Origin of the sequence: Pseudomonas sp. PDM31, from assembly GCF_019218965.1 — a bacterium.
In the GTDB taxonomy this organism is placed as follows: Bacteria; Pseudomonadota; Gammaproteobacteria; order Pseudomonadales; family Pseudomonadaceae; genus Aquipseudomonas.
The window spans coordinates 1-115,343 of the sequence record NZ_JAHUWS010000010.1; the positions used below are offsets into that span (position 1 = coordinate 1).

104 protein-coding genes (1 of these 104 running past the window's edge) are annotated in these 115,343 nt (G+C 59.7%); 85 read left to right on the plus strand and 19 right to left on the minus strand.

The features are described from left to right. Positions 1–187 precede the first annotated feature (187 nt). Together KW839_RS19520 and KW839_RS19525 are read right to left on the minus strand one after the other, a co-directional pair. A complete protein-coding gene (locus tag KW839_RS19520; protein WP_060540797.1) occupies positions 188–595 on the minus strand; it encodes a PA2817 family protein in 408 nt (135 codons plus the stop codon). Positions 596–678: 83 nt separating this feature from the next. Then, positions 679–3,126, minus strand: a complete 2,448-nt coding sequence (locus KW839_RS19525; RefSeq protein WP_060540798.1) for an acyl-CoA dehydrogenase — start codon at positions 3,124–3,126, stop codon at positions 679–681. Between the two features lie 249 nt (positions 3,127–3,375). On the opposite strand from KW839_RS19525, the gene KW839_RS19530 reads away from it, so the two are divergent. From KW839_RS19530 to KW839_RS19545, 4 genes are all read left to right on the plus strand, one after another. Beyond that, entirely contained in the window at positions 3,376–4,035 is a 660-nt protein-coding gene (locus KW839_RS19530) for a transglutaminase family protein (RefSeq protein WP_060540799.1), read from the plus strand. A gap of 43 nt (positions 4,036–4,078) precedes the next feature. Continuing rightward, entirely contained in the window at positions 4,079–4,702 is a 624-nt protein-coding gene (locus KW839_RS19535) for a glutathione S-transferase family protein (RefSeq protein WP_218425228.1), read from the plus strand. A gap of 133 nt (positions 4,703–4,835) precedes the next feature. Continuing rightward, positions 4,836–5,768 carry an ABC transporter ATP-binding protein gene (locus KW839_RS19540; protein ID WP_060540801.1) on the plus strand — a complete coding sequence of 311 codons (933 nt, stop codon included), beginning with the start codon at positions 4,836–4,838 and terminating at the stop codon, positions 5,766–5,768. Then, complete coding sequence (locus KW839_RS19545; protein WP_060540802.1) at positions 5,765–6,544, plus strand: ABC transporter permease; 780 nt, start codon at positions 5,765–5,767, stop codon at positions 6,542–6,544. The genes KW839_RS19540 and KW839_RS19545 overlap by 4 nt, the downstream gene beginning before the upstream one ends. Positions 6,545–7,104: 560 nt before the next feature. Here KW839_RS19545 and KW839_RS19550 read toward each other — a convergent pair. Next, positions 7,105–7,620: a DUF2062 domain-containing protein gene (locus KW839_RS19550; RefSeq protein ID WP_218425229.1), complete on the minus strand. Its 516-nt coding sequence runs from the start codon at positions 7,618–7,620 to the stop codon at positions 7,105–7,107. A 135-nt stretch (positions 7,621–7,755) separates the two neighbouring features. On the opposite strand from KW839_RS19550, the gene KW839_RS19555 reads away from it, so the two are divergent. The 12 genes from KW839_RS19555 (at position 7,756) to KW839_RS19610 (ending at position 19,212) form a co-directional block, all read left to right on the plus strand. After that, positions 7,756–9,990 carry a DNA internalization-related competence protein ComEC/Rec2 gene (locus tag KW839_RS19555; protein WP_218425230.1) on the plus strand — a complete coding sequence of 745 codons (2,235 nt, stop codon included), beginning with the start codon at positions 7,756–7,758 and terminating at the stop codon, positions 9,988–9,990. A 98-nt stretch (positions 9,991–10,088) separates the two neighbouring features. After that, positions 10,089–10,724 (plus strand): MotA/TolQ/ExbB proton channel family protein, encoded by a 636-nt coding sequence (locus tag KW839_RS19560; protein WP_218425231.1) that lies wholly within the window; start codon positions 10,089–10,091, stop codon positions 10,722–10,724. Beyond that, the gene (locus KW839_RS19565) at positions 10,721–11,149 is read left to right on the plus strand and encodes a biopolymer transporter ExbD (RefSeq protein WP_060540805.1); all 429 of its coding nucleotides are present in this window, start codon (positions 10,721–10,723) and stop codon (positions 11,147–11,149) included. Before KW839_RS19560 ends, KW839_RS19565 begins: the two co-directional genes overlap by 4 nt. Further along, the gene (gene lpxK, locus KW839_RS19570; RefSeq protein ID WP_218425232.1) at positions 11,149–12,159 is read left to right on the plus strand and encodes a tetraacyldisaccharide 4'-kinase; all 1,011 of its coding nucleotides are present in this window, start codon (positions 11,149–11,151) and stop codon (positions 12,157–12,159) included. Before KW839_RS19565 ends, lpxK begins: the two co-directional genes overlap by 1 nt. A 25-nt stretch (positions 12,160–12,184) precedes the next feature. Further along, entirely contained in the window at positions 12,185–12,370 is a 186-nt protein-coding gene (locus KW839_RS19575) for a Trm112 family protein (protein WP_003179363.1), read from the plus strand. Then, complete coding sequence (kdsB, locus tag KW839_RS19580) at positions 12,367–13,131, plus strand: 3-deoxy-manno-octulosonate cytidylyltransferase (RefSeq protein WP_060540807.1); 765 nt, start codon at positions 12,367–12,369, stop codon at positions 13,129–13,131. Before KW839_RS19575 ends, kdsB begins: the two co-directional genes overlap by 4 nt. Then, a complete protein-coding gene (locus KW839_RS19585; RefSeq protein ID WP_218425233.1) occupies positions 13,131–13,595 on the plus strand; it encodes a low molecular weight protein-tyrosine-phosphatase in 465 nt (154 codons plus the stop codon). The genes kdsB and KW839_RS19585 overlap by 1 nt, the downstream gene beginning before the upstream one ends. Beyond that, the gene (gene murB / locus KW839_RS19590) at positions 13,592–14,611 is read left to right on the plus strand and encodes a UDP-N-acetylmuramate dehydrogenase (RefSeq protein WP_218425234.1); all 1,020 of its coding nucleotides are present in this window, start codon (positions 13,592–13,594) and stop codon (positions 14,609–14,611) included. The genes KW839_RS19585 and murB overlap by 4 nt, the downstream gene beginning before the upstream one ends. 242 nt (positions 14,612–14,853) lie before the next feature. After that, positions 14,854–15,324, plus strand: a complete 471-nt coding sequence (locus tag KW839_RS19595; protein ID WP_218425235.1) for a (2Fe-2S)-binding protein — start codon at positions 14,854–14,856, stop codon at positions 15,322–15,324. Next, positions 15,321–17,642 carry a xanthine dehydrogenase family protein molybdopterin-binding subunit gene (locus tag KW839_RS19600; protein WP_218425236.1) on the plus strand — a complete coding sequence of 774 codons (2,322 nt, stop codon included), beginning with the start codon at positions 15,321–15,323 and terminating at the stop codon, positions 17,640–17,642. Before KW839_RS19595 ends, KW839_RS19600 begins: the two co-directional genes overlap by 4 nt. Next, positions 17,642–18,625, plus strand: a complete 984-nt coding sequence (locus tag KW839_RS19605) for an XdhC family protein (RefSeq protein ID WP_218425237.1) — start codon at positions 17,642–17,644, stop codon at positions 18,623–18,625. Before KW839_RS19600 ends, KW839_RS19605 begins: the two co-directional genes overlap by 1 nt. Further along, a complete protein-coding gene (locus KW839_RS19610; RefSeq protein ID WP_060540813.1) occupies positions 18,622–19,212 on the plus strand; it encodes an NTP transferase domain-containing protein in 591 nt (196 codons plus the stop codon). Before KW839_RS19605 ends, KW839_RS19610 begins: the two co-directional genes overlap by 4 nt. A gap of 116 nt (positions 19,213–19,328) precedes the next feature. On the opposite strand, the gene rne is transcribed toward KW839_RS19610, so the two are convergent. After that, the gene (rne, locus tag KW839_RS19615; protein ID WP_218425238.1) at positions 19,329–22,577 is read right to left on the minus strand and encodes a ribonuclease E; all 3,249 of its coding nucleotides are present in this window, start codon (positions 22,575–22,577) and stop codon (positions 19,329–19,331) included. Positions 22,578–23,277: 700 nt separating this feature from the next. On the opposite strand from rne, the gene rluC reads away from it, so the two are divergent. Genes rluC through KW839_RS19630 form a run of 3 tightly spaced genes read left to right on the plus strand, consistent with a single transcriptional unit; the run spans position 23,278 to position 25,903 of the window. Continuing rightward, a complete protein-coding gene (gene rluC, locus KW839_RS19620; RefSeq protein ID WP_060540815.1) occupies positions 23,278–24,240 on the plus strand; it encodes a 23S rRNA pseudouridine(955/2504/2580) synthase RluC in 963 nt (320 codons plus the stop codon). Continuing rightward, positions 24,227–24,889 carry an HAD-IA family hydrolase gene (locus tag KW839_RS19625; RefSeq protein WP_060540816.1) on the plus strand — a complete coding sequence of 221 codons (663 nt, stop codon included), beginning with the start codon at positions 24,227–24,229 and terminating at the stop codon, positions 24,887–24,889. Before rluC ends, KW839_RS19625 begins: the two co-directional genes overlap by 14 nt. A gap of 24 nt (positions 24,890–24,913) precedes the next feature. Next, the gene (locus tag KW839_RS19630; RefSeq protein WP_218425239.1) at positions 24,914–25,903 is read left to right on the plus strand and encodes a S49 family peptidase; all 990 of its coding nucleotides are present in this window, start codon (positions 24,914–24,916) and stop codon (positions 25,901–25,903) included. 131 nt (positions 25,904–26,034) lie between these two features. On the opposite strand, the gene KW839_RS19635 is transcribed toward KW839_RS19630, so the two are convergent. Then, on the minus strand, positions 26,035–26,613 hold the full coding sequence (locus KW839_RS19635; protein ID WP_218425240.1) for a nucleoside triphosphate pyrophosphatase: 579 nt from the start codon (positions 26,611–26,613) through the stop codon (positions 26,035–26,037). Positions 26,614–26,719: 106 nt separating this feature from the next. Here KW839_RS19635 and KW839_RS19640 point away from each other — a divergent pair, with 106 nt between their 5' ends. From KW839_RS19640 to araH, 22 genes are all read left to right on the plus strand, one after another. Further along, entirely contained in the window at positions 26,720–27,247 is a 528-nt protein-coding gene (locus tag KW839_RS19640; RefSeq protein ID WP_008050439.1) for a YceD family protein, read from the plus strand. 13 nt (positions 27,248–27,260) lie between these two features. Next, entirely contained in the window at positions 27,261–27,443 is a 183-nt protein-coding gene (gene rpmF / locus KW839_RS19645) for a 50S ribosomal protein L32 (RefSeq protein WP_003179396.1), read from the plus strand. A gap of 4 nt (positions 27,444–27,447) precedes the next feature. After that, positions 27,448–28,458: a phosphate acyltransferase PlsX gene (gene plsX, locus KW839_RS19650; RefSeq protein WP_256352751.1), complete on the plus strand. Its 1,011-nt coding sequence runs from the start codon at positions 27,448–27,450 to the stop codon at positions 28,456–28,458. Positions 28,459–28,584: 126 nt separating this feature from the next. Further along, the gene (gene fabD, locus KW839_RS19655) at positions 28,585–29,523 is read left to right on the plus strand and encodes an ACP S-malonyltransferase (RefSeq protein WP_060540820.1); all 939 of its coding nucleotides are present in this window, start codon (positions 28,585–28,587) and stop codon (positions 29,521–29,523) included. Between the two features lie 16 nt (positions 29,524–29,539). Continuing rightward, entirely contained in the window at positions 29,540–30,280 is a 741-nt protein-coding gene (gene fabG, locus KW839_RS19660) for a 3-oxoacyl-ACP reductase FabG (protein ID WP_060540821.1), read from the plus strand. 196 nt (positions 30,281–30,476) lie between these two features. Continuing rightward, on the plus strand, positions 30,477–30,713 hold the full coding sequence (gene acpP, locus KW839_RS19665; RefSeq protein WP_007987170.1) for an acyl carrier protein: 237 nt from the start codon (positions 30,477–30,479) through the stop codon (positions 30,711–30,713). Positions 30,714–30,823: 110 nt separating this feature from the next. Beyond that, positions 30,824–32,068, plus strand: coding sequence for a beta-ketoacyl-ACP synthase II (fabF, locus tag KW839_RS19670; RefSeq protein WP_060540822.1), 1,245 nt, complete (start codon positions 30,824–30,826; stop codon positions 32,066–32,068). Continuing rightward, positions 32,068–32,883, plus strand: coding sequence for an aminodeoxychorismate lyase (gene pabC / locus KW839_RS19675; protein WP_218425241.1), 816 nt, complete (start codon positions 32,068–32,070; stop codon positions 32,881–32,883). Before fabF ends, pabC begins: the two co-directional genes overlap by 1 nt. A 3-nt stretch (positions 32,884–32,886) precedes the next feature. Beyond that, a complete protein-coding gene (gene mltG / locus KW839_RS19680) occupies positions 32,887–34,164 on the plus strand; it encodes an endolytic transglycosylase MltG (RefSeq protein ID WP_060540824.1) in 1,278 nt (425 codons plus the stop codon). Between the two features lie 19 nt (positions 34,165–34,183). Beyond that, positions 34,184–34,816 carry a dTMP kinase gene (gene tmk, locus KW839_RS19685; protein ID WP_218425242.1) on the plus strand — a complete coding sequence of 211 codons (633 nt, stop codon included), beginning with the start codon at positions 34,184–34,186 and terminating at the stop codon, positions 34,814–34,816. Continuing rightward, a complete protein-coding gene (locus KW839_RS19690) occupies positions 34,809–35,795 on the plus strand; it encodes a DNA polymerase III subunit delta' (protein WP_218425243.1) in 987 nt (328 codons plus the stop codon). The genes tmk and KW839_RS19690 overlap by 8 nt, the downstream gene beginning before the upstream one ends. Before the next feature lie 68 nt (positions 35,796–35,863). Continuing rightward, positions 35,864–36,655, plus strand: a complete 792-nt coding sequence (locus KW839_RS19695) for a TatD family hydrolase (protein ID WP_218425244.1) — start codon at positions 35,864–35,866, stop codon at positions 36,653–36,655. A 393-nt stretch (positions 36,656–37,048) separates the two neighbouring features. Then, complete coding sequence (locus KW839_RS19700; RefSeq protein WP_008031613.1) at positions 37,049–37,687, plus strand: TetR/AcrR family transcriptional regulator; 639 nt, start codon at positions 37,049–37,051, stop codon at positions 37,685–37,687. A gap of 139 nt (positions 37,688–37,826) precedes the next feature. Continuing rightward, positions 37,827–38,795, plus strand: coding sequence for a GTP 3',8-cyclase MoaA (locus tag KW839_RS19705; RefSeq protein ID WP_060540827.1), 969 nt, complete (start codon positions 37,827–37,829; stop codon positions 38,793–38,795). Between the two features lie 196 nt (positions 38,796–38,991). Then, positions 38,992–39,600: a DUF4823 domain-containing protein gene (locus KW839_RS19710; RefSeq protein WP_218425245.1), complete on the plus strand. Its 609-nt coding sequence runs from the start codon at positions 38,992–38,994 to the stop codon at positions 39,598–39,600. Between the two features lie 16 nt (positions 39,601–39,616). Next, complete coding sequence (locus tag KW839_RS19715) at positions 39,617–40,177, plus strand: DUF1285 domain-containing protein (RefSeq protein ID WP_060540829.1); 561 nt, start codon at positions 39,617–39,619, stop codon at positions 40,175–40,177. 190 nt (positions 40,178–40,367) lie between these two features. After that, positions 40,368–41,084: a FadR/GntR family transcriptional regulator gene (locus KW839_RS19720; RefSeq protein WP_060540830.1), complete on the plus strand. Its 717-nt coding sequence runs from the start codon at positions 40,368–40,370 to the stop codon at positions 41,082–41,084. A 128-nt stretch (positions 41,085–41,212) separates the two neighbouring features. Further along, entirely contained in the window at positions 41,213–42,088 is an 876-nt protein-coding gene (locus KW839_RS19725; RefSeq protein WP_218425246.1) for an SMP-30/gluconolactonase/LRE family protein, read from the plus strand. Between the two features lie 272 nt (positions 42,089–42,360). Beyond that, entirely contained in the window at positions 42,361–43,179 is an 819-nt protein-coding gene (locus tag KW839_RS19730) for an SDR family oxidoreductase (RefSeq protein ID WP_218425247.1), read from the plus strand. 122 nt (positions 43,180–43,301) lie between these two features. Then, entirely contained in the window at positions 43,302–44,306 is a 1,005-nt protein-coding gene (locus KW839_RS19735) for a substrate-binding domain-containing protein (RefSeq protein ID WP_218425248.1), read from the plus strand. 66 nt (positions 44,307–44,372) lie between these two features. Next, the gene (gene araG, locus KW839_RS19740) at positions 44,373–45,917 is read left to right on the plus strand and encodes an L-arabinose ABC transporter ATP-binding protein AraG (protein ID WP_218425249.1); all 1,545 of its coding nucleotides are present in this window, start codon (positions 44,373–44,375) and stop codon (positions 45,915–45,917) included. Positions 45,918–45,929: 12 nt separating this feature from the next. Next, positions 45,930–46,898 (plus strand): L-arabinose ABC transporter permease AraH, encoded by a 969-nt coding sequence (gene araH, locus KW839_RS19745; RefSeq protein ID WP_060540895.1) that lies wholly within the window; start codon positions 45,930–45,932, stop codon positions 46,896–46,898. An 84-nt stretch (positions 46,899–46,982) separates the two neighbouring features. Here araH and KW839_RS19750 read toward each other — a convergent pair whose 3' ends face one another. Next, a complete protein-coding gene (locus KW839_RS19750; protein WP_218425250.1) occupies positions 46,983–47,309 on the minus strand; it encodes a hypothetical protein in 327 nt (108 codons plus the stop codon). 337 nt (positions 47,310–47,646) lie between these two features. Between KW839_RS19750 and KW839_RS19755 the strand changes: the two genes are divergently transcribed. The 6 genes from KW839_RS19755 to KW839_RS19780 all read left to right on the plus strand — a co-directional run bounded on the left by KW839_RS19755 (position 47,647) and on the right by KW839_RS19780 (position 53,632). Continuing rightward, positions 47,647–48,129: a GNAT family N-acetyltransferase gene (locus KW839_RS19755; protein WP_218425251.1), complete on the plus strand. Its 483-nt coding sequence runs from the start codon at positions 47,647–47,649 to the stop codon at positions 48,127–48,129. A gap of 276 nt (positions 48,130–48,405) precedes the next feature. Beyond that, on the plus strand, positions 48,406–49,434 hold the full coding sequence (locus tag KW839_RS19760) for a 2-dehydro-3-deoxygalactonokinase (protein WP_218425252.1): 1,029 nt from the start codon (positions 48,406–48,408) through the stop codon (positions 49,432–49,434). 19 nt (positions 49,435–49,453) lie between these two features. Beyond that, positions 49,454–50,074: a 2-dehydro-3-deoxy-6-phosphogalactonate aldolase gene (locus tag KW839_RS19765; protein ID WP_060540838.1), complete on the plus strand. Its 621-nt coding sequence runs from the start codon at positions 49,454–49,456 to the stop codon at positions 50,072–50,074. A 46-nt stretch (positions 50,075–50,120) separates the two neighbouring features. After that, entirely contained in the window at positions 50,121–51,269 is a 1,149-nt protein-coding gene (gene dgoD, locus KW839_RS19770; protein WP_060540839.1) for a galactonate dehydratase, read from the plus strand. A 188-nt stretch (positions 51,270–51,457) separates the two neighbouring features. Continuing rightward, positions 51,458–52,768 (plus strand): MFS transporter, encoded by a 1,311-nt coding sequence (locus tag KW839_RS19775; protein ID WP_218425253.1) that lies wholly within the window; start codon positions 51,458–51,460, stop codon positions 52,766–52,768. Between the two features lie 60 nt (positions 52,769–52,828). Continuing rightward, positions 52,829–53,632: an IclR family transcriptional regulator gene (locus tag KW839_RS19780; protein ID WP_060540841.1), complete on the plus strand. Its 804-nt coding sequence runs from the start codon at positions 52,829–52,831 to the stop codon at positions 53,630–53,632. Positions 53,633–53,813: 181 nt separating this feature from the next. Here KW839_RS19780 and KW839_RS19785 read toward each other — a convergent pair whose 3' ends face one another. After that, positions 53,814–55,478, minus strand: a complete 1,665-nt coding sequence (locus KW839_RS19785) for an electron transfer flavoprotein-ubiquinone oxidoreductase (protein ID WP_060540842.1) — start codon at positions 55,476–55,478, stop codon at positions 53,814–53,816. Positions 55,479–56,024: 546 nt separating this feature from the next. Between KW839_RS19785 and KW839_RS19790 the strand changes: the two genes are divergently transcribed. From KW839_RS19790 to KW839_RS19840, 11 genes are all read left to right on the plus strand, one after another. Next, the gene (locus KW839_RS19790; protein ID WP_218425254.1) at positions 56,025–56,774 is read left to right on the plus strand and encodes an electron transfer flavoprotein subunit beta/FixA family protein; all 750 of its coding nucleotides are present in this window, start codon (positions 56,025–56,027) and stop codon (positions 56,772–56,774) included. Positions 56,775–56,788: 14 nt separating this feature from the next. After that, complete coding sequence (locus KW839_RS19795) at positions 56,789–57,718, plus strand: electron transfer flavoprotein subunit alpha/FixB family protein (protein WP_060540844.1); 930 nt, start codon at positions 56,789–56,791, stop codon at positions 57,716–57,718. A gap of 200 nt (positions 57,719–57,918) precedes the next feature. Beyond that, positions 57,919–58,755 (plus strand): ABC transporter substrate-binding protein, encoded by an 837-nt coding sequence (locus KW839_RS19800; RefSeq protein WP_060540845.1) that lies wholly within the window; start codon positions 57,919–57,921, stop codon positions 58,753–58,755. A 9-nt stretch (positions 58,756–58,764) separates the two neighbouring features. After that, on the plus strand, positions 58,765–59,121 hold the full coding sequence (locus tag KW839_RS19805) for a DUF4398 domain-containing protein (RefSeq protein ID WP_218425255.1): 357 nt from the start codon (positions 58,765–58,767) through the stop codon (positions 59,119–59,121). Continuing rightward, positions 59,118–59,930 carry an OmpA family protein gene (locus KW839_RS19810; protein WP_060540847.1) on the plus strand — a complete coding sequence of 271 codons (813 nt, stop codon included), beginning with the start codon at positions 59,118–59,120 and terminating at the stop codon, positions 59,928–59,930. Before KW839_RS19805 ends, KW839_RS19810 begins: the two co-directional genes overlap by 4 nt. A gap of 200 nt (positions 59,931–60,130) precedes the next feature. After that, a complete protein-coding gene (locus KW839_RS19815; RefSeq protein ID WP_060540848.1) occupies positions 60,131–61,570 on the plus strand; it encodes a PLP-dependent aminotransferase family protein in 1,440 nt (479 codons plus the stop codon). Between the two features lie 84 nt (positions 61,571–61,654). After that, the gene (locus KW839_RS19820; RefSeq protein ID WP_218425256.1) at positions 61,655–62,137 is read left to right on the plus strand and encodes a translation initiation factor 2; all 483 of its coding nucleotides are present in this window, start codon (positions 61,655–61,657) and stop codon (positions 62,135–62,137) included. Positions 62,138–62,302: 165 nt separating this feature from the next. Continuing rightward, on the plus strand, positions 62,303–62,557 hold the full coding sequence (locus KW839_RS19825) for a YkgJ family cysteine cluster protein (RefSeq protein ID WP_060540850.1): 255 nt from the start codon (positions 62,303–62,305) through the stop codon (positions 62,555–62,557). 96 nt (positions 62,558–62,653) lie between these two features. Further along, positions 62,654–63,259: an START domain-containing protein gene (locus KW839_RS19830; RefSeq protein ID WP_060540851.1), complete on the plus strand. Its 606-nt coding sequence runs from the start codon at positions 62,654–62,656 to the stop codon at positions 63,257–63,259. Positions 63,260–63,590: 331 nt separating this feature from the next. After that, complete coding sequence (locus KW839_RS19835; protein WP_218425257.1) at positions 63,591–65,684, plus strand: LTA synthase family protein; 2,094 nt, start codon at positions 63,591–63,593, stop codon at positions 65,682–65,684. A 276-nt stretch (positions 65,685–65,960) separates the two neighbouring features. After that, entirely contained in the window at positions 65,961–66,269 is a 309-nt protein-coding gene (locus tag KW839_RS19840; protein ID WP_218425258.1) for a hypothetical protein, read from the plus strand. An 80-nt stretch (positions 66,270–66,349) separates the two neighbouring features. Here the strand turns inward: KW839_RS19840 and KW839_RS19845 are convergent, their stop codons facing one another. Then, positions 66,350–66,508 (minus strand): DUF3309 family protein, encoded by a 159-nt coding sequence (locus tag KW839_RS19845; protein WP_170948722.1) that lies wholly within the window; start codon positions 66,506–66,508, stop codon positions 66,350–66,352. A 300-nt stretch (positions 66,509–66,808) separates the two neighbouring features. On the opposite strand from KW839_RS19845, the gene KW839_RS19850 reads away from it, so the two are divergent. The 3 genes from KW839_RS19850 to csrA all read left to right on the plus strand — a co-directional run bounded on the left by KW839_RS19850 (position 66,809) and on the right by csrA (position 68,345). After that, positions 66,809–67,624, plus strand: a complete 816-nt coding sequence (locus tag KW839_RS19850) for an SDR family oxidoreductase (protein WP_060540853.1) — start codon at positions 66,809–66,811, stop codon at positions 67,622–67,624. Between the two features lie 64 nt (positions 67,625–67,688). Then, positions 67,689–68,021 carry a YnfA family protein gene (locus KW839_RS19855; protein ID WP_060540854.1) on the plus strand — a complete coding sequence of 111 codons (333 nt, stop codon included), beginning with the start codon at positions 67,689–67,691 and terminating at the stop codon, positions 68,019–68,021. Positions 68,022–68,159: 138 nt separating this feature from the next. Then, positions 68,160–68,345: a carbon storage regulator CsrA gene (gene csrA / locus KW839_RS19860; protein WP_060540855.1), complete on the plus strand. Its 186-nt coding sequence runs from the start codon at positions 68,160–68,162 to the stop codon at positions 68,343–68,345. Positions 68,346–68,350: 5 nt separating this feature from the next. Here csrA and KW839_RS19865 read toward each other — a convergent pair whose 3' ends face one another. From KW839_RS19865 to KW839_RS19880, 4 genes are all read right to left on the minus strand, one after another. Next, positions 68,351–68,578, minus strand: coding sequence for a YheU family protein (locus KW839_RS19865; RefSeq protein WP_003199186.1), 228 nt, complete (start codon positions 68,576–68,578; stop codon positions 68,351–68,353). Positions 68,579–68,692: 114 nt separating this feature from the next. Further along, positions 68,693–69,883 carry an osmoprotectant NAGGN system M42 family peptidase gene (locus KW839_RS19870; protein ID WP_060540856.1) on the minus strand — a complete coding sequence of 397 codons (1,191 nt, stop codon included), beginning with the start codon at positions 69,881–69,883 and terminating at the stop codon, positions 68,693–68,695. Positions 69,884–70,067: 184 nt separating this feature from the next. Next, positions 70,068–71,816 carry an N-acetylglutaminylglutamine synthetase gene (gene ngg / locus KW839_RS19875; RefSeq protein WP_218425259.1) on the minus strand — a complete coding sequence of 583 codons (1,749 nt, stop codon included), beginning with the start codon at positions 71,814–71,816 and terminating at the stop codon, positions 70,068–70,070. A gap of 3 nt (positions 71,817–71,819) precedes the next feature. Next, on the minus strand, positions 71,820–73,592 hold the full coding sequence (locus KW839_RS19880; RefSeq protein WP_218425260.1) for an N-acetylglutaminylglutamine amidotransferase: 1,773 nt from the start codon (positions 73,590–73,592) through the stop codon (positions 71,820–71,822). 295 nt (positions 73,593–73,887) lie between these two features. On the opposite strand from KW839_RS19880, the gene KW839_RS19885 reads away from it, so the two are divergent. After that, entirely contained in the window at positions 73,888–78,753 is a 4,866-nt protein-coding gene (locus KW839_RS19885) for an NEL-type E3 ubiquitin ligase domain-containing protein (protein ID WP_218425261.1), read from the plus strand. Between the two features lie 4 nt (positions 78,754–78,757). Here the strand turns inward: KW839_RS19885 and mnmC are convergent, their stop codons facing one another. Then, positions 78,758–80,740: a bifunctional tRNA (5-methylaminomethyl-2-thiouridine)(34)-methyltransferase MnmD/FAD-dependent 5-carboxymethylaminomethyl-2-thiouridine(34) oxidoreductase MnmC gene (mnmC, locus tag KW839_RS19890; RefSeq protein WP_218425262.1), complete on the minus strand. Its 1,983-nt coding sequence runs from the start codon at positions 80,738–80,740 to the stop codon at positions 78,758–78,760. 135 nt (positions 80,741–80,875) lie between these two features. On the opposite strand from mnmC, the gene pap reads away from it, so the two are divergent. The 3 genes from pap (at position 80,876) to KW839_RS19905 (ending at position 84,892) form a co-directional block, all read left to right on the plus strand. Next, a complete protein-coding gene (gene pap / locus KW839_RS19895; protein WP_218425263.1) occupies positions 80,876–82,384 on the plus strand; it encodes a polyphosphate:AMP phosphotransferase in 1,509 nt (502 codons plus the stop codon). A gap of 102 nt (positions 82,385–82,486) precedes the next feature. After that, positions 82,487–83,671, plus strand: coding sequence for a thiolase family protein (locus KW839_RS19900; RefSeq protein ID WP_218425264.1), 1,185 nt, complete (start codon positions 82,487–82,489; stop codon positions 83,669–83,671). 258 nt (positions 83,672–83,929) lie between these two features. Next, a complete protein-coding gene (locus tag KW839_RS19905) occupies positions 83,930–84,892 on the plus strand; it encodes a DMT family transporter (protein ID WP_218425265.1) in 963 nt (320 codons plus the stop codon). A gap of 123 nt (positions 84,893–85,015) precedes the next feature. Here the strand turns inward: KW839_RS19905 and KW839_RS19910 are convergent, their stop codons facing one another. Then, positions 85,016–86,410, minus strand: a complete 1,395-nt coding sequence (locus KW839_RS19910) for a class II fumarate hydratase (RefSeq protein WP_218425266.1) — start codon at positions 86,408–86,410, stop codon at positions 85,016–85,018. A 192-nt stretch (positions 86,411–86,602) separates the two neighbouring features. Here KW839_RS19910 and KW839_RS19915 point away from each other — a divergent pair, with 192 nt between their 5' ends. The 7 genes from KW839_RS19915 to KW839_RS19945 all read left to right on the plus strand — a co-directional run bounded on the left by KW839_RS19915 (position 86,603) and on the right by KW839_RS19945 (position 94,605). Beyond that, positions 86,603–87,127, plus strand: coding sequence for a DUF2059 domain-containing protein (locus KW839_RS19915; protein ID WP_060540864.1), 525 nt, complete (start codon positions 86,603–86,605; stop codon positions 87,125–87,127). A gap of 12 nt (positions 87,128–87,139) precedes the next feature. Continuing rightward, a complete protein-coding gene (locus KW839_RS19920; RefSeq protein WP_060540865.1) occupies positions 87,140–87,439 on the plus strand; it encodes a BolA family transcriptional regulator in 300 nt (99 codons plus the stop codon). 291 nt (positions 87,440–87,730) lie between these two features. Continuing rightward, on the plus strand, positions 87,731–88,672 hold the full coding sequence (locus KW839_RS19925; protein ID WP_218425267.1) for a rhodanese-related sulfurtransferase: 942 nt from the start codon (positions 87,731–87,733) through the stop codon (positions 88,670–88,672). A 3-nt stretch (positions 88,673–88,675) separates the two neighbouring features. After that, complete coding sequence (locus tag KW839_RS19930; protein WP_218425268.1) at positions 88,676–89,311, plus strand: DsbA family protein; 636 nt, start codon at positions 88,676–88,678, stop codon at positions 89,309–89,311. Further along, a complete protein-coding gene (locus KW839_RS19935) occupies positions 89,304–91,121 on the plus strand; it encodes an ABC transporter ATP-binding protein (protein WP_060540868.1) in 1,818 nt (605 codons plus the stop codon). Before KW839_RS19930 ends, KW839_RS19935 begins: the two co-directional genes overlap by 8 nt. A gap of 184 nt (positions 91,122–91,305) precedes the next feature. Further along, positions 91,306–93,765 (plus strand): EAL domain-containing protein, encoded by a 2,460-nt coding sequence (locus KW839_RS19940; RefSeq protein WP_218425269.1) that lies wholly within the window; start codon positions 91,306–91,308, stop codon positions 93,763–93,765. 78 nt (positions 93,766–93,843) lie between these two features. Beyond that, positions 93,844–94,605 carry a TenA family transcriptional regulator gene (locus KW839_RS19945; RefSeq protein ID WP_256352754.1) on the plus strand — a complete coding sequence of 254 codons (762 nt, stop codon included), beginning with the start codon at positions 93,844–93,846 and terminating at the stop codon, positions 94,603–94,605. Between the two features lie 172 nt (positions 94,606–94,777). On the opposite strand, the gene KW839_RS19950 is transcribed toward KW839_RS19945, so the two are convergent. The 5 genes from KW839_RS19950 to KW839_RS19970 form a co-directional block, all read right to left on the minus strand. After that, complete coding sequence (locus KW839_RS19950; protein ID WP_060540871.1) at positions 94,778–95,704, minus strand: GGDEF domain-containing protein; 927 nt, start codon at positions 95,702–95,704, stop codon at positions 94,778–94,780. A 355-nt stretch (positions 95,705–96,059) separates the two neighbouring features. Continuing rightward, positions 96,060–96,800 (minus strand): YciK family oxidoreductase, encoded by a 741-nt coding sequence (locus tag KW839_RS19955; RefSeq protein ID WP_218425270.1) that lies wholly within the window; start codon positions 96,798–96,800, stop codon positions 96,060–96,062. A 207-nt stretch (positions 96,801–97,007) separates the two neighbouring features. Next, positions 97,008–97,679, minus strand: a complete 672-nt coding sequence (gene mupP, locus KW839_RS19960) for an N-acetylmuramic acid 6-phosphate phosphatase MupP (protein ID WP_218425271.1) — start codon at positions 97,677–97,679, stop codon at positions 97,008–97,010. A 4-nt stretch (positions 97,680–97,683) separates the two neighbouring features. Then, positions 97,684–98,382: a bifunctional 2-polyprenyl-6-hydroxyphenol methylase/3-demethylubiquinol 3-O-methyltransferase UbiG gene (gene ubiG, locus KW839_RS19965; RefSeq protein ID WP_008065228.1), complete on the minus strand. Its 699-nt coding sequence runs from the start codon at positions 98,380–98,382 to the stop codon at positions 97,684–97,686. A 58-nt stretch (positions 98,383–98,440) separates the two neighbouring features. Next, on the minus strand, positions 98,441–99,775 hold the full coding sequence (locus KW839_RS19970) for a TRZ/ATZ family hydrolase (RefSeq protein ID WP_218425272.1): 1,335 nt from the start codon (positions 99,773–99,775) through the stop codon (positions 98,441–98,443). A 108-nt stretch (positions 99,776–99,883) separates the two neighbouring features. Between KW839_RS19970 and mtnA the strand changes: the two genes are divergently transcribed. The 13 genes from mtnA to tviB form a co-directional block, all read left to right on the plus strand. Next, a complete protein-coding gene (gene mtnA, locus KW839_RS19975) occupies positions 99,884–100,960 on the plus strand; it encodes an S-methyl-5-thioribose-1-phosphate isomerase (RefSeq protein WP_060540875.1) in 1,077 nt (358 codons plus the stop codon). A 427-nt stretch (positions 100,961–101,387) separates the two neighbouring features. After that, positions 101,388–104,042 carry a DNA gyrase subunit A gene (gyrA, locus tag KW839_RS19980; RefSeq protein ID WP_218425273.1) on the plus strand — a complete coding sequence of 885 codons (2,655 nt, stop codon included), beginning with the start codon at positions 101,388–101,390 and terminating at the stop codon, positions 104,040–104,042. Between the two features lie 305 nt (positions 104,043–104,347). After that, on the plus strand, positions 104,348–105,433 hold the full coding sequence (gene serC / locus KW839_RS19985; protein ID WP_218425274.1) for a 3-phosphoserine/phosphohydroxythreonine transaminase: 1,086 nt from the start codon (positions 104,348–104,350) through the stop codon (positions 105,431–105,433). Then, positions 105,433–106,527, plus strand: coding sequence for a prephenate dehydratase (pheA, locus tag KW839_RS19990; RefSeq protein WP_060540878.1), 1,095 nt, complete (start codon positions 105,433–105,435; stop codon positions 106,525–106,527). Before serC ends, pheA begins: the two co-directional genes overlap by 1 nt. 13 nt (positions 106,528–106,540) lie before the next feature. Then, positions 106,541–107,653: a histidinol-phosphate transaminase gene (gene hisC / locus KW839_RS19995; protein WP_218425275.1), complete on the plus strand. Its 1,113-nt coding sequence runs from the start codon at positions 106,541–106,543 to the stop codon at positions 107,651–107,653. Positions 107,654–107,681: 28 nt separating this feature from the next. Beyond that, complete coding sequence (locus tag KW839_RS20000; RefSeq protein ID WP_371318089.1) at positions 107,682–109,889, plus strand: bifunctional prephenate dehydrogenase/3-phosphoshikimate 1-carboxyvinyltransferase; 2,208 nt, start codon at positions 107,682–107,684, stop codon at positions 109,887–109,889. Beyond that, positions 109,886–110,575, plus strand: coding sequence for a (d)CMP kinase (gene cmk, locus KW839_RS20005; protein WP_060540880.1), 690 nt, complete (start codon positions 109,886–109,888; stop codon positions 110,573–110,575). The genes KW839_RS20000 and cmk overlap by 4 nt, the downstream gene beginning before the upstream one ends. 119 nt (positions 110,576–110,694) lie before the next feature. Next, complete coding sequence (gene rpsA, locus KW839_RS20010; RefSeq protein WP_046031753.1) at positions 110,695–112,386, plus strand: 30S ribosomal protein S1; 1,692 nt, start codon at positions 110,695–110,697, stop codon at positions 112,384–112,386. A 200-nt stretch (positions 112,387–112,586) separates the two neighbouring features. Further along, positions 112,587–112,865 carry a hypothetical protein gene (locus tag KW839_RS20015; protein WP_218425277.1) on the plus strand — a complete coding sequence of 93 codons (279 nt, stop codon included), beginning with the start codon at positions 112,587–112,589 and terminating at the stop codon, positions 112,863–112,865. Positions 112,866–113,016: 151 nt separating this feature from the next. Then, positions 113,017–113,319, plus strand: coding sequence for an integration host factor subunit beta (gene ihfB, locus KW839_RS20020; RefSeq protein WP_218425278.1), 303 nt, complete (start codon positions 113,017–113,019; stop codon positions 113,317–113,319). Further along, the gene (locus tag KW839_RS20025) at positions 113,288–113,572 is read left to right on the plus strand and encodes a LapA family protein (RefSeq protein WP_218425279.1); all 285 of its coding nucleotides are present in this window, start codon (positions 113,288–113,290) and stop codon (positions 113,570–113,572) included. The genes ihfB and KW839_RS20025 overlap by 32 nt, the downstream gene beginning before the upstream one ends. A 182-nt stretch (positions 113,573–113,754) precedes the next feature. Then, entirely contained in the window at positions 113,755–114,798 is a 1,044-nt protein-coding gene (locus tag KW839_RS20030) for an LPS O-antigen chain length determinant protein WzzB (protein WP_218425280.1), read from the plus strand. Between the two features lie 481 nt (positions 114,799–115,279). Next, positions 115,280–115,343, plus strand: the start of a protein-coding gene (gene tviB / locus KW839_RS20035) for a Vi polysaccharide biosynthesis UDP-N-acetylglucosamine C-6 dehydrogenase TviB (RefSeq protein WP_218425281.1). 1,214 nt of this gene lie beyond the right edge of the window; the window shows 64 of its 1,278 coding nt (coding positions 1–64); it begins with the start codon at positions 115,280–115,282; its stop codon lies beyond the right edge, outside the window.

The window sequence follows — 115,343 nt, forward strand, 5'->3', positions numbered from 1 at the left end:
CGACCTGATCGACCACCGACAATTTAAAAGCCAGCGTGTAATCGCGCTGACTGCGCCTTTTCCCCGAATCCATTGCTCCCTCCTGAAAATAGGTCAGAAGGTGTAAACCTTATTCAGGACGGGACAGAACCCAAAAAAAGGCCCGCATGTTCATCCATGCGGGCCTTTTTGCATTGCGGGTCGTAGATCAGTGCTTGCTGTCCTGATTCGACATAGCCAGCAGCTGTTTTTCCTGGTTCCAGTCGAAAGGTTCGTCGTTCTGTTGGGCTTCGAAGCGACGTTCTTCCAGTGCCTGATACAGGTCGATTTCATCATCGGGCATGTAGTGCAGGCAGTCGCCGGCGAAGTACCACAGCAGGTCGCGCGGGACCAGGTGAGCGATTTGCGGGTAGCGGGTGATGACCTGGCACAGGATGTCCTGGCCCAGATACTGGCTTTCGATCGGATCGACTGGCAGTAGTGCAAGCAGTTCGTCGAAGCGCTCGAGGAACAAGGCATGACTTTCGTCGGGAACCTGCTCGGCCTCACCTACGGCGACCAGGATGCTGCGCAAGTGGTCGAGTAAAACGAGATGATCGGCAACGATGTTGGACACGAGATAAGTCCTCAAGAGCAAAACGGGCGCGGGAGTATAAAGCTCCTGCGCCCTTTTTTACACATTGCACAGGTTGTGCTGGATCAGCGGACTTGTCCCGCCGCCAGCGCGATGTCCTGTTTGTCGAAGTCATCGACATCGATCACTTTGCGTCGGGCCGCTTCTGCTTCACGCAAGGTTTGCGCTTCCACCGGCTGCAATACGCCGGCCTCAAGCGCGGCATCGATCACATGTTCACCCGCAACCGGTTTGACCTGACCGCTCTTGAGCGCTACATGCAGTTTTTTCTGCAGCGGTTGTGCCGCGTTCAACAGATCACAGGCATGTTGCAGGGCGCCGACCGGATCATCGGCCGATTGTGGGCGATAGCAACCGAGCAGCATTTCTTCCAGTGCCGGATCACCCTTGGCGCGGCCAATGAGCGCAGCGACTTCGGCACCGAGTTTGTCCGACGGCCCTTTGTGGCGGCGGCCGAATGGAAACACGATCACTCGCAGCAGACAGCCCAGTACCTTGTTCGGGAAGTTGCTCAGCAGTTCATCCATGGCTCGCTCGGCCTGCCCCAGGCTTTCTTCCATGGCCCAGGTGAACAGTGGCGTCATGTACTGCGGTGAGTCGAGGTCGTGGTAACGCTTGAGCGCGGCGGAGGCCAGGTACATGTTGCTCAACACATCACCGAGCCGCGCCGACAGGCGTTCGCGGCGTTTCAGTTCACCGCCCAGCAGCATCATGCTGAGGTCGGCGAGCAGGGCAAAGGCGGCGGCCTGACGGTTGAGGGCGCGGAAATAACCCTGGCTGAGTTTGTCGCCCGGAGCTGATTCCAGATGGCCGAAGCCCAGGTTCAGCACCAGGGTGCTGGCCGCGTTGCTCACGGCGAAACCGATGTGCTTGAGCAGAAGACCATCGAACTCGGTCAGTGCCTGATCCTTGTCCTCACGGCTGGCCAGCGCCATTTCCTTGAGCACGAAGGGGTGGCAGCGAATCGCGCCCTGGCCGAAGATCATCAGGTTGCGCGAGAGAATGTTGGCGCCTTCCACGGTGATGAAGATCGGCGCGCCGTGCCATTTGCGACCGAGGTAATTGTTCGGCCCCATGATGATCGCCTTGCCGCCGTGCACGTCCATGGCGTCGCTGATGCAGTCGCGGCCGCGCTCGGTGAGGTGGTACTTGAGAATCGCCGACAACACCGACGGTTTCTCGCCCAGATCCACCGCGTTGGCGGTGAGCATCCGTGCGGCGTCCATCATCCAGGCGTTGCCGCCGATACGCGCCATGGCTTCCTGAATGCCTTCGAAGGCGGCAATTGGCACGTTGAACTGTTCGCGAATCTGCGCGTATTGGCCGGTCACCAGACTGGTGAACTTGGCCATGCCGGTGCCCACCGCCGGCAGGGAAATGGAACGCCCGACCGACAGGCAATTCATCAGCATCATCCAGCCTTTGCCGAGCATTTCCTGGCCGCCGATGAGGAACTCCAGCGGTACGAACACATCCTTGCCGGCGTTCGGGCCGTTCATGAACGCTGCGCCCAAAGGCAGGTGCCGGCGGCCGATTTCAACGCCGGCGGTGTCGGTCGGAATCAGCGCAAGGCTGATGCCCAGGTCTTCCTGGTCGCCCAACAGGTGATCGGGGTCGTAGGCTTTGAACGCCAGGCCGAGGAGGGTGGCCACCGGGCCGAGGGTGATGTAGCGCTTTTCCCAGTTCAGGCGCAGGCCGAGGACTTCGTTACCTTCCCATTGTCCTTTGCAGATCACCCCGGAATCCGGCATGCCACCGGCATCGGAGCCGGCCAGTGGGCCTGTGAGGGCAAAGCAGGGGATTTCATCACCGCGTGCCAGCCGTGGCAGGTAATGATTGCGTTGTTCGTCGGTGCCGTAGTGCAGCAACAATTCGGCCGGTCCGAGGGAGTTGGGGACCATCACCGTAGACGCCAGGTCGCCGCTGTGGCTCGCCAGTTTCATTGCCACCTGCGAGTGGGCATAGGCCGAGAAACCCTTGCCGCCAAACTCCTTGGGAATGATCAGGGCAAAGAATCCGTTTTCCTTGATGAACGCCCAGGCTTCGGCAGGCAGGTCCATGGTCTGACCGATCTGCCATTCGCTGACCATGGCGCAGAGTTGCTCGGTCGGTCCATCGATGAACGCCTGTTCCTCTTCGCTCAATTGCACTTTCGGGTAGGCAAGCAACTTGTTCCAGTCCGGGCGACCGCTGAACAGTTCGCCATCCCACCATACCGTGCCGGCGTCGATGGCATCGCGTTCGGTTTGCGACATCGGCGGCAGGGTTTTCTGGAACCAGTTGAACAGCGGTGCGCTGAAGAATTTGCGCCGCAGGTCCGGCAGCAGCAATGGCGCGGCAACGGCGGCGATCAGCACCCAGAAAACCAGCAGCAGCCAGCCCGGTGCGCGGCTGAACGCACCCATCGCCACGACGTAAATGGCAACGATGCCCAGGGCAGGCAGCGGGTCAATTCGGCGGTGAGCCAGATAAGCAACCCCGACTAGCAGTACCAGAATCCACAACAGCAGCATATTTAATCCTCCGTGAAACCAGGGCAGACCAGCCCTCAGAGCTTAGACGGCATCCACAGAACGGGGTGGTCAGAGCGATGTGATTGAAATCGTAGGAAACCCTGGATGGTTTTCGTAGGCCCGCATGGCAGCAGGCGTGGGAAAAGCGTTGGTTGAGCGAGCGGCAAAGCGCCCATGTTTGGCCGAAATGTCGTTATCTCTGTGCTGAACCTCTCGCTAGACTCGGGGCTTCCCCAGGAGATTGTTCTCATGCACGAGTATCTGAGTCCCGGCCGCTTCATCGATAGTGACCACCCATGTGTGGTGGAGTTCGCCGAAAAACACCGTGGCGTCAGTCGCGATCCGCTTGGGCAGGCGATCAATCTCTACTACGCCGTGCGCGAGGCGGTGCGCTACAACCCTTATACCTTCAGCCTTGATCCACAGACCTTGTGCGGTAGTCATGCGCTGGCGGCGGGGGAAAGTTACTGCGTGCCCAAGGCCACGCTGCTGGCAGGTTGCGCCCGGCATTGCGGCATTCCCGCGCGGATCGGCCTGGCGGATGTGCGCAATCATTTGTCGACGCCACGCCTGCTCGAATTGCTCAAGAGCGACGTGTTCGCGATGCATGGATATACCGAGTTTTACTTGCAGGATCGCTGGGTCAAGGCGACTCCGGCGTTCAACCAGAAGCTCTGTGACCTGTTCAATGTGGCGCCGCTGGAATTCGATGGGGTCAATGACAGTGTCTTCCATCCCTTCAATCGCGATGGCGCGAAGCTGATGGAGTACGTTGCCGATCACGGCCAGTTCACCGACGTGCCGCAAGCGTTCTTTTTCGAGCACTTGAAAAAGTGCTACCCGCATCTGTTCGGTGAGCACCAGCAACCACTGCTGGGGGACATGCAGAGCGATTTGAGTCGCGCCTGATCCGGCGTATGCTGCCTGCCCACTTATCGAAAAAGAGGCGGTCATGCTGAAGATCTGGGGTCGGAAAAACTCATCGAATGTCAAAAAGCCGTTGTGGGCCGCCGAGGAACTGGGGCTTGCCTATGAAGCCATCGATGCGGGTGGTGCCTTTGGTGTCGTCGATACGCCCGAGTACCGCGCGATGAACCCCAACGGCCGGGTGCCGATGATTGAAGATGACGGCTTTGTCATGTGGGAATCCAATGCCATCGTGCGCTACCTGATGGCTCGCCACGCCCACGGCACGTCCTGGTATCCGGCGGACCCGCAAGGCCGGGCCAATGCCGACAAGTGGATGGACTGGACCTCCTTCAGCATTGCCGGCCCGTTCCGCACGGTGTTCTGGGGCGTGTTGCGCACCCCGGCCGAGCAGCAGGACTGGCCGGCGATCAAGGCGGCGATCAATGAGTGCGACATGCTGCTGGCTATGGCCGACCAGGCGCTGGCGGTCAAACCCTGGCTGTCTGGTGACGAGATTGGCATGGGTGACATTCCCCTCGGCAGTTTTATTTATGCCTGGTTCGAGATGCCGATCGAGCGTGCACCACAGCCTCATCTGGAGGCCTGGTACGAACGGCTCAAGCAGCGTCCGGCCTATCAGAAGGCGGTTATGACCGCGTTGACTTAATAATCACTATCGACACACTTGACTGTACTTGTGTGGCGGCGACAAGCACCATTGTGTGCATGCGACGTGGTTGCAATGCTCGCCGCCCGCCCTTATCTGGCCCATTCCCTCCTTCTTGGTGCGTAAATCCGATATGAGTTCCGCTCTGTCCATCCGGCAGCTAACCAAAACCTACGGCAACGGTTTCCAGGCCCTGAGTGGTATCGATCTGGAAGTGGCCGAAGGTGACTTTTTCGCCTTGCTCGGCCCGAACGGCGCCGGCAAATCCACGACCATCGGCATTCTCTCGACCCTGGTGAACAAGACCAGCGGAACAGTGAATATCTTTGGCCATGACCTGGACAAGAATCCTGCGGCGCTCAAGCGCTCGATCGGCGTAGTGCCCCAGGAATTCAACTTCAACCAGTTTGAAAAGACCTTCGACATCGTCGTGACCCAGGCGGGTTACTACGGCATCCCGGCAAAAATCGCCAAGCAGCGGGCCGAGCAGTACCTGACCCAGCTCGGTCTGTGGGACAAGCGCGATGTGCCGTCGCGTTCGCTGTCCGGCGGTATGAAGCGGCGACTGATGATCGCGCGTGCGCTGGTTCATGAACCGCGCCTGCTGATCCTCGACGAACCGACTGCCGGGGTGGACATCGAACTGCGTCGCTCGATGTGGAGCTTCCTCACCGAGCTGAACCAGAAAGGCATCACCATCATCCTTACCACTCACTACCTGGAAGAGGCTGAACAGTTGTGCCGCAACATCGGCATCATCGACCACGGCACCATTGTCGAGAACACCAGCATGCGTCAGTTGCTCAGCCAACTGCATGTCGAAACCTTCCTGCTGGACCTCAAAGGCAATCTGGCTGCCGCGCCGCAACTGCTCGGTTACCCGTCAAGGCTGCTTGATAGCCATACCCTGGAAGTCCAGGTGGACAAGTCCATGGGTATCACTGCGCTGTTCACTCAGCTCGCGCAGCAGAACATCGAAGTTCTGAGCCTGCGTAACAAAACCAATCGCCTCGAGGAGTTGTTCGTGTCCCTGGTGGAGAAAAATCTGTCTAAGGTGGCGGTATGAGTTCCGAGCTGCGCCCCAATCTCGTCGCCCTCAATACCATCGTCTACCGTGAGGTCCGGCGTTTTACCCGGATCTGGCCGCAGACCCTGCTGCCGCCGGCGATCACCATGGTTTTGTACTTCGTGATCTTCGGTAATCTGATCGGTCGGCAGATCGGCGACATGGGTGGCTTTACCTACATGGAGTACATCGTGCCGGGGCTGATCATGATGTCAGTGATCACTAACTCCTATGGCAACGTGGTATCGAGTTTCTTCGGCAGCAAGTTTCAGCGCTCCATCGAAGAATTGATGGTGTCGCCTTTGTCACCGCACACGATTCTGATCGGCTACACCCTGGGCGGCGTGTTGCGCGGGTTGATGGTAGGGATCATCGTGACGCTGCTGTCGCTGTTCTTTACCGATCTGCAGGTGCATCACCTGGGCGTGACCATTCTGGTGGTGGTGCTGACCGCGACGATCTTTTCGCTGCTGGGGTTCATCAACGCGGTGTTTGCGCGTAACTTTGATGATATTTCGATTATTCCGACCTTTGTGCTGACGCCTTTGACTTACCTTGGCGGGGTGTTTTATTCGATCTCGTTGCTGCCGCCGTTCTGGCAGACGGTGTCTATGGCCAATCCGGTCTTGCATATGGTCAATGCGTTTCGGTATGGGATTCTTGGGGTTTCGGATATTCGGATCAGTATTGCTATCACCTTTATGCTGGTGGCGACTGTGGTGTTGTATGTGGGGTGTGCGCGGTTGTTGGTGAGTGGGCGGGGGATGCGGACTTGAGTTTCGGTTGTTTTTGACCGAGTACATATCCGTTGCTGCGGTAACGGCCGCTTATGGTTCCGCTCTTACAGCGGGTCACTTTTGGCAAACGCCCCAAAAGTAACCAAAAGGTCTTGCCCCACCATTCGGTGCCTCGCCTAGGCTCGGCATTCCCTCACTCCGGCATTGCTCCGGGGGCCCGCCGCCATCGGCCATCCATGGCCGAGGGCGGCTACCGCGGCATCCATGCCGCGGTGCCCCCTGCGCAACGCCTGCGTTCGGCCTCTGGAAACGGGGCAGGCAGATCAAAATCAAATGCCAAGCCAAAGCAAAAGCAAAAGCAAAAGCAAAAGCAAAAGCAAAAGCAAAAGCAAAAGCTTTTCTAACTGGGTTCGAATGCTTACGCAAAAACTGTAGGAGCTGGCTTGCCAGCGATTAGGCCGGCACGTCCAGCATCAATGTGGCCTGACCCACCGCCATCGCGAGCAGGCTCGCTCCCACAGAAAAGCTGTCGGGTGTACACCCATCCAAACAGGCCGAGCTACAGCTAGCATCGCTTTGCTTTTGCGGGAGGCGCCCCCTCACATCCGACGCAGCTTACGCCGCCGCCATTGCCGCGCCACCCACCATCGCCAATACATCATCACCAGAAAATACGCCAACGCCCCAAGGACCACGCCGGTCACTACTGACCCCAGTAGAAACGGCTGCCACAAGGTCGAGAGTTCGCCCCTGACCCATTCCCAGCTCAACTCATCCGGCAAGCTCCGGGCGGGGACGTCCATCAGCCAGGCGCCGGTCTGGTAGGTGCAATAGAACACCGCCGGCATCGTGATCGGATTGGTCAGCCAGACCAGGCTGACGGCAATCGGAATGTTGCCGCGCACCATGATCGAGAGAAAGGCGGCCAGCAGCATTTGCATCGGGATCGGCAGGAACGCCGCGAACAGGCCCACCGCCATGGCGCGGGCTACCGAGTGGCGGTTGAGGTGCCAGAGGTTCGGGTCATGCAGCAGGGAGCCAAGAAAGCGTAAGGATTTGTGTTCCCTGATGCTGGCCGGATCTGGCATGTAACGTTTGAATAAGCGCCGGGGCATAAGGCTTCTCGATCGGTGAAGGCGGCAAGTATGTCTGGATTCCATGACCTGACTATTCAGACTTTGTGACAATTGTTAACGGCAGACGTGCGACGAACCGGCTAAGCCTTGGAGGGGACTCTCAAGGACGAGCTTATGCGCACAGGGGTGATGGCGCTGGCGTTGGGTCTGCTGACCTTGCGTTTTTTGCCGGTATTACCGCCGGTCTGGTTGTTGCTGTTGCTACCGGTGATGGCTTTGATGCTATTGCCGTTCAGGACCTATCCGGTGGCGTTTTTCCTGTTCGGCTTGAGTTGGGCGTGCGGCAATGCCCAATGGGCGCTGGATGATCGCCTGATGGCGCGGCTGGACGGTGAAACACTCTGGCTTGAAGGGCGGGTTACCGGGTTGCCGCAGAATGCCGGCGCAGTGGTGCGATTCGAACTGAGCGACAGCCAGTCGCGGCGTGCGGCATTACCGCGACGCATGCGCCTGGCCTGGTATGGCGGGCCGCCGGTCATGGCCGGCGAGCGCTGGCGGCTGGCGGTCAAATTGAAACGTCCCGCCGGGCTGCTCAATCCCCATGCCTTCGATTACGACGCCTGGCTGCTGGCGCAACGTATCGGTGCCACTGGATCGGTCAAGGATGGCAATCGACTGAGCGAAGCCCGATGGGCCTGGCGCGACGGTATCCGCCAGCGCCTGCAGGCTGTGGATGCCCAGGGGCGTACCGGTGCATTGATTGCGCTGGTACTGGGGGATGGCGCCGGCCTGAGCCGCGAAGACTGGCAAGTGCTGCAAGACACCGGCACTGTCCATCTGCTGGTGATTTCCGGACAACACATCGGTTTGCTGGCCGGGTTGGTGTACCTGCTGATCGCCGGGCTGGCGCGTTATGGGCTGTGGCCGGGTCGTTTGCCCTGGTTGCCCTGGGCATGTGCACTGGCATTCGCCGCCGCACTGGGTTACGGGCTGTTGGCTGGCTTTGACGTGCCTGTGCGGCGCGCCTGCGTGATGATCGGCCTGGTGCTGCTTTGGCGCCTGCGTTTTCGCCATGTCGGCGCCTGGTGGCCACTGTTGCTGGCACTCAACGGCGTCTTGCTGATGGATCCGCTGGCCAGCCTGCAGCCGGGTTTCTGGTTATCGTTCGCTGCAGTGGCGGTGTTGATTTTCATTTTTGGCGGGCGGCTGGGCCCTTGGCGGTGGTGGCAGTCCTGGACTCGCGCCCAGTGGTTGATCGCGATCGGTCTGTGCCCGCTGCTGTTGATTCTCGGACTGCCGATCAGCCTCAGTGGGCCGCTGGTCAATTTGCTGGCGGTGCCCTGGATCAGTATGGTGGTGCTGCCACCGGCGCTGCTGGGCACGCTGTTGTTGCCCATTCCGGTGCTAGGGGAGAGCTTGCTGTGGCTGGCCGGTGGGCTGATCGACTGGCTGTTCACCGGTCTGGGTCTGATGGCCGGACACCTTCCTGCATGGGTCCCGCCCGCAGTCCCGCTGTGGGCATGGGTGATTGGTGCGCTGGGCGCCGTTCTGCTGCTGATGCCCAAAGGCGTGCCGCTGCGCTGGCTGGGCTGGCCGATGTTGCTGCTGTTGGTTTTTCCGCCCCGACCACTGTTGCCGCCAGGCATCGCTGAAATATGGCAACTGGATGTCGGACAAGGGCTGGCTATCCTGGTGCGAACCCGCAACCACGCGCTTTTATATGACGCCGGCCCGCGTATGGGGGATTCAGATCTGGGCGAGCGAGTCGTACTACCGACCTTGCGCAAGCTGGGGGTGGACGAGTTGGACCTGATGCTGATCAGTCACGCCCACGCTGATCATGCTGGCGGTGCGCCGGCGGTGGCCCGGGGGCTGCGGGTCAAGCGGGTAATGGCTGGCGAGCCTGAGGGACTGCCGGCTGGATTGAATGCCGAGGGTTGTGACAGCGGTCGACAATGGGCGTGGGACGGGGTGAACTTCCAGCTCTGGCAATGGGCGTCGGCCGGCGACAGTAATCAACACTCCTGCGTGCTGCACATTGAAGCCGGTGGCGAGGGAATGTTGCTGGGCGGGGACATCGACGCCGCGGCTGAGCGGGCTTTGCTCGACAGCCCCCTTGGCGTCCCCACCGACTGGTTACAGGCCCCGCATCACGGTAGTCGCAGTTCGTCGTCGATGGCCCTGCTCGGGCGACTGCAACCCAAGGCAGTCCTGATTTCCCGGGGGCAGGGCAATTCATTCGGCCACCCGCACCCTACGGTGCTGGAGCGCTATCGCAGGCGTGGTGTGCAGATCTATGACAGCGCCGAGCAGGGTGCCATTCATCTGCAACTGGGGCGTTTCGAAGCGCCGTGGACAATGCGCCAGGAACGGCGCTTCTGGCGCAATCCGCCGCCTTCAAGTCCATGACCCGGTAAAATTGATGCCCGACCGTATGCGACATGCCGGTCTTCGGTGCGCCGACCCCCTATGTTAGAGTGGCGAACTTTTTCGAGGGGACTGTCACTGTGTGGGAATTGGTCAAATCCGGCGGCTGGATGATGCTGCCGATTATTTTGAGCTCCATCGCGGCCATGGCAATCGTCGCCGAGCGTCTATGGACGCTGCGGGCCAGTCGCGTGACCCCGGAGCATTTGCTCGGGCAGGTCTGGGTCTGGATCAAGGACAAGCAACTCAATAAGGACAAACTCAAGGAACTGCGCGCCAACTCGCCCCTGGGCGAAATTCTGGCCGCCGGCCTGGCCAACTCCAGGCATGGTCGCGAGATCATGAAAGAGTGCATCGAAGAGGCCGCCGCCCGGGTCATCCATGATCTGGAACGCTATATCAACGCCTTGGGCACTATCGCCGCAATGGCGCCATTGCTGGGCCTGCTGGGCACGGTGCTGGGCATGATCGACATTTTCAGCGCATTCACAGGTTCCGGCATGACCACCAACGCCTCGGTGCTGGCCGGTGGTATCTCCAAGGCGCTGATCACCACGGCCGCCGGCCTGATGGTGGGTATTCCAGCGGTGTTCTTCCACCGTTTCCTGCAACGCCGGATCGACGAGCTGGTGGTCGGGATGGAGCAGGAAGCGATCAAGCTGGTCGAAGTCGTGCAGGGCGACCGTGATGTGGACCTGGCCGGGAGCAAAGCGTGAAATTCCGCCGCAAACCTCGGGAAACGGTGGACATCAATCTCGCGTCGCTGATCGACGTGGTGTTTATCCTGCTGCTGTTTTTTGTCGTGACCACCACCTTTACCCGTGAAACCCAGCTGCGCGTCGATCTTCCGGAAGCGGTCACCGGCTCACCGGCCGAAGACCAGAGCAAGCCGGTGGACATCACCATCAGCGCGGACGGCGTGTTCTCGGTGAACAACCAGATCCTGCCGAAAAGCGACCTCGCTTCGCTGATGGATGCGCTGCAAAAAGAGGCCAATGGCGATACCAGCCGGCCGCTGTCCATCAGCGCTGACGGCAAGACCCAGCATCAGTCCGTCATCACCGCCATGGATGCCGCCGGCAAGCTCGGTTTCAGCCATTTGCGCATGACCACTGTCGAGGCGGCGCCGCCCGCGCCCTGATGGCCATGTCCGATCGATTGCTCGCCGCCTGGTACGCAGGTCATCCGGCCCTGAAGCTGTTACAGCCTCTGGAGTGGTTGTACCGGCGCGTGGTCATCAACAAGCGCAAGCGCTTCCTGGCCGGTGAGGGTGAGATCTATCAGCCACCCGTGCCGTTGATCGTGGTCGGCAATATCACCGTGGGTGGCACCGGCAAGACGCCGCTGATCTTGTGGATGATCCAGCATTGCCAGCGCAGTGGCCTGCGGGTGGGGGTGGTCAGTCGGGGCTACGGCGCCAAACCGCCGCAGTTGCCGTGGCGGGTCGAGGCCGAGCAGGGCGCCGACGTTGCCGGCGATGAACCGCTGCTGATTGTCCAGCGTACCGGTGTGCCGTTAATGATTGATCCCAATCGCAGCAACGCCGTCAAAGCGCTGCTGGCCAGTGAACCACTGGACCTGATTCTGTCCGACGACGGCATGCAGCATTACCGCCTGGCCCGCGACCTGGAACTGGTCTTGATCGACGCCGCCCGTGGCCTGGGCAACCGCCGCTGCCTGCCGGCCGGGCCCTTGCGCGAGCCGGTCGAGCGCCTGCAAAGCGTAGACGCGGTGCTCTACAACGGAGCCAACGCTGACCGCAACGATGGCTTTGCCTTCCAGCTGCAACCCACCGCGCTGGTCAACCTGAACAGTGGCGAACGCCGCCCACTTGACCATTTCCCGGCGGGACAATCCGTGCATGCGGTGGCCGGGATCGGCAATCCGCAACGTTTCTTCAACACCCTCGAAACGCTACACTGGCAGCCTGTACCCCACGCATTTGCCGACCACGCTGAATACAGTGTGCAGGCCTTGAATTTCACGCCGTCATTGCCGTTGGTGATGACGGAAAAGGACGCGGTGAAGTGCCGTGCCTTCGCCGCCGCCGATTGGTGGTACCTGGCGGTCGATGCTGTGCCATCACCGGCCTTTGTGGCCTGGTTCGATACGCAGCTGATGCGCCTGTTGCCGAATCGTCTTTTGCCTTAAATCCGTTTTTATCCAGGGAATGCTCATGGACACCAAATTGCTCGACATCCTCGCTTGCCCGGTCTGCAAAGGCCCGCTCAAACTCAGCGCCGACAAGACCGAGCTGATCAGCAAGGGCGCCGGCCTGGCCTACCCGATTCGTGACGGCATCCCGGTGATGCTCGAATCCGAAGCGCGCACCCTGACCACCGATGAGCGTCTGGATAAATGACCACCGCCTTTACCGTCGTCATTCCGTCGCGTTATGCCTCTACCCGTCTGCCGGGCAAGCCGCTGCTGCTGATTGCCGGCAAGCCGATGATCCAGCACGTCTGGGAGCAGGCGAGCAAAAGCAGTGCCGAGCGTGTGGTCGTGGCCACGGACGATGCGCGAATAGTCGAGGCCTGCAAAGGTTTCGGCGCCGAAGTGGTGCTGACCCGAGAAGATCACAATTCCGGTACCGATCGCCTGGCTGAAGTGGCGTCGAAGCTGGGACTGGCCGCCGATGCCATCGTGGTCAACGTTCAGGGCGACGAGCCGCTGATTCCGCCGAGCGTGATCGATCAGGTGGCCGCCAACCTGGCTGCCCACACCGAGGCGCGCATGGCCACGTTGGCCGAGCCGATCGAAGACGTGGAAACCCTGTTTAATCCCAACGTGGTCAAGGTCGTCAGCGACCTCAACGGGCTGGCACTGACGTTCAGTCGCGCTACCTTGCCCTGGGCGCGGGATGCCTTCGCGAAAAGCCGCGAGCAGCTGCCGGAAGGCGTGCCGTATCGCCGCCATATCGGCATCTATGCCTACCGCGCCGGTTTCCTGCATGACTTTGTCAGCTGGGGCCCGTGCTGGCTGGAAAACACCGAATCGCTGGAGCAGCTGCGTGCCCTGTGGCACGGTGTGCGGATTCACGTCGCCGATGCATTGATCGCGCCGCCAACCGGCGTTGATACCGTTGAAGACCTCGAGCGCGTTCGTCGCTTGCTGGAGGCCTGATGCGGGTTCTGTTTGTCTGCCTGGGCAACATCTGCCGTTCTCCCACGGCCGAAGGGGTGCTGCGGCATAAGCTGCGCGAAGCGGGGCTGGCCACGCAGGTCGAAGTCGCTTCCGCCGGCACCGGCGACTGGCACGTCGGCAAGGCACCGGACAGGCGCAGCCAGGCGGCGGCAAAGCTGCGTGGCTACGATTTGTCTGCCCAGCGTGCCCGGCAAGTGAGCCGCGCCGATTTCGCCACGTACGACCTGATCCTGGCGATGGATAACAGCAACCTGCGCAACCTCAAGGCCTTGCAGCCGCCCAAGGGCAAGGCTGAGCTGGATTTGTTCCTGCGCCGTTATCAGTCGCAAATCGATGAAGTCCCGGACCCGTACTATGACGGCGACCAGGGTTTTGAGCAGGTGCTCGACTTGATCGAGCGCGCCAGCGATCTGTTGGTGATCGAATTGAAGGGACGGTTATGAGTTTGCAGGTTCGGTCACAGGTTTCGCTCAAGCCGTTCAACAGCTTTGGCGTGGACGTCCAGGCGCGCTGGTTTGCCGAGGCCCATAGCGACGCGGATGTGCGCGAAGCCCTGGCCTACGGGCTGGAACACAAGGTGCCGGTGCTGGTCATCGGTGGCGGCAGCAACTTGTTGCTGACCGCCGATATCGAGGCGCTGGTGTTGCGCATGGCCACGCGCGGGATTAGCGTATTGAGCGATGACGGCAGCAAGGTGGTGATTGAAGCGCAGGCGGGCGAGCCTTGGCATCCGTTCGTCCAGCACACCCTGGCACAGGGGTTGTCCGGCCTGGAGAATCTAAGCCTGATCCCGGGTACTGTTGGCGCGGCACCGATGCAGAACATCGGTGCCTATGGCGTCGAGATCAAGGATGTGTTCGCCGGCCTTACTGCTCTGGATCGCCATAGCGGCGAGCTGCGCGACTTCAGCCTGGAGGAGTGTAACTTCGCCTACCGCGACAGCCTGTTCAAACAGGACCCGGGACGCTGGTTGATCCTGCGTGTGCGTTTCACCCTCGACCGCGCTGCACATTTGCACCTGGAGTACGGCCCGGTGCGTCAGCGCCTGACCGAGCAAGGCATCGAGCATCCCACCGCCAGCGATGTCAGCCAGGCGATCTGCAGCATTCGCAGCGAAAAGCTTCCAGACCCGGCCGTGCTTGGCAATGCCGGCAGCTTCTTCAAGAACCCCCTGGTGTCCGGCGCACTGGCCGCACGTCTGAAGGGTGAATACCCCGACCTGGTGGCCTATGCCCAAGCCGACGGGCAGATGAAACTGGCCGCTGGCTGGCTGATCGAACGGGCCGGGTGGAAAGGCTTCCGCGAAGCCGACGCAGGCGTACACAAGTTGCAGGCGCTGGTGCTGGTCAACTATGGCGATGCGACCGGTCTGCAGTTGCTGGACCTTGCGCAGCGCATACAGAAAGACGTTGCAGATCGTTTCCAGGTCGAATTGGAAATGGAGCCTAATCGGTATTGAGGCTAAGCTCTCAAGACTGATCCAAAAGCCCTGCACAAACTCAATTGTGCAGGGCTTTTTTGTTAATACCGGGTTAATCCGGCGACCTGACGATCAAGCATTTGCTCTACCAAAGGCCCGGTCCGGACGAGTTCGTCCGTACAAGAGAGCCCATCAGCCTGAGTCGATCTGCGATAACCGAACCGCTTGGCAAAAGCGGCAGATTGCTCGACCCCATAACCTCATACTATGCGGGCGTGCCCATGATTACCCTGAAACTCAACGGTCAAGACCATTCGCTCGACGTCACCGAAGACATGCCGCTGCTCTGGGCAATCCGCGACGTGGCCGGTTACAACGGCACCAAGTTCGGCTGCGGTCTTGGTCTGTGTGGCGCCTGTACCATTCATATCGAAGGCGCTCCGGCGCGCAGTTGCATCACGCCGATCGGCTCGGTAGTGGGGCAGAACGTCACCACCATCGAAAACCTGAACGCCGATCCGGTCGGTAAAGTCGTACAGCAAGCCTGGCTCGACACGGCGGTTGCCCAATGCGGTTTCTGCCAGGGCGGGCAAATCATGTCGGCCACTGCACTGCTCAAAACCAACCCGAACCCTAGCGACGCACAGATCGAAGAGGCGATGGTTGGCAATATCTGTCGCTGCGGCACTTACAACCGCATCAAGACCGCTATCCGTCAGGCCTCCACCCACCTGAAGGAGGCCAAGGCATGAATCGGTTGCCAAATGATTTCGCCCTGAGCAATCTCAGTCGTCGCGGTTTCCTCAAAGGCGTGGGCGCTACCAGTGCGCTGGTCATCGCCGCAAGTTGGGGTTGGCAGGATGCGTTTGCCGAAGAAAAAGACAAGAAGTTCGGCGCCGAAGGTATGCCCCATGGCTGGGTCGATGATCCCAAGGTCTACGTCAGCATCGCCGCCGATGGCACGGTGACGGTGGTCTGCAACCGTTCGGAAATGGGTCAGGGCGTGCGCACCAGCCTGACCATGGTGGTGGCCGATGAGCTGGAGGCCGATTGGGCCCGGGTCAAAGTGCAACAGGCACCGGGCGACGAGGTACGCTTCGGCAACCAGGACACTGACGGCTCGCGCAGCATGCGCCACTGGTACGAGCCGATGCGCCGCTGCGGTGCCGCTGCGCGAAGCATGCTGGAGCAGGCCGCTGCCGATCAGTGGAAAGTGCCTGTCGGTGAGTGCCATGCGCAACTGCATAAAGTCATTCACAAACCGAGCGGTCGTGAACTCGATTACGGTGTTTTGGCCGCCGCTGCCGGCGCCTTGGCCGTACCGCCCCGTGACAGCTTGAAACTCAAGCAAGCCTCGGAGTTTCGCTACATCGGCAAGGAAGGCACCAAAGCCATCGACGGCGAGGACATCGTCAACGGCCGCGCGGTGTACGGCGCCGATGTGCATTTCGACGGCATGTTGTTCGCCACCATTGCCCGGCCTGCGGTGTATGGCGGCAAGGTCAAGACCTTCGATGCCAGTGCGGCGATGAAAGTCCCTGGTGTGGTCAAGGTGCTGCAGATTGAAAGTCGGCCACTGCCATCGGAGTTTCAGCCCCTGGGTGGTGTCGCCGTGGTCGCGAGCAATACCTGGGCGGCGATCAAGGGTCGCGAGGCACTGAAGATCGAATGGGATGACGGTCCCAATGCCAGTTACGATTCGATTGCCTACCGCAAGGAGCTTGAAGCCTCCTCGCTCAAGCCCGGCAAAGTGGTGCGCAACACCGGCAATATCGACGAGGCCATGAACAGCGCGGCCAGTACGTTGGAGGCGTCCTACTATCTGCCACACCTGTCGCAATCGCCGATGGAACCGATGGTCGCCATCGCGCGGTACAAGGACGGGGTTTGTGAGGCCTGGGGTCCCAGTCAGGCGCCGCAGGTCAGCCGCACGCGCATTGGCGAACGTCTGGGTATCCCATTTGATAACGTAACGCTCAATGTCACGCTGCTGGGCGGCGGTTTCGGGCGCAAGTCCAAACCCGATTTCATCATTGAAGCGGCCATCCTTGCCAAGGAGTTCCCCGGCAAGGCGGTGCGGGTGCAATGGACCCGTGAAGACGACATCCACTGTTCCTACTTCCATACAGTGTCGGCCGAATACCTCAAGGCCAGCCTGAACAAGGATGGCCTGCCATCCGGCTGGTTGCACCGTACGGTGGCGCCGAGCATCACCGCGCTGTTCGCGCCGGGCATGAACCACGAGGCCGCCTTCGAGCTGGGCATGGGCTTTACCAACATGGCGTATGCGATTCCCAACATTCGCCTGGAAAACCCTGAAGCGACGGTGCACACGCGGGTCGGCTGGTATCGCTCGGTGTCGAACATTCCCCACGGCTTCGCGATTCAGAGCTTCATCGATGAACTGGCGCACAAGGCCGGGGAAGATCCGCTCAAGTACCAGATCAGACTGCTCGGCCCGGACCGTAAGATTGATCCACGTACCTTGAGCGAGGAGTGGAACTACGGCGAGTCTCCCGAGCGTTACCCGATCGATACCGCTCGCCTGCGCACGGTGTTGGAAACCGCGGCCAAAGCCGCCGGTTGGGGGCGCGAGCTGCCCAAAGGTCGAGGCTTGGGCCTGGCGGTGCATTACAGTTTCGTCACCTATGTGGCGGCGGTGATCGAAGTCGAAGTCAAGGACGACGGTACCTTGATCGTGCACAAGGTGGACATCGCCGTCGATTGCGGGCCGCAAATCAATCCCGAGCGCATTCGCGCGCAATTCGAGGGCGCCTGCGTCATGGGCCTGGGTAACGCGGTGCTGGGGGAAATCAGCTTCAAGGATGGCAAGGTCCAGCAAGACAACTTCCATATGTACGAAGTGGCGCGCATGTCCCTGGCGCCAAAAGAAGTTGCCGTGCATCTGGTGACTCCACCGGGCGATGTGCCGCTGGGTGGTGTCGGCGAACCGGGAGTGCCACCGATTGCGCCGGCATTGTGCAATGCCATTTTTGCCGCCACCGGCAAACGCATCCGTGATCTGCCGGTGCGTTATCAGCTGTCGGGCTGGCAAAAGGCGCAGGCTTGATGGACAGCGCCGACCTGAATGTCCTGCGCAGCGTGCTGCAATGGCGCCGTGCCGGGCAGCGCGTGATGCTGTACAGCGTGGTCGAAACCTGGGGCACCGCGCCCCGGGCGCCGGGGGCGATGCTGGCCTTGCGTGAAGACGGTGTGGTGATCGGGTCGGTCTCCGGCGGTTGTGTCGAGGATGACCTGATCGCCCGCCTGCACGACGGGCGAATTACCCCGGATGGGCCGCCGGTGGAGCTGATCACCTACGGCGTGACCCGCGAGGAGGCCGCTCGATTCGGTCTGCCTTGCGGTGGCACCTTGCGCCTGACCGAGGAGCGTATCGGCGAGGCCGATTGGGTCGAGCAATTGCTGGCCCGTTGCGAGGCCCATGAAATTGTTGCCCGTGAGCTGAACCTGGCGACGGGCGAAGTGGTATTGCAGCCCGCTGGCAAAACCGACCTGTTGACCTTTGACGGCCAGACCTTGCGTGCAATCTACGGTCCGCGCTGGCGTCTGTTGCTGATCGGTGCGGGGCAGTTGTCCCGATACGTCGCCGAAATGGCGCGATTACTCGATTTCGAGGTGCTGATCTGCGATCCGCGCACCGAGTTTGTCTACGGCTGGGAAGAACAGCACGGTCGTTTTGTCTCGGGCATGCCCGACGAGGCGGTGCTGAATATCCAGGCCGATGAGCGCACGGCCATCGTGGCACTGACTCACGACCCGCGCCTGGATGATATGGCGTTGCTCACGGCGCTCGACTCCAGGGCGTTCTACGTCGGCGCATTGGGTTCGCGGGTCAACAGCCAGAAGCGCCGGGAAAATCTGGCTCAACTGGGCTTGTCGCCACAGGCCATTGATCGTTTGCATGGGCCGATCGGTTTGCACATCGGCAGCCATAACCCGGCGGAAATAGCCCTGTCGCTAATGGCGGAAATCGTGGCGATCAAAAATGGTGTCGAACTGAAACAGAAGAAACCGTTGCAGGAGCGTGTATGACCGAATCCATCGGCGTCATTGTGTTGGCAGCGGGGCAGGGCAGTCGCTTTCGTCAGGTTGCCGGAGCCGACAAGGACAAATTACTGGCCGATTGCCCCGGTCGCGACGGTGCAGTTCGATCTGTCATCGAGCACGTTCTGAGGAATCTGCCACCCGCTCTCGACAAGCGTGTGCTGGTAACTACTGCTGATCGTCCGCAGGTCATTCGCATGGCCCAGGCCTATGGCTGCGAAATTGTGTTGATCGAATCGTCCGGCATGGGCGACAGCATTGCTGCGGGCGTCGCTGAGTGCGCGCAACTCGATGGCTGGTTGATGGTGCTGGGGGATATGCCATTTATTCTGCCGTCCAGCGTCGAGCAAGTGCTGGTGGGGATTAGCCACGACAGTATCAGCGTGCCGGTACAGAATGGTGAGTACGGGCATCCGGTCGGGTTCGGGCGCGACTTTGCCGCAGGATTGATGGCGCTGTCGGGAGATCGTGGCGCCAAACCGCTGTTTGCGCAGGGGCGGGTGGTAGAGGTGGCAGTGGATGACCCGGGAGTGCTATGGGACGTGGATGTCCCGGAAAAGCTGACCTTCCTGTAAACACCGAATCCCTGTAGGAGCGAGCAGGGGGGATTCGCGGTGAATGTGTGGACGAATTGCATCATAAAAAAGCCCCGCCTGGGTCACCAGGCGGGGCTTTTTAGTGGCCGATGGAATCAGACGAGAGGTTTAGGCTCGTGTTCTTTTTCCAAGGCTTGTTCCTGTTGCTCTACCGCTTCCTGAACGGAGCGAGGTGCTTCGTCGATCACCGACTCAACAGCGGCTTCTGCAACCGGGGCAGGTGCTGCCTCGACCACTTCGGCAACCGGTGCTGCAGCGCCAGCCAGTTCGGCTTCCTTCTGCAGGCGTTCAGCTTCACGCTTGCGGCGACGCACTTCACGCGGATCGTTAGGTGCACGGCCGCTTGGCGTCAGGGCGCTGGCAGGGGCTGCTTCGGCCACAGGTGCTGGAGCTTCGGCAACAACCGGCGCTTCGACGACTGGCGCTTCAATCGCTGGTTCTGGTGCTGGAGCCGGCTCGGCAGCGGCAACCACAGGCTCGGAGACCATGGCTTGAGCTACTTCGGCCTCTGCAACCGGCGCAGGCGCTGGCGTTTCGGCTACGGCAGGCTCAGCCACCCAGTTGAACGCGGTCTGCTCTTCGCGAACTTCACGCACAGTCTCGGTCACGGTTTCAGTCACGGTCTCGACAACCGGTTCTGCAACCACGGCAGGTGCTTCAACCACTGGAGCTGGCTCGGCGGCGGCCTCGACCACAGGTTGTGCCTGAGGTGCAGGGGCGACTTCGATTTCCGGCGATGCGGTCACTTCTACCGGCGTAGTCGCTTCAACGACTGGCGCTTCGACCGGAGCGGTTTCCTGGGTAGAAGCAGTGGCGCGTTCGGCTTGCTCGTTAGCCTGGGCTTCGGCTGGCGCGCTGATCACGCTGCTGGCAACAGCGGCGGTAACAGCCAGGCCGGCGGCCAGATCGGCAGTGCTTGGCGCTTCGCTGGTGGCGGCGGTTTCGCTGGCTTCGCCGGACTCGGATTCTTCCGAACCCTCAATCACGTTGCCATTGGCATCACGTTGACGCTCGCGACGGTTGCTGCGACGACGCTGGCCACGGGAGCGGCGGCGTGGACGATCGCCTTCGGCGCTGTCCTGACCGTCTTCCTGCAGTTGCTCTTCGGTTGTGGTCAGTTCTTCTTCGGCGACGGCAGCAGCGGCTTGTTCGGCACGTGGCTGACGCTCTTCACGCGGTGGGCGTGGAGCACGTTCTTCACGTGGCTGACGGGCTGGACGCTCTTCAGCGACAACAACGGCGGCGGCAACGGCCGGAGCGGCATCCAGAGGCTCGCGCAGTTCGCGCACGCGCTCTTCACGCTCGCCACGTGGCTTGCGGTCTTCACGCGGGGCACGCGGAGCACGCTCTTCACGCGGAGCGCGTGGTGCGCGTTCTTCACGGGCTACTGCCGGAGTCTCTTCACGGGTCTCGCGAGGCTCGCGAACTTCCCGTGGCTGACGCTCTTCGCGTGGCTCACGTGGTGCGCGTTCTTCACGCGGTGCACGTTCTTCGCGAGGCTTGCGCTCTTCGTCGCGGCGACCGTTACGGTTGCGGCTTTGCTGACGACCGTTGCGACGCTCTTCGTTGCGGGCCGGACGCTCGCTCGCCGGTTTTTCAACCACAACCGGAGCCGCAGGCTCTTCCTTGGTGGCGAACAGGCTGACCAGGGACTTCACCAGGCCTTTGAACAGGCTTGGCTCCGGCACGGTGGCCGGTGCAGCAACCGGGGCAGCAACGACTTCAGTCGGAACAGGAGCGTTGGCGCGGGCCGGCGCGGTCTTGACCGCGGCTTCCTGGCGAACCAGGGTACGGGTCGCGGCAGCTGGCTGGACTTCTTCGACTTCGGCAGCGGCAGCGGCGATTTCGTAGCTGGACTGGTTGGTGGCAGCTTCCGGGCTGTCGTCACGCAGGCGCTGAACTTCGAAGTGCGGCGTTTCCAGGTGATCGTTCGGCAGGATGACGATACGGGCACGGGTGCGCAGTTCGATCTTGGTGATCGAGTTGCGTTTTTCGTTGAGCAGGAACGCAGCGACCGGGATCGGCACCTGGGCGCGAACTTCGGCGGTGCGGTCTTTCAGGGCTTCTTCTTCGATCAGGCGCAGGATCGCCAGGGACAGCGATTCAACGTCACGAATGATGCCGGTGCCGTTGCAACGCGGGCAAACGATGCCGCTGCTTTCGCCAAGCGATGGGCGCAGGCGCTGACGGGACATTTCCAGCAGGCCGAAGCGCGAGATGCGACCGACTTGTACGCGAGCGCGGTCGGCTTCCAGGCATTCGCGGACTTTCTCTTCCACGGCGCGCTGGTTCTTGGCAGGGGTCATGTCGATGAAGTCGATGACGATCAGGCCGCCGATGTCGCGCAGGCGCAACTGACGGGCGATTTCTTCGGCGGCTTCAAGGTTGGTCTGCAGTGCGGTCTCTTCGATGTCGCTGCCTTTGGTGGCGCGCGCCGAGTTGATGTCGATGGACACCAGGGCTTCGGTCGGATCGATGACGATGGAACCGCCGGAAGGCAGCTCGACGACGCGCTGGAAAGCGGTCTCGATCTGGCTTTCGATCTGGAAACGGTTGAACAGCGGAACGCTGTCTTCGTACAGCTTGATCTTGCTGGCGTACTGCGGCATCACCTGGCGGATGAAGGTCAGGGCTTCGTCCTGGGCTTCAACGCTGTCGATCAGCACTTCGCCGATGTCCTGGCGCAGGTAATCGCGGATGGCGCGGATGATCACGTTGCTTTCCTGATAGATCAGGAATGGCGCGGAGCGATCCAGCGACGCTTCTTTGATGGCGGTCCACAGTTGCAGCAGGTAGTCGAGGTCCCACTGCATTTCTTCGCTGCTGCGGCCAAGGCCGGCAGTGCGCACGATCAGACCCATGTCGGCCGGGGCAACCAGGCCGTTCAGCGCTTCGCGCAGTTCATTGCGCTCTTCGCCTTCGATGCGACGGGAGATACCGCCGGCACGCGGGTTGTTCGGCATCAGCACCAGGTAACGACCGGCCAGACTGATGAAAGTGGTCAGGGCTGCGCCCTTGTTGCCACGTTCCTCTTTTTCCACCTGAACGATGACTTCCTGGCCTTCGCTCAGGACGTCCTTGATGTTGACGCGGCCTTCAGGGGCTTTCTTGAAGTATTCGCGGGAGATTTCTTTGAGGGGCAGGAAGCCGTGGCGCTCGGAGCCGAAATCGACAAAGGCAGCCTCAAGGCTTGGTTCGATGCGAGTAATCCGGCCTTTATAGATGTTGGCCTTCTTCTGCTCGCGTGCACCGGATTCAATGTCCAGGTCGTAGAGGCGCTGGCCGTCTACCAGTGCAACACGCAACTCTTCGGGTTGAGTTGCGTTAATCAGCATTCTTTTCATGTAGTACCGTCGGTTTCCGGGCTGCCGGAAACGGCGTTCGGCACACACGACTTCTCATGGTCGGTGTCAGGTGCGTCGGGAGTGGTTGGCCATTCCCGTGTCCAGCGATGTCCGGCCAATGTGGGCCTTCGTCGCGACGTACGCGTCCTGCTTGCTGTGGCTACTTAAGCACTCAGTCAGGAGGAGGAATCAACCGGCGGCTGTGGACGAGATGAAGCGTCTTGATAAAGCCTATTGCTACACAGTCCAGCGGTTGTGCATCTCCACCCTACACGTATCCCTGATAATTCGGGTGCTGCCGCGCGCAGAATCCGCAGCGGGTTGGCATTTACCGTGAGCTCCGAAAGGGGAGGTCACGCATCATGGCTAATTTAGGCGTTGTTTCCGAAGCATTCGCTCGGGGTCATCAGCAGCTGACTGCACTTTGTGAACTGGCCGTGAATATTGGCTCGCAAGGGAGTGGAAACTCTGCTTTACGGCTTGATTCAGGCCTCATGTCACCTGCGCTCGTTACACCTGCAAACTCCACCGTTACGTAGCGAAAGCCCCGTAGGACGGCCTCGCGTCCTGGTGAATTGCGTTGGTCAGGGTCGGTTTTTGACCGTTGTACCACTGTCCAGGCCGCTTTTGGCGGCGTTCGCGACTATAGCAGCAATGATTAAGTGCTTCAATTCCATAAAAAATTGTTATCATTCGCGGCATGACGACGACTACCCCCCCGACTCCAGGCGTACAACTGCTTGAGGTCTCGCCGGAATATGCCGGCCAACGCATTGATAACTTCCTTCTCGCCCGGCTCAAAGGCGTGCCCAAGACCTTGATTTACCGCATTTTGCGTAAAGGCGAAGTGCGCGTGAACAAGGGGCGGATCAAGCCCGAGTACAAGCTTCAGGCCGGCGACATCGTGCGCGTGCCGCCGGTTCGCGTGCCTGAGCGAGACGAGCCGGTGCCGCTGGCACAAGGCCTGCTGCAGCGCCTCGAGGCCTCGATTGTCTACGAAGACAAGGCGCTGATCGTGATCAACAAGCCTGCCGGCATCGCTGTCCATGGCGGTAGCGGCCTGACGTTCGGTGTCATCGAAGCTTTCCGTCAGTTGCGCCCTGATTGCAAGGAACTCGAACTGGTACACCGTCTCGACCGTGACACGTCCGGCCTGCTGATGATCGCCAAGAAGCGCAGCATGTTGCGCCACTTGCACACCGCGTTGCGCGGTGATGGCGTCGACAAGCGCTACATGGCACTGGTCCGTGGCAATTGGGCAAGCTCGATCAAGCAAGTCCGTGCAGCGCTGGGCAAGAGCAATCTGCGCTCCGGCGAGCGCATGGTCGAGGTCGACGAAGAGGAGGGCAAGGAGTCCGTGACCGTGTTCAAGGTCCTGCGTCGCTTCGGTGACTTTGCCACCTTGATCGAAGCCAAGCCGATTACCGGCCGGACTCACCAGATCCGTGTGCATACCTTGCACGCCGGGCATTGCATCGCTGGCGATACCAAATACGGCGAAGAGGGTTTCAGCAAGGAGATCCGCGATCTGGGCGGCAAGCGCCTGTTTCTGCACGCCTACATGCTGACCGTACCGTTGCCGGATGGTGGCGAACTGAAGCTTTCGGCGCCAGTCGACGAGATGTGGGCCAAGACCGTGGAGCGATTGAGTGCGCCCATCTGACTACAAGCTGCTGATTTTCGATTGGGACGGCACCCTGGCTGATTCCATTGGTCGGATTGTCGAGGCGATGCACGTGGCATCCGAGCGTTCGGGGTTTGAGTTGCGCGATGATTTTGCCGTCAAGGGCATCATCGGCCTGGGTCTGCCGGAAGCCATCCGCACGTTGTATCCCGAAATCGGCGATACCGAGCTTGTAGCGTTCCGCCAGCACTATGCCGACCACTACATCGCCTCGGAGGCGGTGCCTTCGCCTTTGTTTGAAGGTGTGGTCGAGTCGCTCGAGGCGTTCAGGGAGGAGGGGTATCATTTGGCAGTGGCGACGGGCAAGGCTCGTCGCGGTCTGGATCGGGTGCTGAAATCCCATGGCTGGGAAAATTATTTCGATATCACCCGCGCGGCGGACGAAACCGCCAGCAAGCCCCATCCGTTGATGCTTGAGCAGATCCTCGCCCATTGCGAGGTTCGCCCGGAGCAGGCGTTGATGGTCGGCGATTCATCGTTCGATTTGCAGATGGCGCGTAATGCCGGCATGGATTCGGTGGCGGTCAGCTATGGCGCTCAATCGATCGAGGCGCTGAAGCTGTTCGAGCCGCGTCTGGCCATTGACCGTTTTTCACAATTGCATGCCTGGCTGAGTCAGCGGGCTTAATACGTTTTTGCAGGGGTAGATGGCATGGCCGACGAATGGAAGGCGCCCGCCGAGGCGAGCGCAGAGAGCGGTGACGAGAAAAGCTGGAAGCTGCTGGAAAAGACGCTGCTGGCCAGTGTGCAGGAGCAGCGCAGGTCTCGGCGCTGGGGGATTTTCTTCAAGTTGTTGACCTTCGTGTACCTGTTTGGCGCGCTGCTCCTGTTCACGCCGTTGATGGACATGGAAAAAGCCGCGACGCGCAGTACCAACTACACGGCGTTGATCGATATCACCGGCGTGATCGCCGACAAGGAACCGGCCAGTGCTGACAATGTCGTCGGCAGCCTGCGAGCGGCCTTCGAGGATAAAAAGGTCAAGGGTGTCATCCTGCGCATCAACAGCCCGGGTGGCAGTCCGGTGCAGTCGGGTTATGTCTACGACGAGATCCGCCGTCTGCGCGCCCTGCATCCGGACATCAAGCTGTACGCGGTGATTTCCGATCTGGGGGCTTCCGGCGCTTACTACATCGCCAGTGCGGCAGATCAGATCTACGCCGACAAGGCGAGCCTGGTGGGCTCCATTGGCGTGACGGCGGCCGGTTATGGTTTTGTCGGAACCATGGAGAAGCTTGGCGTCGAGCGCCGCACCTACACCTCTGGCGAGCACAAGTCGTTCCTTGATCCCTTCCAGCCGCAAAAGCCTGAAGAGACCGCATTCTGGCAGGGCGTGCTCGACACCACCCATAAGCAGTTCATCAACAGCGTCAAGGTGGGGCGTGGCGATCGCCTGAAGGACAAGGAGCATCCGGAGCTGTTCTCCGGCCTGGTCTGGTCGGGGGAGCAGGCGCTGCCGCTGGGGCTGATCGATGGCATGGGCAATGCCAGTTCGGTTGCGCGGGATGTGATCGGCGAGAAGGAATTGGTGGACTTCACTGTCCAGGAGTCGCCTTTCGATCGCTTCTCGAAAAAACTCGGGGCCAGCGTGGCTGAGCATCTGGCAATGTGGATGGGGTTTAACGGTCCGTCGCTGCGCTGATTTTTCGAATGTACAAAAAAACCGGCCATTGCCGGTTTTTTTGTCATCTCACGTAACCCTGCGGGAGCTGGCTTGCCGGCGATCAGGCTACAAGTAGGATCGCCAGCAAGCTTGCCTGCAAGGTGGGGTGATCAGGGGATTTGCACGCCCTCTGCGAGCAGCATGTCGATCAAGCGAATCAGCGGCAGGCCGATCAGGCTGGTGGCATCAGGCCCTTCGGTGCTCTGAAACAGGCTCACGCCCAATCCTTCGGCCTTGAAGCTGCCAGCGCAGTCGTAGGGCTGTTCTGCGTGCAGATAGCGCTCGATGCGCGCCGCGTCGAGCGTGCGCATGTGTACCGTGAATGGAATGCAGTCGACCTGGCAGTGGCCGGTCTGGCTGTTCAGCAGCGCCAAACCGGTGAGGAAGGTCACGCTGGTGCCGCTGCTGGCCAACAGTTGTTCCCGGGCTTTTTCGAAGGTGTGGGGCTTGCCGATGATGCAGTTGCCCAGTGCCGCGACCTGATCGGAGCCGATAATCAGATGAGCGGTATGGCTGTCGGCCAGTGCCCGTGCTTTCTGCTCGGCGAGGCGTTTGACCAGGTCGATGGCAGGCTCGTCAGGTCGATGGCTTTCATCGATGTCAGGCGAGCTGCAAGTGAATGGCAGCTGCAAGCGGGCCAGTAATTCCCGGCGGTACGCCGAGCTGGAAGCAAGTAATAAAGGCAGCATTGCACGTCTCCATAAGGCAGGCGCGAATTCTAGCGGGGCTTGCAAGTGACGGACAGGGCTGAATTTCCTTTGACATGGGCGGGGGCATCCCTATAATGCTGCGCCTATGTTGAATGACCCGATTCCACCTCACGTTGACCCGCGCAAATTGGCTGATCGTGGCACCACCCTTCAAGGTGAAATGCTGCTGGCCGATTTGGAGAGACTCTGCGACCCGCTTTCCGACAATGTCGGTACGGTGCAGGCGAAATTCGTTTTTGAACGAGATGAACGTAAATCTGTGGTCATCCACAGTTTTATCGACACTGAAGTCAAAATGGTTTGCCAGCGTTGTCTTGAGCTGGTCACCCTGCCGATCCATAGCGAATGCAGTTACGCTGTGGTGAAGGAGGGTGCGAATACCCAGTCGTTGCCGAAAGGTTATGACGTGCTGGAACTGGGCGAAGATCCATTGGATCTGCAGTCACTGATCGAGGAGGAGCTTCTGCTCGCCTTGCCCATTGTGCCTGCTCATCATCCGGAAGAATGCCAGCAGCCGGCGGGTCTCGATGAGCCCGAACCGAGCGAGGACGAGGTAACGCGGTCCAACCCGTTCAGTGTATTGGCGCAGTTAAAGCGTGACCCAAACGTTTAGGAGTTAATCAATTATGGCTGTTCAGCAGAACAAAAAATCCCGCTCCGCCCGTGACATGCGCCGTTCGCACGACGCTCTCGAGGCTAGCACCCTGTCTGTAGAAAAAACCACCGGTGAAGTTCACCTGCGTCACCACGTATCGCCAGAAGGCGTATACCGTGGCCGTAAAGTGATCGACAAGGGCGCTGACGAGTAATCACTTGTCCGCTCAAGTCATCGCGATTGACGCAATGGGCGGGGACTTCGGTCCCCGCAGCATTGTTCAGGCCAGCCTTGCTTGCCTGTCTGCTACCCCCTCGCTGCACCTGACCCTCGTCGGTCAACCCTCCCTCCTTGAAGAATTGATCGCAGGCCATTCGGCTGTGGATCGCGCACGCCTGTCGATTGCCCCCGCGAGTGAAGTCATAGGCATGGACGAAAAGCCTGCCCAGGCCTTGCGTGGCAAGCCTGATTCGTCGATGCGCGTGGCACTTGAGTTGCTGCGTGATGGCAAAGCTCAGGCCTGTGTCAGTGCTGGTAATACCGGGGCGCTGATGGCGCTGTCGCGGTTCGTGCTCAAGACTTTGCCGGGCATCGACCGGCCGGCCATGGTTGCGGCGATTCCGACAGAGAAAGGCTTCTGCCAGTTGCTCGACCTGGGCGCCAATGTCGATTGCACTGCCGAGCATCTGCTGCAATTTGCGGTGATGGGGTCGGTAGCGGCGCAGACCCTGGGCATCGCTAGCCCGCGGGTGGCGTTGCTGAACATTGGTACCGAAGACATCAAGGGCAATCAGCAGGTCAAGCTGGCGGCAACGTTGTTACAGAATGCCAAGGGCATCAATTACATCGGTTTTGTCGAAGGTGACGGCGTCTACCGGGGCGAAGCGGATGTGGTGGTGTGTGACGGTTTCGTCGGTAACATTATGCTCAAATCCAGCGAGGGCCTGGCGACCATGATTGCCGGGCGCATCGAAGCCTTGTTCAGGCAAAACCTCGCATCGCGCATGGTGGGGGCGCTGGCCTTGCCGCTGATGAAGCACTTGCAGGCCGAACTGGCGCCTGCGCGACACAACGGCGCCAGTTTCCTCGGCTTGCAGGGGATCGTGGTGAAGAGTCACGGTGCTGCCGGCGTCCAGGGATTTCAAAGTGCCATCCAGCGCGCGCTGATTGAAATTCAGGAGAACCTTCCGGAGCGGCTTCACGGTCGTCTGGAGGATTTGTTGTCTTAGGCGTTTTTGTCGGACAATGCTTAAATGTGACCGCTCGACTGATCGGGCCATCCAACTGTCAGTTTCTTGCGTCCCCTCAAGGCGGACGTCATTTCTCCGACGACAAGATCATTAGGGGCTTGTTACATGTCTGCTTCCCTCGCATTCGTCTTTCCAGGACAGGGTTCGCAGTCCCTCGGCATGCTCGCCGAGCTGGGCGCACAACATCCGGTAGTCCTCGAAACATTCAAAGAAGCTTCCGATGCTCTGGGTTACGACCTGTGGGCACTGACCCAGCAAGGTCCGGAAGAGCAACTCAATCAAACCGACAAAACCCAGCCGGCCATTCTGACCGCCTCGATCGCCCTGTGGCGTCTGTGGCTGGCACAAGGCGGGGCGCGCCCGGCTTATGTCGCCGGTCACAGCCTGGGCGAATACAGCGCGCTGGTTGCCGCAGGCAGTCTGAGCCTGGGTGACGCGGTGAAGCTGGTCGAGCGTCGCGGTCAACTGATGCAGGAAGCTGTTCCTGCCGGGCAGGGCGGCATGGCCGCTATCCTCGGTCTGGAAGACGCTGACGTATTGGCAGCCTGCGCCGAAGCGGCGCAAGGCGAAGTGGTCAGCGCGGTCAACTTCAACTCCCCGGGCCAGGTGGTTATCGCCGGTGCCAAGGCTGCTGTCGAGCGTGCCATCGAGGGTTGCAAGGCCCGTGGTGCCAAGCGCGCCATGCCGCTGCCGGTCAGCGTGCCGTCCCATTGCGAGCTGATGCGTCCCGCTGCCGAACGTTTCGCCGAGTCGATCGCTGCGGTCGATTGGCAGGCGCCACAGATTCCCGTGGTCCAGAACGTCAGCGCCGCGGTGCCGGCCGATCTGGAAACCCTCAAGCGCGACCTGCTTGAGCAGTTGTACAAGCCCGTGCGCTGGGTCGAATCCGTCCAGGCGCTGGCCGCCAAGGGCGCGACCAATCTGGTCGAGTGTGGCCCGGGCAAGGTGCTCGCCGGTCTGAACAAACGCTGCGCCGAGGGCGTATCGACATCCAACCTCAATACCCCAGACGCCTTCGCTGCCGCTCGTGCAGCGCTGGCCTGAATCAGGAGAAGCTTGCATGAGTCTGCAAGGTAAAGTTGCACTGGTCACCGGTGCAAGCCGCGGTATCGGCCAGGCTATCGCGCTGGAACTGGGTCGTCAGGGCGCCATCGTCGTGGGGACTGCGACGTCTGCGGCGGGTGCCGAGCGCATCGCCGCAACCCTGAAGGAAAATGGCATCCAGGGCACTGGCCTGGAACTCAATGTCACCAGCGACGAGTCCGTGGCGGCTGTCCTGGCAAGCATCCAGGAGCAGTTCGGTGCGCCGGCGATCCTGGTCAATAACGCCGGTATCACCCGTGATAACCTGATGATGCGCATGAAAGACGACGAGTGGCATGACGTTGTCGATACCAACCTGAACAGTCTGTTCCGCCTGTCCAAGGGCGTTTTGCGCGGTATGACCAAGGCGCGTTGGGGCCGAATTATCAGTATTGGCTCGGTAGTGGGTGCCATGGGCAACGCAGGCCAAGTAAACTACGCTGCCGCCAAGGCCGGTCTGGAAGGTTTCAGCCGTGCGCTGGCGCGTGAAGTCGGTTCGCGTTCGATTACGGTCAACTCGGTGACTCCAGGGTTCATCGACACCGATATGACCCGTGAACTGCCTGAAGCGCAGCGTGAAAGCCTGACAGCGCAGATTCCGCTGGGCCGTCTGGGACAAGCTCAAGAGATCGCGTCCGTGGTCGCTTTTCTTGCTTCCGACGGTGCGGCTTACGTGACTGGGGCTACAATCCCGGTGAACGGCGGGATGTACATGTAATTCAAATGTGACGGATTGCTTCAAAAAAATGTCATACGAGCTGTCTAAAATCCGTTATAAAGCTGCAATCTATTTATAGGCAGAGGGTCGCAGGGTTCGAGGAGTGAAGCTTTCAGTTGAAAAGCTGAAAAGTCTTTCTATACACTTACCCACTGGCCAGCTGCCTGAATTTGTCCATTAGGAGTGAAAACAAGGTATGAGCACCATCGAAGAGCGCGTCAAGAAAATCGTTGCTGAGCAACTGGGCGTTAAAGAAGAAGAAGTGGTCAACACTGCTTCCTTCGTTGAAGACCTGGGTGCCGACTCCCTTGACACCGTTGAGCTGGTGATGGCTCTGGAAGAGGAATTCGAGACCGAAATCCCTGACGAAGAAGCTGAGAAGATCACTACTGTACAAGCTGCAATCGACTACGTTACTGCCCACCAGGCGTAATAGTTTGTAATCGTTGCTCGCTGTCATGGAAAAACCGCACTGCCATCATGGCGTGCGGTTTTTTCTTTAGGCCTGATGCAAAGTCGTCATTTGAAAAAAAGGAGAGTGCTGTGTCGCGTAGACGCGTCGTAGTCACCGGTATGGGTATGTTGTCGCCACTGGGCACGGATGTGCCGAGCAGTTGGCAGGGCATTCTGGCTGGCCGCAGTGGCATTGGTCTGATCGAACACACCGACCTTTCTGCCTATTCCACCCGTTTTGGCGGCTCGGTAAAGGGCTTCAATGTCGAGGAATACCTGTCGGTCAAGGAAGCCCGCAAGCTCGACCTGTTCATTCAGTATGGTCTGGCGGCAGGTTTTCAGGCGGTACGTAACTCCGGTCTGGAAGTCACCGACGCCAACCGCGAGCGTATCGGTGTAGCCATGGGCTCGGGTATTGGCGGTCTGACCAATATCGAAGAAACCAGCCGCACCCTGCATGAAACTGGCCCACGGCGGATTTCTCCGTTCTTCGTGCCAGGCTCGATCATCAATATGATTTCCGGTTTCCTGTCCATCCACCTGGGTGCACAGGGGCCTAACTACGCGATCGCCACCGCTTGTACCACCGGCACGCACTGCATCGGCATGGCTGCCCGTAACATCATGTACGACGAAGCCGACGTGATGATTGCCGGCGGTTCCGAGATGGCGGCTTGCGGCCTGGGCATGGGCGGCTTCGGCGCCTCGCGTGCTCTGTCGACACGCAACGACGAACCGACCCGCGCCAGCCGTCCCTGGGACAAGGGCCGTGACGGCTTCGTGCTGTCCGACGGTGCCGGGGCGCTGGTTCTGGAAGAGCTCGAACACGCCAAGGCTCGCGGCGCGACCATCTATGCCGAGCTGATCGGTTTTGGCACCAGCGGCGATGCGTTCCACATGACTTCGCCACCGGCCGATGGCGCAGGGGCTGCCCGCTGCATCACCAACGCGTTGCGCGATGCCAGGATCAATAGCGATCAGGTCCAGTACATCAACGCCCATGGCACCTCGACCCCGGCCGGCGATCTGGCCGAAGCCAGTGCGATCAAGTCGGTATTCGGTGATCACGCCTACAAGCTGGCCGTCAGCTCCACCAAGTCCATGACCGGTCACCTGCTGGGTGCGGCGGGCGCGGTCGAAGCGATCTTCAGCGTGCTGGCGATCAATGGCCAGGTAGCTCCGCCGACCATCAACCTCGATGAGCCTGACGAAGGCTGTGACCTTGATTTCGTGCCGCACACGGCGCGCAACATGGATATCGATGTGGTGGTGTCCAACTCCTTCGGTTTTGGCGGCACTAACGGCTCGCTGGTGTTCCGCCGGTTCGCAGGCTGATGGACAGCTGGGTCGACGGTCAGCCGGCTGACGCTTTGTCGCTGAAGGATCGCGGCCTGGCTTATGGCGATGGTCTGTTCGAGACCATCGCTGTGCGCCACGGGCAGCCATTGTTGCTGGACCGTCACCTGGCGCGCCTGGCCGATGGCTGTTCGCGTCTGGCGATTGCCACTGATCAGGAGCTGATCCGCAGCGAACTGCTGGCCTACGCCGCGGCATTGGGCGATGGGGTACTCAAGCTCATTGTTACCCGCGGCGACAGCCTTCGCGGTTACGCCCCTGATCCTTCGGCCCAGGCCCGGCGCATTCTGTTGGGCGGTCCTGCGGCTGCCTATCCTGCTGCACATGGGGAGCAGGGCGTTCGTTTGTTCCCCTGCACCACGCGACTCTCCAGACAACCGCTGCTCGCCGGCCTCAAGCACCTGAATCGTCTGGAGCAAGTTATCGCCCGTTCCGAATGGCAGGACACCGAGCATGCCGAAGGCTTGATGCTCGATCAGGCCGGGCGGGTGATCGAAGGCGTATTCAGCAATCTGTTCATAGTGCGCGATGGCGTATTGATTACACCCGACCTCAAGCGCTGCGGCGTGGCGGGGGTGATGCGGGCAGAAATTTTGTTTCAAGCCGAGTCGTCGGCAATCCCGGTGCAAATCACCGATATCCCCCTTGAACAGCTGCAATGGGCTGACGAAGTCTTTGTCTGCAACAGCGTTTATGGTATTTGGCCGGTACGCGCCTATGCTGCTCTTCACTGGCCGGTTGGGCCGCTCACCCGTAAACTCCAAACCATTGCCCGTGCGCTACTGGATGCTTGATACGTGAGACGTAAACTCTTGCTGCTGCTGGAAACCGGAGTGGTTCTGGCGGGGCTGCTGCTGGGCACTTGTGCCTGGAAAATTCATTCGGCGCTGGTACAGCCGCTGAACATTGCTCATGAACAATTGCTGGACGTGCCCAAGGGCACCACGCCAACCCGTACCCTCTATCGACTCGAAGCCAATGGCGTCATCAAGGACGCATTCTGGCTGCGCGTTTATTGGCGCTTCAACCTCGCCAGGCAGCCGCTGCACAGCGGCGAGTACCGCATGCAACCCGGCATGACCGTCGAAGGGCTGATCGAGTTGTGGAAGCGCGGGGAAATGGTTCAGTACAGCCTGACCCTGGTCGAAGGCTGGAATTTCCATCAGGTACGCGCGGCATTGGCCAGGGAAGCAAAGATCGAGCAGACCCTCAACGGTTTGAGCGATAGCCAGGTCATGGACAAGATCGGCCATGCCGGAATTTTCCCGGAGGGACGCTTCTTCCCTGATACCTATCGATTCGTGCGCGGCATGTCCGACGTCGAGTTGTTGAAACTTGCCTACGAGCGACTCGATGACGTGCTCGCCAAGGAGTGGGCGCAGCGCTCGGCAGACGTGCCGTACACCGAGCCCTATCAGGCCTTGATCATGGCCTCGCTGGTTGAGAAGGAGACCGGCGTGCCGCAGGAGCGCGGGCAGATTGCCGGGGTGTTTGTGCGGCGCATGGCCCTGGGCATGCTGCTGCAGACTGACCCGACGGTGATCTACGGCCTCGGCGACCGCTACAATGGCCGGTTGACCCGGGCTCACCTCAGGGAGTCCACGCCTTACAACACCTACATGATTGCCGGTCTGCCGCCGACCCCGATCGCCATGGTCGGTCGTGAAGCGATCCACGCGGCGCTCAATCCGGTGGATGGCACCAGCCTTTACTTTGTGGCGCGCGGTGATGGCAGCCACGTGTTCTCCGATGATCTGGACGCGCACAACAACGCAGTGCGCGAATACCAGCTCAAGCGCCGCGCCGATTACCGCTCCAGCCCTGCGCCGATTTCCGTACCCGAGACGCCGGCTGAACCGCCTGCGCCAGATGCAACCCGGGAGGCCACGGCTGCGCAGCCCGAGGCTGCGCAAGCAGAGACGCCGCAAGCTGAAATGCCGATTCCGGCCGCTTCACCGAACCCCGCTGTGCAGGACGTGCCACCAGTGCCGCCGCAAGAACCCGCGCCCGCACCTGAGGCCTCTGCACCCGATGCAGCCCCGGCCGATGCAACCGCGCCGCAAAGCCCGCAATGACTCTGATCAAGGACTGCCTGTGACTGGCTTGTTTATTACTCTGGAAGGGCCGGAAGGCGCCGGCAAAAGCACCAATCGCGAATACCTGGCCGAGCGTTTGCGCGCCGCCGGTATCGAGGTGGTGCTGACCCGTGAACCGGGTGGCACCCCATTGGCCGAGCGCATTCGCGAGGTCCTGTTGGCCCCGGTCGATGAGGTGATGAACCCGGACACCGAGTTGCTGCTGGTGTTCGCCGCCCGTGCCCAACACCTGGCACAAGTGATTCGCCCGGCGCTGGCCCGCGGCGCCGTGGTCCTGTGTGACAGGTTCACCGATTCGACCTATGCCTACCAGGGTGGCGGTCGTGGCTTGTCGCTCGAGCGCATCGCCACCCTGGAGACTTTCGTGCAGGGTGATCTGCGCCCGGACCTGACGCTGATTTTCGATCTGCCCGTGGAAGTGGGACTGGCCCGCGCGAGCGCCCGTGGTCGCCTGGATCGCTTCGAACTCGAAGGCCGGAGCTTTTTCGATGCGGTACGCGGTGCCTTTCTCAAGCGTGCCGAGGCGGACCCGGCGCGCTATGTGCTGGTCGATGCCGCGCAACCGCTGACGCAGGTTCAGCGATCGCTGGATACCTTGCTGCCACGCTTGTTGGAGTTGACTCGTGGCTGAGGCCTATCCGTGGCAGGACACGCTCTGGCAGCAACTGGCTGGCCGGACCCAACACGCGCACGCTTACCTGCTGCATGGCCCGGCCGGGATTGGCAAGCGGGCGTTGGCCGAGCGCCTGATGGCCAGCCTGCTGTGCCAGCGTCCGAATGCGCTGGACGCCTGTGGCGAATGCAAATCCTGCCTGCTGTTGAAGGCCGGCAGTCACCCTGATAACTACATCCTGGAACCGGAAGAAGCGGACAAGGCGATCAAGGTCGACCAGGTTCGCGACCTGGTCAGCTTCGTGGTGCAGACCGCGCAGTTGGGCGGACGCAAGGTAGTGTTGATCGAGCCGGTCGAGTCGATGAACATCAACGCCGCCAACGCCTTGCTCAAAAGCCTTGAAGAACCCTCCGGCGATACCGTGTTGCTGCTGGTCAGTCACCAGCCGAGCCGCTTGCTGGCGACCATCAAGAGTCGCTGTGTGCAACAGGCCTGCCCCCTGCCAAGCCAGGCCATGAGCCAGGCCTGGCTTGGCAGGGCATTGCCGGACTGTTCTGCAGAAGAACGCGTTGAATTACTGACCCTGGCGGCGGGTTCGCCATTGGCCGCGGTCAATCTGCAGGCTCAGGGCGTACGCGAGCAGCGGGCGCAGGTGGTCGAGGGCGTGAAGAAACTGCTGAAGCAGCAGCAATCGCCAACGCAACTGGCCGAAGGCTGGAATGCGATTCCCTTGCTGCTGCTGTTCGACTGGTTCTGCGATTGGTCGAGCCTGATTCTGCGTTATCAGCTGACCCAGGATGAAGATGGCCTGGGACTGGCGGACATGCGCAAGGTGCTCCAGTACCTGGCGCAGAAAACCGCCCAGGACAAAGTGCTGAATATCCAGGACTGGATTCTTGCCCAGCGCCAGAAAGTCTTGAGCAAGGCCAACCTCAATCGCGTGCTGTTGCTCGAAGCCCTGCTGGTGCAATGGGCGTCCTTGCCGGCCCAGAGATGATCGACTGCGCGTAGACTCCAGGTAACAGATCACCCGTCCCACTCATTCGATGCAAGTTGCAGACCCTTATGCTCGTAGATTCCCATTGCCACCTTGATCGTCTCGACCTAGCCGCCCACAACGGCTCCCTGGATGCCGCGCTGGATGCGGCTCGCCAGCGCGGGGTAGGGCACTTCCTGTGTATCGGCGTCAGCGCCGACAACGCCGCCGACGTTAAAGCGCTGGCCGAGCGTTACGACGATGTCGACTGTTCGGTCGGCGTCCATCCGCTGGATGTGCAGCCGGGTGCCGCGCCCGCGCTGGATTGGCTGTTGCAGGAGCTCAATCACCCGCGAGTGGTGGCGATCGGCGAAACCGGCCTGGACTATCACTACGAACCGGAAGCGGCGCAGCTGCAGCAGGAGTCCTTTCGCCTGCACCTGGAGGCCGCGCAGCAGACCGGCAAGCCAGTGATCATCCATACCCGTGGCGCCCGCGCGGACACCTTGGATCTGCTGCGTGAGGCGGCGCTGCCCCAGGCGGGCGTGCTGCATTGTTTCACCGAAGACTGGGAGATGGCCAAGGCCGCGCTGGATATGGGTTATTACATTTCCCTGTCCGGTATTGTCACTTTCCGCAATGCCGACGCGTTGCGCGATGTGGCAAGCAAGGTGCCAGCCGACCGTTTGCTGGTCGAAACCGACTCGCCCTACCTGGCGCCGATACCCTATCGCGGCAAACCGAACCTGCCGCAGTACGTGCGTGAAGTAGCGGAATTTCTGGCAATGTTGCGTGGTGAACCGTATGAGCGATTTGCCGAGCAGACCACGGCGAATTTCAGACGGCTGTTTCCATTGGCGCATGTGAAGGCGTTGGCTTGAGGTTGTAAGAAGATCGCAGGCTGCGCAGCTCCTGCAGGGGCTTTGGGTTAAATCGCAGGCAAAAAAAACCCGGGTTCTGGGGGGTGAATCCGGGTTAAGACCATTAGGAGTAAAACAAAGGCACGCGGTCCGTTGGTACCTTTATCGGCGTGACACTTGGGGGAGATGCCCCACCGACAGTTGAAGTATTGATCAGTATTGCGCCGAGTCCAGTTCGTCGGTCGCGGTTTTTAAACAAATTTGGAATACGGGCGCTTCGGAAGAGTTCTCATCAACTCGCCAGCCTGCGCGAAATGCTCATGAAACACATATATGCTCGGATGATCCGTGCATTTTTGCGCAAGTTAGGCATAATACGCGGCTTCGAATTTTGACCCCGACAGACCTTTTCTTATGCATAAAGAACCTCGTAAGGTCCGTGAGTTTCGCCGCCGCGAGCAGGAAATTCTCGATACCGCGCTCAAGCTGTTCCTCGATCAGGGTGAAGACAGTGTCACCGTCGAGATGATTGCTGATGCCGTCGGTATTGGCAAAGGCACCATCTACAAGCACTTCAAATCCAAGGCCGAGATCTATCTGCGCCTGATGCTCGATTACGAGCGCGATTTGAACGAGCTGCTGCATTCGGCCGACGTCGACAAGGACAAGGAAGCGCTGTCGCGCGCCTACTTCGAATTTCGCATGCGCGATCCGCAACGTTATCGACTGTTCGATCGCCTGGAAGAAAAGGTGGTCAAGGGCAATCAGGTACCGGAGATGATCGAGGAACTGCACAAGATTCGCGCCTCCAACTTCGAGCGCCTGACCCTGCTGATCAAGGGTCGCATCAGTGAAGGCAAGCTCGAAGACGTACCACCTTACTTCCACTACTGCGCTTCCTGGGCGCTGGTGCACGGTGCGGTGGCGCTGTATCACTCGCCGTTCTGGAGCAATGTGCTGGAAGATCAGGAAGGTTTCTTCCAGTTCCTGATGGATATCGGCGTACGCATGGGCAACAAGCGCAAACGCGATACCGACACTCCGAGCAGCTGAGTCATTCAGTTGCCTTATGGCGCCATGATATTCACGCCATGGCGCCGTGCAGCAGGAATATACTCAGGCATGGGACTTGCTAAAACTTGATTTGTGAGTCAAGTTTTAGCGGCCCGAAATTTCTTCCGCCGGAGTGATCATGATCGTTGACCGTCAAGGCAGGCGTTTTCGCAATTTGCGCATCAGCCTGACCTCAGCCTGCAATTACGCTTGTACCTACTGCGTGCCCAACGGCAAGCGGCTGGTGGCTGCGCAGGATGAGTTGTCGGCCGAGGCCATGGCACGCGGTGTAGCCTATCTGATCGAAGCGGCGGGCATCGAGCGTTTGCGCATCACCGGCGGCGAACCGCTGGTCAGCCCGAAACTCGAGGCGTTCATGACCGCGGTCGGGCAGATGGGTTTGCAAGACATCAGCCTGACCACCAACGGCCAGTTGCTGGCCAAGAAGCTGCCACTGCTGGTGGATGCCGGTATTCGACGCCTCAACGTTTCCCTCGATACCCTCGACGCCAGTGCATTCCGCAGCATTGCCCGTGGCGGTGATCTGGCAACTGTGCTGGATGGCATGAACGCAGCCAGCGCCGCAGGCATGAAGATCAAGGTCAACATGGTGCCTCTGCGCGGGCAGAACCTCGATCAGGTCATGCCGCTGCTCGACTACTGCCTGGAGCGTGGTTATGAACTGCGTTTTATCGAGTTGATGCGCATGGGCCACCTGGCCAGTGACTCCAACACCTTCCTGCAACAGTTCGTCAGCCTCCAACAGTTGCTGAGCCTGATCGGCGAGCGCTACGAGTATCTGCAAGCCGATGCGCCGGTGGATGCGACCGCGGTGCGCTACGAAATTCCGGGGCAGGGCCATTTCGGCGTGATTGCCAACGAAAGCGTGCCGTTCTGCCGTACTTGTTCGCGGCTGCGTCTGTCCTCCACGGGATGGCTGCATGGTTGCCTGTCGTCGAGCAATCGCCATTACGTCGGCGACCTGCTGGACAAGCCGCGTCACCAGGCATTGCCGGCGCTGCAGCGATTGCTGGTGAAGGCCTTGGGTGACAAGCAGGAAGTGGCGTTTTCCGGTGGTGCGACAGTCATGAAGATTATTGGCGGCTGAACTGGCCCCTTCGCGGGCAAGCCCGCTCCCACAGTGTGCGGAGTCGTTCACAAATTTTGTAATCAACTCTGATCCCTGTGGGAGCGGGCTTGCCCGCGAAGGGGCCGGTTCTGGCGACGCTGAGCATGAGCTGGCTTAAAATCTGCATCCCACGGCCATTCGCCGGTTTTCCGTCACCGGCCTCTGGAGGGTAAGGATGCGTAGCCTGGTTTTGCTGCTGGCCGTTTTGGCGCTTGGTGGCTGCATGAACGTCAGCGATATGGCCGAAGGGACTCGATACCATATGAGCGATGCAGGGTTGCTCGACCATAGCGACAGCCGCCGGGTGAACAACCTGCGCATTCAGTCCGACTCATTTGTCTACATTGCCCAGGGTGCCTTCATGCCGCCGGGCAGCGACGTGTACCCACGGCCCAACGTGATTGCCGAAGTCGCCTTCGATGGTTTTGTCGATTATTTTCCGATGGTCCGTCGCGCCCGTGTGCCGGAGGGACTCGACCAGGCCATGGTCGAGGCGCGTGACGCCGGCGCCCACTATCTGCTCTACACCCGTTTCGCCAAGTCCGACGATCGCATCGGCAACTCCGACGAGTGGCTGGATCAGGAGGCGCTGGATCGACTCGGTATCGACAGCGGCGTGATTCAAATCATGTTGATCGAGACCAGCACCCAGTATTTGATTGATACTGCGAGTATCAAGAGTCGTGGCGGTTTGCTGACGTTCCATGACAAAAAACCGGAAGACCTGATGGGCCCGCCGCTCAAGCAATATGCTCGCAGCCTGCTCGGGCTCAGCGACCAGTAATTCAAAGGAGATCGCCATGAGTGACCCGCAAAAAGCCAACGACCTGTTGGGGCAAATCCCCAAGACCAAAGGCTTGCCGCCGGTGCACCTGTGGAACCCTGATTTCTGCGGTGACATCGACATGCGCATCGCCCGCGACGGCACCTGGTATTACCTGGGTACACCGATCGGGCGCAAGCCGATGGTCAAACTGTTCTCCACCATCATCCGCCGCGACGGCGATGATTACTTCCTGATTACCCCGGTGGAAAAGGTCGGGATCAAGGTCGACGATGCGCCGTTCGTGGCGATTGCCGTGGAAGTGGAAGGCGAGGGTGAGACGCAGGTCTTGCGCTTTACCACCAATGTCGATGAAACCACCGAGGCGGGCGTCGAGCATCCGATTCGTGTGGTGATCGACCCGGTGACGCAAGAGCCGGCGCCTTACGTCCATGTGCGAACCAATCTCGAAGCGTTGATCCACCGCAACGTGTTCTATCAATTGGTCGAGTTGGCGGTCAGCCGTGAAATCGACGGGCAGCGTTGGTTGGGTGTGTGGAGCAGCGGGGAGTTCTTCCGCATCGGTCTTGAACCCTGACATAACACTCTGTGGGAGCGGGCTTGCTCGCGAATACGGTGTGTCATTCACCTTCATGATGACTGACACACCGCATTCGCGAGCAAGCCTGCTCCCACAGTGAATAGTTGCATCACTAAAAAATCGAATTGACACCCAATCATATGATGATTAGCGTGGGCACCCATCGCGATCGGCTTTGAGGTGTCCCATGTCCAGCAGTTTTCACGCCGCAACCGTCGACTGGCTGGGTTGCCGGATCGCCACGGGGCAGGTCAGCCCGGGTGAGACCCTCAAGGTCGAAGCTGATCTGGGCGAGCAGTTGGGGGTCAGTCGTACGGTCATCCGCGAAGCTATCAAGACCCTGGTCGCCAAAGGCATGCTCGAAGTCGGACCGAAGGTTGGCACCCGGGTGCTGCCGGTGCGACGCTGGAATCTTTTCGATCCACAAGTCGTCGGCTGGCTCTCGCGCAGTGGCCTGCCGGAAAACTTCGTCGACGACTTGCTCGACCTGCGCCGCACTATCGAGCCGATGGCCGTGCGCTGGGCCTGCGAGCGAGCGACGGTGGAACAGGTCGAAGCGATCCTGCTGGCCTTCAACGCGCTGGAGAGGGCGGTGGACAATGGTATCGATTACAACCGTGCCGACCGTTTGTTCCACGAGTGCATCCTCGCCGCCAGCCACAATCAATTCATCGAGCAGATGGTCCCGGCCCTTGGCGCTTTGCTGGCCGTGTGCTTCGAGGCATCGGCCGCTGACCCCGACGAACTGCGCCGCACCTTGCCGATCCACAAGGACATGGCCGAAGCCATCGCCGCCCGGGACAGTGCGCGAGGTGTCTGGGCCTGCATGACCCTGATCGACAATGCCGACCTGGCGATCAAGCGCTATTACCCGCAAGTCATGGCCGACAAAAAAGCCGGCTGAAAAGCCCCTATGTGAAAGCCAGCCTGATGGCGATTTTGTGTCAGTCGAGATTGTTGTAGCTGACACGCCATCGCGAGCAGGTTCGCTCCTACAAAAAAAACAAAAACAAGAACAAAGCAGGAGGTTTCATGACGTGGACTGCAGTAACCGGTCACCGTGCGCAGTTGGGCGAAGGCCCGTTCTGGGATGCGCCGACCCAGGCGCTGTACTGGGTGGACATCGCCGGTCGACAAGCGCTGCGCCTGATCGGTGCCAACGTGCAGATCTGGCAGATGCCGGAACACGTATCAGCCTTTATCCCCTGCGAAAGCGGCGACGCGCTGGTTACGCTGAGTTCCGGGGTATACAGGCTCGACCTTGATTCGCCTGGACTCGAACCGCGCCTGACACTGCTTTGCGTCGCCGACCCGCAACCGGGCAACCGCGCCAATGAAGCCCGCTGCGATGCCCAAGGCCGACTCTGGCTCGGCACCATGCAAAACAACGTAGGTGCCCAGGGCGAAGACCTGCCCATCGAGCGGCGTTCCGGTGGCCTGTTTCGCATTGACGGTGATGGCCGTGTCACGCCGCTACTGCGGGGCCTGGGCATTCCCAATACGCTGCTGTGGAGTGCTGACTCCACCCGCTTGTACTTTGGCGACAGCCTGGACGGCACCTTGTACCGGCATTTCATTCGCACCGATGGTGGCCTTGAACCGGCCCAGGCCTGGTTCGGCCCCCACCGACGCGGTGGCCCTGACGGTTCGGCGATGGATGCCCAAGGCTACCTGTGGAACGCACGCTGGGATGGCAGTTGCCTGCTCAGGCTGGCTCCGGATGGCAGCGTCGACCGGGTGATCGAGTTGCCAATCAGTCGCCCCACCAGTTGTGTGTTTGGCGGCAAAGACCTGAAAACCCTGTACATCACCAGTGCAGCGAGCCCGCTCAAGCATCCGTTGGATGGTGCAGTGTTAGCCATTGCCCTGGATGTTCCCGGGACACTATGTACACGTTTTTCTGGCTGAATCCCAAAATATGGGATGAGAATATATATATTGAGATTTATCGCGAGCCGGGTTTATAGTCGGCTCCACCGGTTTCACGCACTCACACTTAAAAAAACAAAACAGGTGAAGTGATGCAGCGATATTCCCCCGCACTCCATTGTGCAGTCAGTGCTTCAGCCTTTTGCGAGCTGAAACCTGTACGCGCCTGCCTGTTTTTCCCTCAACGTCTTTTCGCCGGACATCGACAGATGCCCGGTTTTCGTCGTGCTGTCGAACAGGAGTCCTGATTCATGGCTGAACCCCTTTCCTTACCTCCCGTGCCCGAGCCGCCCAAGGGCGAGCGCCTGAAAAACAAGGTGGTATTGCTGACCGGTGCTGCCCAGGGCATCGGCGAAGCGATTGTCGCGGCATTTGCCTCCCAGCAGGCCAGGCTGGTCATCAGCGATATCCAGGCCGAAAAAGTCGAAAACGTCGCGGCGCAGTGGCGGGGCAAAGGCTTTGACGTGCAGGCGATCAAGGCTGACGTGTCCCGGCAACAGGACCTGCACGCCATGGCCAGGTTGGCGATCGACCTTCACGGGCGGATCGACGTACTGGTCAACTGCGCCGGGGTCAACGTGTTCCGCGACCCGCTGGAAATGACCGAAGAAGACTGGCGTCGTTGTTTCGCGATCGATCTGGACGGCGCCTGGTACGGCTGCAAGGCGGTTCTGCCACAAATGATTGAACAGGGCATCGGCAGCATCATCAACATCGCCTCCACCCATTCCACTCACATCATCCCGGGTTGCTTCCCTTACCCGGTAGCCAAGCACGGCTTGCTCGGCCTGACCCGCGCCCTGGGCATCGAATACGCGCCAAAGGGCGTTCGCGTCAACGCCATCGCACCGGGCTACATCGAAACCCAGCTGAACGTCGATTACTGGAACGGTTTTGCCGACCCCCACGCCGAGCGTCAGCGCGCCTTCGATCTGCACCCGCCAAGGCGCATCGGTCAGCCCATTGAAGTGGCGATGACGGCAGTGTTCCTGGCCAGTGACGAAGCACCCTTTATCAACGCCTCGTGCATCACTATCGACGGTGGGCGCTCGGTGATGTACCACGACTGAACACCAGGCTTTGAGGTGTGTTTCTACGCCTGAAATCCAATCATCATACGATATGACTATTGCCTGCAATTTGTGAACGCTTTTCAAATAATGCTCTAAAAAAATAACAAAGGAGTCAGCTTATGAATCGTCGTCGTGCTATCCGTTCCCTGTGCTGTGCCGCCCTGGCGGTCACTGCGGTCAGCCTGAGCAGCACACTGCTGGCGGCCGAAGAAGTGAAAATCGGTTTTCTGGTCAAGCAGGCGGAAGAGCCCTGGTTCCAGACTGAATGGGCATTCGCCGAAAAGGCCGGTAAGGAAAAAGGCTTCACCCTGATCAAAATCGCAGTGCCCGACGGCGAGAAGACCCTCTCTGCCATTGACAGCCTGGCGGCCAACGGTGCCAAGGGCTTTGTGATCTGCCCGCCCGATGTGTCCCTGGGCCCGGCGATCATGGCCAAGGCCAAGCTCAACGGGTTGAAAGTGATCGCCGTGGATGATCGCTTTGTCGACGCCAGCGGTAAATTCATGGAAGACGTGCCGTACCTCGGCATGGCCGCCTTCGAAGTCGGCCAGAAACAGGGTGCCGCCATGGCCACCGAAGCGAAAAAGCGCGGCTGGGACTGGAAAGACACTTACGCCGTGATCAACACCTATAACGAACTCGACACTGGCAAGAAACGCACCGACGGTTCGGTCAAAGCCCTCGAAGACGCCGGCATGCCCAAGGACCACATCCTGTTCTCGGCCCTCAAAACCCTCGACGTTCCGGGCAGCATGGACGCCACCAATTCGGCGTTGGTGAAGCTGCCGGGCGCGGCGAAGAACCTGATCATCGGCGGGATGAACGACAACACTGTGCTGGGTGGGGTGCGCGCCACCGAAAGCGCCGGTTTCGCGGCGAAGAACGTGATCGGTATCGGCATCAACGGCACTGACGCCATCGGCGAGTTGAAGAAACCCGATAGCGGCTTCTTCGGCTCGATGCTGCCAAGTCCGCATATCGAGGGTTATAACACCGCAAGCATGATGTACGAGTGGGTCACCAAGGGTACGGAGCCGGCGAAATACACCGCCATGGATGACGTGACGCTGATCACCCGCGACAACTTCAAGCAGGAACTGGAAAAGATCGGCCTGTGGAACTGAGGGACGGTTGATTTCAGCGGCGGCCTCGGCGACGGGGTTGCCTGATCTGCGAAAAGAGGTGGGGTTATGCACGCGCAATCAAAAACACAACATCACAACTGCAGTGGCAGCTTGCGCTTCAACGGGATCGGCAAGACCTTTCCCGGGGTCAAGGCGCTCGACGGCATCAGCTTCGTCGCCCATCCGGGGCAGGTTCACGCCCTGATGGGCGAGAACGGCGCAGGCAAATCGACGCTGCTGAAAATCCTCGGCGGTGCCTATACACCGAGTAGCGGTGCGCTGCAGATCGGCGAACACACGATGGACTTCAAGTCCACCGCCGACAGCATCGGCAGCGGCGTCGCGGTGATCCACCAGGAGTTACATCTGGTGCCGGAAATGACCGTGGCGGAGAACCTGTTCCTGGGGCACCTGCCGGCCCGTTTCGGCCTGATCAATCGAGGTGCCCTGCGTCAGCAAGCCCTGGCTTGTCTCAAGGGCCTGGCCGAGGAAATCGATCCCCAGGAAAAAGTCGGGCGCCTGTCCCTCGGCCAGCGGCAACTGGTGGAAATTGCCAAGGCATTGTCCCGAGGCGCCCATGTGATCGCCTTCGACGAACCGACCAGCAGCCTGTCGGCGCGGGAGATCGAGCGCTTGATGGCGATCATCGGCCGACTGCGCGACGAAGGCAAAGTGGTGCTGTACGTCTCCCATCGTATGGAAGAAGTGTTCCGCATCTGCAACGCGGTGACGGTGTTCAAGGACGGCCGCTTCGTGCGCACGTTCGAGGACATGAGCCAGCTGACCCATGATCAACTGGTCACTTGCATGGTCGGTCGCGACATCCAGGACATCTACGACTATCGGCCTCGCCAGCGGGGCGCCGTGGCACTCAAGGTCGATGGCCTGCAAGGGCCGGGCTTGCGTGAGCCGGTGAGCTTCCAGGTGCACAAAGGCGAAATTCTCGGGCTGTTCGGTCTGGTCGGCGCCGGCCGCACCGAGCTGTTGCGCATGCTCAGCGGGCTGGAACGCAATAGTGCCGGACGTCTTGAACTGCGCGGCCATGAACTGAAACTGCGCTCACCCCGGGACGCGATTGCCGCCGGCATTCTGTTGTGTCCCGAAGACCGCAAGAAAGAGGGCATCCTGCCCCTGGCGAGCGTCGCCGAGAACATCAACATCAGCGCACGCGGTGCCCATTCCAGCTTCGGCTGCCTGCTGCGCGGCCTGTGGGAGAAGGACAACGCCGATCAGCAGATCAAGGCTCTGAAAGTGAAGACGCCCAATGCGGCGCAGAAAATCATGTACCTGTCCGGCGGCAATCAGCAGAAGGCCATTCTCGGCCGCTGGCTGTCGATGCCGATGAAAGTCCTGCTGCTCGACGAACCCACCCGTGGCATCGACATCGGCGCCAAGGCCGAGATCTACCAGATCATCCATAACCTGGCCGCCAGCGGCATCGCGGTGATCGTGGTGTCCAGTGACCTGATGGAAGTCATGGGCATTTCCGACCGCATCCTGGTGCTTTGCGAAGGCGCGTTGCGTGGCGAACTGAGCCGCGACCAGGCCAATGAATCCAACCTGCTGCAAATGGCTTTGCCGCGCCAACGCGCTGACGGCGTGGCGAACTGAGGGGTGACTATGATGACAATCCAAAACAACACATTGCCGGCGACTCGCAAACCTCTGGACCTGCGGCGTTTTCTCGATGACTGGGTAATGCTGCTGGCCGCGGTCGGGATCTTCGTCGCCTGCACCTTGCTGATCGACAACTTTCTTTCGCCGCTGAACATGCGTGGCCTGGGCCTGGCGATTTCCACCACCGGCATCGCCGCCTGCACCATGCTGTATTGCCTGGCATCCGGGCATTTCGACCTGTCGGTGGGCTCGGTGATCGCCTGTGCCGGGGTCGTTGCAGCCGTGGTCATGCGCGACACCGACAGTGTGTTTCTCGGTGTCAGTGCAGCCCTGGTGATGGGCCTGATCGTGGGACTGATCAACGGCATCGTGATTGCCAAGCTGCGGGTCAATGCGTTGATCACCACACTGGCGACCATGCAGATCGTGCGTGGTCTGGCTTACATTTTCGCTAACGGCAAAGCGGTGGGGGTGTCACAGGAATCGTTTTTCGTCTTCGGTAATGGCCAGTTGTTTGGCGTGCCGGTGCCGATCCTGATTACCATCGTCTGCTTCCTGTTTTTCGGCTGGCTGCTCAACTACACCACCTACGGGCGCAACACCATGGCCATCGGCGGCAACCAGGAAGCGGCGCTGCTGGCCGGGGTCAACGTGGACCGGACCAAGATCATTATCTTTGCCGTGCACGGCGTGATCGGCGCGCTGGCCGGGGTGATCCTGGCCTCGCGCATGACGTCCGGCCAGCCAATGATCGGCCAGGGTTTCGAACTCACAGTGATCTCGGCCTGCGTGCTGGGCGGGGTGTCGCTGAGCGGCGGGATCGGCATGATCCGCCATGTGATTGCCGGTGTGTTGATTCTGGCGATCATCGAGAATGCGATGAACCTGAAGAACATCGACACGTTTTATCAGTACGTGATTCGCGGTTCGATCCTGTTGCTGGCGGTGGTGATTGACCGTCTCAAGCAGCGCTGACAATTATTGCCCGCAGGAGCGAGTTTGCTTTCGAAAAGGCTCGCTAAGCCGGCACTTGAATCAGCTTCGGTGCCGACCTGCATTCTATTGGCTGATCCCACCTTCTTTGCCCGAACTGTCGGTAGTGGTCGAACCGAGTCCGCCTTGGGTGGGTGTTTTAGTGTCCGGTAGATTCATGCCGCCCTGGCGACCAGGATCATTGCCCTGATCCCGTGGGTCGTTGCCGGTGGACGGTGGCAGGCCGCTGTCGAGGCCTGAACCGGTATGGGTCACGGGGGCGCTCTGGATAGCCGGAGCTTTGGGGTTTGCCACTGGATTGGTGGGGCCGGTGCTGGAGCCAATGTTCCCGGCGTAGGCACCGGAGGCCAACAAGGCGGTGAGGGCGAGGGCGGTCAACCTGGACAGGATCATGGTGTCGTCTCCAGCGAGTAGAGTGCTTAGTTGATTAGTCCGCCCCCGAATTGCATGGGTGCCAGACGTGCGACGAACGGCTTGGTATCAGGCTTGTGTGGCTCTGCGGCGGAGGTCCTCTATGGCGAGGAGCTCACTGTGGCGAGGGGGCTTGCTGTGGCGAGGGGGCTTGCCCCCGCTGGACTGCGCAGCAGTCCCCTTCCATGATCGGCGCCATCCAGATATTGGGGGTTGCTGCGCAACCCGACGGGGGCAAGCCCCTCGCCACAGTGAGCCCCCTCGCCACAAATCCCGTGCCGACTTAGTATGGCGTTTTCAATTTTGACAAGGCACGTCCATGACGATCGAAATCCGCCCGGCGACCCCCAGTGACGCGCCGCAAATTCTCGCGTTCATCACTGAACTGGCCGACTACGAACGTGCCCGTCATGAAGTCATCGCCAGCGTCGCCGACATCGAGCGCAGCCTGTTCAGCGAAGGCGCTACTGCCCATGGCCTGATCTGCCTGCGCGACGGTCTGCCGATCGGGTTCGCGGTGTTCTTCTTCAGTTACTCCACCTGGCTGGGGAGCAACTGCCTGTACCTTGAAGACCTCTACATCACCCCTGATCAGCGCGGTGGCGGGGCGGGCAAGACCTTGCTGCGGCATCTGGCGAAAATCGCCTGCGCCAATGATTGCGGGCGCTTTGAGTGGAGCGTGCTGGAGTGGAATACCCCGGCCATCGACTTCTACAAATCCCTGGGCGCGCAGCCGCAGGAAGAGTGGGTTCGCTATCGCATGGATGGCAAGGTCCTTCGCGAGTTCGCAGACGGAAATTGAACCGTGATATTTCGCTGTAAACCCATTCCGTAGGAGCTAGCTTGCCAGCGATGGCGGGCTCAAGAGCAATGCAGCCCTTGAGATTGAATCGCCAGCACGTCGGCTCCTGCAGGGCAATGTACGCTTTGAATATCGCAGAAATCGACGTCTGCGATTTTTTTTGCCTGAAATCTATTAATCCCAATATGTGGGAGTGATATTTATATATTGAGATTTCGGCGCATCAGGGTTTATAGTCCGGCTCACTCACTGCCAAAAACCAAAACAGGTGAAGCGATGCGGGCGCAATTGATCGCGCTGGATTGGGGGACAACCTCATTACGTGCTTACAAACTGGCCGAAGGTGGCAAGGTGCTCGAACAGCGTTCGCTGTCGTCGGGAATCATGCAACTGCCCAAGGTGCCGCGAATCATTGCCGGTCGGGAATGCACCGACGGTTTCGAACTGGCCTTCGATGAGGCATGCAGCGACTGGCTCGACGCGCAACCCGGCTTGCCGGTGATTGCCTGTGGCATGGTCGGCAGCGCCCAGGGCTGGCGCGAAGCGGCCTACCGCGATACACCGGCGAACGTCGCCACGCTTGGTACGTCCCTGCAAACCGTTCGCAGTATTCGTGGAATCGATGTGCACATCGTGCCGGGGGTGATTCAACGTTCGCGTCTGCCGAATGTGATGCGTGGCGAAGAAACCCAGGTGCTCGGCGTGCTGCAAAATCTGCCGGGCGAGGCGGGCGAGGCGGGCGAGGCGGGCGAGGCGGGCGAGGCGGGCGGGGATCTGTTGATCGGCCTGCCGGGCAGTCATTCGAAATGGGTGGAAGTGGCCGACGGCTGCATCGTCCATTTCGATACCTTCATGACCGGCGAAATCTTCGCCGTGCTCAGCGAGCACAGCATTCTGGGGCGCACCCAGCAGCGTAGCGCGACCTTCGATGGCGACGCTTTTGATCGCGGTGTACAGGTGGCGTTATCGGCGGACGGTGAAATCGGTCCGCTGTCGACCCTGTTCAGCGCCCGCAGCCTGGGCCTGACCGGCGAACTGAGTGCCACGGCGCAAGCCGACTACCTGTCCGGGCTGTTGATCGGCCACGAGTTGTCGGCCCTGGCCTGTGCTCAACGGCGCCGGCGCAACAGCGTGCACCTGCCTTCGATCATCCTCATCGGTAACGCCCAACTCTGCGCCCGCTACAGCCGCGCGCTCGACGCTTGTGGCTTTGCCCGGGTGACCCTGGCCGAGCAGGCCACCGAACACGGATTGTGGCAACTGGCGCTCGCCGCCGGTCTGATCACGCTCACCCTGTCCCGTTAATCCTGACTGGAGGTCTGACATGCTCAAACAAGCCCTGGCGCAAAACGGTCTTATCGCGATCTTGCGCGGCCTGCGCCCACAGGAAGCGGCGGCCATCGGCGAAGTCCTGTACGGCGCCGGATTTCGCGTCATCGAGGTGCCGCTCAATTCCCCTGAGCCGTACGAAAGTATTCGCATCCTGCGTAGCACCTTGCCCGCCGATTGCCTGATTGGCGCCGGCACGGTGCTGACGCCGGAGCAGGTCGGGCAAGTGAAAGCGGCGGGCGGTCAGGTGATCGTCATGCCACACAGCGATCCGCAAGTATTGCGCGCGGCGAAGGCCGCCGGACTGTACCTGTCGCCGGGTGTCGCCACGCCGACCGAAGCCTTCGCCGCACTGGCGCTGGGCGCCGATGTGCTGAAGATGTTTCCGGCCGAGCAGATGGGGCCGGCAGTCGTAAAAGCCTGGCTCGCGGTGTTGCCCGCCGGGACGACTCTGGTGCCGGTCGGCGGCATCACCCCGGACAACATGCAGGTCTTTATCGAAGCAGGCGTCAAGGGTTTCGGTCTCGGATCCGGCCTGTTCAAGCCGGGAATGACGCCGGAGCAAGTGGCGGCCAATGCCAAGGCCTACGTCGCTGCATGGAACGCTCTGCGTTAAGACTTTTTCGGCGCCGAGCGCGCTGCATCCAATAAGAGAGCCAAAGATGAAAATCACTAAACTGACCACCTTCATCGTTCCGCCGCGCTGGTGCTTCCTCAAGGTCGAAACCGATGAGGGCGTGACCGGTTGGGGCGAGCCCGTGGTCGAAGGCCGCGCTCATACCGTCGCAGCGGCCGTTGAAGAATTGTCCGACTACCTGATCGGCAAAGACCCACGCAATATCGAAGATATCTGGACGGTGCTGTACCGCGGCGGCTTCTACCGGGGTGGCGCGATTCACATGAGTGCCCTGGCCGGTATCGATCAGGCGTTGTGGGACATCAAGGGCAAGGCGTTGGGGGTGTCGGTCAGTGATCTGCTCGGTGGTCAGGTGCGCGACAAGATTCGTGTGTATTCATGGATCGGTGGCGACCGCCCGGCGGACACGGCACGGGCTGCGAAGGAAGCGGTGGAGCGTGGTTTCACTGCGGTGAAAATGAACGGCACCGAAGAGCTGCAGTTCCTCGACTCCTTCGAAAAAGTAGACCTGGCCCTGGCCAACGTCGCCGCCGTGCGTGATGCGGTGGGGCCGAACGTGGGCATCGGCGTCGACTTCCATGGCCGGGTGCACAAGCCCATGGCCAAGGTGCTGATGAAGGAACTCGATCCGTACAAACTGATGTTCATCGAAGAGCCGGTGCTCAGCGAAAACTACGAAGCACTGAAAGAACTGGCGCCACTGACCAGCACACCGATTGCGCTCGGTGAGCGCTTGTTTTCCCGTTGGGATTTCAAGCGTGTACTCAGCGAGGGTTACGTCGACATCATCCAGCCCGATGCGTCCCACGCCGGCGGTATCACCGAGACCCGCAAGATCGCCAACATGGCCGAAGCCTACGACGTCGCGCTGGCGCTGCATTGCCCGCTGGGCCCGATCGCCCTGGCGGCCTGTCTGCAACTGGACGCGGCCTGCTACAACGCGTTCATCCAGGAGCAGAGCCTGGGCATCCATTACAACGAAAGCAACGACCTGCTCGACTACGTCAAGGACCCACGGGTGTTCGACTATGACCAGGGCTTCGTGAAGATCCCGAATGGCCCGGGCCTGGGTATCGAGATCAACGAGGAATACGTGATCGAGCGCGCCGCCGTCGGCCACCGCTGGCGCAACCCGATATGGCGCCATGCCGATGGCAGTTTTGCCGAGTGGTGAGTTCTCCCTGATCAACCACCAATCCCCTGTGGGAGCCAGCCTGCTGGCGATTCGGTAGGCACATTCAGCATTGATGGTGACTGACACACCGCCATCGCCAGCAGGCTGGCTCCCACAGTTGATCTCCATGGACAAGGAGATCTGCGTTTCACCTCGACCTCAATAAACATAAAAAGAGGCACTTCCTCATGCAACCGCAAACCCTCACTGGGCAGGCGTCGTTGGTGGCGCCCAGCCGCAAGCGTTTTTTCATCATGGTCCTGCTGTTCATCACCGTGGTGATCAACTACCTGGACCGCAGCAACCTGTCGATTGCCGCCCCTGCGCTGACCAGCGACCTGGGGATTGACCCGATTCATGTCGGCCTGATCTTTTCCGCGTTCGGCTGGACCTACGCCGCCATGCAGATTCCTGGCGGCTGGCTGGTGGACCGAGTGCCGCCGCGCATTCTCTATACCGCTGCACTGCTGCTGTGGTCGATTGCCACGGTGATGCTCGGTTTTGCCGCCAGCTTTATCGCGCTGTTCGTGCTGCGCATGGCGGTGGGTGCTCTGGAAGCGCCGGCTTATCCGATCAACAGCCGCGTCGTCACCACCTGGTTCCCCGAGCGCGAGCGCGCCACGGCCATCGGTTTCTACACCTCCGGGCAGTTCGTTGGTCTGGCTTTCCTGACACCGGTTCTGGCCTGGCTGCAACACGAATTCGGCTGGCACATGGTGTTTGTCGCCACCGGCGCAGTGGGCATTCTCTGGGCGGTGATCTGGTACGCGGTGTATCGCGAGCCACGGGATTTCAAAGGTGCCAACGAGGCAGAAATCGACCTGATCCGCGAAGGCGGCGGGCTGGTGGATATTCAGGCCGAGCAAGCCAAAGTCAAAGCCAAATTCAGTTGGACCGACCTGGGCATTGTCCTGACCAAGCGCAAGCTCTGGGGTATCTACCTCGGCCAGTTCTGCCTCAACTCGACCCTGTGGTTCTTCCTGACCTGGTTCCCGACCTACCTGGTGAAATACCGCGGCATGGACTTCATCAAGTCCGGCTTGTTGGCGTCACTGCCGTTTCTCGCGGCGTTCGTTGGCGTGCTGTGTTCCGGGTTCTTTTCGGACTTGCTGATCCGCCGCGGCTATACAGTAGGGTTCGCCCGCAAATTACCGATCATCAGTGGCCTGCTGATTTCCACCTCGATCATCGGCGCCAACTTTGTCGAGTCGACGCCGCTGGTGATCGCCTTTCTCGCGCTGGCGTTCTTCGGCAACGGCCTGGCTTCCATCACCTGGTCGCTGGTATCGACGCTCGCCCCGGCACGTTTGCTGGGACTGACCGGTGGCGTGTTCAACTTCATCGGCAACCTGTCGGCCATCGCTACGCCTATCGTCATCGGTTTCCTCGCCAGCGGTGATTCTTTTGCCCCGGCGATCACCTATATCTCGGTGCTGGCGTTGATCGGTGCGCTTTCCTACATCTTGCTGGTGGGCAAGGTCGAGCGTATCAAGTTGTAGTCGCGGCACGCGGGCGACCATAATGCCGCCCGTTCACTCGCTCATCGGTAAAGGCTGGATATGCAGGAAGACGCCCCAAAAATCGCCAAGGACGCCGCGCCGACCGGTACCCAGACCCTGCTTCGCGGTTTGGGTGTGGTCCAGGCCGTGGCCAGTGGCGCCCGCGATCTCAAAGAGATAGCCCGGTTGATCGGAACCACGCGCAGCACTACCCATCGCCTGGCCAGTTGCCTGGTGGAGGAGCGTTACCTGCGGGTGGTGCCGCAGGTGGGTTACTTGTTGGGGCCCAAGCTGATCGAACTGGGTTTCCAGGCACGCGAAGAGCTGCCGTTGGTGACCCTGGCCGGGCCTTATCTGGATGAGCTGTCGGCGTTGACTGGCGACACTATCCACCTGGCGATTCGCGAGGGCGACGAGGTGCTGTACCTGCACAAGAATCCGGGGCGCAATGGCCCGGAAATGCGTTCGCGGGTTGGCCATCGCATGCCGTTGGCGCGTACCGGTATCGGCAAGGCATTGATGCTCGATGATTCGCCGCAGGAGTGGCAGCGGCTGTACGAAATCAGCCTGCCGGTGGGTGGGAAAAATCTGTTCTGGCCGCAGCACCCGGAGCAATCCTGGGAGCAGTTCCAGCAGCGCATGGTCGAGTATGTGGCCGGCGGCTACGCCTTCGACCTGGAAGACAACGAACCGTCGATCCGCTGCGTGGCGGCGCCGATTCGTGACGCGAGCAAGCGCATCGTGGCCGCCATCAGTATCGCCAGTACCGTGCCGTACATGCCGCTGGAAAAAATGGCCGAGCTGATTCCGTTGATAAAGGGCACTACGGCGCGTCTATCGGCAGAACTGGGTCTCAAGCTTTAAACACAACCCAATGTGTACAAGCGGGCTTGCTCGCGAATGCGGTACTTCATTCAACACTGATGTCGACTTATACATCGCATTCGCGAGCAAGCCCGCTCCCACATCGGCCGTGTTGTGCCCTGAATTGCGGGCAACAAAAAGGCCCCCATTCGGGAGCCTTTTCGATGTTTCGGCGTTCGGCTTACATGTTCGGGTAAGTCGGGCCGCCAGCGCCTTCCGGCGTCACCCAGGTGATGTTCTGTGCAGGGTCCTTGATGTCGCAGGTCTTGCAGTGAACGCAGTTCTGGGCGTTGATCTGGAAGCGCTTCTCGCCGTCTTCCTTGGTGATCACTTCGTATACACCGGCCGGGCAGTAGCGCTGGGCTGGTTCATCGTACATTGGCAGGTTCTTGCTGATCGGGATGCTCGGGTCGGTCAGCTTCAGGTGGCAAGGCTGTTCTTCTTCGTGGTTGGTACCGGAGATGAACACCGAGCTGAGTTTGTCGAAGCTGATCTTGCCGTCCGGTTTCGGATAGTCGATCTTCTTGCAGTCGGCGGCGAGCTTGAGGCACGCGTAATCCGGCTTGGTGTCGTGCAGGGTGAACGGCAGTTTGCCGCCGAAGATGTTCTGGTCCAGCCAGTTGAAACCGCCACCGACGATCGCGCCGAACTTGTGGATCGCCGGGCCGAAGTTGCGGCTGGCGAACAGTTCTTCGTGCAGCCAGCTGTTCTTGAAGGCGTCGACGTAGGAGGTCAGCTCTTCGGTACCGTCCTTCTCGGCGAACAGCGCGTCGGCTACCGATTCAGCGGCGAGCATGCCGGACTTCATCGCGGTGTGGCTGCCTTTGATCTTGGCGAAGTTCAGGGTGCCGAGGTCGCAACCGATCAGCGCGCCGCCCTTGAAGACCATCTTCGGCAGCGAGTTCAGGCCGCCCTTGCAGATGGCACGGGCGCCGTAGCTGATGCGCTTGCCGCCTTCCAGGTACTGCTTGAGTACCGGGTGATGCTTGAGGCGCTGGAACTCGTCGAACGGCGACAGGTAAGTGTTGCTGTAGGACAGGTCGACGATCAGGCCCACTACAACCTGGTTGTTTTCCAGGTGATAGAGGAACGAGCCGCCGGTGTTCTCGGTGCCCATGATGTCCATCGGCCAACCGGCGGTGTGCACTACCAGGCCTGGCTGGTGCTTGGCCGGGTCGATTTCCCAGATTTCTTTCAGGCCGATGCCGTAATGCTGGGCGTCGGCATCGCTGGCGAGGTTGAAGCGCTGGATCAGTTGCTTGCCGATGTGGCCACGGCAGCCTTCGGCGAACAGTGTGTACTTGCCACGCAGTTCCATGCCCGGGGTGTACAGGCCTTCTTTCGGATGACCTTCGCGGTCAACGCCCAGGTCGCCGGTGATGATCCCTCGCACCACGCCGTTTTCGTCGATCAGCGCTTCCTGAGCGGCGAAGCCCGGGTAGATTTCCACGCCCAGGTTCTCGGCCTGCTGGGCCAGCCAGCGGCACAGATTGCCCAGGGAGATGATGTAGTTGCCTTCGTTGTGCATGGTCTTGGGCACAAAGAAGTCAGGAATTTTCTGCGCGCTTTCGGCGTTTTTCAGCACGAAAATGTCATCGCGGGTGACCGGCGTGTTCAGCGGAGCGCCGAGTTCTTTCCAGTCCGGGAACAGTTCGTTCAGGGCCCGTGGTTCGAACACGGCACCAGAAAGGATGTGAGCGCCGACTTCGGAGCCTTTTTCGACCACGCAGACGCTGATTTCCTTACCGGCTTGCGCGGCTTTCTGTTTCAGGCGGCAGGCAGCGGAAAGGCCAGCGGGGCCGGCACCGACGATGACCACGTCGAATTCCATGTATTCGCGTTCCACAGGCTATCTCCTACTCAAGGCTCAACAGTTTTTTTCTAATTTTGGAGTTTCGGTGTCGCATCCTTGAATCCCGATGTAACGTCGGGAGAGGACAATCGAGTGACCACCTTTCTCTTTGGGTGGCGCATTATATCTACACCACTCCCAGCGTCCAATACAAACGTTTGTTTGAATTGCCTCAAGGCCAGAGAAATCAAAGTCACGCGCCGTATGAACGGCTATTTTGGCGTATTGACCGGAATAGGCGTTCCGGTCAAGATACGGGCGGTTTTGCGCTCGCCGTAGGCTGACTGTTGGTTTCAAGAGCACCTCTAAAGACAGGGCGATGGCAGTAGAAGTGATGCGCAGTGCAGCTCGGACTCGCAGTTTACACGCCGCGATAAGGAATGACTCGATAGTCACCACTGACGAACGGTCATCAACGTCATGCGCGATGGTCACTTGACACTGTGCCGGCGTTTTTGGAGGTGCCCTTGCGCCCGATGAGTATCAACCGCCAGGTTCGCCTAGGCGACTTTCTTTTCACCGGAGAGTAACGAGGAATCCATGAAGGTTCTTGTAGCTGTCAAACGCGTTGTGGATTACAACGTGAAAGTTCGCGTCAAGGCGGACAATTCCGGCGTCGATCTTGCCAACGTCAAGATGTCGATGAACCCGTTCTGCGAGATCGCCGTGGAAGAAGCCGTACGCCTGAAAGAGAAAGGCGTTGCGACTGAAATCGTCGTCGTCTCCGTCGGCCCGTCCACCGCTCAAGAGCAACTGCGCACCGCGCTGGCTCTGGGTGCTGACCGCGCCATCCTCGTCGAGTCCGCCGAAGACCTGACCTCCCTGGCCGTTGCCAAACTGTTGAAAGCTGTAGTCGACAAGGAACAGCCTCAGCTGGTGATCCTTGGCAAACAAGCGATCGACAGCGACAACAACCAGACTGGCCAGATGCTCGCTGCACTGAGCGGCTACGGTCAGGGCACGTTCGCTTCGAAAGTCGAAATCAGCGGCGACAGCGTAGCTGTAACCCGCGAAATCGACGGCGGCGCGCAGACGGTTTCCCTGAAACTGCCGGCCATCGTCACCACCGACCTGCGTTTGAACGAGCCGCGCTACGCGTCCCTGCCAAACATCATGAAAGCCAAGAAGAAGCCTCTCGAAGTGCTGACTCCGGACGCTTTGGGCGTTTCCACCGCCTCCACCAACAAGACTCTGAAAGTCGAAGCGCCTGCTGCACGCAGCGCGGGTATCAAGGTCAAGTCTGTTGCTGAGTTGGTCGAGAAACTGAAAAACGAAGCGAAGGTGCTTTGAGCTAAGGAGCCGAAATGACAATCTTGGTTATTGCAGAACACGACAACAAAGTGCTGGCCCCGGCCACGCTGAACACCGTTGCCGCCGCCGCCAAAATCGGTGGTGACATCCACGTTCTGGTTGCAGGCCAGGGCGCTGGCGCCGTGGCTGAAGCCGCTGCGCAAGTGGCTGGCGTGAGCAAAGTATTGGTCGCTGATAACGCCGCCTACGCTCACCAACTGCCGGAAAACGTCGCTCCTCTGGTCGCAGAGTTGGGCAATGGCTACAGCCACATCCTGGCTGCCGCCACTTCCAACGGCAAAAACATCCTGCCGCGCGTTGCCGCTGCACTGGACGTTGACCAGATCTCCGAGATCATCTCGGTAGAAAGCGCTGACACCTTCAAGCGCCCGATCTACGCTGGTAACGCCATCGCTACCGTTCAATCGAACGCTGCAGTGAAAGTGATCACCGTGCGTGCCACCGGTTTCGATCCGGTTGCCGCTACCGGTGGTTCGGCGGCTATTGAAGCCGTTGGCGCTGCCCACGACGCTGGTATCTCCAGCTTCGTCGGCGAGGAACTGGCCAAGTCCGATCGTCCGGAACTGACCGCTGCCAAGATCGTCGTTTCGGGCGGTCGCGGCATGCAGAACGGTGACAACTTCAAACACCTGTACGCTCTGGCCGACAAGCTGGGCGCTGCCGTGGGTGCTTCGCGCGCCGCGGTCGACGCAGGTTTCGTACCTAACGACATGCAGGTCGGTCAGACCGGCAAGATCGTTGCTCCACAGCTGTACATCGCCGTCGGTATCTCCGGCGCGATCCAGCACCTGGCCGGCATGAAAGACTCCAAGGTGATCGTCGCGATCAACAAGGACGAAGAAGCGCCGATCTTCCAGGTGGCCGATTACGGCCTGGTGGCGGACCTGTTCGAAGCCATCCCTGAGCTGGAGAAGCTGGTTTAAACCGGCTGCTTCACTTATAAAAGAGCCCGACCGTCTGGTCGGGTTTTTTTTTGTTTTTTTTACCCTGTAGGAGCGAGCAGGCTCGCGATGGACGTCAACGATGACGCGGGGAACCTGGATAAGCGCGGTGCATTTGACACCATCGCGAGCCGGCTCGCGCCTACAGGGGATATAAACGGTCTGAACGGGAGCGTGTTGCTATGGATTTGCGTCGTGTATTTGGCTGGTCATTACTCCTGGGTTTGACGATATTTCCAGCACTGTCCGGTGCAGCAGGCAAGTGCGAACGCCTGGTGGTCACCGGCAGTCCGGATGCGCCACCGTACCTGTGGCAAGACCCGCAGAATCCCAGGCACCTGATCGGTGCCAGCGCCGATCTGTTGCAGCAGGTGGCGGGGGAGTTGGGGATCAAGGTCCAGATGCTGTATGCCGGCAAACGCTCCCAGGCCCTGGACGAAGTGCGCAGCGGACGCATGGACATGCTGGCCGACGCGCCATTGACGGTCAGCGCACTGGAATCGCTGGACTATATTCATCCACCGTTGCTGGAAAACGATTATCTGGTCTGGACTCGCAAAGACTCGTCACTGGTCTACAGCGACGCCCAGGACCTGCACGGTCACCCCGGCGCGCTGTCGGATAAGTCTCGATTGACCTCGCAATTCGGCACTTTCGCCGAGCAGCAATTGACCCTCGCACGTACGCCAAACCTTACCCAAGCCTTTCAGAAATTGCTCTTGGGCGAAGTGGAATTTGTCCTGGCCGGGCGATACTCCGGCATGGCGACTGCACAGACACTGGGCATGGCCAACGACCTTGTTGCGCATCCTCAACCGGTCGACCGGCCGGGCCTGTTCCTGGCGATTTCCCATGACTCGGCCTGCAACGATCCGTGGTTGCGCGGACAGTTGGCCAAAAAGATGACAGAATTGCCCGCGTCCGGACTGACGGAAGCCGTGTTGCAACGCAACATCGAGCTGTGGAAAGCGCAACAACAGACGCCTCGGCAGCTGCCCGCCAGTACCCCAAAACAGTAGGGATTTTTAGTGAGTATTCGACCTCTTTTCGCTGCCATGGCCGTTCTGGCCCTGACGGGTTGTGCAAGCGATCCGGCGCCCAATGAACAGATGCGCCTGACCGAACAGGCACTCGAACAAGCCAGGGCCGTGGGCGCCACCGTAGACGATGTGCCGGAAATGAAACTGGCTGAAGACAAGTTCAAACGTGCCCAGGGCAACATGAACGATCAGTCCTTCAAGAACGCGCGCATGCGCTCCGAGCAGGCCGAACTGGATGCCCGCCTGGCTGAAGCCAAGGTGCTCACGCTCAAGAGTGAAGAGCAGTTGACTCTGCTCAACACCCGCATCACCCGACTGCGCAAGCAAGTGGGAGATGCCCAATGAGCCTAAGGAGCAAAGCCCTCGGCGGTTTGATTGTGGCAGGTTGCGCCAGCCTTTATGGTTGCGCCGGGCAGCGCAGCGAGACCGCCTTGCAGCAGGCCGGTGCCGAATTCCAGACGGTCAAGGAAGATTCCAATGTGCTGCGTATCGCGCCTAAAGACGTGATTCGCGCCGGTGAATCCCTGGCCCGGGCCGATCGTCTGTCCAGCTATTGGGGCAGCGGTTCGGACGTGGTGCACTACGCCTACCTCAGCCAGCGTTACAGCGAGATTGCACGCGAGCACACCAACCAGGTGCTCAACGAAGAGCGCGCGGCGAAGCTAGAACTGGAGCGCCAGCGCCTGCAACTGGCCTTGCGCGAATCCAAGCTGGCCAGCGTGCAGCAGCAAGGCAAATGGCTCGAAGAACAGATTCTCGCCTTGACCACTGCCCAGACTGATCGCGGCCTGGTGATGACCCTGGGCGATATGTTGTTCGATACCGGCGAGGCGGAACTGAAGAGTTCGGCCAATCGGGTGGTGTTGAAGATCGTGCAGTTCCTGCAGCTCAATCCCAAGCGTGTAGTGCGCATCGAAGGCTATACCGACAGCACCGGGGGCAAGCAGGAGAACCTCAAGTTGTCCAAGGCCCGGGCGCAATCGGTGGCGGACGTGTTGATGGATCTGGGTATTGATGACAAGCGAATCCAGGTTGAAGGTTATGGCGATGAATACCCGGTGGATGCCAATGCCACTGAAAGGGGCCGTGCACAGAACCGTCGGGTGGAAATTGTGTTTTCCGACGAACAAGGCCAGCTAGGCGCTGCTCGCTAAGAGTTGCGTCACTGGAAAACCCGGCCTGTCATGCAGCGCCGGGTTTTTTTGTGCCTGGCAAATGTTTCGCAAAACAGTACAGATCTTGCTGACACTGCACTGTATGGTCGACTATTGTGGTAACTGTCCCAGTACACTTCTAAACTGTTCCGGTATTGTTTATACAAGAATAAAATGCCCGTGAAACCGAGTGCTGCGTCATGACCAATCTTTTGCTCTACCAACGTATTGCTCAGCAACTGGCCGAAGACATCCGCCGTGGGGTCTATCAGCCGGGCGAGCGCGTGCCTTCGGTGCGCAAGATGAGTTCGCAGCTGAATGTCAGCCATGCCACGGTATTGCAGGCGTATGCCAACCTCGAGGACCAGGGGCTGATCCGTGCCCGGCCGCAGTCGGGTTACTACGTACACCAGACGCCGGCCCTGACCGCGCCGACGCCCGACATCGCCCGGGTCGAGCGCCCGGGGCTGGTGACCCGCAGCAGCATTATTCAACAAGTACTGGTCGAATCCCGTCGCGAGGGCGTCTTCCCTTTGGGCGCGGCAGTGCCGAGTGTCGATTATCTGCCAGTACGCGCCTTGCATCAGCAATTGGCCAAAGTCACGCGCTTCCATAGCCCGCGGGCGTTCAGCTACATGTTCAGCCCGGGTTTCGAGCCTTTGCGTCGACAAGTGGCGATCCGCATGCGCGACGCCGGTGTGGTGGTCGACCCGTCGGAGGTGGTGATTACCCACGGCTGTGTCGATGCCCTGCAAATGTCATTGCGCGTTCTGACCCGACCGGGCGATCTGATCGCAGCCGAATCACCGACCTATTACGGCTTGCTGCAACTGGCCGATCTGCTGGGCCTGAAGGTCATCGAGATCCCCAGCGATCCAGCCACCGGCATGAGTCTGGAAGCCTTGCAGCTGGCCGCTAACCAATGGTCGATCAAGGCGTTGGTGCTGACCACGCGCCTGAGTAATCCCTTGGGCGGTACCATGCCCGAGGAGCGGCAGAAACAGTTGCTGCGCCTGGCGTCGGATTTCGACATCCAGATCGTCGAGGACGATATTTACGGCGAGTTGATGTTCGAACAGGGGCGTACCAAGTCGCTCAAGGCCTATGACCGGCTGGATCGGGTGATTTATTGCTCCAGCTTCTCCAAAACCCTGTCGCCAGGGGTACGGATCGGCTGGATGATTGCCGGCAAATACCAGCAGGAAATTCAGCGCCTGCAGACCTTCAGTACTCATTCTGCGTGCAGCGTGACCCAGATGGGCATCGCGGCCTATCTGGAAAATGGCGGGTACGACAGGCATTTGCGCTTTATTCGCCAGGAATACCGGAAAAACCTCAGCGCCTTCCAGTTGGCGGTGCAGCAGCACTTCCCGGAAGGCACGCAGATGACCCGGCCCACTGGCGGTTTCATTCTGTGGGTCAGTTTGCCCGGGCGGGTCAATACTCAGGAACTGCACGTGCGCGCATTGCAGCAGGGCATCAGCATTGCGCCGGGGCTGATTTTCAGTAATACCGAACAGTTCAATCACTGTATCCGGCTCAATTGTGGCATTCCATGGAACCGTGAAGCCGAACGTGCATTGATGACCCTGGGCATGCTGGCCACGCAGCTCTGCCAAGAGGTGGCAGCCGGGTTGTAATGGGTATGGGGATGTTTCCCGCGCTTGTCTTGTTGGCGGCAAAGGGTGAGCATATACGCCTCTGCCGTTTGTACCGTTGGGTCCATGAAACAGTTTTTTTCTGTCGCCTGGCTATTGACCTGCCTGTTTGTCAGTGTCCAGTCGGCAACCGTCATTGCCGCTTCTGCGCAGGAAAAACCTGCCAGCGGCAGTCTCCAGGCCGTGCCGAAAAATGATCCGTCGGGGCAAAAAGCCACCGAGGTGAAAAAAACACCTGCGCCGGTGAAAAAGCGCCCGCCCATTGCCGCCAAATCGAAACCGGCCAGTGAGGTCGTGAAAACCGAGATCCCGTCAGCCCACCTGGATCTGCGCCTGCCCAAGGGCATGGTCGACGAGTTGAAGCCGGTCGGCACCGTGCCATTGCCCAAGCGCGAACCCTTGTTGCCACCGATGTTCGGTGACAAGAGCAGCGACAGTCCTTTCCAGCTCAATGGACGATTGCTCAGCAACGAAATGCAGCTGCAATTGCGCAATGAGGAACGCCGGGACGTTGAGGGCGCGGCGCTGGATTTCGAATTCAAACAGTAATCCATCCCGATTCGCGACCCGCAGGGTAGACGCTTTGTCGGAGACTGGCCGGTCACACACCTTTGTGCTGAAAAACCCGCCAGCGGGTAATTTAAAACAACTGTTTTAGCGGGTACTCTGTGTCACCTCTATTAACACATTGCTCGTCGCGAGGAGCTTGTCGTCATGAAATGCCGTGAGGGCTGTGGCGCCTGTTGCATTGCCCCTTCCATCAGTTCACCGATTCCCGGCATGCCCAACGGCAAGGCGGCCGGAGAGCGCTGCCTGCAGTTGTCGGCCGAAAACCTGTGCAATATTTTTGGCCAGCCGGAACGGCCGACGGTGTGTTCGGCGTTCGACGCCGACCCCGAGGTCTGTGGGAGCAGCAGTGAAGAAGCCATCAGGCTGATTGGCTGGTGGGAGCAAATGACGGCGGCGTGATGTGTGGGCTTGCACCTGCGATCACCTGCGAAACACCTGAAGGTGTTCGCCGGTGCAAGCCCAACGAACGGAACTTCAACAATAAGGAATAACACTATGGGTTCGCTGCATCGTATTGCTCTGTTGTGTGGCTTGACGGCTGTGCTGGCCACCTCGGTCGCCCAGGCCGAAGACTGGAAAGTCGCCAAGAACGAAGACGGCATCAAGATCTCCCTGAGTGAAGTGGCCGGGTCCGATTACAAGGCCTACCAGGGCGTGACGTTGATGAAGACCACCATGGCCAAGCTGCGCGCGTTGCAAGAGGATGTGTCGGGAGCCTGCGCCTGGATTCACGAATGTAAAACCCAGAAGCTGCTCAAGCACGAAGGTGATCAGAGCTGGACCTACACCCAGTTCAATACCCCGTGGCCCGTCACTCCCCGCGATTCGGTGATGCACATCACCACCGTCGAAGGCGCCGACGGCAGCCTGACCCGCAAGCTCGAAGGTGTACCCAAGTACCAGCCTGAGGAAAAAGGGTTTGTCCGCGTGGCCAAGGTCGAAGGTTTCTGGAAGTTCGTACCCAAGGGCGATCAGATTGAAGTGACCTATCAGGTGCACACCGAGCCTGGCGGCAGCGTGCCGTCGATGGTGGCCAACAAGTTCGTGGTGGATGCGCCATTCAATACCTTGAAAGCCCTCAAGGAACGCGCCGAGAAGTAACGGCGGGTTTTTTGAACAGGCTTGAGCGGATGCCTCGAATGTTTCGGGGCGTTTTGCATACAGGACTGCGCTTTTATTTTGTTTCCGAATTATTCGTTGCACAGAATTTTCACCAGCCCTCCAAGACAATTCCCCGCGCTCCTGCAATCTGCCGTGCATTCCAGTGACCTGGATGAAAGAACGGCAGGGGAGGGAGTAATCAATGGCAATGCTGCCGTTGATCGTGCAACATTTGTGCTCCGCGCAAACCCCGCAGCCAGGTAATGGCCAAAAGAGGGTAAGGCGCAGCTGTATTTTTGAAACTTCAACTTCCAATGGGTCCTAAAACGACATGGCAATCCCGGACGCCCTGAATCAGCAGCGAGCTTCTAATCGCCTGCTGCAACCGACCGTCAAATCACATCTGGCCTACACGCTGTTGTGTGCCCTGGTCATGATGGTCATGTTCAGCCTGCTGCGCGTCGCGCTGCTGGTCTACAACCGCGAAATGATCCTCGACACACCGGCCTCGACCTTTTTCGAAGCGTTCGCCAACGGCTTGCGTTTCGACCTGCGTCTGGTGGTCTACCTCAGTATCCCGTTGCTGTTGTCGCTGTTCAGCGTCCGGGCCATGGCAGCGCGCGGTTTTTTCCGCTTCTGGCTGACGGTCGTCTCCAGCATCGCGCTATTCCTGGGCCTGATGGAGATGGACTTCTACCGCGAGTTCCACCAGCGCCTCAACGGCCTGGTCTTCCAGTACGTCAAGGAAGATCCGAAAACCGTGATGAGCATGCTCTGGTACGGTTTCCCGGTAGTCCGCTATCTGCTGGCCTGGGTCGTAGGCACCTGGCTGCTGAGCATGGCATTCAAGGGTGCCGACCGTGCGACCCGTCCCCGCGGCCCGTTCAGTGGCGGCAGCATCAGCACACGCCAGGTTGCCCCGTGGTATGCGCGCATCGGCGTGTTCGTGGTTTGCCTGCTGATCTGCGTGGTCGCCGCCCGTGGCACCCTGCGTCAAGGCCCGCCACTGCGCTGGGGTGATGTCTACACCACCGATTCGAACTTCGCCAACCAGTTGGGCCTCAACGGCACACTGTCGCTGGTTGCGGCGGCCAAGAGCCGAATGTCCGAAGATCGCGACAATATCTGGAAGGCCACCCTGCCGCAGCCGCAAGCCCAGCAAGTGGTGCGCGACCTGCTGGTGATGCCGGACGACAAGCTGGTGGATGCCCAGACCGCAGCAGTTCGCCGTGACTACACGCCGCCGGCCGACAAGACCCTGCCGATCAAGAACGTCGTCGTGATCCTGATGGAAAGCATGGCCGGTCACTCGGTGGGCGCACTCGGCGGGCCGGGCAACATCACGCCGTACCTCGACCAGTTGTCCAAGGAAGGCCTGCTGTTCGACCGCTTCTTCTCCAACGGTACCCATACCCACCAGGGTATGTTCGCGACCATGGCCTGCTTCCCGAACCTGCCGGGCTTCGAATACCTGATGCAGACCCCGGAAGGCAGCCACAAGCTGTCCGGCCTGCCTCAGTTGCTCAGCGCCCGTGATTTCGACGATGTGTATGTCTATAACGGCGATTTCGCCTGGGACAACCAGTCGGGTTTCTTCAGCAGCCAGGGCATGACCAACTTCATCGGGCGTAACGATTTCGTCAACCCGGTGTTCTCCGATCCTACCTGGGGTGTGTCCGACCAGGACATGTTTGACCGTGGCCTGGTGGAGCTGAAGAAGCGTGAAGGTGGCAAGCCGTTCTATGCCTTGCTGCAAACCCTGTCCAACCACACGCCATACGCCTTGCCGACGCCATTGCCGGTCGAGCGCGTGACCGATCGTGGCAGCCTGAATGAACACCTTACCGCCATGCGTTACTCCGACTGGGCGCTGGGTCAGTTCTTCGAGAAGGCGCGCAAGGAACCGTACTTCAAGGAAACCCTGTTCGTCATCGTCGGTGACCACGGTTTTGGCAACGAGCGCCAGATCACCGAAATGGACCTGGGCCGCTTCAACGTGCCGATGCTGTTGATCGCCCCGGGCGTTCAGGAAAAGTTCGGTCAACGTGATCATACCGTGGGCACCCAGATCGACATCGTGCCGACCATCATGGGGCGCATTGGTGGTGAAGTTCGTCATCAATGCTGGGGCCGCGACCTGCTCAACCTGCCTGAAGGCGATGTCGGTTTCGGTGTGATCAAACCGTCCGGCAGCGAGCAGACCACGGCCATTCTCACGGCGGACCAGATTCTTGTGCTGCCCAAGGACAAGGACATGGCACCCAAGTTGTATCAGTACGAGTTGGGCGCCACGCCGCGCACCGAGGTCATTGCCGATCCTGCGCGCATAGCCGAGTTGAAACTCAAACTCGAAGCGTTCCTGCAAACGGCGACCAAGAGCTTGCTGGACAACACCGCCGGTGTGGTTGACGGCACGCCCGACTAAGCGTTCCGGCAGCGAGGAGCAAATGGGCTGATACCTGCCCTTCAAGCCTCGCTGCGGATCCCGGGCAGCAAAAAACAGAATCCGATGCCACAGGCATCGGATTTTTTTTATGCGTCGCGGGTGCTCAAGGGCGTAATCGAGGGACCTACCTGTCAGGTTTGACAGTAGACAGCTTTGTGCAAAGTGCGTTTTATGACGCAGCCCAGTGCCTGATTCAGCGTTTGCAAGAGTGACGTTAGAGCGGGCCGCGTAGCAAGGATGAGTGAGGCTTGCGTCATGAATAAGTCTGTCGGGATGGGGCGTGCGCTATGGCTCGTGGTGGCGCTGGGCGCAAATATCGTCCTGTTGGTTTCCTCCATGTCGGAAGTATCACCGGTGCAGCCTCCCTGGTGTCCTGCGCCAGCCCATGAATCAGGCAAGGTCTATGACCAGGTGCAACAAGCAGAGCGCTCCGACCCGCCAATGGAGTGCTGGAGCGATGAATACGATCCGGCGCAATATCCTGACAGTTGGCAGTGGTGTCGGCGCATAACCAGCGAGCCACTTCTGGCAAGCCGGCAAAGATGCCTGAAAAGATCCCGGTGACAAAAAACTTCAAAAAAAATGCCAGTCAGGTTATCTGACTGGCATTGAGTCTTGCGCGCTTGAGTGGGTCTTTTACATCTTCATATCTTGCCGAGCAGTAACAGGATCAGTATCACCACCAATACCACGCCGATAATACCGGACGGGCCATAACCCCAACTTCTGGAGTGCGGAAAGACCGGTAAACCGCCGATCAGTAACAGGATCAGAATGATCAGAAGAATTGTGCCCATGTCTATTTCCTTGTTGAAAGTGTTCGGGAAAGTTTTCGCCTTTTACTGTCAGCAGGAATGAATAAAATTCGCGCTGCCTAAAAATTCCGACTGGTGCGAAGCCAAGAAAATTCCATGTTTTTTTACTGTTTTTCGAAAAACACATTATTTCCTTTTGGCAATTTGAACGGCGCTCTTTCCCATTCAGGGGGGCTGTGGCTATCGCGCAGTTTGCCTGGGCCATTCAGCAATCTGATGGAGCGTGGGTCCGGCAATATCCTTCGCTACACTCGACACATCTTCCCCGGAACAACAAGGCTGTTTGCTATGCAAAATCGCATGATGATCACTGGTGCGGGCTCGGGCCTGGGGCGCGAAATCGCGCTGCGCTGGGCACGTGAAGGCTGGCAGCTGGCCTTGTCGGATGTCAGCGAGCCCGGTTTGCAGGAGACGCTGAAACTGGTTCGCGAAGCCGGCGGCGACGGCTTTGTCCAGCGCTGTGATGTACGTGATTACAGCCAGCTGACAGCGTTTGCCCAGGCCTGTGAAATCAAGCTTGGCGGTATCGATGTCATCGTCAACAATGCCGGCGTGGCCTCGGGCGGGTTCTTCAGCGAACTGTCCCTGGAGGACTGGGACTGGCAGATCGCGATCAACCTGATGGGCGTGGTCAAGGGGTGCAAGGCGTTCTTGCCACTGTTGGAAAAAAGCCAGGGCAAGATCATTAACATCGCGTCGATGGCCGCTCTTATGCAGGGGCCGGCAATGAGTAACTACAACGTGGCCAAGGCCGGTGTGGTGGCGCTGTCGGAAAGCCTGCTGATCGAGCTGGCACATCAGGAAATAGGCGTGCATGTGGTTTGCCCATCGTTCTTCCAGACAAATCTGCTGGATTCCTTCCGCGGCCCGACGCCGGCCATGAAGGCTCAAGTCGGCAAATTGCTGGAAAGTTCACCCATCAGCGCTGCCGATATTGCCGACTACATCTATCAGCAGGTAGCCGCCGGCGAGTTCATGATCCTGCCGCACGAACAGGGACGCATGGCCTGGGCGATCAAGCAGAAAAACCCACAATTGCTGTACAACGAAATGACCGTCATGGCCGACAAAATGCGCGCCAAGGCCAAGCAGACCGCGAGCTGATCTTGCCCGCCGGCAGCGCTGTCGTTAGGGTGGCCGTCATCGGTCATCCTCGCGAGGCGCTTGCATGCTCAACTATCTGTGGTTCTTTCTCGCGGCGCTGTTCGAAATTGCCGGTTGCTTCGCCTTCTGGATGTGGCTGCGTCAGGGTAAAAGTGTGTGGTGGGTGCTGCCGGCGCTGTTCAGCCTGACCTTGTTCGCGCTGTTGCTGACTCGTGTCGAGGCGACCTATGCCGGTCGGGCCTATGCCGCTTACGGTGGCATCTACATCATCGCTTCGATCGGCTGGCTGGCACTGGTCGAACGCATTCGTCCGCTGGGTTCGGACTGGCTCGGCATGGCGCTGTGTGTGATCGGGGCGGGCATCATCCTGTTCGGACCGCGGTTCTCTGCGTCCTGACTCAACCTTCGTGTCAGATCTTTCCTTCAGAGGGGCGAGTCATCGTTGTAGGGAAGGACTGATTTGCTGCCGTTGCATTGTAGGGACGCCGCACACGGGGCATCTTCAAGGGCCGGTAACCCCTGAAGGACACAGACAATGCTCGTACTCACCCGCGTTGTAGGCGAAGTGATTTCCATCGGCGACAACATTTCCTTGCGCGTTCTCGCTGTAAACGGCAATAGCATCCGTTTTGGCGTCGAAGCGCCTCGAGACGTCAGTGTGCACCGCTCCGAGATTTACGATCGCATCCAGGCCAAGCTGGCGAAAACCAAGGAGGGCTGAGATTGTCAGTCGAACAGGTGCTTGGGCACATCATGCTTGAGCATCAGCTGGCACTGCTCGCTTTCCGGGTCGAAAACAATCAGTGCCTGGCCTTTGGTCAACGCCTGGCGCACGCGTAGCACGCGGGTTTCCAGTGGTGTGTCATCACCATTGTCGGTGCCGTCACGGGTCACGAAGTCCTCGATCAGGCGGGTCAGGGTGTCGACTTCAAGTTGGTCGTGGGGGATCAGCATAGGCACCTCGCTAAACAATCGCGCGATGCTACGGCGAAAGCCCCATGACGGCTACCCAAGATTCCCCAAGCACCTGCACAGGTGTTGTGTTTATTCAGTCAGCGGTTGGGTCATTCAGTTATCTGACCGCTGCCCTACCAGGCTGTCCACGGGCGGCACCCGCGTGTCGCTTTCCATCTGCGTGTCATGTTCGAGCTGATGACTGAACCGATCCAGTGATCCCTTGGCCGGTTGTGCATCGCTGGCGAACACCGGCGGGCTGAGAATGTAGGCGCCGAGCAGGCGGCTCAGGGCTGCGAGACTGTCGATGTGGGTGCGCTCGTAGCCATGGGTGGCGTCGCAGCCGAAGGCGAGCAGGGCGGTGCGTATGTCATGGCCGGCGGTGACTGCCGAGTGCGCATCGCTGAAGTAATAGCGGAACAGGTCGCGACGCGCCGGCAATTCGTTGTCACTGGCCAGGCGCAGCAGGTGCCGCGACAAGTGATAGTCATAGGGGCCGCCGGAGTCCTGCATGGCAACGCTCACCGCGTGTTCACTGGAGTGTTGGCCGGGCGCGACCGGCGCGATGTCGATGCCGACGAACTCGCTGACGTCCCAAGGCAGTGCAGCCGCTGCGCCACTGCCGGTTTCCTCGGTGATGGTGAACAGTGGGTGACAGTCGATCATTAGCTCTTCACCGCTGTCGACGATGGCCTTGAGCGCCGCCAGCAGCGCTGCCACACCGGCTTTGTCGTCCAGGTGACGGGCGCTGATATGACCGCTTTCGGTGAACTCCGGCAAAGGATCAAAGGCGACGAAATCGCCGACACTGATGCCCAGGGAATCGCAATCGGCGCGGGTGGCGCAATAGGCGTCCAGGCGCAGTTCGATGTGATCCCAACTGATCGGCATTTCATCGACGGCGGTATTGAACGCATGCCCGGAAGCCATCAGCGGCAACACGCTGCCACGGATCACGCCATTATCGGTAAACAGACTGACCCGACTGCCCTCGGCAAAGCGGCTCGACCAGCAACCGACCGGGGCGAGTGTCAGGCGCCCGTTGTCCTTGACCGCGCGTACCGCCGCGCCGATGGTGTCGAGGTGGGCGGAAACGGCGCGATCGGGGCTGTTTTTCTTGCCCTTGAGCGTGGCGCGGATGGTGCCGCGGCGGGTCATTTCAAAAGGAATGCCCAGCTCTTCCAGGCGTTCGGCGACGTAGCGCACGATGGTGTCGGTGAACCCGGTCGGGCTGGGGATGGCGAGCATTTCCAGCAGGACTTTTTGCAGGTAGGCAAGATCGGGTTCGGGAATATTATGGGTCATGGAAACTCCTGATGAGTTGAGGCCACCGATGGTTTCGATGAGGTGAATCTTTGTCGTCCGGACTGGCCCTTCGCGGGCAAGCCCGCTCTCACAGGTTTCAGCGGTGGACACAAAATTTGTGCGCGGCGCCGATCACTGTGGGAGCGGGCTTGCCCGCGAAGGGGCCAATCCGGACACCACACAACTACAAAACCGCTGGCTGGCTATGGGGAAACAACAAATCCACAAACCGCTCCGCCGTCGGCTGCGGTTCGTGGTTGGCCAGCCCGGCGCGCTCGTTGGCTTCGATAAACACATACTCCGGCTGATCGGCGGCTGGCACCAGCAGGTCGAGACCCACCACGGGAATGTCCAGCGCCCGCGCTGCGCGTATCGCCGCGTCCGCCAGGGCCGGATGGAGGATCGCCGTCACGTCCTCAAGAATCCCGCCGGTATGCAGATTGGCCGTACGCCTTACGAACAGATGCTCACCGGCCGCGAGGATGCTGCTGTAGTCGTACCCGGCCGCATGCAAGGTGCGCTGGGTTTCATGATCCAGCGCGATTGTGCTTTCGCCGCCGGTAGCCGCCTGGCGCCGCCGGCTCTGGGCTTCAATCAGGGCGCCGATGGTGTGTTGGCCATCGCCGATCACTTCGGCCGGTCGACGAATCGCTGCGGCGACCACTTCAAAGCCGATCACCACAATCCGCAGGTCGAGGCCTTCGTGGAAGCTTTCCAGCAGCACATGGCTGTCGAACCCTTGGGCAGCGTCGATGGCTTGCTGGACCTCCTCGATGGTTTTCAGATCCACCGCCACCCCTTGTCCCTGTTCGCCATCCAGCGGCTTGACGACCACGCGCTGGTGCTCGTCAAGGAACGCCAGGTTATCGTCGGCGTTACCTGCCAGTTGCTGGCTTGGCAGGTTCAGGCCCGCGGCCTTGAGCACCTTGTGGGTCAGGCTCTTGTCCTGGCACAGGCTCATGCTGATGGCGCTGGTCAGATCGCTGAGGGATTCGCGGCAGCGCACCCGGCGCCCGCCATGGCTGAGGGTAAACATTCCGGCTTCGGCGTCATCGACCTGCACATCGATACCGCGCCGATGAGCTTCCTCGACGATGATCCGCGCATAGGGATTGAACTCCGCTTCAGGGCCCGGCCCCAGAAACAGTGGCTGGTTGATGCCGTTCTTGCGCTTGATGGCGAAGGTCGACAGGTTGCGAAAACCAAGCTTGGCGTACAGGCTTTTCGCCTGGCGGTTGTCGTGCAGTACGGAGAGGTCTAGATAGGCCAGGCCGCGACTCATGAAATGCTCGATCAAATGCCGCACCAGCACTTCACCGACACCCGGCCGAGCACACTGCGGGTCGACCGCCAGGCACCACAGGCTACTGCCGTTTTCCGGATCGTTGAACGCTTTGTGATGATTGAGCCCCATGACGCTGCCGATGACCGCGCCGCTGTCTTCGTCTTCGGCCAGCCAGTACACCGGGCCGCCCGCGTGTCGCGGGGTGAGCAGGGTGGCATCGATAGGTAGCATGCCGCGCGCCTGGTATAGATGATTGACCGCCTGCCAGTCTGCTTCGCTTTGTGCACGGCGAATGCGGAACCCGCGAAACACCCGGGTCGCCTGACGGTAATCAGTGAACCACAGGCGCAAGGTGTCGGACGGGTCGAGGAACAGTTGGGCCGGCTCCAGCCCCAGCACTTGCTGCGGCGCGGCGACATACAAGGCAATGTCGCGTTCGCCGGGCTGTTCGTTGAGCAGTTCCAGGGCCAGGCTCGCCGCGTCTGCGAAGGTATGGCCAATCAGCAGCCGGCCCCAACCGCAATGCACGGCAATCGGCGCCGCGCCGAGTTCACTGCCGTCTTCGGCCAGGCGCGCCTGCAGGCGCTCGTAGGAGGGTGTCTGGCCGCGCAACAGGCGTTGGTTGATAGCCGTGGCGTGAGGTTTCATTGATCAGATTCCTTGTTCACTGAGCCACAGATTGAGGGCCGCCAGTTGCCACAGCTTCGAGCCACGCAACGGCGTCAATTGACCTTGCGGATCGGTCAGCAGACGGTCGAGCATGGCCGGCTTGAACAGGCCGCGATCCTGGCTCGGATCGAGCAGGAGTTCACGCACCCAATCCAGGGTGTCGCCCTGCAGATGCTTGAGACCCGGCACCGGGAAGTAACCTTTTTTGCGGTCGATGACTTCACTCGGAATCACCAGGCGAGCGGCTTCCTTCAGGACTTGCTTGCCACCGTCCGGCAGCTTGAATTTGCCCGGCACCCGCGCCGACAACTCCACCAGCCGGTAATCGAGAAACGGCGTGCGCGCTTCCAGGCCCCAGGCCATGGTCATGTTATCGACGCGTTTGACCGGGTCATCCACCAGCATCACCGTGCTGTCCAGACGCAAGGCCTTGTCTACCGCGGCGTCGGCACCTGGTTGGGCGAAATGCTCTTTGACGAAGTCGCCAGCGGCGTCATTGGCCATCAGCCATTTCGGCTGCACGGTGGCGGCGTATTCGTCGTAACTGCGGTCGAAAAACGCTTCGCGGTACGCCGCGTACGGATCGCTGGCACCGTCCACCTGGGGATACCAGTGGTAACCGGCGAATAGCTCGTCCGCACCTTGGCCGCTTTGCACCACCTTGCAGTGTTTGGCCACTTCCCGGGACAACAGGTAGAAGGCGATGCAGTCATGGCTGACCATCGGTTCGCTCATGGCGCGGAACGCCGCCGGCAATTGCTCGATGATTTCTTTTTCGTCGATGCGCAGTTGGTGATGCCGGGTGCCGTAGTGTCTGGCGATCAGGTCCGAATACTGGAACTCGTCACCGCGCTCGCCACCGGCATCCTGGAAGCCGATGGAAAAGGTCGACAGGTTGTCCACGCCGACTTCGCGCAACAGGCCCACGAGCAAGCTGGAGTCGACGCCGCCCGACAACAGTACGCCGACATCCACCGCCGCCCGTTGGCGGATGGCTACCGCGTCGCGGGTGCTGTCGAGCACGCGGTCGCGCCAGTCTTCGAGGGTCAGATTCATCTCGTCGGCATGTGGGCCGTAGGGCAGGGTCCACCAGGTTTTCTGTTCGGTACGGCCGTCGGCTTCAATGCGCATCCAGGTGGCTGGCGGCAGCTTTTCGATACCTGCCAGCAGGGTGCGTGGTGCCGGAACCACCGCGTGGAAATTCAGATAATGATTGAGGGCCACCGGATCAAGGATCGGGTTGATATCGCCGCCCTTGAGCAGCGCCGGCAGCGCCGAGGCAAAGCGCAAGCGCTGGCCGGTGCGTGACAGGTACAGCGGCTTGACGCCGAGCCGGTCGCGGGCGATGAACAGGCGCTGGGCATCGCGCTCCCAGATGGCAAAGGCAAACATGCCGTTGAGTCTGGGCAGCAACGCTTCGCCCCAGGCGTGATAACCCTTTAGCAACACTTCGGTGTCACCACCGGAATAGAAGGCATAACCGAGCGCTTCAAGCTCGGCGCGCAGTTCCGGGAAGTTGTAGATCGCCCCGTTGAAGGCCAGGGACAAGCCCAGTTGGTTGTCGATCATCGGCTGCGCCGAGCCGTCCGACAGGTCCATGATTTTCAGGCGCCGGTGGCCCAGGGCGATCGGTCCCTGGCTGTGAAAGCCCCAGGCGTCGGGGCCACGAGGGGCCAGGTGATGGGTGATTCGTTCAACTGCCGCGAGGTCGGCAGGTTGATGATCAAAACGTAACTCGCCAGCTAATCCGCACATAAATTCCTTACCGGTTTTTCCGTTGGGGAGGGTCAATCGCTGCCACGCCAAAACGGCGGGCACTCAGAAACTGACCCGGCTGATTGCTCGGAGTTTTATATCGATCGGTTATAAGCAGCTGTGACGGACGAATGGCAGGCAATGCTCAAACGAGTGTTGAAGTGGCGGTAAATAATGCTGCGATGCATGGGAATAGTTGCTTGGATGCGCGCGAATCGGACCCGGTATTCGAATTATTCATCGGCGTTCGCAAGCATTAGGCTGACAGATTCTGGACGCAATAAGGACATTGCACATGCTGCCTACCGCAATCACGGCACCCGCTGTCGTTACAGTCACTTCCGAACAACGCCTTGAGGCTTTACTGCTCCATACGGCTGACCTGGACAAAGCCCAAGCTCTACAGCAATCCATTCCCCAGTGGCTGATCGCGGCCGACCTGAGCGTGGTGCAGGGCCTGAAGACCGCGCTGGAACAGAGTCAGCCTTGTTACACCAAGGCCACGCAAGTACTCGCAAGACTCAAACCGCTGGATGAGTTCTGCAAGCAGGAACTGACGAGTAAGCTCAAGGAAAAGTGGAGCACCGAGGTCGACGTCGAGCGTGACACCCTGGAGATCATCAAATCGAAGTTTAACTCGACAGGGCTGGCTCCTATCGGTTTCCTGGAAGGGACCACCACCACATCCCGCAGTCTGCTTCAGGCTGCAATGGAGAACTTCACATCCGCGGAAACCAGGACTGGAGGCATCCCCACGCAGTCGTTGATAAAAATCAACGATCAGCCCCAGTCAGGCTCGCAAATCACCCCGGGCAATTTCGCCACGCTTTGCCGTGAGCTTGATCTCGGTACCCGCTACCAGACTCACATCAATGACGTTCTGAAACTGCCGGCCAAACCTGTCGCAGATGCCCCCGTCGATGTTCGCGCGTCCACCAGCGATATCCGGCAACTGAAGCTGCTGGACATGCAAGTCGCTGCTCATATCGCCTACCTGAAAAAGCACATCAGCAAAGATGCGTACACCATGCTGTTGAGTGTGATCGAACAGAATCTCCCGGCGGCGCAATGCACAGAGGCGCGCTTTGATGGCGCTGCGGTGATCTGGCAAGGCTTGACGGTTCACGACTGCTGCATTTGTAGCGCGCTGATATTCAGCAAGGCGTCGATCGATACCGCCCCCTTGGCCAAGTGTGTTGTGTATATGCCGAACGAACCCCGGCGCCCCTTGTATGAGTACCCCTCTCTGAAGGATTTCAACGACTATCTCGAGCTCCACTTGCAAAGCAAGAGTTACAAAAAACACTTTGTCGAGCATTACCTTCCTGGTCCGGACAAGAGCGATTTCTTCACTCATTTCAACAAAGACCGCAAGTTAGGCACGCTCGTCGCCATGCCTGTCGACACTGGCGTGGCAGACTTTTTGTTCAGTGCGTTTCTCAGCAAAACCCAGAAGGACGCGCGCAACCTTGCCGTACCGACGGCGGATGTCGATGAGCAGCAACGGGAAAAAAATATCCAGGCATTGCTGGATGCAGGCTTGTTACTGCTCAATGCCGCCGCGTTTTTTGTGCCGGTGATTGGTCAGGTGATGTTGACGGCGGCGGTGGTCGAAATCGTCAGTGAAGTCTATGAAGGTGTGCAGGACTGGTCGCACGGCGAGCATCATCAAGCACTGTCGCATCTGCTCAATGTGGTGGAAAGCCTCGCGCAAATGGCTGCCTTTGCGGCAGGCGGCAAGATCGTTTCGGCAGCCATCAGCAAAGGCGTGAAAGAACAGGCGGCATTCTTCGACGGCTTCGAGGCAGTGACCCGCGCTGATGGTAAAGCGAGGCTTTGGAAGCCGGACCTTGAGCCCTATCGGCAAGCCTCGACGCAGGCCGCGGACTTGCAGGCGGATTCGCAGGGCATCTACCGCGATGGCGAGCTCACATCGATCAGCCTGGATGGGGCCAGCTACCGCGTTTCCCGCAATGCTGCGCAGCAGACATGGCAGATCAACCATCCCGGGCACTCGGACAGATTCCAGCCAGCCATCGAAAGAACCTTGGAAGGCGGCTGGCGGCATGCCTACGAGCATGCCCATGAATGGCCTGACGGCGCTTACGCGCTGCGGCGTACGGCTCCGCGCCTGAGCGATCTGGGTGACGATCTGACGGCGATTGCCGACATCACTGGAATGTCACCCGCCAGCTTGCACCGTTTGCACGAAAGCAACCTCAATCTGCCGCAGCGGTTCAATGATTGCGTCGAGCGTTTCAGGCTGAACCGCAGAGTCAACGCGGTAATCAGTGCCATGGAGCAGGGCGAGACCGCGAACACGGACTATGTGCAGGAGCAATTGCAGACCTTGCCAAGGTTGCCTGGCTGGCCAGCGGAGCGCTTCATTGAAGTGCTCGGAGAAGGAGAAGGAGAAGGAGAAGGAGAAGGAGAAGGAGAAGGAGAAGGAGAGGCGAAAGGGAATGTCTCACGCTTTCCGCAAACCGCGTCAGCGGTTGATAAGGTTAACTGCCTGGAGGTTACCCAGGCGGAACTTGACTCGGGTCGGTTGCTCGATAGGGTCATCAGTGACCTGCACGAGAATGACGTCGAAGCGCTGATCGGCACAGCGCAGACCGCCACAAAATCGCAACTGTTGGCCGGGAAAATCGCTGCGCACCTCAAAAGTGATCGCCAGCCATTGCTCGATTGGCTCTATAGCGCCCATGACGGCACCGCCACCGGTGACGTCGCTACGCTACGCGAACAGTTCCCTGACCTTCCCAACCGGGTCAGTCAGGAGTTGCTCGATAATGCCTCTGCCCGAGATCGCACCTTTCTCAAAGAACGCAGGATCGGGTTGGACCTGGCGCAACAGGCCCGGGAGACCCAGTTCGCAATCAGGCAGGATCGAGCACTTGCCGGATTGCACCAGCCACAATTGGCAAATGCCGACACTGACAATCTGGCCCTGAGATTGATGGATCAGTTGCAGGGCTGGGATGACGATCTGCGCCTGGAAGTACGCCAGGACTCGGAAAGTGGCACGCTGCTGGACCGCGTGGGCAAAGAAGGGGCGTCACAGCGCAAAATCATCGTCAAAACCTCCGGCGGCTACCAGGTCACCTCAATCGATGGTGCTTCGTCGCAGAGCAAAACATCCAGGCACCTGGTTGAGTCGATCTACCATGCATTGCCACAAAGCCAGCGCACGCGCATGTCCTTCACGGGCGTCGACACCGTGGATATCCACACGCAGCGCTCACGATTGTTTGCGGCCGCCGCTCGTGACCCTCAGCGTACCGGCAAGCTGCTGCGCAATGAGCGCAGTGAGGTCGCGCAACACCTTACCGGGTGTACCCAGGCGGATCCGCCCGCTGCGGGTTCTTACGCAAGAGCACTGGTTCGCAAAGTCAGAAAACTATACCCCACGTTCACTGATGCCCAGGTGTCCGCCTTTCTCGATGAGGCGGGCAGCGATATGACGTCACGGGTAACCCGGCTCAAGGAGCTCAAGCAGCAGCTCAAGGCCTTCCTCAAGGGGCTGTACGCGTGGCGCGACGATGAGGTGCAAATGGCCAAATTGCCGGGGCAGCTCAATGATATTCGGGTCGGCCGACGCCATGTGGCCAATGCCATCGAAAATTGCTGGCGCCGTGTAACGCCGCCGCGCTGGCCGCAAGACCCGGCGCTGACCACGCTCAAGCTTGAGGGCGAACCGGTAGGGCAACTGCCGACACTGACCGAGCAGGATGTCGCCCATGTGCGCATCCTTTCCATCAAGGATATGCAAGCGGGCGATGAACTGGCGTACTTCCTCAAGCCTTTCAAAAACCTGACCCGACTGGATCTGGACCGCAACAAGCTCACGCGATTGCCCGAAGCGCTCTCGCACATGCCGGCGCTGCAGCACTTGAGTCTGGATGGCAATCAGGTGGCACTGACCGAGCACACGCTGCGCAAGCTGGCCGATATGCGCGAGCTGCGTACCTTGAGGCTTACCGGCAACCGTCTGGGGGCCACGCTCGATGTTGGTAAAATGTTCAATTTGCAGGCGCTGTACCTGAACGATACCTATGCCACGGAGTTTCCCTTGGGGATAGGTAGTCTGCCCAATCTGGACATGGTGGACTTGCGTGGCAACGAGATTCGGGAACTGCCGCAGTGGGTGTTTCAACTCCCGGATCGAGTCGCCCAGGCCATCAACCTTCGTCTGAACCCATTGTCCACCGCAAGTCGAGCGAGTCTGACCACCCATAGAGACGCCACGGGCCAGGGGATGGGGTTCATCGCTAATGATGAGGCAATGATCAATGAACAAAGGGCCAGAGACTTGTGGATACCAAAATCGACCGAAGAACTTTATGCCAGTCGTAACCGCACGTGGCTCGCGCTGAAAAATGAACCCGCTGCCGGTGAGTTCTTTCGACTGCTGGCACAGGTCGCAGGCACGGCGGATACCCGCCATGTACGCGAAGACATGACTCGCCGGGTATGGACTGTGATCGACGCCGCTCAGGCCGATTCGGCTCTACGCGAGCAATTGCTGCCGATGGCCATGAGGGCCAACTGCTCCGATTCGGCGGCCATCATTTTCAGTAAACTTGAAGTGGCCGTCGAAGTCGACAAGGTGGTTCGCCAGGCCGTCAACGCTCACGACAGGGCGGCTCGCTTGTTGCAACTGGGTAGACGCCTGTTTCGCCAGGACTATCTCTCCAAAATAGCCAAGGAGGAGTTCACGGCCGATCCCAAGCTTGATCCGGTTGAGGTGGAGCTGGCTTATCTTACCGGTCTGGCCGAAAGGCTCGACCTGATCGGTCAGCCCAAACATATGAGGTATGCATCGCTTGCCGGTGTCACCCCGGCGAAACTCGATGCGGCGTATAACCGGGTCGTCAGCGCTGAGCTCGCGCCAGGGCTGGTGGAGTTCCTGAGCAAGCGCCCGTTCTGGAGCGACTTTTTGCGTGAACACCACCCCAGGCAATTCACCGATGCCGCCACACCCTTCCACCCCCGTGTGCAAACGGCCTTCGAAAATCAGGAAACGCTTGGAGAAAATTATCGCAAGAAGGTCGACGGCATCATGGCAGAGATGCAAAAAGCTGAATCACAGTTGCTGCAAAAATTGACCCGGGAGGCTATCAAGGCCGAGGACTTGAAGACCTGCTTCGCCCTGGATTGAGCCTTCAGGACTTGCCGCGGATCAAGCGTCGCAAGGCAAAACGGTTGGGGTGACAGGCCTCTGCCACGGCCCTTGGCAGTGGCAGAGGCTCATCATCAAGCCACGCAGCCAGCAGTTCGCCGGATAATGGCGCGGTAATCAACCCTCGCGAGCCGTGACCGCTGTTGACGTACAGGCCATTGAGCCACGGGCAAGGGGTGTCCGGGGTTTGCCGGGCATCCTTGCTCAGGGCTTTATAGACGTCTGCAAATTCCGAGCTGTCTGCCAACGGACCGACAATCGGCAGGTAATCGGGGCTGGTACAGCGAAACGCTGCACGGCCTTCGAGCGCTTCGGGTTGCAGGTTCGCGGCACCGAGGCGTTGGAGCAGGTCGAGGGAAATTTCCTCGAGCATCTTCAGATTGCCTTCGTGTTCGGCGGCAGTCGGTGTCAGGTCGTCATTGTTGAAGTCAAAACTTGCGCCCAAGGTGTGTTCGCCCAGCCGGGCCGGGGCGACATAGCCCTCGGCACAGACCACGGTGCTCAGGCTCTGGCTGGCAGAGGTCTGGGACAAGCGGGTGATCTGTCCGCGAATGCGTTTGAGTGGCAGATCGCGACTGAAGGAAAACCGCTTGATCTCGGCGGCACCGGCCAGCACCACCACCGGGGCCTCGGCGAGGAGCCTGTCTCCTTCCCAGGCCTGCCATTTTCCGTTTGTCTGGCGCAACTCGAGTACATCGTGGTGGGTCAACAGCTGGATGTTCGGGTGTGCGGCTTGCCATTGGCACAACGCGGGGGGATGCACCCAACCGCCTTCGGGATAGAACAGCCCTCCCGATTGCAAATGGACGCCGGCGCGGATTTCGGCGTGTTCCCGATCGAGCACCTGCAGCAGATCGTCGGGAAACGCCGCCGCCAATTGCGCCTGACGCTCGGCTTCCTTGGCATTGAAAGCCAGTTGCAAAACACCGCAAGCGTCCCAGTCGACCCCGCGTTGCAGGGACTCCAGCAGACGACGGGTGTAGCCGAAGCCGCTGACGATCAATTGCGACAAGGCCGTGCCGTGGGCGGACAGCTTGAGATACAAAACACCCTGCGGATTGCCCGACGCTTCCCGGGCGAGGGCGTCGTGACGCTCCAGCAGACTGACCTGCCAGCCCCGTGCGGCGAAACTGGCGGCGCTGGCGCATCCGGCCAGGCCAGCACCGATTACCAATGCACGACGCTCACCGGCCAAGGGAGCGGGGCGGGCGAACCAGGGTTTGGCCTGTGCCGGTGGCGCTACATCCAGCGGCCAACCGAGGAACTCACCGCGCAGGATTTCCCATTTGTGGCCGATACCCGGCGTGCGTTTCATCTTGAAACCGGCAGCGTTGAGCAAGCGGCGTACCCAACCGGTGCTGGTAAAGGTGCTGATGGTCGAGCCTGGGGCGGCGAGACGTGCCAGTTCGGCAAACAGTTCGGCGGTCCACATGTCCGGGTTTTTCGCCGGGGCGAAGCCGTCGAGGAACCAGGCGTCGATTCGTGCGTCCAGTTGCGGCAGTTGTTCAAGGGCATCGCCGATCAGCAGGGTCAGGGTGACGCGGCCGTTGGCCAGGGTCAGACGCTGAAAGCCCTGATGGATCGCTACGTACTGCGCGAGCAATTGATCGGCAAACACCTTGAGTTCCGGCCACAGCGCTAGGGCGCGTTGCAGGTCGGCGGGGCTCAGCGGGTATTTCTCGACGCTGACAAAGTGCAGTCGCGCACCGGACGCTGCGTGTTGCTCGAAAACCTGCCAGGCACACAGGAAATTCAGCCCCGTGCCGAAACCCGTTTCGCCGATGACCAGGCGCCCGCCCTGCGTCAGGGCGGCGAAGCGTTCCGCCAGACGGTTCTGCTCGATGAACACGTAGCGTGTTTCGTCCAGCCCCGACTTATCGGAGAAATACACATCGTCGAACACTCGCGAATACGGGCGACCTTGGTCGTCCCAGTCGAGCTGGGCGTGGGGCAGTACAGGTTTCATGACAGGCTCGGCAACGGCAAGAGCGCCATTCTAGCTGATCGGTGTGCTGCCCAAGGTCGCGATCTTTTGACCTTTTTGCTCAACCGTGACTCTTTATCTCCGCTAGTCTTGCTCACATCTGGAAGGGAGTTACCCATGTTTGAGTCTGCCGAAATCGATCACGCCATCGACAAAGAAACCTATGACGCCGAAGTACCGGCGCTGCGCGAAGCGCTGCTCGAAGCGCAGTTCGAGTTGCAGCAGCAGCGGCGGTTTCCGGTGATCATTTTGATCAATGGTATCGAAGGCGCCGGCAAGGGTGAGACGATCAAGTTGCTCAATGAGTGGATGGACCCACGCTTGATCGAGGTCCGCACCTTCGATCAGCAAACCGATGAAGAACTGGCGCGACCAGCGGCCTGGCGCTACTGGCGGATGTTGCCGGCCAAGGGCCGCATGGGGATTTTCTTCGGCAACTGGTACAGCCAGATGTTGCAGGGGCGGGTGCATGGCGAGTTCAAGGACCCGCGACTCGATCAGGCCATCAACGCCGCCGAGCGCCTGGAGAAGATGTTGTGTGACGAAGGCGCGCTGATCTTCAAATTCTGGTTCCACCTCTCGAAGAAGCAAATGAAGGCGCGTCTCAAGGCCTTGGCCGACGACCCGTTGCACAGCTGGCGCATCAGCCCGCTGGACTGGCAACAATCGCAAACCTACGACAAATTCGTGAAATACGGCGAGCGTGTCTTGCGCCGTACCAGCCGTGACTACGCACCCTGGCATGTGATCGCCGGGATGGATGCGCACTATCGAAGCCTGGCGGTGGGCAGGATACTGTTCGAGGGCCTGCAGCAAGCACTGAAACGGCCCCGGGTTCACCCGGAGAAAGTCAGCGCCGCCCCGGTAGTTCCCAGTGTCGATCAAGTGAACCTGCTCGACAGCCTGGACCTGACCCTGCGCCTGGAAAAGCAGGATTACGAGCAACAGTTGATCACCGAGCAGGCGCGGCTTTCCAGGTTGATGCGTGACAAGCGCATGCGCCGCCACGCGCTGATGGCCGTGTTCGAAGGCAACGACGCCGCAGGCAAGGGTGGGGCGATTCGCCGGGTGGCGGCGGCACTGGACCCACGTCAGTACAGTATCGTGCCGATCGCCGCGCCCACTGAAGAAGAGCGCGCGCAGCCGTATCTGTGGCGTTTCTGGCGGCACATTCCGGCGCGGAGCAAGTTCACCGTGTTCGACCGCTCCTGGTATGGCCGGGTGCTGGTGGAACGTATCGAAGGTTTTTGCAGCGCGGCGGACTGGTTGCGTGCATACAGTGAAATCAACGATTTCGAAGAACAGCTGGAGGAGGCCGGGGTAATCGTCGTGAAGTTCTGGCTGGCCATCGACAAACAGACCCAACTGGAACGTTTTCAGGAACGCGAGGAAATTCCCTTCAAACGCTTCAAGATCACCGAAGACGACTGGCGCAACCGCGACAAATGGGACGACTACCGCGCAGCGGTCGGTGACATGGTCGATCGCACCAGCACGGAAATCTCGCCGTGGACGCTGATCGAGGCAAATGACAAGCGCTGGGCGCGGGTCAAGGTTCTGCGCACCATCAACCAGGCGCTGGAAGAGGCCTTCGAAAAATCCGACAAGCACAAAGGCCGCAAGTGAACCGATGGTTACGCATACGCGGGGTGAATGATTGTCGCGGTCGGTGAAGGGCTGGACTTATGCTCGGTCCACTCTCAACCGACAACAACAATGAGGTATGCCATGCGTGAAGTGGTGATCGTCGACAGCGTGCGGACCGGGCTGGCCAAATCCTTTCGCGGCAAATTCAACATGACCCGCCCGGACGACATGGCGGCGCATTGTGTCGACGCCTTGCTGGTGCGCTCCGGTATCGACCCGGCCAGTGTCGAGGACTGCATCGTCGGCGCCGGTTCCAACGAAGGTGCCCAGGGCTTCAACATCGGTCGCAATGTCGCGGTGCTGTCGCGCCTGGGCATCGGCACTGCCGGCATGACCCTCAACCGCTTCTGCTCGTCGGGCTTGCAGGCGATCGCCATCGCCGCCAACCAGATCGCCTCGGGTTGCAGCGACATCATCGTCGCTGGCGGCGTCGAGTCCATCAGCCTGACCATGAAAAGCGTCAACACCGACAACCTGATCAATCCGCTGCTCAAGGAACAGGTGCCGGGCATCTACTACCCGATGGGGCAGACCGCTGAAGTCGTCGCCCGACGCTATGACGTCAGTCGCCAGGAGCAGGACTTGTACGCCCTGCAGAGCCAGCAACGCACGGCCCGGGCGCAGGCCGCCGGGCTGTTCGATGATGAGATCGTGCCGATGGCGGTGAAGTACCGCGTCGAAGACAAGGCCAGCGGCCAGGTGCAGATCCTTGAGGGCATTGTCGATCGTGATGACTGCAACCGTCCTGACACTACCCTGGAGAGTCTGGCCGGGTTGAAACCGGTGTTCGCCGAAGATGGGTCGGTGACGGCCGGCAACTCTTCACAACTGTCGGACGGCGCTTCCATGACGCTGGTGATGAGCCTGGAAAAAGCCCTGGAACTGGGGCTCAAGCCCAAAGCGTTCTTCCGTGGGTTTACCGTGGCTGGATGCGAACCGGACGAGATGGGTATTGGCCCGGTGTTTTCGGTGCCGAAACTGCTCAAGGCCAAAGGCTTGCAGGTTGCCGACATCGATCTGTGGGAACTCAACGAAGCATTCGCTTCGCAGTGCCTGTACAGCCGTAACCGGCTGGAGATCGACAATGACCGGTACAACGTCAATGGCGGTTCGATTTCCATCGGCCATCCATTCGGCATGACCGGTTCGCGCCAGGTCGGGCACCTGGTTCGCGAGTTGCAGCGACGTAATCTGCGTTACGGCATCGTCACCATGTGTGTAGGTGGCGGGATGGGGGCTACCGGGTTGTTTGAGGCGGTGCGTTAAGCCTGGATGTTCCTCGTTGTCAGTTAGATAGCCATCGCTGGCAGGCCAGCTCCCACAGGGAATTTGTGGCCGTACGCAGATTTTGTGTGCGCGGCAGATTCACTGTGGGAGCGGGCTTGCTCGCGAAGGCAGGCGCCGCGGCCTTTCACGTTACGACCCGCACAGTTTCATTCGCGGCGAGCACCCAACTGTCCCTGTGTGCCAAACGCCTCTGCCCTTAGAATGACCACTCTTGCCACTTGGGCTTTTGGGGTTCGCATGCACATTTCTTCGGGTCGCTGGGTGTACGGTCTGTTCCTGGCCTTGTTGACCGCCCTGCTGTGGGGAATCCTGCCGATCAAGCTCAAGCAAGTGCTGCTGGTGATGGACCCGGTGACCGTGACCTGGTTTCGCCTGCTGGTCTCCGGTGGTTGCCTGTTCATCTATCTGGCGGCGACCAGGCGCCTGCCTAGCCGCAAAGCCCTTGGCCCGCGCGGTGGCTGGCTGTTGCTGATGGCGGTGCTCGGCCTGGTCGGTAACTACGTGTTGTATTTGATGGGCCTGAACCTGCTCAGCCCCGGCACGGCACAACTGGTGGTGCAGATGGGGCCGATCATGCTGCTGATCGCCAGCCTGTTTGTGTTCAAGGAGAGGTTCAGCCTGGGGCAGGGCATTGGCTTGCTGGTGTTGCTGATTGGCTTCGTGCTGTTCTTCAACCAACGCTTGAGCGAGCTGTTGAGTTCGCTGACTGATTACACCGCCGGCGTCCTGCTGGTGCTGCTGGCGTCCACCGTCTGGACCTTTTATGCCCTGGGGCAGAAGCAGTTGCTGTCGGTGTGGAATTCATTGCAGGTGATGATGGTGATCTACCTGTTTTGCGCGCTGTTGCTGACGCCCTGGGTGCATCCGCTCGAAGCGCTGCAACTGAGCCCGCTGCAAGGCTGGCTGTTGCTGGCGTGCTGCATGAACACCCTGATCGCCTATGGTGCGTTCGCCGAGGCGTTGGCCCACTGGGAAGCTTCACGGGTGAGTGCGACATTGGCGATCACGCCGTTGGTGACCTTCGCGGCCGTCGCGATGGCTGCGTGGTTATGGCCGGACTATGTGCACACCGAGGCGATCAATGGTCTGGGGTATGGCGGCGCGGTGCTGGTGGTGCTGGGGTCGGCGCTGGTGGCGTTGGGGCCGTCGTTGATTGCCGGGCTCAAGGCGCGGCGTGTGCGCATGGCGGTGGGGCGATAGACCGCGTTATCGTTCATCGCTGGCAAGCCCACACAAGGTTGTGTTGATCACAATTTTTGTGAACGACACAACCTTGTGGGAGCGGGCTTGCTCGCGAAGACGGACTAGAAGGCGCTACAAGACTCAGCCCTTGGTCCCAGCCTCGAGCATATTCTCCGGCCTTACCCAGGCATCGAACTGTTCATCGGTCAGATACCCCAGCTGCAGTGCCGCTTCACGCAAGGTCAACCCTTCACTGTAGGCCTTCTTGGCAATTTCCGCTGATTTGTCATAGCCAATGTGCGGGTTGAGGGCAGTCACCAGCATCAAGCCACGCTCCAGGTGCTCAGCCATTTTCTCTGCATCCGGTTCCAGGCCGGCGATGCAATGCTGCTGAAAGTTGCTGCAGCCATCGCCCAACAGACGGATCGACTGCAGCAGGTTATGGATGATCACCGGTTTGAACACGTTCAGTTGCAGGTGGCCCTGACTGGCGGCAAAGCCGATGGCAACGTCGTTGCCCATCACCTGACAGGCCAGCATCGACAGCGCCTCGCATTGGGTCGGGTTGACCTTGCCCGGCATGATCGAGCTGCCCGGCTCGTTGGCCGGCAGTCTGACCTCGGCGAAACCTGCGCGCGGGCCGGAACCGAGCAGGCGCAGGTCGTTGGCGATTTTCATCAGGGTCACGGCGAGGGTTTTCAGCGCGCCGGACAGCGTGGTCAGCGGCTCATGCCCGGCCAGGGCGGCAAACTTGTTCGGCGCGGTAACGAACGGCAAACCGGAAAGGGCTGCCAGTTCGGCGGCGATGGCTTCGCCGAAGCCGTGGGGCGAATTCAGCCCGGTGCCGACCGCAGTGCCACCCTGGGCCAGTTCACACACAGCGGGTAATGCGCTGCGGATCGCCCGTTCGGCGTAATCCAGTTGTGCGATGAATGCCGATACTTCCTGGCCAAAGCTGATGGGGGTCGCGTCCATCATGTGGGTGCGACCGGTCTTGACCAGTTTCATATGACGGGCGGATAGCTCCGCCAGACCACCGGACAGTTCGCTGATTGCCGGTAACAGATGCTGCTGCACGGCCTGGGCTGCGGCGATGTGCATGGCCGTGGGGAAGCAGTCGTTGGAACTCTGGGAGCGATTGACGTGATCGTTGGGGTGTACCGGAGACTTGCCGCCGCGGGGGTTGCCCGCCAGTTCATTGGCGCGACCGGCGATCACTTCGTTGACGTTCATGTTGCTCTGGGTGCCGCTGCCGGTTTGCCAGACCACCAGCGGGAACTGGTCGTCGTGCTCGCCAGCGAGCACTTCGTCGGCGGCCTGTTCGATCAGCCGGGCAATATCGGCCGGCACATCCCCATTGCGATCATTGACCCGTGCCGCGGCTTTCTTGATCAGTGCCAGGGCATGCAGTACCGCCAGCGGCATACGTTCGGTGCCGATGGCAAAATTTATCAGCGAGCGTTGTGTCTGAGCGCCCCAATAGGCTTCATCGGGGACTTCCACCTGGCCAAGGCTGTCGGTTTCGATACGGCTCATCTTGCTCACTCCTGTAGGTCCGATTGCGCAGTTTAGGCCGTGCTGGACGGCCGGGGTTCCATCAATGTCGATTTGATCCATTCAACCCCTCTAATTCAGGCGCGACAAGGCTTGGGGTTGAGCGACACACTTTTTTAGGCGCAGAATGGACGCCCTTGGGGTTTTACCTCGCCTGCTAGAAAAGGAAACTCGATGACTCGTCTACGTGCCATCTGTACCGCGGTTGCACTGGTTTGCGCCAGCGGCCAGGTTTTTGCCGATACCGCCAGCCACAACGCCAGTGCCGAGGCTTTTCTGACCATGGCGCACGCTGACAAACTGGGCACTCCGGTGTACATGCAAGTTCAGCAGATGTTTGCTCAGCGTTTCGCACAGACCAAAGCCCCTGAATCGAAAAAAGCCGTACTGGAAACCTACCAGGCCAAGGCCAACGCCGCTCTGGACCAGGCCATTGGCTGGAACAAGCTGAAACCGGACATGGTCAAGCTCTACACCAGCAACTTCAGTGAATCCGAACTCAAGGATCTGGTTGCCTTCTACAAGTCGCCACTGGGCAAGAAAGTCCTGGAGAAAATGCCGCAACTGACCCAGCAATCGGCCCAGATGACCCAGGCCAAGCTGGAAAGCGCGGTGCCTGTGGTCAACAAGCTGCTGGCGGACATGACCACTGAGCTGACGCCAAAAGACGCAGCCGCGCCAGCCAAGAAAAAGCCTTAAGCGGAGTTCGGTATGACCATGCAACAACGCATCGAATCGACGCTGGGCCTGCTGCAGCCCGAGCATCTGCAAGTGCTGGATGAGAGCCACATGCACAGTCGTGGGCTTTCGTCCCACTTCAAGGCTGTGGTTGTCAGCGCGCAGTTCGAAGGCCTGAGCCGGGTCAAGCGCCACCAGAAAGTCTACGGCACGCTTGGCGAGCTGATGGACGAGTTCCATGCGTTGGCGCTGCATACCTACACGCCGGAGGAATGGGCACAGATCGATGCGGCTCCGGCGTCGCCGACCTGTGCCGGTGGCAGCAAGCATTGATGTCAAGGGCTGGAGGTCTGAGGGCTGAAGGCTGAAGGCTGATGGTTGCAGGGCTGTTGTGGTGAGGGGGCTTGCCCCCGTTCGGCTGCGCAGCAGTCGTAAATCCGGATATCTCGATTGGTCTGAACTGATGGTGGGGGGGCGCTCCGCGGCCCAACGGGGGCAAGCCCCCTCGCCACAGTCCAAATGCCTCAGTATTTTTGTTAGACTAAGCAGCGCGCCGCTAACCCGGCGCGTTTTTTTTCATATCCGGTTCACCCTTTGCGAGGGTAGCCACCTGGAGATTTACCCATGACACAACAGATTGTCGTGGCGGCACTGTATAAGTTCGTCACCCTGCAAGATTACGTCGCCCTGCGCGAGCCGCTGCTGCAAGCAATGGTCGACAACGGCATCAAGGGCACCCTGCTGATTGCCGAAGAAGGCATCAACGGCACGGTGTCGGGCAGCCGCGAAGGTATCGACGGGCTCATGGCCTGGCTCAAGAACGACCCGCGCATGGACGACATCGACCACAAAGAATCGTATTGCGACGAGCAGCCGTTCTATCGCACCAAGGTCAAGCTCAAGAAAGAGATCGTCACCCTCGGCGTCGAAGGCGTGGACCCGAACAAAAAGGTCGGCACCTACGTCGATCCGCAGGACTGGAATGCGCTGATCAGCGACCCTGAAGTTCTGTTGATCGATACCCGTAACGATTACGAAGTCTCGATTGGTACCTTCGAAGGCGCCATCGACCCGAAAACCACCAGTTTTCGCGAGTTTCCCGACTACATCAAAGCCAACTTCGACCCGGCCGTACACAAGAAGGTCGCGATGTTCTGCACCGGTGGTATCCGCTGCGAGAAGGCGTCGAGCTTTATGCTCAGCGAGGGCTTCGATGAGGTCTACCACCTCAAGGGCGGCATTCTGAAGTACCTCGAAGAGGTACCGCAGGAACAGACCAAGTGGCAGGGCGACTGCTTCGTGTTCGATAACCGCGTGACCGTGCGCCACGACTTGAGCGAAGGTGACTACGATCAGTGCCATGCCTGCCGTACACCGGTCAGCGTGGAAGACCGTGCGTCCGAGCATTACGTGGCCGGCATCAGTTGCCCGCATTGCTGGGATAAGCTGAGTGAAAAGACCCGTCGCAGTGCCATCGACCGGCAAAAGCAGATCGAACTGGCCAAGGCTCGTAACCAGCCTCACCCGATCGGCTACAACTACAAGCAAGCAACCTCCGAGGCCTGAACCATGTCCGCGCGCCTGCTCTATGTGATGGACCCGATGTGTTCCTGGTGCTGGGGCTTTGCCCCGGTAGCCAACGCACTGGTGGAGCAGGCGCAAGCTGCTGGCGTTGACGTCCACCTGATCGTGGGCGGGCTGCGTACCGGCAACGGCGCAGCGCTGGAGCCAGGCACCCGGCGTTATATCCTTGAACATTGGCGGGCGGTCACCGAAGCCACCGGCCAACCGTTCAAACTCGAAGGTGCGTTGCCTGACGGCTTTGTCTACGACACCGAACCTGCCTGCCGGGCGCTGGTGACGGCGCGCGGCCTGGCGCCGGATTGCGCGTGGACACTGCTGGGGCTGATTCAGCAGGCGTTTTATGCCGAAGGTCGCGACGTCACTCGTGCCAGTGTGCTGGTGGAGTTGGCCGAGCAGGCCGGCGTACCACGGATCGAATTTGCTGCAGCCTTCGATCGTGCCGATATGCACGCTGCAACCAATGCGGATTTCAGCTGGGTGCAGGACTTGGGCATAGCCGGTTTCCCGACCCTGCTGGCTGAGCGTAACGGTCAGTTGGCATTGTTGACCAATGGCTATCAACCGCTCAGTGAGCTGTCCCCGCTGCTCGGCCGCTGGCTGGAGCGTGCTGCCTGTGCCTGATTTGCCCGACGATAGCCCTGCAGCAAAACGTGTCGACCGCCTGAGCTGGGCGGAAATCCGCCGCCTGGCCCTGCATCACAAGAAATCCCTGTGGATCGCCAACGGCGTGGCCGTGCTGGCAACCTTGTGTAGCGTGCCGATTCCGTTGCTCCTGCCGTTGCTGGTAGACGAGGTGTTGCTGGGCCACGGTGACGCGGCGTTGAAGGTCATGAACCACGCCTTGCCCGACGCCTGGCAGAAAGCGGCGGGCTACATCGGCCTGATGCTGCTGGTGACCTTGATCCTGCGTTGCAGCGCCCTGCTGTTCAACGTGGTGCAGGCGAAATTGTTCGCGGGGCTGGCCAAGGACATCGTCTATCGTATCCGCATACGCCTGATCGAACGGCTCAAGCGTATCTCGCTGGGCGAATACGAAAGCCTGGGCAGCGGCACGGTCACGACCCATCTGGTCACCGATCTGGATACCCTGGACAAATTCATCGGCGAAACCCTCAGTCGTTTCCTCGTGGCCATGCTGACCCTGGTCGGTACCTCCGGCATCCTGATGTGGATGCACTGGAAGCTGGCGCTGCTGATTCTGCTGTTCAACCCGCTGGTGATCTACGCCACGGTGCAGTTGGGCAAGCGCGTCAAACACCTTAAGAAGCTCGAGAACGACAGCACCTCGCGCTTCACGCAGGCCTTGACCGAAACCCTCGATGCGATTCAGGAAGTACGTGCCGGCAACCGCCAGGGGTTCTTCCTTGGTCGCCTGGGGCAGCGCGCCCGGGATGTGCGCGATTATGCGGTCAATTCGCAGTGGAAGACCGATGCGTCGAACCGGGCCAGCGGCTTGCTGTTCCAGTTCGGCATCGATATTTTTCGTGCTGCCGCCATGCTCACCGTATTGTTCTCCGACCTGTCCATCGGCCAGATGCTCGCCGTGTTCAGCTACCTGTGGTTCATGATCGGTCCGGTGGAACAATTGCTGAACCTGCAATACGCCTACTATGCCGCCGGCGGAGCGCTGTCACGGATCAATGAGCTGCTGTCCCGTGCCGACGAGCCCGAATACCCGGGCGGAGTCGACCCGTTTCACGGTCGCGAAACCGTCGGGATCGAGGTCCAGGGGTTGAGCTTCGGCTACGGTGAGGAACTGGTCCTGAACCAGATGAACCTGTCCATTGCCCCCGGTGAAAAGGTCGCGATCGTCGGCGCGAGTGGCGGCGGCAAGAGCACCCTGGTGCAGCTGCTGTTGGGTTTGTACACGCCATTGGCCGGAACCATTCGCTTCGGCGGTTCGACTCAACAAGAGATCGGCCTGGAAACCGTGCGGGAAAATGTCGCCGTGGTCCTGCAGCATCCGGCTCTGTTCAACGACACCATCCGCGCCAACCTGACCATGGGCCGCGAGCGCAGTGACGAAGCCTGCTGGCAGGCACTGGAAATCGCACAACTGCACATTACAGTCCGACAATTGCCCAATGGCCTGGACAGCATCGTCGGGCGCTCCGGCGTCCGTTTGTCCGGCGGTCAGCGGCAACGCCTGGCCATCGCGCGGATGGTGCTGGCCGAGCCTAAAGTGGTGATCCTCGACGAGGCCACGTCCGCGCTGGACGCCGCCACCGAGTACAACCTGCACCAGGCCCTGGCGCGTTTCCTGAGCAATCGCACCACGCTGATCATTGCCCATCGACTTTCTGCGGTAAAACAGGCGGACCGGGTACTGGTGTTCGATGGCGGTCAAATCGCCGAAGATGGCGACCACCAGCAGCTGATTGCCGATGGTGGCTTGTACGCAAAGCTGTATGGGCATTTGCAGCAGTTGTAGCGCAGCCGGCAGGGTTTATCGATCTCCGTTTGAATACAGCAAGCCGTTGCGCACCCGAAGTTCACCACCATGGCGAATCGTCCGGGCAAGAGCTGAAGCTTGCCGGGAATGGATTCGCCACCTAGTCTAGCGATAGCAATTATCGTCCGGATGGCGATTGAGCAGTGCTAAGACAAGGGACCTCATGAATCAAACGCGGACTCTCGGAACGCCACGGTTGTTGGGCATCGTCTGGCCATTCATTGCCGTTGTGCTATTTCAGGCCCTGCTGGGTGGGGTCAGCCTTTATGTGCTGTCGGCGGTCCGTGGCTACGTTGCTGGTGAAAGCCTGTGGTCCAAGGGACAGAAAGACGCCATCTATTACCTCAACCTCTACGCTGACAGTCGCGATGAGGCAATTTTCCGCAAATATCAGAACGCCATCGCGGTGCCCCAGAGTGGTCATGAGTTGCGCTTGGCGCTGGACCAGCAACCCCCGGACATCGAGATTGCGCGACTGGCAATCCTCAAGGGTGGCAACCACCCGGACGACGTCTCCAGCGTGATCTGGCTTTACCTCAATTTTCGTCATTTCAGTTATCTGGAAAAAGCTATCGAGCGGTGGATGGTCGGTGATACCTATCTGGTCCGGCTCGAAGAAGTTGCACAGCAAATGCATCTCGGCATCAGCGCCGATCAGGCATCCGAGGCTGATATCCGGCGCTGGAAGGAGCAGATTTTCGTTATTAACGATGGCGTGACTCCAGCGGAGAAAGCCTTCAGTGACGCCCTGGGCGAAGGCTCGCGGATGATTCTGCGTCTGCTGCTGGTCACGAACCTGGCCACAGCGCTGGGCCTGATCGTATTGGCCTTGTTGCGCACCCGTAAACTGCTCAAGCAACGCCATGCTTTCGCCGATGCCCTGCAGTTGGAGAAAGACCGCGCACAAATCACTTTGCAGTCGATTGGCGATGGGGTGATCACCACGGATGTTTCAGGCGCTATCGCCTACATGAACCCGGCCGCCGAAGCGTTGACCCACTGGAAAGCCGAGCAAGCCACAGGGTTGCCGCTGGCGGCGCTGTTCAATCTGCTGGACGAAAATGCCCAGACGGATGGCTTTACCCTGATCGAACATATCTTGAGCGGTCAGTTGAGCGGTGGCAGTGACCATTCCCGGCTGATCCAGCGCCTGGACGGCAGCACGGTGGCGGTTACCCTGGTGGGGGCGCCGATCCTTAACGCGGGTAAAGTCAGCGGCACTGTGCTGGTGCTGCACGACATGACTCAGGAGCGGCAGTACATCGCCAATCTGTCCTGGCAGGCGACCCACGACGCCTTGACCGGGCTCGCCAACCGTCGCGAATTCGAGTACCGCCTGGAGCAGGCGCTGCACAACCTGACACGGCACGCCGGACGCCATTCGCTGATGTTCCTGGATCTGGATCAATTCAAGCTGGTCAACGATACCTGCGGTCACGCGGCGGGTGATGAGTTGCTGCGACATATCTGCGCGCTGTTGCAATCGGGTCTGCGTGAAGGCGATACCCTGGCCCGGTTGGGCGGCGACGAGTTTGGCATCCTCCTGGAAAACTGTGCGCCAGAGGCCGCGGAAAAGATTGCCGAGAGCCTGCGCCAGACTGTGCAGAACCTGCATTTCGTGTGGAAGGGGCGTTCATTCGTCACCACCGTCAGTGTCGGGCTGGTGCATGTTACGCAGATCCCGACAACGCTCGAAGCTTCACTGCGTGCTGCCGACATGGCCTGCTATATGGCCAAGGAAAAGGGGCGTAACCGCGTTCAGGTCTATTACCCGGACGATTCGGAGTTGTCCCTGCGTTTTGGCGAAATGGCCTGGGTACAGCGCTTGCACATTGCGCTGGAAGAGGACCGCTTCTGCCTGTACGCCCAGGAAATCGCACCCTTGGGCCATACCGAACACGGCAGTGGACATATCGAAATCCTGCTGCGCCTGCATGATGAAGCCGGGCGCATGATCCTGCCCGACAGTTTCATTCCAGCGGCCGAGCGTTATGGTCTGATGAGTTCCCTTGACCGTTGGGTGGTAGAGAACGTGTTCAAGATCATTGCCCAGTGTCAGGCCGAGCAGAGCGCGGCGGCGCTGGCCATGTGTGCGATCAATCTGTCAGGTACGACCATTGGTGATGAGGCCTTTCTGGACTTCCTCCGTGAACGGTTTGTCACGTACTCGATTCCCCCTGAAATGATTTGTTTTGAAATTACTGAAACCAGTGCAATTTCAAATCTTGGCAGCGCTATCAGATTTATTAATGAACTCAAAAGCTTAGGCTGCCATTTTTCGCTCGACGACTTTTGTGCCGGAATGTCCTCGTTCGCGTACCTGAAACATTTGCCTGTAGACTTCCTGAAGATCGACGGGAGTTTCGTAAAGGATATGCTGGACGACCCGATTAACCGCGCCATGGTCGAAGTGATCAATCACATCGGTCATGTCATGGGTAAGCGTACGATTGCAGAGTTTGTCGAAACGCCTCAAATCGAGCAGGCATTGCTGGAAATCGGGGTGGATTATGCTCAAGGGTATGTCATTGAACGCCCGCATCGGTTTACCTGCGATAGCTTGCTAAGTCGTCCTGCCAGGCCCCAGCCTTTGTTGTTCAAGGCCCCTGGCACGCTCCGTTGAAGTCTCTTGTCGATCTGAACAATCACAATCAAAAGGAGCTCGACAGTGATCGACACATTCAACAGAACCGGACCCCTCATGGAAGCTGCAAGTTATCCCGCCTGGGCCCAGCGCCTGATACAGGATTGCAGCGAGAGCAAACGCCGGGTAGTCGAACACGAACTGTATCAGCGCATGCGAGACAACAAGCTCAGTGCGAGGACCATGCGCCAGTACCTGATCGGTGGCTGGCCGGTGGTAGAACAGTTCGCGTTGTACATGGCACAAAACCTGACCAAGACCCGCTTTGCCCGTCATCCCGGTGAGGACATGGCGCGGCGCTGGCTGATGCGCAACATTCGCGTCGAATTGAATCACGCCGATTACTGGGTGCACTGGAGTCGTGCCCACGGTGTCAGTCTGGAAGAACTGCAGGCGCAACAGGTGGCCCCGGAGCTTCACGCCCTGAGCCATTGGTGCTGGCATACCAGTTCGGCCGATTCGCTGATCGTTGCCATTGCCGCCACCAACTATGCCATCGAAGGGGCCACCGGTGAGTGGTCGGCGGTGGTCTGTTCCAACGGCGTCTATGCGGCTTCCTTCCCTGAGGAAGATCGCAAGCGCGCGATGAAATGGCTGAAGATGCATGCCCAGTACGATGATGCCCATCCCTGGGAGGCGCTGGAAATCATCTGTACGTTAGCTGGCATGAACCCGAGCAAATCCCTGCAAGCGCAATTGCGTCAGGCCGTGTGCAAGAGCTACGACTACATGTACCTGTTTCTTGAACGTTGCATGCAGTTGGAGCACTCGGAGCGAACGCCGCTCGCTCGTGAGCGCATGGCACTGGCCGAAGGCTGATTCAATGGCTGGTTGATGTAGGAGAAACTGTGGCGAGGGGGCATGTGTGGCGAGGGGGCTTGCCCCCGTCGGGCCGCGAAGCGGCCCCAAAACACTGTTCCTGGGGGCTACTGCGTAGTCCAACGGGGGCAAGCCCCCTCGCCACACATTGATTATTTGCTGGACTAATCGATCACCCAGCCATCGCCAACCGGTTGCGCCCCTCGCGCTTTGCCACATACAGCGCGCTATCGGCTCTTCGCAGCAGGCTGTCGGCAGACTCACCGGGCTGCAGGGTCGAGCAGCCGAGGCTGACGGTCAGTTCGATCGAGTTGCCTTCGGCCAGATAATGCTCGGCCTCAATGGCAAACCGCAGGCGTTCGCCGACCATGGCCGCTGACTCCCGGGTGGTGTTGGACAGAAGAATCAGAAACTCCTCGCCGCCGTAGCGGAACACCATGTCCACGTTACGCAACTGGTGCTTGATCGAGGCAGCAACCGCCTTGAGCATGTCATCGCCAACGCCGTGGCCATAGCTGTCGTTGATTCTCTTGAAGTGATCGATATCGAGCATCAACAGTGAGAGCGGTTGCAGGTGGCGCCGTGAAAGCTCGGTTTCCCGTAGCAGCGTCTGATCCATGGCGATGCGGTTGCCAATGTCCGTCAGTGGATCGCGCAAGGCACTTTGGGTGGCGGTACGGTAGAGCAAGGCATTGCGCATCGGATACAGCAACGCCGCCAGCAAGGACTCAAGGTTTCCCTGTTCCTGCTCATCGAAACGCCGATTGCGACGAAAGACCAGCTCGCCCAGATGCTCGCCCTCATGGCTCAAGCTGTAGCTGACCGAGTGGTGGCCGCGCTCGCCGAACTCCAGGCGCAGGTCGCAGCTATTGTGCTGATAGCTCAGAGCGTCGAGGGGCACCATTCGCTGAATTTCCCGATAGAAAATTCCGAGAATGCGTTGCGGCTCGAGACTGGTTTGCAGTTGCATGCTCAATTGTTGACGCAATTGCGCAAGGCTGAGGGGCCTTTCCAGAAGGGGAGATTGCTGACCAAAGCCCAGGCGTTGCAATTTGGCGCTATCGAAGTCAATTGCATTGGTCTGGGAAGGTGTTTTCATAAGGCGTGCGCCCCTAAGCGGTAAGACAGTCTTACAAGCTGGGTGAGAGCGGCTATGGGCTGCGCGTCGTACTGGTCCATCAGTCCCGTAGGACATTTCGTACAAGTTTAATCTGCTTTGTCGAACATGAGTAACTATCGACGTAAACGACGCCCACCTGCTTTCACGTTGCATGTTGAGCAATTTTAGAGCGAAAGGCGTGTCATTCAGTTCAGTTTAATAAAAGTCGTTATTAATCAATCTATTAAAGAGTCATTAACTTTGACGATTGGGCTGGCAGGGGGGAGTACTTGATTGAACTTGCGTTGAGTGTCGCGAGGGCAGGCCGGCGCGACACTCAACGCAATACGCATATCTACTGTGCGTTGAAAGCCTGGCCGTTGATGCCTGTGCTGTCTGGTCCCATCAGGTACAGGTACACGGGCATGATCTCTTCGGGCGTCGGGTTGTTCAGCGGGTTTTCCCCTGGGTAAGCCTGGGCACGCATGCTGGTGCGGGTGGCTCCCGGGTTGATGCTGTTGGAACGCACTGGCGCCACGGTATCGACTTCGTCAGCCAGGGTCTGCATCAGACCTTCAGTGGCGAATTTGGAGACGCCATAAGCGCCCCAGTACGCACGCCCCTTGCGACCGACGCTGCTGGAAGTGAACACCACCGAAGCATCCTGAGACAGCTTCAACAACGGCAGCAGGGTGCTGGTGAGCATGAACATGGCGTTGACGTTGACTTGCATGACTCGCATGAAGTTTTCGCCGGAGAGCTGTTCGATCGGCGTGCGCGGGCCGATGATCGATGCGTTGTGCAGCAAGCCGTCGAGATGTCCGAATTCACTTTCGATCATCGTTGCCAGCTCATCGTATTGATGGGGCAGGGCGGTTTCGAGGTTAAACGGAATGACCGCCGGTTGTGGATGGCCGGCGGCTTCGATTTCGTCGTAGATCTGGGTCAGGTTGGCTTCGGTCTTGCCCAGCAACAGCACTGTAGCGCCGTGGGCTGCATAGGTTTTCGCAGCGGCCGCGCCAATGCCGCGACCAGCGCCCGTGACCAGGATGACCCGGTCCTTGAGCAATTCGGGGTGAGCGGAGTAATCAAACATAAAAAACCTCACAACAATTCAGTAGGCAGGCAACGCGCTCATGGCGAGGAAGTTCCTGTGGCAAGGGGGCTTGCGGCGAGGGGGCTTGCTGTGGCGAGGGGGCTTGCCCCCGTTGGGCTGCGAAGCGGCCCCAAAAAACTGGGACTACTGCGTAGTCCAGCGGGGGGGCAAGCCCTCTCGCCACAAAGCACCCTGCAATCAGTACGCTCAGCAACCACAAAGCGCGCTATCAAGCACCTTGCGCAACTCGAGCGGATGATCCACCACCACATCCGCGCCCCAATGCCGCGGGTTATCGTCCGGGTGTATATAGCCGAAGGTCACGGCGGCGGTCCTGGTACCCGCATCACGCCCCGACTCGATATCGCGCAGGTCATCGCCGACGAACAGCACGCTGGCCGGGTCCAGGTCGAGCATCTTGCAGGCCAGGATCAGCGGCTCCGGATCCGGTTTGCTGTTCTTCACATGATCCGGACAGATCAGCAGCGCCGAGCGCTCGGCCAATCCCAGCTGCTGCATGATTGGTTCGGCGAAACGCAGCGGCTTGTTGGTGACCACGCCCCAGATCAGATTGGCCTTCTCGATGTCGGCGAGCAATTCCCCCATGCCGTCGAACAACTTGCTGTGGACGGCGCAGCCAACGAGGTAGCGCTCCAGAAACTCCAGGCGCAGTTCCTCGAACCCCGGCGATTCCGGGTCCATGGAGAAGGTCACCGCGACCATCGCCCTGGCGCCGCCCGAAATCTCGTCGCGGATGTGCTTGTCGTTGATCGGCGGCAAGCCGCGGTCGGCACGCATCGCCTGACAGATCGCAATGAAGTCCGGCGCGGTGTCGAGCAGGGTGCCGTCCATGTCGAAAAGAACTGCTCTGATTCGCATCGGCTTACTCCTCGCGCAGGGTCTGGATCATGTAATTGACGTCCACGTCGGATGCCAGTTTGTAGTGCTTGGTCAGCGGGTTGTAAGTCAGGCCGATGATGTCCTTGACAGTCAGGCCGGCCATGCGACTCCAGGCGCCGAGCTCGGAAGGACGAATGAATTTCTTGAAGTCGTGGGTGCCGCGTGGCAGCAGCTTCATGATGTATTCGGCGCCGACAATGGCGAACAGATACGCTTTCGGGTTGCGGTTGATGGTGGAGAAGAACACCTGGCCGCCGGGCTTGACCATGCGGAAGCAGGCACGAATGACCGAGGACGGGTCCGGTACGTGCTCGAGCATTTCCAGGCAGGTGACCACGTCGAACTGCTCGGGCATTTCTTCGGCCAGGGCTTCGGCGGTGATCTGCCGGTACTCGACGTTGACGCCCGACTCCAGCTGATGCAGTTGCGCGACCGCCAGGGGTGCTTCGCCCATGTCGATGCCGGTTACCGTTGCGCCGCGCTGGGCCATGGCTTCGCTGAGAATGCCGCCACCGCAACCGACGTCGAGAACTTTCTTGCCGGCCAGGTTGACCCGCTCGTCAATCCAGTTCACCCGCAGCGGGTTGATGTCGTGCAGTGGTTTGAATTCGCTTTCACGGTCCCACCAGCGATGAGCCAGGGCCTCGAATTTGGCGATTTCGGCGTAGTCGACGTTGCTCATGGTTTAAATCCTCGAAAAACTTGAAAAATCCTGTTGCCCCGATGTTGAGGTCGGGTGCTTACGATTCGGTACGACCGCTGATGCGCTGGCCCCAGCTCTTGGCGGTGGCGCAGAGCTGTTCTTCATCAAGCCGCGTCAGGCGACGGTCGTCGAGCAATTGCTTGCCAGCGACCCAAAGGTGTTTCACGCAGTCCCGGCCAGAGGCATATATAAGCTGCGAAACCGGGTCATAGACTGGTTGCTGGGCCAGGCCGGAAAGGTCGAATGCCACCATGTCGGCAGCTTTACCGATCTCCAGCGAGCCGACCTCGGCTTCCATGCCCAGTGCGCGGGCGCCGTTGAGGGTGGCCATGCGCAAGGCGCGGTGGGCATCCAGCGCAGTGGCGGAGCCGGCGACAGCTTTGGCCAGCAAGGCGGCGGTGCGGGTTTCGCCGAGCAGGTCCAGATCGTTGTTGCTGGCCGCGCCGTCGGTGCCGACAGCCACGTTTACCCCGGCTTGCCACAAACGTTCGACCGGGCAGAAACCACTGGCCAGCTTCAGGTTCGACTCCGGGCAATGAATCACATTGGTGTTGCTTTCGACCAGCAGCGTCAGGTCTTCCTCGCTGATCTGGGTCATGTGAACCGCCTGAAAGCGCGGCCCCAGCAAACCGAGGCGGGCAAGTCGGGCCAATGGGCGCTCGCCGCGCTGTTCGACTGACTGTTGCACCTCAAAGGCGGTTTCATGCACGTGCATGTGGATCGACGCATCCAGTTCCTCGGCAATTACCCGGATTTTTTCCAGGTTTTCATCCCCTACGGTGTACGGTGCGTGAGGCCCGAAAGTCACTTTGATGCGTTCGTGGTGCTTGAGATCGCCGAACAGCTCGACGCCCTGACGAATGGCGTCGTCCGCCGTGCTGGCTCCCGGTATCGGGCAATCGAGGATCGGAATGGCGATTTGCGCGCGGATGCCGCTGTTATGCACGCGTTCGCTGGCAACTTTCGGGAAAAAGTACATGTCAGAGAAGCAGGTGATGCCACCTTTTATCTGTTCGGCGATGGCCAGGTCCGTGCCATCACGCACAAATGCCTCGTCGACCCATTTGGCTTCCGCCGGCCAGATGTGGTTCTCCAGCCAGGTCATCAGTGGCAGGTCATCGGCCAGGCCACGGAACAGCGTCATCGCTGCATGCCCGTGGGCATTGATCAGGCCGGGGCTGAGCAACATATCGGGAAGTTCGCGGATTTCGGTTGCATTGAGCTTCAGTGCAGCGGAACGTGGTCCGATAAACACAACGCGCCCATCACGGATGCCTACGCCATGTTCCTTGAGGACGACACCAGCGGGTTCGACGGGTACCAGCCAGGTCGGCAGCAATAACAAGTCGAGCGCAGCGGCAGTGTTCGGCATCGAGGGTTGGTTCCAGTGCTTTTGTAAAGGATGGCGAAGTATACCCGAGCGTCTTCGCGGGGGGATCGCTATAATCGGCGGCTTTTGTTACTGAGTACGGGGTGAGGGATGCGCGATCGACTGTTGGCTGCAGAGAAAGTGAAGGCCATCGATTGGCGTGACGGCGCTCTTTATCTGCTGGATCAGCGTATTTTGCCTTTCGAGGAAACCTGGATTGCCTACACCGACGCAGCCGGTGTGGCCGAGGCCATTCGCTCGATGGTGGTGCGCGGTGCGCCGGCCATTGGCATCAGTGCCGCGTATGCCATGGTGCTGTCGGCTCGCGCGCGGATTGCCGAGGGCGGTGACTGGCAGGCTGCGTGGGAAGAGGATTACGCATTGCTGGCCGACTCCCGTCCAACGGCTGTGAACCTTTTCTGGGCCTTGAGTCGCATGCGCGACCGCCTGGATCGCCTGAAGGAGGATGCAGATCCGCTGGCGGCGCTTGAGGCGGAGGCCGTCGCCATTCACGAAAGTGATCGCGAAGCCAACCTGACCATGGCGCAGTTGGGCGTGGACTTGATCCGCAAGCATCAGGGCAATGCCCAGGCATTCCTGACCCATTGCAATACCGGCGCGCTGGCTACCGGTGGTTTCGGCACGGCACTCGGAGTGATACGCGGTGCGTTCATCGAGGGCATGGTCGAGCGCGTTTATGCCGACGAAACCCGTCCCTGGCTGCAAGGTTCGCGATTGACGGCGTGGGAATTGGCCAACGAAGGCATTCCCGTGACCCTCAATGCCGACTCCGCCGCAGCGCACATCATGAAGACCAAGGGCATCACCTGGGTTATCGTCGGCGCTGACCGGATAACCGCCAATGGCGATGTGGCCAACAAGATCGGCACCTATCAGCTGGCCGTCAATGCCATGCACCATGGTGTGCGTTTCATGGTGGTGGCACCAAGTTCGACCATCGACATGAACCTGGCCAGCGGTGACGACATTCCGATCGAAGAGCGAGACGGGCGCGAGCTGCTGGAAGTCGGCGGCAAGCGTGTGGGTGCTGATGTCGATGCGTTCAATCCGGTATTTGACGTGACTCCGGCGGATTTGATCGATGCCATCGTCACGGAGAAAGGCATAGTCGAGCGTCCGGATACGGCGAAGATGGCGCAGTTGATGTGCCGCAAGCGTCTGCATTGATTGGCCGTGGCGTTCGAAAGGACGCCATCGCCAGCAGGCTGGCTCCCACAGGGTTTGTGGTCACCGCGGATCAAATGTGGGAGCCAGGCTGCTGGCTATCAGGGGCTGAAAGTCAATAAACATCCGTAATTCTGCTCCGAATTCGGCATTCGCAGCAGCTCTAAGCCCCTCTGATCCCCGTCAAGCCTGTCACCGGTCAACTTACTATGCTCCATGCGCATCTGGGGGATAGGTGCGTGGCGGCTCTTGTGATAACATCCGGCGGTTTCCAGGGTTGTCCTATGGGGCAACCTTTACTGCGCAGATCCTTGGCATAACTCGTTGATTTGTCGTAAGTCGGTGCATGGCACTCAGCCTGCATCGGCGAGCTTCGTTCGTCCCATATGGATGTGACGAAGTTTCACCAGAAAAAGGAATCAGGCTTCTCATGGGCGAACTGGCCAAAGAAATCCTCCCGGTCAATATCGAAGACGAGCTGAAGCAGTCCTATCTCGACTACGCGATGAGCGTAATCGTCGGGCGGGCACTGCCGGATGCGCGCGATGGCTTGAAGCCCGTGCACCGGCGCGTGCTGTTCGCGATGAGCGAGCTGGGCAACGACTTCAACAAGCCGTACAAGAAATCTGCCCGTGTTGTCGGCGACGTGATCGGTAAGTATCACCCGCACGGTGATACCGCGGTGTACGACACCATCGTTCGGATGGCGCAGCCATTTTCCCTGCGCTACCTGCTGGTAGACGGTCAGGGCAACTTCGGTTCCGTGGACGGCGACAACGCCGCAGCCATGCGATACACCGAAGTGCGCATGACCAAGCTGGCGCACGAACTGCTGGCCGACCTGCATAAAGAAACCGTGGACTGGGTGCCGAACTACGACGGCACCGAAATGATCCCGGCGGTCATGCCGACCCGTATTCCCAACCTGCTGGTCAACGGCTCCAGCGGTATCGCCGTGGGCATGGCGACCAACATCCCGCCACACAACCTCGGTGAAGTCATCGATGGTTGCCTGGCACTCATCGACAACCCTGAGCTGACTGTCGACGAGCTGATGCAATACATTCCCGGTCCGGACTTCCCGACCGCTGCGATCATCAACGGTCGCGCCGGCATCATCGAAGCCTACCGCACCGGTCGCGGACGCATTTACATGCGCGCCCGCTCGATGATCGAAGACATCGACAAGGTCGGTGGTCGCCAGCAGATCGTCATCACCGAGCTCCCTTACCAGCTCAACAAGGCGCGTCTAATCGAAAAGATCGCCGAGCTGGTGAAAGAGAAGAAACTCGAAGGCATCACCGAATTGCGTGACGAGTCCGACAAGGACGGTATGCGCGTCGTGATCGAGCTGCGTCGCGGCGAAGTGCCTGAGGTCATCCTCAACAACCTCTACGCCCAGACCCAGCTGCAAGCGGTATTCGGTATCAACATCGTTGCGCTGATCGATGGCCGTCCACGCATCCTGAACCTCAAGGACCTGCTGGAAGCCTTCGTGCGTCACCGTCGCGAAGTGGTTACCCGTCGTACCGTGTTCGAACTGCGCAAGGCGCGCGAGCGTGGTCACATTCTTGAAGGTCAAGCAGTAGCCCTGTCGAACATCGACCCGGTCATCGCCCTGATCAAGGCATCGCCAACCCCGTCGGAAGCCAAGGAAGCGCTGGTCAGCACCCCTTGGGAATCCTCGGCCGTGGTGGCGATGGTGGAGCGTGCCGGTGCCGATTCGTGCCGTCCGGAAAACCTCGATCCGCAGTACGGCCTGCGCGAAGGCAAGTACTTCCTGTCGCCGGAGCAGGCGCAAGCCATTCTGGAATTGCGTCTGCACCGCCTGACCGGCCTGGAACACGAAAAGCTGCTGGCCGAGTATCAAGAGATCCTCAACCAAATCGGCGAGCTGATTCGCATCCTCAACAGCGCCACGCGCCTGATGGAAGTGATCCGCGAAGAGCTGGAAGTGATCCGCGCCGAATACGGCGACGTGCGCCGCACCGAAATCCTTGATGCCCGTCTCGACCTGACCCTGGGTGACATGATCCCGGAAGAAGAGCGCGTCGTGACCATTTCCCACGGTGGCTACGCCAAGACCCAGCCATTGGCTGCGTACCAGGCCCAGCGTCGTGGCGGTAAGGGCAAGTCGGCGACCGGCGTCAAGGACGAGGACTACATCGCTCACCTGCTGGTAGCCAACAGCCACACCACGCTGCTGCTGTTCTCCAGCAAGGGCAAGGTGTACTGGCTCAAAACCTATGAAATCCCTGAAGCGTCCCGCGCTGCCCGTGGTCGTCCGCTGGTCAACCTGCTGCCGCTGGATGACGGTGAATACATCACCACCATGCTGCCGGTCGAGGAATACACCGAAGGTCATTTCATCTTCATGGCCACCGCCAACGGCACCGTCAAGAAGACCCCGCTGGAATCCTTCAGTCGTCAACGCAGCGTCGGTCTGATCGCGCTGGAGCTGGACGAAGGCGACGTGCTGATTTCTGCTGCCATCACCGATGGCGAGCGTGAAGTCATGCTGTTCTCCGACGGCGGCAAGGTAACGCGCTTCAAGGAATCCGACGTCCGTGCCATGGGCCGTACCGCCCGCGGTGTTCGCGGCATGCGTCTGCCGGAAGGGCAGAAGCTGATTTCGATGCTGATTCCGGAAGAAGGCAGCCAGATCCTCACGGCTTCGGCCCGTGGTTACGGCAAGCGTACGGCGATCACCGAGTTCCCTGAGTACAAGCGTGGCGGCCAGGGCGTTATCGCCATGGTCAGCAACGAGCGTAACGGCCGTCTGGTCGGCGCTGTCCAGGTGCTCGATGGCGAGGAGATCATGCTGATTTCCGACCAGGGCACCCTGGTGCGTACCCGTGTCGACGAAGTGTCGAGTCTGGGTCGTAATACCCAGGGCGTGACCCTGATCAAACTGGCCAACGACGAGACGCTGGTCGGTCTGGAGCGGGTTCAGGAGCCGTCGGAAGTCGAGGGTGAAGAGCTTGAAGGTGAAGAGGGTGCAGTGTTCGACGGTGAGGTCGTGATCGACGATGTTGCCCAGGACCAGCAACTCGACGCCGCTGCTGACGAAGAACCGCAGGAATAAGCAGGAAAGCAGGGGGCGGATGAAAATTCGCCCCCTTGTTGTTTGTCCGGTATGAAATGTCGACGCCTATGATCCCTTGTGGGTGCCGGGCTTTTGTGGCGAGGGGGCTTGCCCCCGTTCGATTGCGCAGCAATCGTAAGCCGATCACTGTCGTCTCATGCGAGGCTGCGGTGACTGGTTTCCAGGGGCGCTTCGCACCCCAACGGGGGCAAGCCCCCTCGCCACAGGCAAGTCCGCTCCCGCATTCGATTCGTGTCGGCTGATGATGTAATGCGTGATACCACCAAATCAGAGCGAGATTGGATGTGAGCAAGAGAGCCTATAACTTCTGTGCCGGTCCTGCGGCGCTTCCTGAAGCTGTCCTGCAGCGCGCCCAGGGTGAACTTCTCGACTGGCACGGCAAGGGCCTGTCGGTCATGGAAATGAGCCATCGAAGTGATGAGTTCGTGTCCATCGCCACCAAGGCCGAGCAGGACCTGCGTGATCTGCTGAATATCCCGTCGAACTATAAAGTGCTGTTCCTGCAAGGCGGCGCTAGCCAGCAATTCGCTCAGATCCCGCTGAACCTGTTGCCGGAAAGCGGTACTGCCGACTATATCGACACCGGTATCTGGTCGCAGAAAGCCATTGAAGAAGCTTCGCGCTATGGTCACGTCAACGTTGCCGCCACCGCCAAGCCGTATGATTATTTCGCCATTCCTGGTCAGAACGAGTGGCAGTTGTCCAAAGACGCGGCCTACGTGCACTACGCGCCGAACGAAACCATCGGCGGCCTGGAATTCCAGTGGATCCCGGAAACAGGTGATGTGCCGCTGGTGGCCGACATGTCTTCTGACATCCTCTCGCGTCCGGTGGATGTTTCGCGCTTTGGCATGATCTACGCCGGCGCGCAGAAGAACATCGGCCCGAGCGGCATCGTGGTTAACATCGTTCGCGAAGACCTGCTGGGTAATGCTCGCTCCCTGTGCCCGACCATGCTCGACTACAAGGTCGCGGCCGACAACGGCTCGATGTACAACACCCCGCCGACTCTCGCCTGGTACTTGTCCGGCCTGGTGTTCGAATGGCTCAAGGAGCAGGGCGGCGTCGAGGCCATCGGCAAGCTCAATGAAGTGAAACAGCGCACGCTGTACGGCTTCATCGACGCCAGCGGCCTGTACAGCAATCCGATCAACAAGTCGGACCGCTCGTGGATGAACGTACCGTTTCGTCTGGCTGATGACCGTCTCGACAAGCCGTTCCTGGCTGGCGCCGACGAGCGTGGCTTGCTGAACCTCAAGGGTCACCGTTCCGTGGGTGGCATGCGCGCTTCCATCTATAACGCCGTCGACCTCAACGCGGTCAATGCGCTGGTGGGCTACATGGCAGAGTTCGAGAAGGAACATGGCTAATGTCTGAGCAAGAACTCAAGGCACTGCGCGTTCGCATTGATGCCCTGGACACCAAAGTCCTGGAGCTGATCAGTGAGCGTGCGCGTTGCGCCCAGGAAGTCGCGCGGGTAAAGATGGCCTCGCTGGCCGAAGGCGAAGTGCCGGTGTTCTATCGACCTGAGCGTGAAGCTCAGGTGCTCAAGCGAGTCATGGAGCGTAACCAGGGGCCCCTGGGCAACGAAGAGATGGCGCGGCTGTTCCGTGAAATCATGTCTTCTTGCCTGGCGCTGGAGCAGCCGCTGAAAGTGGCTTATCTCGGCCCTGAAGGCACCTTCACCCAGGCGGCGGCCATGAAGCACTTTGGCCACGCGGTGATCAGCAAGCCGATGGCGGCGATCGACGAAGTGTTCCGTGAAGTGGCGGCCGGTGCGGTGAACTTTGGCGTGGTCCCGGTGGAAAACTCCACCGAGGGTGCGGTCAACCACACCCTCGACAGTTTCCTTGAGCACGACATGGTGATCTGCGGAGAAGTCGAGTTGCGCATTCACCATCATCTGCTGGTCGGTGAAAACACCAAGACCGACAGCATCAGCCGTATCTACTCCCATGCCCAGTCCCTGGCCCAGTGCCGCAAGTGGCTGGACGCGCATTACCCGAATGTCGAGCGCGTGGCGGTATCAAGCAACGCTGAAGCGGCCAAGCGGGTCAAGGGCGAGTGGAACTCGGCAGCGATCGCTGGCGATATGGCGGCCAGCCTGTATGGGCTGACGCGATTGGCCGAAAAAATCGAGGATCGTCCGGATAACTCCACGCGTTTCCTGATGATCGGCAATCAGGAAGTACCGCCGACCGGCGACGACAAGACGTCGATCATCGTCTCGATGAGCAACAAGCCGGGCGCGCTTCACGAGTTGCTGGTGCCGTTCCACGACAATGGCATCGACCTGACGCGGATCGAAACCCGTCCTTCGCGCAGTGGTAAATGGACCTACGTGTTCTTCATCGACTTCGTCGGACACCACCGCGATCCGTTGATCAAGGGTGTGCTGGAAAAAATCAGTCAGGAAGCAGTGGCACTCAAGGTGCTGGGTTCCTACCCGAAAGCAGTTCTCTAAGGGGCGGTAGCAAATGAGTGGCAACTTCCTCGCTCTGGCACAGCCGGGCGTGCAACAACTTTCGCCTTACGTTCCGGGCAAGCCCGTGGACGAACTGGCCCGTGAGCTGGATCTCGATCCAGCCAGCATCGTCAAGCTGGCGAGCAACGAAAACCCGCTGGGTGCCAGCCCCAAGGCGCTGGCGGCGATCCGTGACGCGTTGGCCGAGCTGACCCGCTATCCGGACGGCAACGGTTTCGCGCTCAAGTCCCTGTTGGCCGAGCAGTGCCGTGTCGAGCTGAGCCAGGTGACCCTGGGCAACGGCTCCAACGACATTCTGGAACTGGTCGCGCGCGCGTACCTGGCGCCGGGTCTGAATGCGGTCTTCAGCGAGCATGCGTTTGCGGTGTATCCGATCGCCACTCAGGCGGTCGGCGCTCAAGCCAAGGTCGTTCCGGCCAAGGAATGGGGGCATGACCTGCCGGCGATGCTCGCCGCCATCGATGCCAACACCCGCGTAGTGTTCATCGCCAACCCTAATAACCCGACCGGGACCTGGTTCGATACCGAAGCACTGGACGAATTTCTGCAGGACGTGCCGGAGCACGTGTTGGTAGTGCTGGACGAGGCCTACATCGAGTACGCCGAAGGCAGCGATCTGCCGGACGGCCTGGACTTCCTCGCGGCCTATCCGAACCTGCTGGTTTCGCGCACCTTTTCCAAGGCCTATGGCCTGGCGGCGCTGCGTGTCGGCTATGGTCTTTCCACCGCGGTCGTGGCGGATGTGCTGAACCGCGTGCGTCAGCCGTTCAACGTCAACAGCCTGGCGTTGGCTGCGGCTTGTGCGGCGCTGAAGGATCAAGAGTATCTGGCGCAAAGCCGCCAGCTGAACGAGTCCGGCATGCAGCAACTGGAAGCCGGTTTTCGTGAGCTGGGGTTGAGCTGGATCCCGTCCAAAGGCAACTTCATTTGCGTCGATCTCGGTCAGGTCGCGGCGCCGTTGTTCCAGGGCTTGCTGCGCGAGGGCGTGATTGTGCGTCCGGTGGCCAACTACGGCATGCCGAACCACCTGCGCGTCACCATTGGCCTGCCGGCAGAGAACAGCCGCTTCCTGGAAGCGCTGAGCAAGGTTCTGGCTCGTGGTTGATGTTACTGCGCTGCAATCTGCTGAACCTGTGATCGGTCGCCTGGTGGTGGTCGGTCTCGGGTTGATCGGCGGTTCGTTTGCCAAGGGTTTGCGCGAAAGCGGTCTGTGCCGTGAAGTGGTCGGGGTCGATCTCGACCCGCAATCGCGCAAGCTTGCGGTCGAGTTGGGGGTGGTGGATCGCTGTGAAGAGGACCTGGCTGCTGCATGCCAGGGCGCTGACGTGATTCAGCTGGCCGTGCCGATCCTGGCCATGGAAAAGCTCCTTGGTCGCTTGGCCGCCATGGATTTGGGGCAGGCGATTCTGACCGACGTTGGTAGCGCCAAGGGCAATGTGGTGCGCGCCGCTGCCGAAGCGTTCGGTGGCATGCCGCCGCGTTTCGTGCCGGGGCATCCGATTGCCGGGTCCGAGCAGAGTGGGGTGGAGGCCTCGAATTCCGAGTTGTTCCGCCGCCACAAAGTCATCCTGACGCCGCTGGATCAGACCGAACCTGCCGCCTTGAGCGTGGTCGACCGTTTGTGGCGTGAATTGGGCGCCGATGTCGAGCACATGCAGGTCGAGCGTCATGATGAAGTGTTGGCGGCGACCAGCCACCTGCCGCATCTGTTGGCGTTCGGGCTGGTCGATTCGCTGGCCAAGCGCAATGAAAACCTTGAGATCTTCCGTTACGCTGCGGGCGGCTTCCGTGATTTCACAAGAATCGCCGGAAGCGACCCGGTGATGTGGCACGACATCTTTCTCGCCAACCGCGAAGCTGTCCTGCGCACACTCGATACATTTCGCAGCGACCTCGACGCCTTGCGCGACGCGGTCGATGCAGGGGATGGGCACCAATTGTTGGGCGTTTTCACTCGCGCCCGGGTTGCCCGCGAGCATTTCAGTAAAATCCTGGCCCGCAGGGCCTATGTGGACGCTATGAATTCCAACGATCTGATTTTCCTGGCTCAACCTGGTGGCCGCCTGTCCGGTCGGATTCGCGTACCAGGTGACAAATCGATTTCCCACCGCTCGATCATGCTCGGCTCCCTGGCCGAAGGCGTCACCGAGGTCGAAGGCTTCCTTGAGGGTGAAGATGCCCTGGCGACCCTCCAGGCGTTCCGCGACATGGGCGTGGTCATTGAAGGCCCGCACCATGGTCGCGTGACCATCCATGGCGTCGGCCTGCATGGCCTCAAGCCTGCGCCGGGCCCGATCTACCTGGGTAACTCCGGTACTTCCATGCGCCTGCTGTCCGGCTTGCTGGCTGCGCAGGACTTCGACAGCACCCTGACCGGTGACGCGTCGTTGTCCAAGCGCCCGATGAATCGCGTGGCCAACCCGCTGCGGGAAATGGGTGCGGTGATCGAGACCGCCGCTGAAGGCCGTCCGCCTATGATCATTCGCGGTGGCAACAAGCTCAAGGGCCTGACCTACACCATGCCGATGGCCAGCGCTCAGGTGAAGTCCTGCCTGCTGCTGGCGGGTCTGTATGCCGAGGGCAAGACTACCGTTACCGAGCCGGCTCCGACCCGTGACCATACCGAGCGCATGCTGCGCGGTTTCGGCTACCCGGTCAGCGTTGATGGCGCAACCGCTTCGGTCGAGTCCGGCAACAAGCTGACGGCGACCCACATTGAAGTGCCGGGCGATATCTCGTCGTCGGCGTTCTTCCTGGTGGCGGCATCGATCGCCGAAGGTTCGGAACTGGTGCTCGAGCACGTCGGCATCAACCCGACCCGTACCGGTGTCATCGACATTCTGCGTCTGATGGGCGCCGACATCACTCTGGAAAACCAGCGTGAAGTGGGTGGCGAGCCAGTAGCTGACCTGCGCGTACGTGCAGCTAAACTCAAAGGTATCGAGATTCCTGAAGAGCTGGTCCCACTGGCTATCGATGAGTTCCCGGTGCTGTTCGTCGCTGCCGCCTGTGCGCAAGGGCGTACCGTGCTGACCGGCGCCGAAGAGTTGCGGGTGAAAGAATCCGACCGCATTCAGGTCATGGCGGACGGCCTGCTGGCGTTGGGCGTCAAGTGCGAGCCGACTCCGGATGGCATCATCATCGACGGCGGCCAGATTGGCGGTGGCGAAGTGCACGGTCACGGGGACCACCGCATCGCCATGGCATTCAGCGTCGCTTCGCTGCGCGCAAGTGCACCGATTCGCATCCATGATTGCGCCAACGTCGCGACGTCGTTCCCCAACTTCCTGGCACTGTGTGCCCAGGTTGGTATCCGTGTTGCCCAAGAGGCTGAGTCGTGAACAACATTGCACCGGTCATCACCATTGATGGGCCAAGCGGCTCGGGCAAGGGCACGGTAGCCGGGATACTGGCCAAGCGCCTGGGCTGGAACCTGCTGGATTCCGGTGCCTTGTACCGACTGCTGGCGTTCGCTGCGCATAACCATGGTGTCGACCTGACCAATGAAGAGCTGCTGAAGAAACTCGCCGCTCATCTGGATGTGCAATTCATTGCGGCGACCGACGGTCAGCTGCAGCGCATCATCCTGGAAGGCGATGAAGTCAGTGATGTCATCCGCACCGAAAGTGTCGGCTCCGGTGCTTCCCAGGTGGCTGCGCTGCCGGCTGTGCGTGAGGCGCTGCTGCAACGCCAGCGCGCATTCCAGGAAGCGCCAGGCCTGGTGGCCGATGGTCGCGACATGGGCACCGTGGTTTTTCCTGGCGCACCGCTGAAGATTTTCCTGACGGCCAGTGCCGAGGAACGGGCCCGTCGTCGATATTTGCAGTTGAAGGGCAAGGTCGAGGGTGTTAGTCTGTCGAGTCTGCTAGATGAGATACGTGCGCGCGATGAGCGCGACACCCAGCGAGCGGTAGCCCCGCTCAAGCCGGCGGCTGACGCCATACAGCTGGATTCCACGGAATTATCCATCGATCAGGTGCTTGCACGCATCATGAGCGAGATCGCCATTCGCGATATCGCCGGGTGACCAAGAGGGTCGCGGGGGACCAGTCATAGTCCTGCGGCGCTTCTTTTATTTGAAACTAACCCACACCGTCTGGGGTGTGGAGATGGGCGTATTCTTCGCCCTCATCAACAGGAATTAAAATGAGCGAAAGCTTTGCGGAACTCTTTGAAGAAAGCCTAAAAACCCTGAACCTTCAGGCAGGCTCCATCATCACCGGTGTTATCGTTGATATCGATTACCAGGCTCGCTGGGTAACCGTTCACGCTGGCCTGAAGTCTGAAGCACTCATCCCGCTTGAGCAGTTCTACAACGACGCTGGCGAACTGAACATCAACGTCGGTGACGAAGTTCACGTTGCTCTGGACTCGGTTGAAGACGGCTTCGGTGAAACCAAGCTGTCCCGTGAAAAAGCCAAGCGCGCTGAATGCTGGATTGTTCTGGAAGCAGCCTTCGCAGCTGAGGAAGTGGTCAAGGGCGTTATCAACGGTAAGGTTAAAGGCGGCTTCACTGTCGACGTTAACGGCATCCGTGCGTTCCTGCCAGGTTCCCTGGTTGACGTTCGTCCAGTGCGCGACACCACGCACCTGGAAGGCAAAGAGCTGGAATTCAAGGTCATCAAGCTGGACCAGAAGCGCAACAACGTTGTCGTTTCCCGTCGTAGCGTCCTGGAAGCCGAGAACTCCGCCGAGCGCGAAGCTCTGCTGGAATCCCTGCAGGAAGGCCAGCAAGTCAAAGGTATCGTCAAGAACCTCACCGATTACGGCGCATTCGTCGATCTGGGTGGCGTCGATGGCCTGCTGCACATTACCGACATGGCCTGGAAGCGTATCAAGCATCCTTCCGAAATCGTCAACGTTGGCGACGAGATCGATGTCAAGGTTCTGAAGTACGATCGCGAACGCAATCGTGTTTCCCTGGGCCTGAAGCAACTGGGCGAAGATCCATGGGTTGCTATCAAAGCCCGTTACCCAGAAAGCACTCGCGTTACCGCTCGTGTAACCAACCTGACCGACTACGGCTGCTTCGCTGAGCTGGAAGAAGGCGTTGAAGGTCTGGTACACGTTTCCGAAATGGACTGGACCAACAAGAACATCCACCCTTCGAAAGTCGTACAAGTCGGCGACGAAGTGGAAGTCATGGTTCTGGACATCGACGAAGAGCGTCGTCGTATCTCCCTCGGCATCAAGCAGTGCAAGTCCAACCCATGGGAAGACTTCTCTGGCCAGTTCAACAAGGGCGATAAAATCTCCGGCACCATCAAGTCGATCACCGATTTCGGTATCTTCATTGGTCTGGACGGCGGCATCGACGGTCTGGTTCACCTGTCCGACATCTCCTGGAACGAAGTGGGCGAAGAAGCCGTTCGCCGCTTCAAGAAGGGCGACGAGCTGGACACCGTTATCCTGTCGGTTGACCCAGAGCGCGAGCGCATCTCCCTGGGTATCAAGCAACTGGAAAGCGATCCGTTCTCCGAGTACGTTCAAGAGAACGACAAAGGCGCAATCGTTAAAGGCATCGTGAAAGAAGTTGACGCCAAAGGCGCCATCATCACTCTGGCCGACGATATCGAAGCGACTCTGAAAGCCTCCGAAATCAGCCGTGACCGCGTTGAAGACGCGCGCAACGTTCTGAAAGAAGGCGAAGAAGTAGAAGCCAAGATCATCAGCGTTGACCGTAAGAGCCGTGTAATCCAGCTGTCGATCAAGTCGAAAGACGTTGAAGACGAGAAAGAAGCAATCCAGAGCTTGAAAGACAAGCCTGCTGCTGACGTCGCTGCTGGTCCTACCACTCTGGGCGACCTGTTGCGTGCACAAATGGAAAAGCAGAACTAAGTTCTGATTTTCTGTAAAAAGGGCGACTTCGGTCGCCCTTTTTTGTGTCTGGAATTTGGTGTGATTGGAGGCCAATGCGGGAGATGAAACCAAGGGCGCGCACAGGTGTCTCTTTCTTTAGGCGGATCAAGCTCTTATTTGCAGCTAGTCTGTAGCAGAAGAGGGTGACGTCGGGCATGTTGCCTGGCATAAGGAAGTGAATGAACAAGCTCATTGTCGTAATGGCTGTACTGACACTGGCGGGTTGCACTACTAATGCCAAGACTCACGCCGTGCGTGGTGTCAGTGGCATTGAGGTCGATTGTTCGGGGCTCGGCTCGAAGTGGGAAAGGTGCTACAAGCGCGCGGCTAAGGAGTGCCCTGGGGCAGGCTACAAGATTCTGGCAAGGTCCGACGATGCCAGGGGCGAAGATGAATTTCCTTTTGGGTTTAATCCCGCGGGTTATTTTACGAGGACAATGCTGGTGATCTGCCGATGAGCGCATGTCCCAGGATTCTTCACTAACCGTCCTGGAATCGAGCATTCCTGTTCGGGTGTGGGCAAGGTTAAGGTCGGGCTGTTCAAATTCATTCCGGCGTGCTAAAACCTTTGGAGCGCTGATCTAGCTGCTTGAAAAAGAAGGGAAAAATATGACGAAGTCGGAGTTGATCGAACGAATTGTCACCCATCAAGGGCTGCTCTCATCCAAGGATGTGGAGTTGGCCATCAAGACCATGCTTGAACAAATGTCCCAATGCCTGGCTACCGGGGATCGTATCGAGATCCGGGGGTTCGGCAGCTTCTCCCTGCACTATCGGGCACCGCGTGTCGGTCGTAACCCGAAAACCGGTCAGTCAGTTAGCCTCGACGGAAAATTTGTTCCGCATTTCAAGCCGGGTAAGGAATTGCGTGATCGAGTGAATGAAGAGGAGGAGGGCTACGGTGAGGAGTAGTTGGGGCGCCAAGAGTCGCTTCAGTCGGTTGGCGATCACGGGGCTCGTCGTGTTGGTGGCGCTAGCGTGCTTGCTTTTTGTGCTGGAAAACCAGCAGCTAGTCGTCGTTTCCTTTTTCGGTTTTTCATCCCCCCAGTTGCAGGTGTCAATTGTCGGGGTTATCTCATTTCTGGTCGGGATGATCGTGGGTGGGTTGATGGTCGCCGCTTATGCCTTGAGATCCAGGAGGAGAGCGAGGCAGGTTTCCCGTTAATATTGTTACTTTGTTTTCGAGCGTGCAGCCGGGGTGTCGTGATGCGATATCCTGCAAGTATTCTTTAAGAGAGAGGGTATTATACAGTTTCGGCAGGAGTCGCGGAGTTCGCGTTGATGGCCTGCCCTTAAGTAATGCACTCTCGGAATGTAAAGTACTCTTTAAGTAAAGGCTTCCAGTATATGCACGTTGACTCCAAAGAAGAAAATAGTCTAGGTGATTTTGAGTTTCAAAGATTTGTTAATGCCATATTGCGACAAAAGTTTATCGTTTTAGGTTTTACCGTCCTGGGTGCTGTTGTTGCAGCGAGCTATGCGTTTGTCGTAACGCCAATTTATGAGGCGCGGGCATTCGTGATCCCGCCCACGCAGAACGATATCGCTAACTTTAATTACGGCCGGACAACAGAGGCAGAGCTGGTTCCTTATAGCGTAAAGGATGTCTACGATATATACACTCGTCGTTTGCAGGCGGAGTCGCTGCGTCGAGATTTTTTTTATAGAGTCTATGTGCCAAGTTTGTCCGGGGATGAGCGCAAAAGCCCTCAGGACGTTTTGTATGCGAATTTCTCTCAGGTGCTTCGCGTTGTCTCCCCGCTAAGGGAGGGCTCGGACAGATATCTGGTTGTCGTGCAGACCAGTAACCCTGAACAGGCAAAGAGTTGGGCTGCCGAGTTCATCTCCGAAGCTGGTGAATTGGCTAAAAACGAAATGATACGGAACCTTTCGGTCGAGTCCGAGGTTCGTGCGCGGAATTTGGAGCAGCAGATAAATTCCGCCAGAGAGAATAGCCGAAAGGCGAGAGAAGACTCGATCGTCAAGTTGGGTGAGGCGTTGCGTATTGCTGAAGCTATTGGTCTGGAACGGCCGCCTGCCATTACTGTGAATCAGGCGGTAATTGCGGGTGGGGAGTCTGGTCAGCTTACGTACATGCGTGGTTCGAAAGCGCTGAAGGCGGAAATTGAGAACTTGCAGGCTCGTACCTCAGATGACCCGTTTATAGGAAATCTGCGCGAACTTCAGGAAGAGTATAGTTTTTTCAAAGGATTGAAGATTGACGCGGCCGCAGTTTCTGTCTATCGGCAGGACGGAGATGTGGAGCTGCCGGACAACCCAATCAAGCCTAACAAGGCATTGATCATTGTGTTGGGCATTATTTCCGGGTTTATCCTGGGTATGGCTTTCGTAATGTTGCGTGGGTTCTTCGTCACGAAACTGGAAGATTAGATTTAGATTCTCCTCGTCCCCGGTACTATTTCAACATCCTGTCGCCCAGAGTGGAGGGGCTGGGGAGGCCTGATGCCTGATGGTCTGTTCCAGCTGGATCGATTGGGCATCCGGTGGTCGGTCTTGGTGAGGATGGGGCATGGGTGAGTGGTATGTTGCCCGCATTCAGCCTTCGTCCGGATTTTTCGACGGGTGGGGTCGGGATTTTCCTGATAGTGTGATACGCGGCGATGATCCCAGATGATCGTTGGTAGTTTTCAGTCGTTTCACAGGCAGCTATTATCCTTGCCATCGAGGTTGCACCCGCATTACGCCAAGGAAGGACGCAGATTCTTTCCCTGGCTGCTGAAATGATTGTGGTTCTCAGCGGAGCTTTCGGTATAATTTCAAATTTACGTAGCTATCTCGTGCGTTTCTGACGCGCGAGATAAGAAGTGGTTTTTACCATCGACTTAATATTGATGAATGGCAAGGGAAAACAATGCTTAAACTCGAAGACGTGAAGTTGGCCATAGTGGGTCTCGGTTATGTGGGCTTGCCGCTGG

Bases quoted from the DNA above. Each gene is read 5' to 3' on its own strand.
- KW839_RS19800 (WP_060540845.1), top strand. From the start codon at position 57,919: ATGGATTTGCGTCGTGTATTTGGCTGGTCATTACTCCTGGGTTTGACG.
- KW839_RS19830 (WP_060540851.1), top strand. From the start codon at position 62,654: ATGGGTTCGCTGCATCGTATTGCTCTGTTGTGTGGCTTGACGGCTGTG.
- KW839_RS19940 (WP_218425269.1), top strand. From the start codon at position 91,306: ATGAATCAAACGCGGACTCTCGGAACGCCACGGTTGTTGGGCATCGTC.
- KW839_RS19920 (WP_060540865.1), top strand. From the start codon at position 87,140: ATGACCATGCAACAACGCATCGAATCGACGCTGGGCCTGCTGCAGCCC.
- araH (WP_060540895.1), top strand. From the start codon at position 45,930: ATGACAATCCAAAACAACACATTGCCGGCGACTCGCAAACCTCTGGAC.
- KW839_RS19710 (WP_218425245.1), top strand. From the start codon at position 38,992: ATGCGTAGCCTGGTTTTGCTGCTGGCCGTTTTGGCGCTTGGTGGCTGC.
- KW839_RS19840 (WP_218425258.1), top strand. From the start codon at position 65,961: ATGAATAAGTCTGTCGGGATGGGGCGTGCGCTATGGCTCGTGGTGGCG.
- rne (WP_218425238.1), bottom strand. From the start codon at position 22,577: ATGAAAAGAATGCTGATTAACGCAACTCAACCCGAAGAGTTGCGTGTT.
- dgoD (WP_060540839.1), top strand. From the start codon at position 50,121: ATGAAAATCACTAAACTGACCACCTTCATCGTTCCGCCGCGCTGGTGC.
- KW839_RS19715 (WP_060540829.1), top strand. From the start codon at position 39,617: ATGAGTGACCCGCAAAAAGCCAACGACCTGTTGGGGCAAATCCCCAAG.
- KW839_RS19820 (WP_218425256.1), top strand. From the start codon at position 61,655: ATGAAACAGTTTTTTTCTGTCGCCTGGCTATTGACCTGCCTGTTTGTC.
- KW839_RS19905 (WP_218425265.1), top strand. From the start codon at position 83,930: ATGCACATTTCTTCGGGTCGCTGGGTGTACGGTCTGTTCCTGGCCTTG.
- KW839_RS20015 (WP_218425277.1), top strand. From the start codon at position 112,587: ATGAACAAGCTCATTGTCGTAATGGCTGTACTGACACTGGCGGGTTGC.
- KW839_RS19750 (WP_218425250.1), bottom strand. From the start codon at position 47,309: ATGATCCTGTCCAGGTTGACCGCCCTCGCCCTCACCGCCTTGTTGGCC.
- KW839_RS19775 (WP_218425253.1), top strand. From the start codon at position 51,458: ATGCAACCGCAAACCCTCACTGGGCAGGCGTCGTTGGTGGCGCCCAGC.
- KW839_RS19900 (WP_218425264.1), top strand. From the start codon at position 82,487: ATGCGTGAAGTGGTGATCGTCGACAGCGTGCGGACCGGGCTGGCCAAA.
- KW839_RS19540 (WP_060540801.1), top strand. From the start codon at position 4,836: ATGAGTTCCGCTCTGTCCATCCGGCAGCTAACCAAAACCTACGGCAAC.
- KW839_RS19630 (WP_218425239.1), top strand. From the start codon at position 24,914: ATGGCCGACGAATGGAAGGCGCCCGCCGAGGCGAGCGCAGAGAGCGGT.
- kdsB (WP_060540807.1), top strand. From the start codon at position 12,367: ATGACCACCGCCTTTACCGTCGTCATTCCGTCGCGTTATGCCTCTACC.
- lpxK (WP_218425232.1), top strand. From the start codon at position 11,149: ATGGCCATGTCCGATCGATTGCTCGCCGCCTGGTACGCAGGTCATCCG.
- KW839_RS19700 (WP_008031613.1), top strand. From the start codon at position 37,049: ATGCATAAAGAACCTCGTAAGGTCCGTGAGTTTCGCCGCCGCGAGCAG.
- KW839_RS19545 (WP_060540802.1), top strand. From the start codon at position 5,765: ATGAGTTCCGAGCTGCGCCCCAATCTCGTCGCCCTCAATACCATCGTC.
- araG (WP_218425249.1), top strand. From the start codon at position 44,373: ATGCACGCGCAATCAAAAACACAACATCACAACTGCAGTGGCAGCTTG.
- KW839_RS19850 (WP_060540853.1), top strand. From the start codon at position 66,809: ATGCAAAATCGCATGATGATCACTGGTGCGGGCTCGGGCCTGGGGCGC.
- KW839_RS19925 (WP_218425267.1), top strand. From the start codon at position 87,731: ATGACACAACAGATTGTCGTGGCGGCACTGTATAAGTTCGTCACCCTG.
- KW839_RS19530 (WP_060540799.1), top strand. From the start codon at position 3,376: ATGCACGAGTATCTGAGTCCCGGCCGCTTCATCGATAGTGACCACCCA.
- fabD (WP_060540820.1), top strand. From the start codon at position 28,585: ATGTCTGCTTCCCTCGCATTCGTCTTTCCAGGACAGGGTTCGCAGTCC.
- fabG (WP_060540821.1), top strand. From the start codon at position 29,540: ATGAGTCTGCAAGGTAAAGTTGCACTGGTCACCGGTGCAAGCCGCGGT.
- KW839_RS19950 (WP_060540871.1), bottom strand. From the start codon at position 95,704: ATGAAAACACCTTCCCAGACCAATGCAATTGACTTCGATAGCGCCAAA.
- KW839_RS19930 (WP_218425268.1), top strand. From the start codon at position 88,676: ATGTCCGCGCGCCTGCTCTATGTGATGGACCCGATGTGTTCCTGGTGC.
- ihfB (WP_218425278.1), top strand. From the start codon at position 113,017: ATGACGAAGTCGGAGTTGATCGAACGAATTGTCACCCATCAAGGGCTG.
- KW839_RS19910 (WP_218425266.1), bottom strand. From the start codon at position 86,410: ATGAGCCGTATCGAAACCGACAGCCTTGGCCAGGTGGAAGTCCCCGAT.
- KW839_RS19945 (WP_256352754.1), top strand. From the start codon at position 93,844: ATGGAAGCTGCAAGTTATCCCGCCTGGGCCCAGCGCCTGATACAGGAT.
- mupP (WP_218425271.1), bottom strand. From the start codon at position 97,679: ATGCGAATCAGAGCAGTTCTTTTCGACATGGACGGCACCCTGCTCGAC.
- KW839_RS19705 (WP_060540827.1), top strand. From the start codon at position 37,827: ATGATCGTTGACCGTCAAGGCAGGCGTTTTCGCAATTTGCGCATCAGC.
- KW839_RS19870 (WP_060540856.1), bottom strand. From the start codon at position 69,883: ATGACCCATAATATTCCCGAACCCGATCTTGCCTACCTGCAAAAAGTC.
- mtnA (WP_060540875.1), top strand. From the start codon at position 99,884: ATGCGCGATCGACTGTTGGCTGCAGAGAAAGTGAAGGCCATCGATTGG.
- KW839_RS19795 (WP_060540844.1), top strand. From the start codon at position 56,789: ATGACAATCTTGGTTATTGCAGAACACGACAACAAAGTGCTGGCCCCG.
- ubiG (WP_008065228.1), bottom strand. From the start codon at position 98,382: ATGAGCAACGTCGACTACGCCGAAATCGCCAAATTCGAGGCCCTGGCT.
- KW839_RS19760 (WP_218425252.1), top strand. From the start codon at position 48,406: ATGCGGGCGCAATTGATCGCGCTGGATTGGGGGACAACCTCATTACGT.
- gyrA (WP_218425273.1), top strand. From the start codon at position 101,388: ATGGGCGAACTGGCCAAAGAAATCCTCCCGGTCAATATCGAAGACGAG.
- pheA (WP_060540878.1), top strand. From the start codon at position 105,433: ATGTCTGAGCAAGAACTCAAGGCACTGCGCGTTCGCATTGATGCCCTG.
- KW839_RS19735 (WP_218425248.1), top strand. From the start codon at position 43,302: ATGAATCGTCGTCGTGCTATCCGTTCCCTGTGCTGTGCCGCCCTGGCG.
- KW839_RS19915 (WP_060540864.1), top strand. From the start codon at position 86,603: ATGACTCGTCTACGTGCCATCTGTACCGCGGTTGCACTGGTTTGCGCC.
- KW839_RS19605 (WP_218425237.1), top strand. From the start codon at position 17,642: ATGGACAGCGCCGACCTGAATGTCCTGCGCAGCGTGCTGCAATGGCGC.
- KW839_RS19595 (WP_218425235.1), top strand. From the start codon at position 14,854: ATGATTACCCTGAAACTCAACGGTCAAGACCATTCGCTCGACGTCACC.
- KW839_RS19825 (WP_060540850.1), top strand. From the start codon at position 62,303: ATGAAATGCCGTGAGGGCTGTGGCGCCTGTTGCATTGCCCCTTCCATC.
- rpmF (WP_003179396.1), top strand. From the start codon at position 27,261: ATGGCTGTTCAGCAGAACAAAAAATCCCGCTCCGCCCGTGACATGCGC.
- KW839_RS20025 (WP_218425279.1), top strand. From the start codon at position 113,288: ATGAAGAGGAGGAGGGCTACGGTGAGGAGTAGTTGGGGCGCCAAGAGT.
- KW839_RS19885 (WP_218425261.1), top strand. From the start codon at position 73,888: ATGCTGCCTACCGCAATCACGGCACCCGCTGTCGTTACAGTCACTTCC.
- KW839_RS19635 (WP_218425240.1), bottom strand. From the start codon at position 26,613: ATGCTGCCTTTATTACTTGCTTCCAGCTCGGCGTACCGCCGGGAATTA.
- ngg (WP_218425259.1), bottom strand. From the start codon at position 71,816: ATGAAACCTCACGCCACGGCTATCAACCAACGCCTGTTGCGCGGCCAG.
- KW839_RS19695 (WP_218425244.1), top strand. From the start codon at position 35,864: ATGCTCGTAGATTCCCATTGCCACCTTGATCGTCTCGACCTAGCCGCC.
- KW839_RS19640 (WP_008050439.1), top strand. From the start codon at position 26,720: ATGTTGAATGACCCGATTCCACCTCACGTTGACCCGCGCAAATTGGCT.
- pap (WP_218425263.1), top strand. From the start codon at position 80,876: ATGTTTGAGTCTGCCGAAATCGATCACGCCATCGACAAAGAAACCTAT.
- KW839_RS19835 (WP_218425257.1), top strand. From the start codon at position 63,591: ATGGCAATCCCGGACGCCCTGAATCAGCAGCGAGCTTCTAATCGCCTG.
- KW839_RS19550 (WP_218425229.1), bottom strand. From the start codon at position 7,620: ATGCCCCGGCGCTTATTCAAACGTTACATGCCAGATCCGGCCAGCATC.
- KW839_RS19555 (WP_218425230.1), top strand. From the start codon at position 7,756: ATGCGCACAGGGGTGATGGCGCTGGCGTTGGGTCTGCTGACCTTGCGT.
- acpP (WP_007987170.1), top strand. From the start codon at position 30,477: ATGAGCACCATCGAAGAGCGCGTCAAGAAAATCGTTGCTGAGCAACTG.
- KW839_RS20030 (WP_218425280.1), top strand. From the start codon at position 113,755: ATGCACGTTGACTCCAAAGAAGAAAATAGTCTAGGTGATTTTGAGTTT.
- KW839_RS19720 (WP_060540830.1), top strand. From the start codon at position 40,368: ATGTCCAGCAGTTTTCACGCCGCAACCGTCGACTGGCTGGGTTGCCGG.
- KW839_RS19730 (WP_218425247.1), top strand. From the start codon at position 42,361: ATGGCTGAACCCCTTTCCTTACCTCCCGTGCCCGAGCCGCCCAAGGGC.
- hisC (WP_218425275.1), top strand. From the start codon at position 106,541: ATGAGTGGCAACTTCCTCGCTCTGGCACAGCCGGGCGTGCAACAACTT.
- KW839_RS19970 (WP_218425272.1), bottom strand. From the start codon at position 99,775: ATGCCGAACACTGCCGCTGCGCTCGACTTGTTATTGCTGCCGACCTGG.
- csrA (WP_060540855.1), top strand. From the start codon at position 68,160: ATGCTCGTACTCACCCGCGTTGTAGGCGAAGTGATTTCCATCGGCGAC.
- KW839_RS19575 (WP_003179363.1), top strand. From the start codon at position 12,185: ATGGACACCAAATTGCTCGACATCCTCGCTTGCCCGGTCTGCAAAGGC.
- KW839_RS19765 (WP_060540838.1), top strand. From the start codon at position 49,454: ATGCTCAAACAAGCCCTGGCGCAAAACGGTCTTATCGCGATCTTGCGC.
- pabC (WP_218425241.1), top strand. From the start codon at position 32,068: ATGGACAGCTGGGTCGACGGTCAGCCGGCTGACGCTTTGTCGCTGAAG.
- KW839_RS19810 (WP_060540847.1), top strand. From the start codon at position 59,118: ATGAGCCTAAGGAGCAAAGCCCTCGGCGGTTTGATTGTGGCAGGTTGC.
- KW839_RS19880 (WP_218425260.1), bottom strand. From the start codon at position 73,592: ATGTGCGGATTAGCTGGCGAGTTACGTTTTGATCATCAACCTGCCGAC.
- KW839_RS19585 (WP_218425233.1), top strand. From the start codon at position 13,131: ATGCGGGTTCTGTTTGTCTGCCTGGGCAACATCTGCCGTTCTCCCACG.
- KW839_RS19525 (WP_060540798.1), bottom strand. From the start codon at position 3,126: ATGCTGCTGTTGTGGATTCTGGTACTGCTAGTCGGGGTTGCTTATCTG.
- KW839_RS19780 (WP_060540841.1), top strand. From the start codon at position 52,829: ATGCAGGAAGACGCCCCAAAAATCGCCAAGGACGCCGCGCCGACCGGT.
- rluC (WP_060540815.1), top strand. From the start codon at position 23,278: ATGACGACGACTACCCCCCCGACTCCAGGCGTACAACTGCTTGAGGTC.
- KW839_RS19815 (WP_060540848.1), top strand. From the start codon at position 60,131: ATGACCAATCTTTTGCTCTACCAACGTATTGCTCAGCAACTGGCCGAA.
- KW839_RS19600 (WP_218425236.1), top strand. From the start codon at position 15,321: ATGAATCGGTTGCCAAATGATTTCGCCCTGAGCAATCTCAGTCGTCGC.
- KW839_RS19865 (WP_003199186.1), bottom strand. From the start codon at position 68,578: ATGCTGATCCCCCACGACCAACTTGAAGTCGACACCCTGACCCGCCTG.
- KW839_RS19755 (WP_218425251.1), top strand. From the start codon at position 47,647: ATGACGATCGAAATCCGCCCGGCGACCCCCAGTGACGCGCCGCAAATT.
- KW839_RS19610 (WP_060540813.1), top strand. From the start codon at position 18,622: ATGACCGAATCCATCGGCGTCATTGTGTTGGCAGCGGGGCAGGGCAGT.
- KW839_RS19855 (WP_060540854.1), top strand. From the start codon at position 67,689: ATGCTCAACTATCTGTGGTTCTTTCTCGCGGCGCTGTTCGAAATTGCC.
- KW839_RS19725 (WP_218425246.1), top strand. From the start codon at position 41,213: ATGACGTGGACTGCAGTAACCGGTCACCGTGCGCAGTTGGGCGAAGGC.
- KW839_RS19535 (WP_218425228.1), top strand. From the start codon at position 4,079: ATGCTGAAGATCTGGGGTCGGAAAAACTCATCGAATGTCAAAAAGCCG.
- rpsA (WP_046031753.1), top strand. From the start codon at position 110,695: ATGAGCGAAAGCTTTGCGGAACTCTTTGAAGAAAGCCTAAAAACCCTG.
- KW839_RS19955 (WP_218425270.1), bottom strand. From the start codon at position 96,800: ATGTTTGATTACTCCGCTCACCCCGAATTGCTCAAGGACCGGGTCATC.
- mnmC (WP_218425262.1), bottom strand. From the start codon at position 80,740: ATGAAACCTGTACTGCCCCACGCCCAGCTCGACTGGGACGACCAAGGT.
- murB (WP_218425234.1), top strand. From the start codon at position 13,592: ATGAGTTTGCAGGTTCGGTCACAGGTTTCGCTCAAGCCGTTCAACAGC.
- KW839_RS19790 (WP_218425254.1), top strand. From the start codon at position 56,025: ATGAAGGTTCTTGTAGCTGTCAAACGCGTTGTGGATTACAACGTGAAA.